99 protein-coding genes and 1 tRNA gene (2 of these 100 running past the window's edge) are annotated in these 115,343 nt (G+C 44.9%); 31 read left to right on the forward strand and 69 right to left on the reverse strand.

Annotated features, from left to right (window positions below):
• The 7 genes from IE103_RS09965 to IE103_RS09995 all read left to right on the forward strand — a co-directional run.
• Window positions 1-78, forward strand: partial view of a 2-dehydro-3-deoxygalactonokinase gene (locus IE103_RS09965; RefSeq protein WP_189345967.1) — the 3' end only. It extends 924 nt beyond the left edge of the window; the window shows 78 of its 1,002 coding nt (coding positions 925-1,002); the start codon falls outside the window, past its left edge; the stop codon is at window positions 76-78.
• A 137-nt stretch (window positions 79-215) separates the two neighbouring features.
• The gene (locus IE103_RS09970) at window positions 216-608 is read left to right on the forward strand and encodes a RidA family protein (RefSeq protein ID WP_189345968.1); all 393 of its coding nucleotides are present in this window, start codon (window positions 216-218) and stop codon (window positions 606-608) included.
• A 91-nt stretch (window positions 609-699) separates the two neighbouring features.
• Window positions 700-1,881, forward strand: coding sequence for a hypothetical protein (locus tag IE103_RS09975; RefSeq protein ID WP_189345969.1), 1,182 nt, complete (start codon window positions 700-702; stop codon window positions 1,879-1,881).
• The gene (locus tag IE103_RS09980; protein WP_189345970.1) at window positions 1,882-2,655 is read left to right on the forward strand and encodes an SDR family oxidoreductase; all 774 of its coding nucleotides are present in this window, start codon (window positions 1,882-1,884) and stop codon (window positions 2,653-2,655) included.
• A 1,057-nt stretch (window positions 2,656-3,712) separates the two neighbouring features.
• Window positions 3,713-5,032, forward strand: a complete 1,320-nt coding sequence (locus IE103_RS09985; RefSeq protein WP_189345971.1) for a sugar MFS transporter — start codon at window positions 3,713-3,715, stop codon at window positions 5,030-5,032.
• Window positions 5,033-5,050: 18 nt separating this feature from the next.
• Complete coding sequence (locus IE103_RS09990) at window positions 5,051-6,370, forward strand: amino acid deaminase (protein ID WP_189345972.1); 1,320 nt, start codon at window positions 5,051-5,053, stop codon at window positions 6,368-6,370.
• Between the two features lie 34 nt (window positions 6,371-6,404).
• The gene (locus IE103_RS09995; protein ID WP_189345973.1) at window positions 6,405-7,865 is read left to right on the forward strand and encodes an N-acyl-D-amino-acid deacylase family protein; all 1,461 of its coding nucleotides are present in this window, start codon (window positions 6,405-6,407) and stop codon (window positions 7,863-7,865) included.
• Window positions 7,866-7,922: 57 nt separating this feature from the next.
• Here the strand turns inward: IE103_RS09995 and IE103_RS10000 are convergent, their stop codons facing one another.
• From IE103_RS10000 to IE103_RS10015, 4 genes are all read right to left on the reverse strand, one after another.
• Entirely contained in the window at window positions 7,923-8,192 is a 270-nt protein-coding gene (locus tag IE103_RS10000; protein ID WP_189345974.1) for an FUSC family protein, read from the reverse strand.
• Window positions 8,193-8,451: 259 nt separating this feature from the next.
• Window positions 8,452-8,598 carry a hypothetical protein gene (locus tag IE103_RS10005; RefSeq protein ID WP_189345975.1) on the reverse strand — a complete coding sequence of 49 codons (147 nt, stop codon included), beginning with the start codon at window positions 8,596-8,598 and terminating at the stop codon, window positions 8,452-8,454.
• 65 nt (window positions 8,599-8,663) lie between these two features.
• On the reverse strand, window positions 8,664-9,497 hold the full coding sequence (locus IE103_RS10010) for a hypothetical protein (RefSeq protein ID WP_189345976.1): 834 nt from the start codon (window positions 9,495-9,497) through the stop codon (window positions 8,664-8,666).
• A gap of 168 nt (window positions 9,498-9,665) precedes the next feature.
• Window positions 9,666-10,013 carry a hypothetical protein gene (locus IE103_RS10015; RefSeq protein WP_189345977.1) on the reverse strand — a complete coding sequence of 116 codons (348 nt, stop codon included), beginning with the start codon at window positions 10,011-10,013 and terminating at the stop codon, window positions 9,666-9,668.
• A gap of 176 nt (window positions 10,014-10,189) precedes the next feature.
• On the opposite strand from IE103_RS10015, the gene IE103_RS10020 reads away from it, so the two are divergent.
• Window positions 10,190-10,642: a phage integrase N-terminal SAM-like domain-containing protein gene (locus tag IE103_RS10020; RefSeq protein WP_189345978.1), complete on the forward strand. Its 453-nt coding sequence runs from the start codon at window positions 10,190-10,192 to the stop codon at window positions 10,640-10,642.
• Between the two features lie 21 nt (window positions 10,643-10,663).
• On the opposite strand, the gene IE103_RS10025 is transcribed toward IE103_RS10020, so the two are convergent.
• A complete protein-coding gene (locus tag IE103_RS10025; RefSeq protein WP_229827214.1) occupies window positions 10,664-11,797 on the reverse strand; it encodes a serine hydrolase in 1,134 nt (377 codons plus the stop codon).
• A gap of 330 nt (window positions 11,798-12,127) precedes the next feature.
• Between IE103_RS10025 and IE103_RS10030 the strand changes: the two genes are divergently transcribed.
• The 3 genes from IE103_RS10030 (at window position 12,128) to IE103_RS10040 (ending at window position 16,223) form a co-directional block, all read left to right on the forward strand.
• A complete protein-coding gene (locus IE103_RS10030; RefSeq protein WP_189345979.1) occupies window positions 12,128-13,975 on the forward strand; it encodes a DUF885 domain-containing protein in 1,848 nt (615 codons plus the stop codon).
• 234 nt (window positions 13,976-14,209) lie between these two features.
• Entirely contained in the window at window positions 14,210-14,965 is a 756-nt protein-coding gene (locus tag IE103_RS10035) for a substrate-binding periplasmic protein (RefSeq protein WP_189345980.1), read from the forward strand.
• 433 nt (window positions 14,966-15,398) lie between these two features.
• Complete coding sequence (locus tag IE103_RS10040; protein WP_189345981.1) at window positions 15,399-16,223, forward strand: substrate-binding periplasmic protein; 825 nt, start codon at window positions 15,399-15,401, stop codon at window positions 16,221-16,223.
• Between the two features lie 21 nt (window positions 16,224-16,244).
• Here IE103_RS10040 and IE103_RS10045 read toward each other — a convergent pair whose 3' ends face one another.
• The 5 genes from IE103_RS10045 to IE103_RS10065 all read right to left on the reverse strand — a co-directional run bounded on the left by IE103_RS10045 (window position 16,245) and on the right by IE103_RS10065 (window position 25,651).
• The gene (locus IE103_RS10045; protein WP_189345982.1) at window positions 16,245-17,258 is read right to left on the reverse strand and encodes a M28 family peptidase; all 1,014 of its coding nucleotides are present in this window, start codon (window positions 17,256-17,258) and stop codon (window positions 16,245-16,247) included.
• Window positions 17,259-17,313: 55 nt separating this feature from the next.
• Complete coding sequence (gene msbA, locus IE103_RS10050) at window positions 17,314-19,083, reverse strand: lipid A export permease/ATP-binding protein MsbA (RefSeq protein WP_189345983.1); 1,770 nt, start codon at window positions 19,081-19,083, stop codon at window positions 17,314-17,316.
• 46 nt (window positions 19,084-19,129) lie between these two features.
• Window positions 19,130-20,422: an O-antigen ligase family protein gene (locus IE103_RS10055; protein ID WP_189345984.1), complete on the reverse strand. Its 1,293-nt coding sequence runs from the start codon at window positions 20,420-20,422 to the stop codon at window positions 19,130-19,132.
• Between the two features lie 23 nt (window positions 20,423-20,445).
• Window positions 20,446-23,877 (reverse strand): DNA polymerase III subunit alpha, encoded by a 3,432-nt coding sequence (gene dnaE, locus IE103_RS10060; protein WP_229827249.1) that lies wholly within the window; start codon window positions 23,875-23,877, stop codon window positions 20,446-20,448.
• A gap of 328 nt (window positions 23,878-24,205) precedes the next feature.
• Entirely contained in the window at window positions 24,206-25,651 is a 1,446-nt protein-coding gene (locus tag IE103_RS10065) for an NAD(P)/FAD-dependent oxidoreductase (protein WP_189345986.1), read from the reverse strand.
• 360 nt (window positions 25,652-26,011) lie between these two features.
• Here IE103_RS10065 and IE103_RS10070 point away from each other — a divergent pair, with 360 nt between their 5' ends.
• Entirely contained in the window at window positions 26,012-27,568 is a 1,557-nt protein-coding gene (locus IE103_RS10070; protein ID WP_189345987.1) for a sigma 54-interacting transcriptional regulator, read from the forward strand.
• A 111-nt stretch (window positions 27,569-27,679) separates the two neighbouring features.
• Here the strand turns inward: IE103_RS10070 and IE103_RS10075 are convergent, their stop codons facing one another.
• From IE103_RS10075 to IE103_RS10110, 8 genes are all read right to left on the reverse strand, one after another.
• Window positions 27,680-28,105: an acyl-CoA thioesterase gene (locus tag IE103_RS10075; RefSeq protein ID WP_189345988.1), complete on the reverse strand. Its 426-nt coding sequence runs from the start codon at window positions 28,103-28,105 to the stop codon at window positions 27,680-27,682.
• Window positions 28,106-28,303: 198 nt separating this feature from the next.
• Window positions 28,304-30,493, reverse strand: a complete 2,190-nt coding sequence (locus IE103_RS10080; protein ID WP_189345989.1) for a serine/threonine-protein kinase — start codon at window positions 30,491-30,493, stop codon at window positions 28,304-28,306.
• A 130-nt stretch (window positions 30,494-30,623) separates the two neighbouring features.
• Entirely contained in the window at window positions 30,624-32,759 is a 2,136-nt protein-coding gene (locus IE103_RS10085; protein ID WP_189345990.1) for a tetratricopeptide repeat protein, read from the reverse strand.
• Between the two features lie 127 nt (window positions 32,760-32,886).
• A complete protein-coding gene (locus IE103_RS10090; RefSeq protein WP_189345991.1) occupies window positions 32,887-34,197 on the reverse strand; it encodes a lanthionine synthetase LanC family protein in 1,311 nt (436 codons plus the stop codon).
• Window positions 34,191-35,330, reverse strand: a complete 1,140-nt coding sequence (locus IE103_RS10095; RefSeq protein ID WP_189345992.1) for a T3SS effector HopA1 family protein — start codon at window positions 35,328-35,330, stop codon at window positions 34,191-34,193. The genes IE103_RS10090 and IE103_RS10095 overlap by 7 nt, the downstream gene beginning before the upstream one ends.
• A complete protein-coding gene (locus tag IE103_RS10100) occupies window positions 35,330-36,424 on the reverse strand; it encodes a phosphotransferase family protein (protein WP_189345993.1) in 1,095 nt (364 codons plus the stop codon). The genes IE103_RS10095 and IE103_RS10100 overlap by 1 nt, the downstream gene beginning before the upstream one ends.
• A gap of 705 nt (window positions 36,425-37,129) precedes the next feature.
• Complete coding sequence (locus IE103_RS10105) at window positions 37,130-38,482, reverse strand: hypothetical protein (protein ID WP_189345994.1); 1,353 nt, start codon at window positions 38,480-38,482, stop codon at window positions 37,130-37,132.
• Window positions 38,483-38,501: 19 nt separating this feature from the next.
• Entirely contained in the window at window positions 38,502-40,664 is a 2,163-nt protein-coding gene (locus tag IE103_RS10110; RefSeq protein ID WP_189345995.1) for a serine/threonine-protein kinase, read from the reverse strand.
• Window positions 40,665-40,982: 318 nt separating this feature from the next.
• Between IE103_RS10110 and IE103_RS10115 the strand changes: the two genes are divergently transcribed.
• Both IE103_RS10115 and gluQRS read left to right on the forward strand, forming a co-directional pair.
• A complete protein-coding gene (locus IE103_RS10115; protein WP_189345996.1) occupies window positions 40,983-41,894 on the forward strand; it encodes a sulfurtransferase in 912 nt (303 codons plus the stop codon).
• Window positions 41,895-42,082: 188 nt separating this feature from the next.
• On the forward strand, window positions 42,083-42,967 hold the full coding sequence (gene gluQRS / locus IE103_RS10120) for a tRNA glutamyl-Q(34) synthetase GluQRS (protein ID WP_189345997.1): 885 nt from the start codon (window positions 42,083-42,085) through the stop codon (window positions 42,965-42,967).
• Between the two features lie 222 nt (window positions 42,968-43,189).
• Here the strand turns inward: gluQRS and IE103_RS10125 are convergent, their stop codons facing one another.
• The 4 genes from IE103_RS10125 to IE103_RS10140 all read right to left on the reverse strand — a co-directional run bounded on the left by IE103_RS10125 (window position 43,190) and on the right by IE103_RS10140 (window position 50,387).
• Window positions 43,190-44,659: a DEAD/DEAH box helicase gene (locus IE103_RS10125; RefSeq protein WP_189346344.1), complete on the reverse strand. Its 1,470-nt coding sequence runs from the start codon at window positions 44,657-44,659 to the stop codon at window positions 43,190-43,192.
• 274 nt (window positions 44,660-44,933) lie between these two features.
• Window positions 44,934-46,094: an o-succinylbenzoate synthase gene (menC, locus tag IE103_RS10130; protein ID WP_189345998.1), complete on the reverse strand. Its 1,161-nt coding sequence runs from the start codon at window positions 46,092-46,094 to the stop codon at window positions 44,934-44,936.
• A gap of 11 nt (window positions 46,095-46,105) precedes the next feature.
• On the reverse strand, window positions 46,106-47,524 hold the full coding sequence (locus IE103_RS10135; protein WP_189345999.1) for a transporter permease: 1,419 nt from the start codon (window positions 47,522-47,524) through the stop codon (window positions 46,106-46,108).
• Window positions 47,525-47,630: 106 nt separating this feature from the next.
• Complete coding sequence (locus IE103_RS10140) at window positions 47,631-50,387, reverse strand: TonB-dependent receptor (RefSeq protein ID WP_189346000.1); 2,757 nt, start codon at window positions 50,385-50,387, stop codon at window positions 47,631-47,633.
• 490 nt (window positions 50,388-50,877) lie between these two features.
• Here IE103_RS10140 and IE103_RS10145 point away from each other — a divergent pair, with 490 nt between their 5' ends.
• The 5 genes from IE103_RS10145 to IE103_RS10165 all read left to right on the forward strand — a co-directional run bounded on the left by IE103_RS10145 (window position 50,878) and on the right by IE103_RS10165 (window position 56,752).
• On the forward strand, window positions 50,878-52,146 hold the full coding sequence (locus IE103_RS10145) for a cyanophycinase (protein ID WP_189346001.1): 1,269 nt from the start codon (window positions 50,878-50,880) through the stop codon (window positions 52,144-52,146).
• Window positions 52,147-52,148: 2 nt separating this feature from the next.
• Window positions 52,149-53,468 (forward strand): M20 metallopeptidase family protein, encoded by a 1,320-nt coding sequence (locus tag IE103_RS10150; RefSeq protein ID WP_229827215.1) that lies wholly within the window; start codon window positions 52,149-52,151, stop codon window positions 53,466-53,468.
• 8 nt (window positions 53,469-53,476) lie between these two features.
• Entirely contained in the window at window positions 53,477-54,595 is a 1,119-nt protein-coding gene (locus IE103_RS10155; RefSeq protein ID WP_189346003.1) for a succinylglutamate desuccinylase/aspartoacylase family protein, read from the forward strand.
• A gap of 124 nt (window positions 54,596-54,719) precedes the next feature.
• Window positions 54,720-55,724, forward strand: coding sequence for a GlxA family transcriptional regulator (locus IE103_RS10160; RefSeq protein WP_189346004.1), 1,005 nt, complete (start codon window positions 54,720-54,722; stop codon window positions 55,722-55,724).
• Window positions 55,721-56,752: an arginine N-succinyltransferase gene (locus tag IE103_RS10165; RefSeq protein WP_189346005.1), complete on the forward strand. Its 1,032-nt coding sequence runs from the start codon at window positions 55,721-55,723 to the stop codon at window positions 56,750-56,752. The genes IE103_RS10160 and IE103_RS10165 overlap by 4 nt, the downstream gene beginning before the upstream one ends.
• A 445-nt stretch (window positions 56,753-57,197) precedes the next feature.
• Here the strand turns inward: IE103_RS10165 and IE103_RS10170 are convergent, their stop codons facing one another.
• From IE103_RS10170 to IE103_RS10245, 16 genes are all read right to left on the reverse strand, one after another.
• Window positions 57,198-58,058 (reverse strand): Shedu immune nuclease family protein, encoded by an 861-nt coding sequence (locus tag IE103_RS10170; RefSeq protein ID WP_189346006.1) that lies wholly within the window; start codon window positions 58,056-58,058, stop codon window positions 57,198-57,200.
• Between the two features lie 20 nt (window positions 58,059-58,078).
• Window positions 58,079-58,528: a protein-export chaperone SecB gene (locus IE103_RS10175; protein WP_189346007.1), complete on the reverse strand. Its 450-nt coding sequence runs from the start codon at window positions 58,526-58,528 to the stop codon at window positions 58,079-58,081.
• A 1-nt stretch (window position 58,529) separates the two neighbouring features.
• Complete coding sequence (locus IE103_RS10180) at window positions 58,530-58,808, reverse strand: hypothetical protein (RefSeq protein WP_189346008.1); 279 nt, start codon at window positions 58,806-58,808, stop codon at window positions 58,530-58,532.
• A 13-nt stretch (window positions 58,809-58,821) separates the two neighbouring features.
• Window positions 58,822-59,364 (reverse strand): hypothetical protein, encoded by a 543-nt coding sequence (locus IE103_RS10185; RefSeq protein ID WP_189346009.1) that lies wholly within the window; start codon window positions 59,362-59,364, stop codon window positions 58,822-58,824.
• Between the two features lie 380 nt (window positions 59,365-59,744).
• Window positions 59,745-59,975: a hypothetical protein gene (locus IE103_RS10190; protein WP_189346010.1), complete on the reverse strand. Its 231-nt coding sequence runs from the start codon at window positions 59,973-59,975 to the stop codon at window positions 59,745-59,747.
• A 297-nt stretch (window positions 59,976-60,272) separates the two neighbouring features.
• A complete protein-coding gene (locus tag IE103_RS10195; protein ID WP_189346011.1) occupies window positions 60,273-60,839 on the reverse strand; it encodes an MbcA/ParS/Xre antitoxin family protein in 567 nt (188 codons plus the stop codon).
• 283 nt (window positions 60,840-61,122) lie between these two features.
• The gene (locus IE103_RS10200) at window positions 61,123-62,439 is read right to left on the reverse strand and encodes a type II secretion system protein GspD (RefSeq protein WP_189346012.1); all 1,317 of its coding nucleotides are present in this window, start codon (window positions 62,437-62,439) and stop codon (window positions 61,123-61,125) included.
• A complete protein-coding gene (locus tag IE103_RS10205; RefSeq protein WP_189346013.1) occupies window positions 62,436-63,518 on the reverse strand; it encodes a zonular occludens toxin domain-containing protein in 1,083 nt (360 codons plus the stop codon). Before IE103_RS10205 ends, IE103_RS10200 begins: the two co-directional genes overlap by 4 nt.
• A 2-nt stretch (window positions 63,519-63,520) precedes the next feature.
• Window positions 63,521-63,835 (reverse strand): DUF2523 family protein, encoded by a 315-nt coding sequence (locus tag IE103_RS10210; protein ID WP_308426981.1) that lies wholly within the window; start codon window positions 63,833-63,835, stop codon window positions 63,521-63,523.
• Between the two features lie 7 nt (window positions 63,836-63,842).
• Window positions 63,843-65,411, reverse strand: a complete 1,569-nt coding sequence (locus tag IE103_RS10215; RefSeq protein WP_189346014.1) for a hypothetical protein — start codon at window positions 65,409-65,411, stop codon at window positions 63,843-63,845.
• A complete protein-coding gene (locus IE103_RS10220; protein WP_189346015.1) occupies window positions 65,408-65,638 on the reverse strand; it encodes a hypothetical protein in 231 nt (76 codons plus the stop codon). The genes IE103_RS10215 and IE103_RS10220 overlap by 4 nt, the downstream gene beginning before the upstream one ends.
• A gap of 175 nt (window positions 65,639-65,813) precedes the next feature.
• Window positions 65,814-66,032: a hypothetical protein gene (locus tag IE103_RS10225; RefSeq protein WP_189346016.1), complete on the reverse strand. Its 219-nt coding sequence runs from the start codon at window positions 66,030-66,032 to the stop codon at window positions 65,814-65,816.
• 47 nt (window positions 66,033-66,079) lie between these two features.
• Entirely contained in the window at window positions 66,080-66,367 is a 288-nt protein-coding gene (locus tag IE103_RS10230; protein WP_189346380.1) for a hypothetical protein, read from the reverse strand.
• A gap of 220 nt (window positions 66,368-66,587) precedes the next feature.
• Window positions 66,588-66,899, reverse strand: a complete 312-nt coding sequence (locus tag IE103_RS10235; RefSeq protein WP_189346017.1) for a hypothetical protein — start codon at window positions 66,897-66,899, stop codon at window positions 66,588-66,590.
• Window positions 66,900-66,907: 8 nt separating this feature from the next.
• Window positions 66,908-68,290, reverse strand: coding sequence for a replication initiation factor domain-containing protein (locus IE103_RS10240; protein ID WP_189346018.1), 1,383 nt, complete (start codon window positions 68,288-68,290; stop codon window positions 66,908-66,910).
• Window positions 68,287-68,466, reverse strand: a complete 180-nt coding sequence (locus IE103_RS10245) for a hypothetical protein (protein ID WP_189346019.1) — start codon at window positions 68,464-68,466, stop codon at window positions 68,287-68,289. The genes IE103_RS10240 and IE103_RS10245 overlap by 4 nt, the downstream gene beginning before the upstream one ends.
• Window positions 68,467-68,863: 397 nt before the next feature.
• On the opposite strand from IE103_RS10245, the gene IE103_RS10250 reads away from it, so the two are divergent.
• On the forward strand, window positions 68,864-69,580 hold the full coding sequence (locus IE103_RS10250; RefSeq protein WP_189346020.1) for a hypothetical protein: 717 nt from the start codon (window positions 68,864-68,866) through the stop codon (window positions 69,578-69,580).
• Window positions 69,581-69,584: 4 nt separating this feature from the next.
• The gene (locus IE103_RS10255; protein WP_189346021.1) at window positions 69,585-70,592 is read left to right on the forward strand and encodes a phage integrase; all 1,008 of its coding nucleotides are present in this window, start codon (window positions 69,585-69,587) and stop codon (window positions 70,590-70,592) included.
• Between the two features lie 82 nt (window positions 70,593-70,674).
• On the opposite strand, the gene IE103_RS10260 is transcribed toward IE103_RS10255, so the two are convergent.
• Window positions 70,675-70,752, reverse strand: a tRNA-Ile gene (locus IE103_RS10260).
• Between the two features lie 275 nt (window positions 70,753-71,027).
• On the reverse strand, window positions 71,028-73,610 hold the full coding sequence (gene rpoD, locus IE103_RS10265) for an RNA polymerase sigma factor RpoD (protein WP_229827216.1): 2,583 nt from the start codon (window positions 73,608-73,610) through the stop codon (window positions 71,028-71,030).
• Between rpoD and IE103_RS10270 the strand changes: the two genes are divergently transcribed.
• The gene (locus IE103_RS10270) at window positions 73,564-74,169 is read left to right on the forward strand and encodes a hypothetical protein (RefSeq protein ID WP_189346022.1); all 606 of its coding nucleotides are present in this window, start codon (window positions 73,564-73,566) and stop codon (window positions 74,167-74,169) included. The genes rpoD and IE103_RS10270 overlap by 47 nt on opposite strands.
• A 252-nt stretch (window positions 74,170-74,421) precedes the next feature.
• Here IE103_RS10270 and dnaG read toward each other — a convergent pair whose 3' ends face one another.
• The 5 genes from dnaG to ybiB form a co-directional block, all read right to left on the reverse strand.
• Entirely contained in the window at window positions 74,422-76,221 is a 1,800-nt protein-coding gene (gene dnaG / locus IE103_RS10275) for a DNA primase (protein ID WP_189346347.1), read from the reverse strand.
• Window positions 76,222-76,307: 86 nt separating this feature from the next.
• Entirely contained in the window at window positions 76,308-76,754 is a 447-nt protein-coding gene (locus IE103_RS10280; RefSeq protein ID WP_189346023.1) for a GatB/YqeY domain-containing protein, read from the reverse strand.
• 168 nt (window positions 76,755-76,922) lie between these two features.
• Window positions 76,923-77,135, reverse strand: a complete 213-nt coding sequence (rpsU, locus tag IE103_RS10285; RefSeq protein ID WP_186891961.1) for a 30S ribosomal protein S21 — start codon at window positions 77,133-77,135, stop codon at window positions 76,923-76,925.
• Window positions 77,136-77,332: 197 nt separating this feature from the next.
• The gene (locus IE103_RS10290; protein WP_189346024.1) at window positions 77,333-78,553 is read right to left on the reverse strand and encodes a BaiN/RdsA family NAD(P)/FAD-dependent oxidoreductase; all 1,221 of its coding nucleotides are present in this window, start codon (window positions 78,551-78,553) and stop codon (window positions 77,333-77,335) included.
• 76 nt (window positions 78,554-78,629) lie between these two features.
• On the reverse strand, window positions 78,630-79,616 hold the full coding sequence (gene ybiB / locus IE103_RS10295) for a DNA-binding protein YbiB (RefSeq protein ID WP_189346025.1): 987 nt from the start codon (window positions 79,614-79,616) through the stop codon (window positions 78,630-78,632).
• Between the two features lie 384 nt (window positions 79,617-80,000).
• Here ybiB and IE103_RS10300 point away from each other — a divergent pair, with 384 nt between their 5' ends.
• Window positions 80,001-80,504 carry a response regulator gene (locus tag IE103_RS10300; RefSeq protein WP_189346026.1) on the forward strand — a complete coding sequence of 168 codons (504 nt, stop codon included), beginning with the start codon at window positions 80,001-80,003 and terminating at the stop codon, window positions 80,502-80,504.
• Between the two features lie 57 nt (window positions 80,505-80,561).
• Here the strand turns inward: IE103_RS10300 and IE103_RS10305 are convergent, their stop codons facing one another.
• The 5 genes from IE103_RS10305 to IE103_RS10325 all read right to left on the reverse strand — a co-directional run bounded on the left by IE103_RS10305 (window position 80,562) and on the right by IE103_RS10325 (window position 85,447).
• The gene (locus tag IE103_RS10305) at window positions 80,562-82,358 is read right to left on the reverse strand and encodes a tetratricopeptide repeat protein (protein ID WP_189346027.1); all 1,797 of its coding nucleotides are present in this window, start codon (window positions 82,356-82,358) and stop codon (window positions 80,562-80,564) included.
• Window positions 82,359-82,447: 89 nt separating this feature from the next.
• Window positions 82,448-82,831, reverse strand: coding sequence for an SMU1112c/YaeR family gloxylase I-like metalloprotein (gene gloA2 / locus IE103_RS10310; protein ID WP_189346028.1), 384 nt, complete (start codon window positions 82,829-82,831; stop codon window positions 82,448-82,450).
• A gap of 30 nt (window positions 82,832-82,861) precedes the next feature.
• Complete coding sequence (locus IE103_RS10315; RefSeq protein ID WP_189346029.1) at window positions 82,862-83,920, reverse strand: SAM-dependent methyltransferase; 1,059 nt, start codon at window positions 83,918-83,920, stop codon at window positions 82,862-82,864.
• A gap of 343 nt (window positions 83,921-84,263) precedes the next feature.
• Window positions 84,264-84,788: a carboxymuconolactone decarboxylase family protein gene (locus IE103_RS10320; RefSeq protein ID WP_189346030.1), complete on the reverse strand. Its 525-nt coding sequence runs from the start codon at window positions 84,786-84,788 to the stop codon at window positions 84,264-84,266.
• A 110-nt stretch (window positions 84,789-84,898) separates the two neighbouring features.
• Window positions 84,899-85,447, reverse strand: a complete 549-nt coding sequence (locus tag IE103_RS10325) for a peroxiredoxin (protein WP_189346031.1) — start codon at window positions 85,445-85,447, stop codon at window positions 84,899-84,901.
• A gap of 380 nt (window positions 85,448-85,827) precedes the next feature.
• Between IE103_RS10325 and asd the strand changes: the two genes are divergently transcribed.
• Complete coding sequence (gene asd, locus IE103_RS10330; protein ID WP_189346032.1) at window positions 85,828-86,679, forward strand: archaetidylserine decarboxylase; 852 nt, start codon at window positions 85,828-85,830, stop codon at window positions 86,677-86,679.
• A gap of 293 nt (window positions 86,680-86,972) precedes the next feature.
• The gene (locus tag IE103_RS10335; RefSeq protein WP_189346033.1) at window positions 86,973-87,620 is read left to right on the forward strand and encodes an energy transducer TonB; all 648 of its coding nucleotides are present in this window, start codon (window positions 86,973-86,975) and stop codon (window positions 87,618-87,620) included.
• A 95-nt stretch (window positions 87,621-87,715) separates the two neighbouring features.
• Here the strand turns inward: IE103_RS10335 and IE103_RS10340 are convergent, their stop codons facing one another.
• Entirely contained in the window at window positions 87,716-88,324 is a 609-nt protein-coding gene (locus IE103_RS10340; RefSeq protein WP_189346034.1) for a glutathione S-transferase N-terminal domain-containing protein, read from the reverse strand.
• Window positions 88,325-88,707: 383 nt separating this feature from the next.
• On the opposite strand from IE103_RS10340, the gene purB reads away from it, so the two are divergent.
• From purB to IE103_RS10365, 5 genes are all read left to right on the forward strand, one after another.
• Window positions 88,708-90,135 (forward strand): adenylosuccinate lyase, encoded by a 1,428-nt coding sequence (gene purB, locus IE103_RS10345; RefSeq protein WP_189346035.1) that lies wholly within the window; start codon window positions 88,708-88,710, stop codon window positions 90,133-90,135.
• Window positions 90,136-90,362: 227 nt separating this feature from the next.
• Entirely contained in the window at window positions 90,363-90,908 is a 546-nt protein-coding gene (locus IE103_RS10350) for a cytochrome b (protein WP_189346036.1), read from the forward strand.
• Window positions 90,905-91,477 carry a YceI family protein gene (locus tag IE103_RS10355; RefSeq protein ID WP_189346037.1) on the forward strand — a complete coding sequence of 191 codons (573 nt, stop codon included), beginning with the start codon at window positions 90,905-90,907 and terminating at the stop codon, window positions 91,475-91,477. The genes IE103_RS10350 and IE103_RS10355 overlap by 4 nt, the downstream gene beginning before the upstream one ends.
• Before the next feature lie 17 nt (window positions 91,478-91,494).
• Window positions 91,495-92,064 carry a YceI family protein gene (locus IE103_RS10360; RefSeq protein ID WP_189346038.1) on the forward strand — a complete coding sequence of 190 codons (570 nt, stop codon included), beginning with the start codon at window positions 91,495-91,497 and terminating at the stop codon, window positions 92,062-92,064.
• Between the two features lie 95 nt (window positions 92,065-92,159).
• The gene (locus IE103_RS10365) at window positions 92,160-92,579 is read left to right on the forward strand and encodes a MarR family winged helix-turn-helix transcriptional regulator (protein ID WP_189346039.1); all 420 of its coding nucleotides are present in this window, start codon (window positions 92,160-92,162) and stop codon (window positions 92,577-92,579) included.
• 218 nt (window positions 92,580-92,797) lie between these two features.
• On the opposite strand, the gene secA is transcribed toward IE103_RS10365, so the two are convergent.
• The gene (secA, locus tag IE103_RS10370; RefSeq protein ID WP_189346040.1) at window positions 92,798-95,560 is read right to left on the reverse strand and encodes a preprotein translocase subunit SecA; all 2,763 of its coding nucleotides are present in this window, start codon (window positions 95,558-95,560) and stop codon (window positions 92,798-92,800) included.
• 315 nt (window positions 95,561-95,875) lie between these two features.
• Entirely contained in the window at window positions 95,876-96,847 is a 972-nt protein-coding gene (locus IE103_RS10375) for a M23 family metallopeptidase (protein ID WP_189346041.1), read from the reverse strand.
• 50 nt (window positions 96,848-96,897) lie between these two features.
• On the opposite strand from IE103_RS10375, the gene IE103_RS10380 reads away from it, so the two are divergent.
• Complete coding sequence (locus tag IE103_RS10380) at window positions 96,898-97,392, forward strand: DciA family protein (protein ID WP_229827217.1); 495 nt, start codon at window positions 96,898-96,900, stop codon at window positions 97,390-97,392.
• A 70-nt stretch (window positions 97,393-97,462) separates the two neighbouring features.
• Here the strand turns inward: IE103_RS10380 and lpxC are convergent, their stop codons facing one another.
• The 16 genes from lpxC to rsmH all read right to left on the reverse strand — a co-directional run.
• Window positions 97,463-98,398, reverse strand: a complete 936-nt coding sequence (lpxC, locus tag IE103_RS10385; protein WP_189346042.1) for a UDP-3-O-acyl-N-acetylglucosamine deacetylase — start codon at window positions 98,396-98,398, stop codon at window positions 97,463-97,465.
• Window positions 98,399-98,528: 130 nt separating this feature from the next.
• A complete protein-coding gene (locus IE103_RS10390; RefSeq protein ID WP_189346043.1) occupies window positions 98,529-99,035 on the reverse strand; it encodes a peroxiredoxin in 507 nt (168 codons plus the stop codon).
• A 192-nt stretch (window positions 99,036-99,227) separates the two neighbouring features.
• Window positions 99,228-100,424 carry a cell division protein FtsZ gene (gene ftsZ / locus IE103_RS10395; protein ID WP_189346349.1) on the reverse strand — a complete coding sequence of 399 codons (1,197 nt, stop codon included), beginning with the start codon at window positions 100,422-100,424 and terminating at the stop codon, window positions 99,228-99,230.
• 181 nt (window positions 100,425-100,605) lie between these two features.
• Complete coding sequence (ftsA, locus tag IE103_RS10400; RefSeq protein ID WP_189346044.1) at window positions 100,606-101,838, reverse strand: cell division protein FtsA; 1,233 nt, start codon at window positions 101,836-101,838, stop codon at window positions 100,606-100,608.
• 174 nt (window positions 101,839-102,012) lie between these two features.
• Window positions 102,013-102,786, reverse strand: coding sequence for a cell division protein FtsQ/DivIB (locus IE103_RS10405; RefSeq protein ID WP_189346045.1), 774 nt, complete (start codon window positions 102,784-102,786; stop codon window positions 102,013-102,015).
• 30 nt (window positions 102,787-102,816) lie between these two features.
• Window positions 102,817-103,761: a D-alanine--D-alanine ligase gene (locus tag IE103_RS10410; RefSeq protein WP_189346046.1), complete on the reverse strand. Its 945-nt coding sequence runs from the start codon at window positions 103,759-103,761 to the stop codon at window positions 102,817-102,819.
• A 49-nt stretch (window positions 103,762-103,810) separates the two neighbouring features.
• The gene (gene murC / locus IE103_RS10415; protein WP_189346047.1) at window positions 103,811-105,193 is read right to left on the reverse strand and encodes a UDP-N-acetylmuramate--L-alanine ligase; all 1,383 of its coding nucleotides are present in this window, start codon (window positions 105,191-105,193) and stop codon (window positions 103,811-103,813) included.
• Window positions 105,194-105,250: 57 nt separating this feature from the next.
• Window positions 105,251-106,354, reverse strand: a complete 1,104-nt coding sequence (gene murG, locus IE103_RS10420; protein ID WP_189346048.1) for an undecaprenyldiphospho-muramoylpentapeptide beta-N-acetylglucosaminyltransferase — start codon at window positions 106,352-106,354, stop codon at window positions 105,251-105,253.
• Window positions 106,351-107,484: a putative lipid II flippase FtsW gene (ftsW, locus tag IE103_RS10425; protein ID WP_229827250.1), complete on the reverse strand. Its 1,134-nt coding sequence runs from the start codon at window positions 107,482-107,484 to the stop codon at window positions 106,351-106,353. The genes murG and ftsW overlap by 4 nt, the downstream gene beginning before the upstream one ends.
• Window positions 107,485-107,567: 83 nt before the next feature.
• A complete protein-coding gene (murD, locus tag IE103_RS10430; RefSeq protein ID WP_229827218.1) occupies window positions 107,568-109,082 on the reverse strand; it encodes a UDP-N-acetylmuramoyl-L-alanine--D-glutamate ligase in 1,515 nt (504 codons plus the stop codon).
• Between the two features lie 39 nt (window positions 109,083-109,121).
• Window positions 109,122-110,291 carry a phospho-N-acetylmuramoyl-pentapeptide-transferase gene (gene mraY, locus IE103_RS10435; protein WP_189346050.1) on the reverse strand — a complete coding sequence of 390 codons (1,170 nt, stop codon included), beginning with the start codon at window positions 110,289-110,291 and terminating at the stop codon, window positions 109,122-109,124.
• Window positions 110,292-110,332: 41 nt separating this feature from the next.
• Entirely contained in the window at window positions 110,333-111,733 is a 1,401-nt protein-coding gene (locus IE103_RS10440) for a UDP-N-acetylmuramoyl-tripeptide--D-alanyl-D-alanine ligase (RefSeq protein ID WP_189346351.1), read from the reverse strand.
• Window positions 111,733-113,289: a UDP-N-acetylmuramoyl-L-alanyl-D-glutamate--2,6-diaminopimelate ligase gene (locus IE103_RS10445; RefSeq protein ID WP_189346051.1), complete on the reverse strand. Its 1,557-nt coding sequence runs from the start codon at window positions 113,287-113,289 to the stop codon at window positions 111,733-111,735. The genes IE103_RS10440 and IE103_RS10445 overlap by 1 nt, the downstream gene beginning before the upstream one ends.
• Complete coding sequence (locus IE103_RS10450) at window positions 113,289-115,049, reverse strand: peptidoglycan D,D-transpeptidase FtsI family protein (protein WP_229827219.1); 1,761 nt, start codon at window positions 115,047-115,049, stop codon at window positions 113,289-113,291. Before IE103_RS10450 ends, IE103_RS10445 begins: the two co-directional genes overlap by 1 nt.
• Window positions 115,046-115,321 (reverse strand): cell division protein FtsL, encoded by a 276-nt coding sequence (ftsL, locus tag IE103_RS10455; RefSeq protein WP_189346052.1) that lies wholly within the window; start codon window positions 115,319-115,321, stop codon window positions 115,046-115,048. Before ftsL ends, IE103_RS10450 begins: the two co-directional genes overlap by 4 nt.
• Window positions 115,321-115,343: the final stretch of a 16S rRNA (cytosine(1402)-N(4))-methyltransferase RsmH gene (rsmH, locus tag IE103_RS10460; protein ID WP_189346053.1), read on the reverse strand. 931 nt of this gene lie beyond the right edge of the window; 23 of the gene's 954 nt are visible here — the last part of the coding sequence; its start codon lies beyond the right edge, outside the window; its stop codon occupies window positions 115,321-115,323. The genes ftsL and rsmH overlap by 1 nt, the downstream gene beginning before the upstream one ends.

Genomic DNA, 115,343 nt, shown 5'->3' on the forward strand with positions numbered 1-115,343 from the left:
GTGTCGGATGAAACCCAAGCCCATTTAGCAGGACAGGGCGCAATTTTAGTTGCCTCCGCACGTGGTTTAATTAAGTGATGTGAAAAGCTTAGACAAACAAACGAAGTAAATTAGGGAATTTACCCATACGACGATCAATGACGAGAGCGCGCGAGACAAGTATGCTGTGCCCCGCCGCGCAATCACAGTAATGACTATTTTTTGATGAGTACAACATGACAAAAGAAATCACTCGCTTTGGCAATATCCCATCCGGTGCAGGTGGACAACGCCTACCTTTTTCACCCGCAGTTCGTGCTGGCGATTTTGTGTTTTGTTCCGGACAAGTGGCGATGAAAGAGAATGGTGAAATCGAAACCGGCGGTATCGAATCACAAACCCGCCGCACCATGGAAAACGTTAAAAAAGTATTGGCTCTAGCAGGTTGCGAACTAAGTGATGTGGTCAAAGTCAGCGTATGGCTTGACGATACACGTGACTTCTGGACTTTTAATCGCATCTATACCGAGTATTTTGGCGAGCATCCGCCAGCACGTTCATGTGTGCAATCGGCCATGATGGTTGATTGCAAAGTCGAGATTGAAGTCACCGCTTATAAACCGCTTTAAGCCACTTTAAGGCGTATTAAAGCACTTTCAGCCTCGCTACCGATACTCAAATTCATCACAGTTCTACCACCAATTCAAGGATGCCGACAAGATGGCCTACCGCTCTCTCTATACCTACGCTTGGGATATTGCTGATATTGGCGTTTCTCAGTTTGTTGATGAAATGCTCGGTATGGGCATCACTGATGTGACGATAGCGACCGCTTACCATGCCGGTAAATTTATACGTCCGCATGCCAAGCATCCACCACGCGTAATTTTTCCAGAAGATGGCGTGGGTTATTTTGATCCAAATCTTCAAGCGTATGGCGAAATCAAACCGCAAGCGCATAGTGATCAGGCAATGCGTGCTGTACTACCAGCTTTATTGCAAGACGGCAGATTAAAAGTCCATGCTTGGACCGTGCTGTTACACAATACCCGTTTGGGCACCGCATTCCCGCAACACACCGTAAAAAATGCCTACGGTGATCCCTACGTTTATAGTTTGTGCCCAATGCATACAGCGGTGTTCGATTATGCGGTGAATCTGTGCAAAGATTTAAGTCATCAACATGCCTTAAGCAGCATCGTGTTAGAAACCCCTGGCTGGCAACCATATGCACATGGCTACCACCACGAGTTTGCACAAGTGGCGAGCAATCCTTGGTTAGATAACATGCTAGGAATGTGTTTTTGCGATGCATGTACCAGCGCAGCAAAAGAAAAAGGCATCGCAATCGATGCGCTACAAACGCGAGTGCAAGCCAACATTCACAGTTATCTGGCACTACCTGCCGATGCTCAGACAGATCAAGCAGCTAGTTGGACCCAATCCGATCTATTAAGCGATCCTGAATTATTAGCGTTCATCAGCATGCGACAAGATCGCGTGACGCAGTTAGTCAGTGCGATTCGTGCAGCAATTCCAAGTGAATGCGAGTTAGCCGTGATACCCACAGTACAACGACCGACCGCCGCTTGCTGGACCGAAGGTAGTGATCTAAAAGCGCTATCTGAAGTCGCTGACTATCTCGAAATCCCATTTTATGAACCAAGCGCCAATCGTGCCATCGCCGACGCTTGGGAAAGCCTACGTCAAATTGGTAACCCAGAAAAAATACGCGCAATCTTGCGCCCTGGCTTACCCGATCTCAATCAAGGTGCAGACTTAGCACCCGCAATCAAAGGCATACAAGCTTTAGGCATTCGAGACTTTGCGTTCTACAACTACGGCTTACTACCGCAGTACCAGCTTGATCATTTAGCGAACACGCTCAAGGAACAAAATTAAATGGCCAGAAATATTCTCATCACGGGCGCCTGTGGCGGCATAGGCCGCGCACTCTGCCAAGCTTTTGTGAACGCGGGTGATTATGTGTATGCACAAGATCGCGAAGCGGCACAATTAAACGCTTTAGTTGAACAACTTGGTACAGAAAAATGCACCGCGGTATTAGCTGATATCACAAATGCCGAACAACTAAAACAAGCTTTACATCTTGCGGTAGCAAAACGCGGTGAAGTACATGTCTTAGTCGCCAACGCAGGCGCCGCGCAAGCATTAACTTTGCAAAGCACTACAGAAGACAGCTGGAAGCAAGACATGGATTTGAACCTGAACGGTACCTTCCACACCGTCGAAGCAGTTCGCCCAGCAATGCAAGCAGCAGGTAAAGGGAATATCGTAATTATCGGTAGCGTGAATGGCATGAGCTCGTTTGGACATCCGGCGTATAGCGTGGCGAAAGCTGGTTTGATTAGTTATACCAAGGCGCTGGCGATGGAATTTGGACGCTTTGGGATACGGGCGAATATGGTTTGCCCTGGTACGGTGAAGACCCAAGCGTGGCAAGCCCGCGTCGATAAAAATCCGCAGGTGTTTGAGGATTTGAAAAAGTGGTATCCCCTACGTGATTTTGCGACGCCTGAAGATATTGCGGATGCTGTGATGTTTTTAGCGTCTGATGCGGCAAGAGTGATTACGGGAGTGGTGTTGCCGGTGGATGGTGGATTGATGGCGGGGAATCAGGTGTTTGCTCAAGAGTTGACGCAGGAGGAGATTTAGGGGGGGGGTTGGTTTTTTGTTTGATTGCTGGGTTTGGGTTTTGGTTTTGTTTTTTGGGTTTTGTTTTTTGGGTTTTGTGTTGCTGAGCGGTCTGTTGGTCGGGGGTGGCCCGACAGCCACTCACTTTTCTTGCTTCGCCAAGAAAAGTAAGCAAAAGAAGGCGACCACACTGCCACTGCCCTTCGGGTTCCCAATTGTGCAAGACAAAAAATGGGAAAGCTTCGAAACTCGCCTGCGGCTCAAACAACGAAGCTTTCTTTATCCATTTTCTGCCCTGCACAATTGGCAGTGTCAGAAGTGGATAAAGGCAAAGTCAAAAACAACAACAAAACAAACAGTATCAACCGCGATGCCGTTCAATTGAGGTAGAAAAATTAAGAATTGAGGCTTCATCTCTGCGTAGGCAGGGATCCAGTGACGTAAAGTTTTTACGCCACTGGATTCCCACCTTCGCGGGAATGACGATACATGTAGCGAGGCGTAGCTGAAGGAAATTGAAGCATCGACGGTATCTCATTTTTCCATTAGCCGTTGATGGTTGTTGTTTTTGACTTTGTTTTTGACTTTGTTTTTGACTTTGTTTTTGACTTTGTTTTTGACTTTGTTTTTGACTTTGTTTTTGACCTACCCCCGTTTGAGACGATGTAATTTGTGCTTCACAGAAAATGGATAAGAAAGTGTTGTTGTTTGAGCGTAGCGAGTTTCAACACTTTCCCATTTTTTGTGATGCACAAATTATGCTGAAGCGCAGCGTAAGCACCCGAAGGGCGAGTCTACGGTCGCCTTTCTTTTGCTTACTTTTTCTTTGGCGAAGCAAAGAAAAGTAAGTAGCTGTCGGGCTACCCCCGACCAGCAAACAATGAGCAACAAAAAAAATATGTCAAGAAAAATAAAGATTCTGCAATCGACCTAACGCAACTTACAAAAACAATTTCAACCAAAAACGGTCAATTGCACTATCACCAGTAAAAAAACGGAACAAGATTTATAGAAACAAACAAACCAAAAGAGACACTCTCAACTCACCGAGAACCATCAACAAAAAAACGGGAAAACCATGACCAACAACGAACCAACTCAATCCAAAAAACAAGTCATAGTCGCCATGTTCTTCATCGCCCTATTGTTTTTCATTCTCGGCTTTGTAACTTGGCTCAATGGCTCACTCATTCCCTTTCTAAAAATCGTTTGCGACCTCAATGACTTCCAAGCGCTATGGGTCACCTTCGCGTTTTATATTGCCTATACTGTGATGGCGCTACCTTCAGCAGCGGTACTCAGTCGTATCGGCTACAAGAATGGCATGACCGCTAGCCTTGGTGTGATGGCTATCGGTGCGTTGATGTTCATTCCAGCTGCTAAAACCAGCTATTACGGCTTATTCCTGCTTGCCTTATTCACGCTTGCTACTGGCATGACCTTGATGCAAACCGCGATCAACCCTTACATCGTTTGCATAGGTTCACGTGAGAGTGCGGCGATGCGTATCAGTATCATGGGTTTGTTTAACAAAGGTGCTGGCATAGTTGTACCGATGGTGTTCACTGCACTGATTTTGTCTGGAATCGACCAAAGCACAACTTCAACCGCGGCGTTAGCGGCGATGGATCATGCTGCACGTGAAGCATTGCGCGATGATCTCGCCGCGCGTTTGGTTATGCCATATATCGTGATGGCAATTGGCTTGCTTATTTTCATGGCGATCATTCATTTTTCTTCTTTACCTGATCTCGACTTACAAGATGAAGAAAGTAGTAGCACCACCCGCTTTGGCGTGCTGCAATTTCCGCAGCTGGTATTAGGTGCAGTGACTTTATTTGCGTATGTTGGTGTTGAAGTAATCGCGGGTGACACGATAGGTTTGTATGGCCAACATCTAGGGGTTGAACATTTTCTAAAATTGACCTCTTACACCATGGGTTTTATGGTGATCGGCTATTTACTTGGCGCGGTCGCGATTCCTAAATTGTTATCACAAAAAAGCGCACTGATTTTATCTGCATTGAGCGGTATTCTTTTTACCGCGGGCGTCGCTTTAAGCTCATCGACTGACAATAGCATCGCTCAAGCTTTAGTGGGTTGGGCAGGAGTTCCAGTGGTACCCAATTCAGTGATGTTTCTGGCTCTTTTGGGGTTTTCTAATGCACTAGTCTGGCCTGCAGTTTGGCCATTAGCGCTTGAAGGTTTAGGCAAGTACACTGCGGCGGGTTCCGCCCTGCTGATCATGGGCATTGCGGGTGGCGCTATTCTGCCTATGGTATATGGTCACTTCTCCGACAGCAGCGGTGCACAAAGTGCTTATTGGATGATGTTACCTTGCTACGCCATGATCTTGTTTTATGCGATCAAAGGGCACAAGATCACTAGCTGGAAATAACTTTTTACTTGAATCACCATGTCAACTGCACACACGCTGAATCTCGACTCATTACAACAACAAGTCCTACTGCCCGGGACCAAAGGATTAGCACTAAAGAGCGCATTGCAACAACAAGATATTCCAAAACAAAATTGGAATGTCTTAAACGCAGATACTAGTTTTCCAGTTGCGGTACTAAAGCAAACGGCCTTACAACATAATCTGGCGTGGATGAAACAATTCTGCACGCGTATGCAAGTCGTATTAGCACCGCATGGAAAAACCACCATGTCACCACAGCTATTTGATATGCAATTACAAAATGGCGCGTGGGGAATTACGCTAGCAACTGTGAATCAAACCTTGATCGCGCATCGCTTTGGGGTGAAGCGTGTCTTATTGGCGAACCAATTAATTAGTCGCAGCGACACGCAAGCCGTACTGGCATTGATGCAAGCAGATCCAAGCTTTGAATTCTTTGCGCTAACCGACTCACTTGATGGCGTCGAACGCATCGCCACACAAGTACAACAATCCGGAATCACGCGTCGCTTGCCGCTGTTGGTTGAACTTGGTTTTGCCGGTGGACGCACAGGTTGCCGCAGTCAAGCTGATGCTTTGGCTGTGGCACGTGCGATTCATCAAAGTCCTTACTTGCAATTAGCCGGAATTGAAGGCTATGAAGGCCTACTAGTAGGCAAACATCGTGATCAAGACTTGCTCGCTGTCCGCGCATTTATCAATGATTTGGTCGCACTCACACAGCAAGCCGATGCCGAAGGCTTATTTGGCGGTGAGCACATTTTGCTATCCGCTGGTGGCTCGGCATATTTTGATTTGGTCGGGCGCGGCTTTGAAACCAAGCTGCAACTTTCACGCCCTGTGACAGCGATCTTAAGAAGTGGCTGCTACATTACCCATGATCATGGTTTCTACCATCACTTACTGCATGAGATGCAAGCACGAGAAAGCACTGTTGACGAAGATAATTTGCGCCCAGCCTTAGAGGTCTGGAGCATGGTGCAATCTCGACCAGAACCTGATCTGGCGATTTTGACGATGGGCAAGCGCGATGCCTCTTATGACATCGATTTACCATTTCCAGTGCAAACGCACCGACCAGGCAAGACATCGGCTTCGATCGATTTACCGGCTGGCTGCAAGATAGAAAAAATGAATGACCAACACGCCTATTTGCGCTTACCGAAAGACAGCGCTATCTGCGAAACACTGCAAGTCGGTGATCTAGTCGCCTGTGGCATTTCCCATCCGTGTACAACTTTTGATAAATGGCCCTTAATTTTAGTCGTCGACGATGAGTATCAAGTGCAATCGGCGATCAATACTTTCTTCTGATATGGGGAGCGGGTCAAGCCCGAACGACAAAGTCATGCAAACAGTCACCTACGACATCATCATCCGCAATGCAGACGTCATTGATGGCAGTGGCACTGCGCCTTACCGTGCTGACATCGGCATTGCCGATCAAAAGATCGTCGCGATTGCACCCGCACTCAGTTTGCAAGGATATGAAATTCTAGACGCCACTGGCTTAGTGGTTGCCCCAGGCTTTATTGATGTGCACACCCACGATGATAGAGAAGTCATCGATGCGCCAGCGATGTTACCCAAACTCACACAAGGCGTAACGACCGTCATTACGGGCAATTGCGGCATCAGCCTATCGCCGTGGCTCGCCGACAAAATACCACCAGCACCGCTGAGCTTAATCGGCACACAAAAAGACTACCGCTACGCCAGCGTTCAAGACTACGCCAAAGCGGTGAAACAAGCACAGCCCGCAGTGAATATTGGCATGCTGATTGGCCACTCAACTTTGCGTGTGAATGCCGTTGCTGATTTACAGCGCTGCGCGACAGAAGATGAAATCAAAGTCATGCAAGACTTGTTAGCCGAAGGCATGCATGCAGGTGCATTGGGCTTTAGTTCTGGTCTCTTTTATCAACCCAGCAAAGCCGCCGACAATGCCGAAGTCATCGCTTTAGCCAAAATTAGTGCCGCTGCTGGTGGCGTTTATACCTCGCATATTCGCGATGAATACAATGGCGTACTCGATGCCTTAGCCGAAGCATGTGACGCGGGCAAAGAAGCGCAATTACCTGTCATCCTCTCACATCACAAATGCGCAGGCCCCGCCAACTGGGGGCGCACCGCAGAAACCTTAGCTTACGTGACCGAGCGCCGCAAAACGCAGGCTGTCGGACTCGACGCCTACCCTTACACCGCAGGCTCCACCGTCCTCGATCCCGATTATGTCGATGGCGTCATCCGCATCATGATTAGCTTCTCGCAACCACATCCAGAAATGCAAGGACGCGACCTGGCCGACATCGCAGCAGAATGGCAAGTCGATCAAAAAACAGCAGCGCGACGCTTGCATCCAGCTGGGGCTGTGTATTTTCAAATGCGTGAAGACGATGTGGAAAGGGTCTTGAGCTATCCACACACCATGATAGGTTCAGATGGATTACCACACGACAGCCATCCACACCCACGCTTATGGGGCGCATTTCCCCGCGTATTAGGACACTACAGCCGCGACAAAAAATTATTCACTTTGACTGAAGCAGTACGTCGCATGACGACGCTATCCGCCGATTATTTTGGGCTAAAGCAACGCGGGCGTATTGCCCTTAATTGCTGGGCGGATTTAGTCGTTTTTGATCCAGCAAACATCTCAGATCAAGCGACATTTGCATCGCCAAAACAAGCAGCAACGGGCATACATTGGGTAATCGTCAATGGTGAAATTGCATTGGCAAATGCGAAGCCAACTGCGAACCGGGCTGGTCGTTTTTTAGATAGACAAAGTGAACGCTATCCTACGTAAGTGGAAATAGCACGCGCAGCGCACGAACTTCAAAGAGGCTTTACTTAACGCTCATCTTTACGACTTCGAATTTTTCGTTGTACGTTTCGATAGATAGAAGAACGCAAAACCCGATGCCACACTAACGATCCCGATTCCCAATCCACGCCAAAGCCGTTGAATAAAATCGAAATTATTGGGATTGAGTAGTGCAAAAATCAAAAAGACAGATAAGGGTAGGATCACTGACAAAGCCCAATAGCCTCGTTTAAGCAGCCAAGGCAGCAAAGACATTGACAATAGAAAGAGCACCAAAGTCTGCGCAGGTAAAAAAAGTGTTTTATCCATCTTGCTCGCCAATATCGTTAATCAGAATTCAACCCAGAATTTCCATTAGGATTTGAGATGATGGTGGATGCACTTTTCGAGGCAGTTTTTACGTGAATGAGGCGAAAATAGCTAGCTATTTTCAACGAAGAGCGAAAAAAATGACCGAAAATGCGCCGCCAGCGCTCAAATAGCGTCGAAGACGCGCCTAATGGAAAATCTGGGTTCAGTAACCATAGCTGAATTTTAATCGGATGAATAGTCATCGCGCCGAAATCAATCATGCCACCAAAGCTTTTTCTTTGTCCTTCGCAGCATGACTATTTGCGGCGGAGTTCGCTGCGGTACGAACTTCCAATGCAAGTCCATCCTTCAGCATCACGACACGCTCAGCAGCGTTGAATGTTTCTGGAAGGTGCGCGACCAATTTGGACCAAACGTGGAGTTCAGGGGCGCACCGCCGATAGGCGGAGCGTCCCCTGCAACGAAAGGTTAGGAGTCTTTCTTCCGGTGAAAATAGTTAATGAATGACGCAGCCATTTCATTGATTAGCAGTGCCTCATTTTCTGTGACGTCCGAAGGAGTCGCGCTTCCGTGCCCAACGTTTGGTGTGCGATTTCGATATATGTAGAACTGGTGCAGGGACTCTATGATGTTCGCGTCGGCGAGCTTCTTATTCTTAATTTCTTTGATGGCATCACCCAACGTGGCAGCCGAAATACCCTTTTCGCTAAGCCACTCCTTTAGATAGCCCTCAATCGCCTTCATCGAGTTGGAAACTGACGTTTCAATATCGATATGCTTCGGATCAGCGAGCGCAGCCTTGGCGCCTGCAATAAGAGCAGAGATTACTGGATAGCTCTTTGTTGCGGCTTCTGTGTCCGACATTTCCGCAATTACTGCGTCGTACTTCACCTCTACTTTCCAAGTTCCGTTGCTGTCGTCTTTGACAATTTCGTATCCAACGTTGTGGTAGGCAAAGAGCTTGTTAATCTGCTTCGATGAAACAAATCGCTGGTTCACCACCTCTTCAATGATGCTCAGCACCTCATGCCATTGCGCACTCCGAAGAAGCTCGATCAGAAGATCGCTGCTGTAGCCCTCATGGATGTCGTCCTCTCCGTATAAGGCTACGTGATCCTTGTTTATCGAAACGGACAAGTTTCTATAGAGCGCGTACTCACGAAGGACGGAGATTTCTCCCTCCTCAAGTTTTTCGTAGAACAACTTGAGAAGATCGTATCGGAAGGCGGATGGAACGTACTTGTATCGAAGCTCACACGGCTCGTAGTCGAGCTTGTTTCGGCGCGTAAAGTTGAGCAGCATCGTAACGTAAGACTCCTAACGCAGAGATGAAGGGATCGCCTTCATGGATATAATAAAACCGATGATATCATTTGCGATTCCCTATCGATCGTCAAGTTAGGCTAGTGTGTTTCATTTAAATTGAAAAACTATACTGCAACTGTCGCACCCTGTATTGCAACGCATGCATTATTTCACCCAGCTTCCAATAAAAATGAGGGCAGGAAAAGCGGCCACCAAGCCAATGGCGAAAATCAACGAAAGCCTTATCTTTCGCGACAATTCTTCTGACTTCTCGACAAGAATTGGGTCGATAGAGTCTAGGTAATCCTTCTTCAACAGTCGCCACCACAGCTCGCGCTCAAATGCATTGTTACCACCATCATCAACACTGCGTTGATCGTGAAGCTCCTTGACGCGAGCTGTCGCGTTCGCTACATATTCGCAATACGATCGGAATTGAAAATGTATCGGGAGCGAGAACGCAGCATACGCAACTAACAATGCAACAAAGATAAGTACCGCAATCAAAGTCATAAATTCCTTTCTTGCGATGTAGTTCAAGCGCAAAGAGTGGCTAACTTGTTTTCCGCGACAGTTTGTCGAATAAAACCGACGCAGTTCGCATAAATTTTTTAAAAATATTCTTAAAACCGTTTTGCAGTAAGGCTCTTCGTAGATATACTGTATATTTAATCAGTATTAAATTTTCTATGAAAACCGACACTGCAATCCCTTTGCATTCTACCAAGCTTCTGGATCGAGTCAAGGAAGCAATTCGGTATAAACACTATAGCGCCAGCACCGAACAAGTGTATGTGTATTGGTGTCGTTCCTATATTCGATTTCATCGATTGAGGCACCCAAAAGATATGGGTGCGTCAGAGGTGGCGGCCTTTCTTAGCTATCTCGCCAATGAGAAAGCCGTTTCGGCATCGACGCATAAGCAAGCACTCGCCGCACTGCTATTTTTATACAAACATGTTCTCCGAATTGATCTGCCTTGGCTCACTGAGATTGGTAAACCTCGTAGCAGTCATCGCTTGCCGGTCGTGCTGTCCACGGAAGATATCAGTACATTGTTTGCTCATTTGTCTGACGTGCATTTGTTATTAGCGAAGCTGTTATACGGTACAGGGATGAGGCTCAATGAGGCGACTTGTTGACTCGTTTGGTGCAAATACCCATTACCCAGCACAAGCCAACCAAGCCTCTACCTTAGGCCGTATCGCTCGCTCCAATGTCGCACCTTTTGTAAAGGTACCAAGTTCTCCTTGACGAGCGAGTATGCCAACATAGGATTTGCTTCTATCCCAAAATGGATAAGCACCATATGCGCCCGGGCTGGAAATACGTGTCGCTGGTGCGCAATTGAAGCTTGTGCTTTGACATTCATGCCAGTAGCCGAAACCGTAATGCCATACCTCTCCCAATGCCGCAGCAGGTGAGTAAACCAACTTTGCCGTCGTGGTGCGATCTGCCAGTAGCTGTGACATTGAAGTCGCGTTGAGCAGGCGTCCTTTTTTTAGCGCAGAGAGAAAATCTAGATATTCTTCTCCTGTCCAATGCATGCCGCCCGCTAGGCGTGGATTGTTTAATGAGGGTAAGTCATAACTCGCATTTTTGAATAATCCTGTCTGTTGTTTAAACTCGCTGAAAATTTCTTGCCACGAAGGCACACCGCGCGCTTTGATCGCCATTAAACCAGCCACTTGCAAATGCGTGCTGGCGTAATAGAATTCACTGCCTGGAGTGATTTGATTGCTCGCGTTAGCGTTGGCGATGGTGTTGACGCAAGATTCAAAATTGATGAATCCGGCGTTCACACATAAAGGTTCTTCGGTTAAACCAGAAGTGAAACTCAACAAGTTTGCTAAGTTCATCGTTGCTAATGGTGAACTTGCCGCAATTGGCCAAGTGGCGATGCGGTCTTGCGGCTTATCTTCCAATTTAAGATAGCCTTGTTCCACTAAACGCAAAATAATCACAGCACTCACCAATTTGGAAGTCGATGCTGATTCATAAGAAGTTTGCATCCGAGAACTTCCGCGTTGATATACATAGCGACGACCATCATCCCGCTCGACACCAAATGAAAAATCCGTATCTGTCACCAATTGAGCAAATTGACTATTCATCTCCGATTCTAGTTGTGTGACTGAACAACTATTGCCCGGTGTCGTGGATGTAGTGGGTGTGCTTACCGCCGCTGAATTACTGCTTGCACTTCCACCGCCGCAAGCAGTACAGAGCAACAAGGCAATGACAGCTGTGAGCTGATTCGATCTAAATGACTCGCAAACAAATGGCAATCTCGACATACATCACCCCAAAAAAAAGAAACAAAAGAAACGATAGCGATAAACTTAAGTGGTATATCGTCAGCTTAAATCGGGTACATCTTTGTTAAGACGCTTTTTACAAAAAATTACAGGACAAAACAGTTTCTTACCAAGATCAAACCAAGTGTTGTCTGGCGAGCTACTTTCACGCCCGAAATAGAAAAATTGCGGTATTCTCGAATTGATCTAGCAAATTATTTAGCTTGAGATTTTATGCAAATTATTTTGTACGAATCTCTCTGGCCAATTTAGAAATTCCAAAATATTACTGCGCAAAGTCATCTGCCACTTTCACTTACAGGATATGTCATGGCATTCAAAAAACACTTGCAACTAACAAGTTTGAGCATCGCCCTACTCTCGGTCTTCGTGGCAGGTACACCAAATCTCAGCATCGCTGCACAAGCCCAATCATCAGCAAACATCGCGGTGAGCAATGTACAAACGAAGAAACAACTGGATCAATTAGCAGACACGTTCTACGAATCGCGCGCAAAATTTGATCCACTGTTGTATGCCAGCATTAATGGGGACAACCGTTACGACAATCAATTAGCAATCAGTATCGCGCCGCAAAATCGCGCAAAGCAGTTTGCGCTGATGCACAAAATGCAAGCACAACTCAAACGCATTTCAAGAGCACAACTCAATGAAAAAGATCAGCTCAATTTTGATTTGCTTGCCTATGAATTAGACAGTGCATTGCACCTCGAACACTTCCCCGAACATTTACTGCCCATCAATCAAATGGACAATGTGCCAAGTACTTTGGCTAATTTTGCTGGTGGTGATGGTTCGCAGCCCTTGAAGACAGTGCCACAGTATTATGCCTATTTGGCTCGTTTGAATGTATTACCTGCTTGGGTAGAACAAGCCATTAAAAATATGCGCGAAGGTATACAAAAAGGCATCGTTCAACCAAAAGCCATTACCTTAGCGATGCTGCCACAGTTCAAGGCGCTGCCAAATGCCAATGCAGAAGCGAGTATTTTTTATACGCCCATCAAAAATATGCCGGCACATTTTTCTGCTGCGGATAAGCAAAAACTGAGCAAAGCGTATAGCCAAACCATACGCACCAAGCTGACACCCGCCTTACAAAGATTAGTGCATTTTTTAGAGACCGATTATTTGGCAGCAGGACGCGACACCAGTGGCTACAGTGCTTTGCCAAATGGCGCGGCTTGGTACCAAATGCGGATTAAAAATAACACCACCACCGATCTAACACCAGATCAAATCCATGCACTTGGTTTACAAGAAGTCACTCGTATTCAACAACAATGGGCAGAACTCGGTCCCAAACTAGGTTACACCGGCGCAGCGATTGATTTGCCGCAATGGGTTAGTGCACAAGACAAGTTTAAGTCGTTTCAAACTGATACTGAAATTTTGGACGCTTATCGCGCAATCGACGCACAAGTGCAAAAGAAGTTACCAAGCTTATTTAGCTTACTTCCCAAAGGCAAAATGGAGTTACAGTTAGAACCGGAGTTGAGCCGTGCCACTGCGTCGGATCACTATACGCCACCATCTGCCGATGGTTCGCATCCTGGCATCTTCTGGCCTGTGGTCAACGATCCGAAAAAATATAGCCGCGTAGGTATGGTGACTTTGTTTTTACATGAAGGCCAACCTGGTCATCATTTACATGCGGCTTTGTTGAAAGAAATCGATTTACCAAAATTCCGAAAATTCAATACCGAAAATCTCAACAGTGCTGCATTCACAGAAGGTTGGGCACTGTACGCAGAAACGCTGGGTCATGAGTTAGGCTTTTATGACAATCCTGAATCGTATTTTGGTCATCTCAATGACGAACTCATGCGTGCGGTGCGCTTAGTAGTGGATACAGGACTACACGCCAAGGGCTGGACGCGTGAAGCAGCAATCGACTATATGCAAAAAAACCTCGGCTACACCGAAGCCAAAGCTAAAAATCAAATCGAGCGATATATGGTTTTACCAGGACAAGCACTCAGCTATAAAATCGGTGCACGCAAAATACTAGAATTACGCGCACGCGCGCAACAAGCGCTTGGCCCTAATTTTAGCCTACAGAAGTTCCATGAAATTGTGATTGGTGATGGGACTTTGCCGATGCCTATTCTAGAAGCACAAGTAGAAAAGTGGATAGCAAAAAACAAACCACAATAAAACGCCAAACCTGATTCAATACAATTTAACAAGATTAAACACTTTATAAATACAGTCTTGTATGTATTAAGACATTGAATCAGGTATTCTTACAAAACTGGTCAGAATATTCGATATGCAATAAAGTCGCCAAACATTTATCTCACAACAGGCGTCTGCACAAGACTAGCACACTTTGCTCGCGTACTAATTGTGCAGAGGTCTCAACATGCCGCATTGCGAAAATGAAAGTGTATGAAGCAATTGCTAAAGTACCTATTATTTTTTTGTTTGCCATGTCTGCAGCTTAGCGCTGCTGCGGCTGAGCTCAAGATCGCTTTTGCCACTGATAGACCGCCTTATTGCTTTCGCCGAGATAATCTTGATCAAGGTATCGAAATCGATTTACTACGCCAGATCATGGGGCAATATGGTCACACTATTAAAGTCAGCACGATTCCCAAGGTTCGTTTGATCAAAGCGGTTAAAGAAAAAGAAGTCGATGCGGCAGCAACGGTACAGGACGATAGAGACCCTAGCCTTTACTTCTCTGATCCTTATTTAGAATTTCAAAATGTGGTTATTAGCAAAAGCAAACAGGCAATTGAACTTAAAAGTCTGCAGGATCTGTCACGCTTTAGTTTCATTATTTGGCAAGATGGCTGGAAGAATCTTGGGCCCGAGTTTGAAGCAACGTATCGACCTGATGCCAACGGTAGATTTCCCAAAAATTATCACCAAGCTTTCAATCAGCTTAGTCAAAACAAAATGTTTTGGGCGGACCGCGTGCAATTAATTATTATCGACAAAACGATCTTTCAACATCATCAACACTTGCTGGCAAAAGAATTTGATACATCAGAAGCACTCACCTACCACGACTTAATCAAGTCAAAAACCTCTTATGCCGTGGTATTTCAACAAGCAGAATTGCGTCAGCAATTTAATGAAGGTTTAAAAAAGATTCGAGCTAATGGGATCTATCAGAAAATTATCGATAGCTATAAATAATTACCAATAACGATAAATTATTCCATCCCAAGAAATCGTGCTTTTAAAACAAAAACGCATTACTTAATACCGCGTTTCCTGCACTCCAGTCGCTAAAACCTGCCGTTTATCCCAAAGTAATTGCAAAGTACCCGCAAGAATTGCAAACTTCACTTGACGCAATTGTACGGACTAGCCAAGTCAACTTGTACATATTGTTTCAACCTCCCTTTTCAGTCATCTCGAGCCCTCTTGAGATGACTTTTTTTTGCCTATTTTTCTCTGCTTTCGCATTGAAACTCGCATCGAAACTCGCAGTGAAATTCACCTTCAGATTTAATTGCTCAGGCAACTCGTCGCAATTTAAGCTCGAATCAAGTTCATCAAGATCCAATTCAGACTATACTTTTCTATAAGTACAGCGCAGTTAGCTCAACCGAGAAGTCTCTCGACTATGGCATGCATACAAATTAATTATTTCAAACGATGGCGAACTTATCAGCAAGTGATATTGCTGTGTATTGCGCTGATTGGCCCGAGCTTGATCTGGACAGCACAAGCCACACAATCGCAGAAACTGCCTTTACTCATTCGCGAACTTCGAAATGAACGCGGGGAAATCGTCCCGATTAAAGACGATATTCGCCAACTTATACTTTTTTTCGAGCGCGAGGCAAATGTCAATTTTCAAGTGGAATATTTTCCTATGGCGCGTTTGCTCAATCACGTCAACAATGGCTATGGCATCGCGTTTGGTTTATCAAAAAATAGTGAGCGACTGCAGACAATGCAGTTTTCTGATTTTATCTATGCCAATTTTGTCTGGCTAGTTACTTCCAGTAAGCAAGAATTTCAGTTCGAGAAAATTGATGACTTAAAAGGAAAAACTGTCGGTGTGATTCGTGGTGTTAGCTATGGTGATGAGTTTGATAGCAATAAGAATCGGTTATTCAAAGTCGAAGAAGACACCGCCTCACACGTAGCGCGTTTAAAAAAACTGGCAATGCAACGCATGGATGTGATGCTGTTTGGCGCTAGAGAGAGTGATCCGCGTGAAGTCGAGAGTCTATTGAGGCATATGCAGAACACCGACAAATCGCATGTATTAAATACAGAGGAAAGCAAGTTCACTGTGTTAGCAAAACCTTTGCGGGTTGACGAATTGCATTTCGCCGCAGGCTTGCACAAACACGATGCGATTATCAAACGTCTCAACGTGGCGATTATGCGCGGCAAAAAGAATGGTGAAATTTCGCGGATACTCAACAAACCCAAATAAGCAATTTGCTTTGCGTCTTGCCTAGCGCTTTTGCTTCAAGAAACGCACCAACATATCACCAAAATCAGCAATGTTCTTATTGGAGATAATTTCTAAAGTATCTTTTGGTGTATGCCACTCGGCAAGGTTGGTCCAGTCAATGATATGAAGAAATGGCAATCCCATTTGCGCAAACGGAATATGATCATCTTCAATCGCAATATTCGCCGTGCTTATTTTTGTATTCGTTTTTTGCCCAAGTAATTTTTGCGCTAACTGCGGATTAGAGCCATTCGTGATAAAAAGTTGTTGATTCTTATGGCCTATCATATCCAGAATCAATACTGCCTTGATCGGCAAATTCTGATACGTTACCCCTTCAAATTGCTTACTCAAACTCGCTGCAAACGCGCGTGAACCATGCGTATTGTCGGTAATTCCCAATAATCGGTCAGCATCACTCCATTCAGGCAAAGTCGCTTCTTCACCATCAAAGAAAGTTAAAGCAATACTGCAATCTAAGAATCGACCACTTTCTTTACCCGCTGGCTTGCTGCTTTCTTGACGACGAATTATCTGAACTACCCGAGCCAGCTCTTGCATCGCTGCGGTTGAAGAACCGCCATCATTCGCGCCAACAAATGCAAAGTCTTTATAAAACTTGGTGTCGTAATGACCACCAATTAATACCATGCATCGCTCGCTACCTTTTGAGATAGCGATGATATTTTCTCCTTCAACCTCTTTAATCGGCGCCGCTTTTTTATCTTGCCCACCTAATTGATGATGCGCCAAATTCGGAATCTTGGTTTTGAACTTTTGACTTTGTACTTGCCAGCCATGCTTGCTCAAACCGGCTTTAATCTCTTGCGCCAATTTCTTTTGTTCAGCACTCGCCATCGGATGCGGTGCTTTGGTAAAGCGCTTCATCGCTGCGTCGATATGACTTACTTGAAACTCAGTACTTTGTGCGCTATCCGTAGCCCCTGCCACGGCACTATGAGTCAGGCCGAGCGCGAATACACTCAACAACAAAGTCTTCAACAATCTCGACATACCTACTCCTGTCTTCAAATAAATAGCGATGGTCTAACAGTCTATTAATTCACAATCAAGCCGCAAACTGCAATCGATACAAGTTAGCATAAGCAGCATCTTTCGCTAACAATTCTGCATGGGTTCCTATTTCAACGATCTGCCCTTCGACTAAGACTACAATTCTGCTGGCGCGTTCAATTGTTGATAGACGATGCGCAATCACGAGTGTAGTACGGCCTTGCATTAATTCGTCTAGTGCGGCTTGCACTGCACGTTCTGATTCGCTATCCAAGGCCGAAGTAGCCTCATCTAAAATCAAAATAGGTGCATTCTTATAAATTGCACGAGCGATCGCTAAGCGTTGACGCTGACCTCCTGACAAACGCATCCCATTGTCACCTATCATGGTTTGCAAGCCCTCGGGCATTTCATTAACGACGTCTTGCAAATGCGCAGCTTGAATCGCATAAGCAATCCTTGCGGTATCTGGACTCGCATCACCGTAAGCAATATTGGCGGCAATCGTGTCATCAAACAAAATCACATTTTGACTGACCATTGCTATCTGCTGGCGCAAACTCTTCAGCGACAAATCGGATAATGCCACGCCATCTAGTAAGATCTTGCCGCTATCTGGCTCATAAAAACGCGGCACCAAGTTGACTAATGAAGTTTTACCACCGCCCGACATGCCGACCAAGGCAATCGTCTCGCCGGCTTCGACTTTTAAATTAATCTGATTTAAGGCTGGCTGTTCTTGCCCTAGATAGGTAAAGCACAGATCTTCAAAACTGAGCTGACCAGAAGCACGTCCTTCAATTTGCTGACCGCTTTCATTTTCAGGGATTGCATCCACCATGCTATATACCGATTCAGCCGCCGCCATACCACGTTGCAGAGGTCCATTTAAATCTGCCAAGCGTTTCAATGGTGTCAGCAACATCATCATGGCAGTAATAAATGTAACGAAATCACCGACGGTGGTAGCATCTTTACGCGCTTGCGCTAAAGCCAACATAATCACAATCGCCACCGCAACCGATGCCAAAATTTGTGTCAAAGGCGTGGTGAACGATACGGCAACAGTGCTTTTCATTGTGAAACTGCCGAGCTTCTTATTCTTCGCTTCAAAGCGTTGCTGCTCGTATTTCTGCCCACCAAAAATACGAATCACTTGATGGGCACGCGTAGTTTCTTCGATTACTTGCGTCAGCTCGCCACTAACTTCTAAAGATTGATGATTCAATTTACGCAAACGCTTACTCACGCCGCGCACCAAGATCGTCATACCTGGAATCAAAATAATCGTGACTAAAGTTAATTTCCAGTTCAGCCAAATCAGATAACCCATCAAGACGATCACGGTCAAAGAATCGCGGAACAAAGTGGTGATCGAGACTTTCACCATCTCAACAATTTGCTGCGCTTCAAACATAATGGTATTGATGATGCGACCACTCGATTCGCTATGATAGAAACCAACTGGCACATGCAGCAATTTATCAAACACCTTGGCACGCAATTCATTGAGCAAATTGACGGAGATACGACTCATAAGATAACTCGTCGTGAATGTGCAAATACCGCGAATGACGAAGATACCGATCAATACCGCTGGCACATACCATAGCGGGAAATTCACGACCTGTGCTCTCGATGCGCTCGACACAGTCGATGCATTATGACCAAAGCCATGGTCAAGCAATAAGCCTAATCCCCAAGGCAGCGCCAGCTCTGTCAGCGCGGTACCGCACATCGTCAAGACCGTTAAAATCAAATAAGCGCGATATTGCGTGACCGAGCTCCACAGTCTTTTCAAAATTGGTTTATTCAGTTTCGCCATAATTTATTCGTTTTTATTCGTTTTTATTCGAGTTATTCTGATGTCTCTATTTAGAGGTCGTATGCGATACGCCAGCCATCGGTATCGCAAGCAGGATCAGCATCGCGAAAGCAAATACGCCGTCACGCAAGATCGCGTTAAAACAAGCTGCAAACATCATAGACAGCGTGAGCATCGACACCAACATCGCGCGCTCACTATGCTCAGAGTTCACCATACGAAAGGCGATCCGCAATTGCGTCAACCAAATCGCAAGCAAGGCGACTAAACCGCCCAAGCCCAATTCAAACCAATACAGCAAATAGTCGTTATGCGGCGTCGTCATTTTTTCGCTAATTTGCCCCTGCGCTTTTTGCTGATACATCGGCAGCCAATTGCCTATGCCGTGTCCTATCCAAGGACTTGCTGTGATCATTTGCCAAGTGTTCATATAGAGTTCAAGACGCATGCCGTCCTCACTCACCTGTTTAGTCTGGCCAAAATCACGAACCTGATGCACCGTACAAATGGCTCGATTCATCATAATTTCTGCACCATGCATCTGATGCACATCGTGCATTTGTTTTGCCAAGCAAGTGACTGGTGAGGGTAAGTGCGCGATGTAGTTGATTGCAAAAACTAGTGCCGTCAATACCGCACCAGATGCAAACACTTGCCACCACCGAAAACGGAAATTGCGACAAACAAGTACGCCACACAGCAAGATAAATAACAAACTAGCAGTGCGCGATTTTGCACACAAGACCAAGGCGAGCAGCACATATATAAAAGCAAGTGCACGCCAAGCATGTTGATTCTTACGCAAACGCCATTCATGCAACATCCACGCCGCCGCGATCGCTAATAACAAACCCAGCAAAATCGACTTATTGCCTTCATACACGACATAACTCTTAAACAGTTTAATCGCTGGCAAAGCGCCTAATGCATTCAGATAAAACAGCGTAGCTGCGAGTATCGCCCCGAAAAAGAAGTTCTTTACTGCTCGGTTTTGCCAAGCGCCGCCGCGCAAGCTCAGCATAGGAAAAAGTAAGCAATAACTTTGATAATGCAAGAATGCGGCAGCAAATTCGCCTTCAGGACGTGGATGAATCAAGCCAATCAAGACAGAAACTACACTCAATGCCAACACCGGCACAAACAAAGCAGATGACCTAATTTGGCTAATTTTATTTTTCCAATCGCCAGAAAACGCCCAGCTAAGTAAAAATAAAACCAAACCCGCATACATCAAGCCGACTTGAAAAAACAAAGTCACTGGCAGCCAAGACAAGATTTGCTGTGGCAAAGTTTGTCGCCAGTCTGTTTGCGCATTGTGCACAGGGATGGTCGCGGTCATGTTTGGCTTATCCAATCACTTAATTAAGCATATTCAATTTTGACATTGGATGCGTGCAACCAATCACCCAGCTTTTTACGTAACTGATCGTCAGGATTCACTCGCCAAGCATCCGATAAATACAATTCTGCTGCCGCTGTTTGATTGGCATAATCGATCAAGACTGGGCAACCTTCACTATTCAGATGTCCTTGCAAGATTTCGGCTAGTTTTTTTGTATCAGCACTGGCATCAAGTTTAATTCGCAATCCTTGCGAGAATTGCACACGGGCGCGACCAATATCCATCACTTTTTCAGCAGTAATCCGCAGACCGCCATTAAAGCGATCTTCCGACACTTTACCCATCACCGCGAGGAATTCATCCTCTTTAAATATTCCTTTGAATTCTTCCGCCAACTCGCCATACACGGTCACTTCGACCACCGCAGTACCATCGTCCAAAGTAACGATCAGTAAACGACCACGTTGCGTCATTTGCGTACGCAAGCCTGCAATGACTCCACCGATCAAACGTAAATCGCGTGAAGGCTCGACTTTTGCCAAAGTCGTTTTAATAAATTGTCGTACTTCCGGTGCATACGCATCGAACAAATGTCCAGATAAATAGAAACCGAGCGCTTGTTTTTCTTCGAGCAAACGCTGGCGATCAGACCAGTGTTCCGCTTTGACGTATTCCGGTGGTGGAATCATATCGTCATCGTCACCAAATAAACTGACTTGATTAGCTGACGCTTCAGCTTGTTCTGCAACTTCCAGCGCAAAATCAACCGTCGCTAACAACACTGCGCGATCTTGTTTTAAACAATCCATCGCACCGGCGCGTATCAAGGATTCAATCGTGCGTCGATTGACTTGGCGCTTATCGACACGCTTACAGAAATCGAATAAATCGGTAAATGGTCCGCCATTTTTGCGCGCGTTAACTATGCTTTCAATCGCGTTCTGTCCAGAACCTTTGACTGCGCCCAAACCATAACGGATTTGTGTCGCTTTCTTACCCGCCTCGCCGACTGGCATAAAACGATAATCAGATAGATTAATATCTGGCGCTAACATTTTCAGCTTACAGACATCAATCGCGTCTTCGACCAAAATCTTGACCTTGTCGGTATCATCCATCGCCAGCGACATATTGGCTGCCATAAACGCGGCAGGATGATGGGCTTTCAAATACGCAGTGTGATAAGACAAAAGCGCGTAAGCCGCAGCATGGGATTTATTAAAACCATAGCCCGCAAATTTTTCCATCAAGTCGAAAATTTCATCGGCTTTTTCTTGTGGCAATCCATCTTTCGCCGCACCATCACGGAAAATTTGGCGATGCTCTGCCATCTCTTCAGCCTTCTTTTTACCCATCGCACGACGCAACAAATCCGCACCACCGAGTGAGTAACCACCGACCACCTGCGCCATCTGCATAACCTGTTCCTGATACACCATAATGCCGTAGGTTTCGGACAAAATGCCTTCAGTACGCGGATCAGGGTAATCAAACTTCTCACCGTGCTTACGCTTACAGAAGTCAGGAATCAAATCCATAGGACCTGGGCGATACAAAGCCACCAGCGCGATAATGTCTTCAAAGCGATCGGGACGTGCGTCTTTCAACATGCCTTGCATGCCGCGACTTTCTAGCTGGAAGACGGCGACGGTTTTTGCTTTGGTGAGGAGTTCGTAAGAAGCTCTATCGTCGAGCGGCAATTTAGATAAATCAAAATCCTTCATCGCTGGATCGAGCATTTTGATATAGCGCACCGCACGATCCAAAATCGTTAAGGTGGTCAAACCCAAAAAGTCGAACTTCACCAAGCCAACGGCTTCGACGTCATCTTTATCGTATTGCGAGACTACGCCAGAATCGCCGCCCTGCGTGTAGAGTGGGCAAAAATCCGTGAGCTTACCCGGCGCGATCAATACGCCACCCGCATGCATACCGATGTTACGCGTAATGCCTTCGACTTGCTGTGCTAAGTCGAGCAAGGTTTTGACCTCTTCTTCGTTTTCTTGACGCTCCGCCAGTAGAGGTTCTTCGACGATGGCCTCGGCGATTGTGACTTGCTTGCCCGGTTTAAATGGGATAAGTTTTGAGACTCCATCGCAAAACATATAACCAAAATCAAGCACACGGCCAACATCGCGAATCGCGCCCTTAGCCGCCATGGTACCGAAGGTGGCAATCTGTGACACCGCTTCTTTGCCGTATCGATCTTTCACGTATTGAATAACACGATCACGACCTTCCTGACAGAAGTCAATATCAAAGTCGGGCATGGAGACGCGTTCTGGATTCAAGAAACGTTCGAATAGCAAATTGTATTGCAGCGGATCGAGATCGGTAATCAACAGCGCATAAGCGACCAAAGAACCCGCACCAGAACCACGACCCGGGCCGACAGGTACGCCATTATTTTTTGCCCATTGAATAAAGTCAGCAACAATCAAGAAGTAGCCGGGGAAACCCATTTTGATAATGGTGTCGGTTTCAAACTTCAGCCGAGCCTCATAACGTTCGCGGTTTTGTTCGCGTTTGACTGGGTCGGGAAACAAATTTTCTAATCGATACTCCAAACCTCGCTTGGCTTCATAGACCAAAAAATCATTAATGGTCATGCCTTCTGGCGTTGGAAAATCAGGCAGCTTCGGTTTACCAAGCTCTAATTTCAAATTACAACGTTTAGCAATCTCAACGGAATTGGCTAAGGCCCCAGGAATGTCGGCAAACAAGGCCAACATTTCTTCACGCGACTTAAAGCATTGCTGATCGTTGAATTTGCGTGCACGTCGACCATTTGCCAGCATTTCACCTTCTGCAATACAGGTGCGTGCTTCATGCGCGGTGAAATCTTCTTTATTCAAAAACTGAATCGGATGTGTCGCCACCACTGGCAAGCTCAAACGCTGTGCAAGCTTCACGGCTTGCTTGACGTGCGCCTCCATGTTCGGCTGACCTGCACGTTGAATCTCTATATAGAAATGATTCGGGAAGATACTTGCCCAACGTTGGGCGTGACGTTCCGCCAATTCAAGATTGCCGTTATCGATGGCAATCCCCACATCACCAAAATGCGCTCCTGATAATGCGATAAGTCCTTGCTCTTGGTCGCGCTCAAACAGTTCTTGTAACCATTCAAATTTAATTTCGGCACGACCACGGTGCTGATTTTCCAACCAAGCACGCGCCAATAATTCACACAAGCGCAGATAACCATGACGTGATTTCACCAGTAGCAACAAGCGCGAAGGTTTGTCGCGATCATTTTCATTGGTAATCCAAACATCACATCCGGCAACAGGTTTAATTCCTTTACCGCGCGTTGCCTTATAAAATTTAACTAAACCAAACAAATTACCTAAATCGGTCAATGCTAAGGCAGCTTGTTTGTCTTTAACTGCCGCTTTCACGACATCATCAATTCTGACCAATCCGTCAACAATCGAATATTCTGAATGCATGCGCAAGTGCACAAACTGCGGAAAAGCAGATGCCGCGCCAGAGGCGGTCGATGAAGTTTCTGGGGAAGATGTTTGAGGGAGTGCGAGTTCTGTATTCATCCCGCTATTTTACCGTGTTGAGGCATGCTTGGAAGACAAACCTATGCCAGCTCCAACAACTTTGTCTAAGCGATTTTTACCCCAGACTGGGTTATGCCTTCTTTTCTTAGACTTGGAATGAATTAGATTAACAATAAATTAACATCAAATCAACTAAGCATTCTAAGCACTGAACACTAAGCTGCTAGACTAAAAGCCTCAAACCAACTCAAATCAATCGTGCTGCATATCAATCAAAATAAAGGCGCTCAGTATTAAAAAAGACGCGATCTTCTTCATCTTCATTGGCAATCTCTAAGTAGCCTGTTTCTATCAGTTCTTGCAGGCCAAGTAAGATTTTTTGCTCGGGCAAATATAAGTGCTGTTGAGAAAATTCTTGAATTAAGCATCGTACCGATTTACCCAATTCACATAACAGCCATAAATCCTGCAATTCGCTGGCCTTTAAATGGGTAGGATTTGGCGCTAGTCTCTGCTCAAAAAAATGTGTGGCATGGATCGTCGCTTCTTTTGAAATGGCAATGACGGCACGACGACGCGCCCAAAAAGTGGCTAAAGGCCAACGCGTTTCGCGTTGATAATATTGCCATTGCGTTTGCAAATACTGTTTGAAATCTTGATTAATCGCTCCTGCGTAAGTCTTCAACAGTTCACCACTTGAGAACAAACTATCCACCGCAATGAAGGCACCATGAACACCACTAGCTAAGGCGCGCGGCATTCCAGAAGAAGAAATCGGATCATACGATGCAACCGCGTCACCAACTGCGACCCAATCCTTGCCACCAGCTTGCTCCAAATAAGATGAAAAACAAGGGAAAGAACGCGGCTTTTCAGCAAATTCCACGCCCACCCTGTTAACTAACGCACCCAAGAACGGCGTTTTCATCAATAAATCTAACCACACATCTGGATGGCAGATCTGCATTTTGTGGGCGATATCGGGGTCGGTCATCAAACTAATAGAAACCCGCCGATCTGGCATCGGTGAGGAATGCCACCAACCATATTCACAAGCTTCGACCTGATTTTCGATCTGCGGTGAGCTATCTGCGGGCAATTGTCCAATGCAAGTAATGCCGATCAAACGATCATGAACCTTTAATGCTAAATTCAAATTGGTTCGCATCACACCGCGCCGCCCAGAAGCATCAATGATGTATTTACAAACGATCATGTGCATTTGTTGGTCTTGTGACTTCACAATCACACGCCAGCCCCGATCCGACTGCGGTTCGCAAGTAATGACTTGACGGTGACATTGCAAACGCCCACCACGCTTGACGAATGCGCGCATCATCATTTGTTCAAAGTTCAAACGATCCAAATTCCAGCCAGTGCCATGTGGTGTAAACATGTACCCAAGGCGACGTTGCGACTCACTGCCCCACGTGACCTGACAAGTGAATGGCGCCAAATTTTGTGCTTGTGCAAAATCTTGCCATAGGTCTAAATATTCTAGTGTCGAACGCACACCCGACGACAATGATTCACCATATCGATGTTCGGTGTAATCATCACGCTCTATCATCATCACATCGATATCACCGCGCTTTAACAAAGCAAGCCCAGCCGCACAGCCCGATGGCCCACCGCCAATAATCAACACATCGGCATACTGCGTCTGCATAGACTTTTGCGATTCGTCGATAGAGCTAAAATTGTGTGCTTCCATAAATTCGTTGGTCTTGAAGTTATTAACTGCTGCTGATTCGATACTAAATAGCATGTCTTTTGTGACGTAAATCGACAGTAGCAATTCACATGCCAGCCACTTAAAGCGTAAAAATTTGTCGTTTTTACAGGAAAGACATGAAATAAACTTACGATGCCGCTAGAATGCCGCTACATAATTTGTGCGATCAAGGTTAAGATTGAAAAATTCAATTACCAAATTAAAAATGAATCGCGCTAAATTGACGCGTTTTTTAACTTGTTCCCAACAAAACTAAAGAAAATTAAGACTACATGTAAAAAAATTTTTACATGTAAATTGCAAGCTAAACTTATTAATCGCTCTCTTCGTTAAGCCACTATGTCTAACGCCGACTACACACTAACCTCACCCATTGCATTTGCAGCAGCCAATAGCAAACCGCTACTCAGTCTCACGATCGCTTGGCATACGGATAGCGCAAGAATTGGTGAGCAGTTTATTGGCGGCACCGAAGCAGAAGTGATTGAATTGAGTCGTTTCACCCCAGTATTTCGTCACATTACGGGCGATGCACTACCAATCGGTCACGGTGGCGTGTCACGCGATCCACTAAGAATTGTGCGCGACACCAGCGATGGCATCACGATCTGCCCGCCGAATAGTCGTATGGTGGTTGAAGTGAATGGGGAAGAAATTCGTACTCCAAGCTATCTCAGCCCAGAACAAGTCGATGCTGGCGTCATCATTGGACTAGGACGTGCAATTTATATTTGCTTACATTGGATGCGCTGCCTGCCCAAATTAAATCCAGTAAATGGTTTTATCGGTGTTGGCAGCAACGCGATTTCAACCAGAGATTTAATTCGATTAGCTGCAACTAACGATAATGCAGTGTTGTTGCTTGGCGAAACGGGTACGGGTAAAGAAGTCGCTGCACAAGCAATTCATCAACTCAGCAAGCGTAGCGCTGCGAAAATGGTTTCGGTCAACATGGCCGCCTTGAATGAATCACTAGCTGCGGCAGATCTATTTGGCGCGGCAAAAGGTGCCTACACTGGAGCTCAAAATACCCGCGATGGCTATTTCAGTGAAGCACAAAATTCCAGCTTATTTTTAGACGAGATCGGCAATACACCTGCCACCGTACAACCGATGCTTTTACGCGTGTTAGAAAATGGCGAGTACCGACCACTCGGTGCAACGCGTGATGCGCGCTCTACCGCACGCCTAATCACAGCTACAGATCAAGATCTGTATCACACCAATTTCAACCACGCCTTAGTACGCCGATTAGAAAGCTTCATTATTCGGATTCCACCTTTACGCCAACGACGTGAAGATATTGGGCTATTAATCGCCCACCTCTCAAAACGCGAAGACTTCCCCTCAATGAATTTGAGTTTAATACCGCCGAGTTTGATTGGTGAAATGTTGAATTTTGATTGGCCAGGAAACATTCGCCAATTAAGCAATGTATTAAAACGCGCACTGCTGTCATTGCAGTTGGGTGAATATCCGCAGTTAAGTAAATTCATTGAAGCGCCTAAAGCAAATCCACCGGCTAGTGCCGAATTGCGTAAAGCCATCAGTGATGCGCCAATACCAGTCGTGAAGCCGCCAGCAGCCCCAGCGGACAATGCGCACATCGAACGTAAAAAATTACGCGACCTCACCGAACAAGACGTGATCGACGCCATGCATAGACATGGTTGGACTATCCAATATGCTGCCGATGATTTAGGTATCTCTCGCCCGTCGATGTACAAATTAATTGAGGCTAATTCGCAGATTCGTCGCGTTGAGCAAATTCCCGCCGAGGAAATTCGTGCGCATCTCGATGCAGTGAATAATCATGTTGAAGATTGTGCAGCACGATTGAAAACACCTAGCGAAGCATTACGTCGACATTTAAAAGGGCTTGGTTGGATTGCTTAATTCGAGTTCAAATAGATTTAAATATTTGTAGGCATCTGCGGCCGATTATTGTGTGATGATCGAGTAAGCATCATCAACAAATCAACAGCGCCGCAAACCAATTACTTTTTTCTACTTGGTCGGCACTGGCCCAACGATCTTTGCGATTTCATCTGGCATGCAGGGTCGACCATTTTCATCAACAATCGCGGCAAATACTTTAGCCTCACAAATACGTTTATCATCTGATTGACGATGAATCGTTTGATGAAACATAAATCGCAAACGCGATACACGTTCAAAACGCACGCTCACTGAAAATACATCTCCGCTCACCAACGATGCCTTGTAATCAAGTTCCGAGCGAACTACAACAAAGTTAATGCGACGCCGTGCAAACTCGGCAAAATCAATACCTAAAGTCTTTAAAAATTCGTGCCTTGCATGCTCACAATAATTGAAATAAACCGCGTTATTTACAACCCCGCCTTGATCACATTCGTAATCGCGCACTTGCATCACAATACTAAATTCTATTGAGGTCTCAGGAACAGACATTGCGCACTCAACTCCTTCTACAATAGTTTGAAATTAGATTCTGAAAGTCGCCGTAGTCAAAGGCACATCGTATTTGAGGTACGGTTCAAAACTGCAAACGCAACGATGCAAGCCTCGGGGGCGATGAATACTTTGAATGTGCTAGCCATGTTATCGGCTTGGCGAAGTTAGCTTAGTGAAGTTAGCTTAGTGAGTTAACTATCGCAGATACTTTGGATCACGACGTAAAGCAATTAACTCTGGCTCAGATTCGATTAACTTAAGCGATATTCCTAGCTCTTTAGCCTTGGAGATCGCCGCTAAAGCTTGGGTGCGCATATCGATCATCTCGAAACTGACCCCTGCGCGCAATTGTACCTCTGCATTCTCTGGCGCGATTACCAAGGCTTTTTGCACATACATTAAAGCATCAGCATTCTCACCCAGTTTCGCTGTGTATAAACCCATGCGCGACAAGAGATCCACATTATTCGGATCATCTTTCAGTCTTGGTTGCAAAAGATTGCGCGCTTTGCTATAAGCCGTCTTCGCCACATCCGATTTGCCTGGCAACCAAGACATCGTATCACCCAACTTTGCCCAAGCTAAATAATCAGCCGGATTTCCTTTATCTACACTGACCGCATTTTCATAGGCACTCGCCGCACCAACGTAGTCACCACTTGCAAAATAATGATTACCGAGTGCTTTATATAACTCTGCACCTGGTCGATTTTTTAGTCCCGATTGCAGCACTTGCAAACTATCTTCTGCACGACTCTGCATCGTGAAGGTTTCTGATAATCCTAAGTACGCAGCACTGCCGTCAGGCTTAATTTGCAAACTTAATCCATATGCGACCTCTGCAGATTTAAAATCCGCTTTTTGAAAATAAATTTGTCCTAACTGATCGGCAAAGGTCCGCTCTGCTGGATAGCGCAACATTGCCGCTTTGACCATCGTCAAAGCCTCATCCAATCGGTGCGCACGTATGAACAAATCAGTCTTCACACCTAAGGCTAATGCACTACTAGGATCTAAGGCAATTGCTCGTTCAATCTCAGCTAGGGCAAGGGTAAACTTATCTTGAAGCCCCATCACCCGCGCGTTTGCAATATGACTCAAGGCAAGGAAGTCATTCGATTTCAAAGCGACTTGCGCATTACTTTCTGCTTTCGCTAACCAATATGGATTTTCTTCATCGTACAAATAGCGATAGCTATAAATCAAAGATAGGCTTGCCGCTGCAGCTGCATGTTGCGGCGTGTTTTCGAGTATGCGAGAGAAATGCTGCTCTGCTTTGTCGAGCATTTCAAGGCGATCATAATTCGTAAATGCCTCCAAACCCAGTTGCATTTCTCGCGCTTCAGAATACGGTGCGATCGCCGAACGCATTTGTGACCAATATGGTTGCGAATACCAAACACCAACTAATACCGCAGAAGTTAATAGCGCGGCAAAAACAAAGCGCCATTTCTGCACTAACTGACGCCAACTAAACGCAGCTTTTGTTTGTTCAGGCACGTTCAATAAATTGAGATTCAGTGCCGCTAAATTGAATGTGCCTGAATTTAAAGACGGTGCATCAATCGCTGCAATCTGGGCGCATTGATAGGCAACTTCTTGCATACTACTGATACGCTGTTCGACTTGGCGCGTTGTCATCGCCCGCACCAACAAGCGCAGCACTTGCGGCAAATGATCTGGCCAAGGCCACTGATCTGAGTTGGATTGAATCAACGCCGCTGCCAATGCTAAACCAGACAAATGCGAAAAAGGTCTAGAACCTGTTAATAGCTCATATAAGATCACACCCAAAGCATAAATATCTGAACTGGGCTTCAAGCTCGCGCCAGTTAGCACTTCGGGCGCCATGTAGGCAATCGTGCCTTGTGGATCAGATTGCACCAAGGAAGTTGTGACATCTCGATCTGCTTGAATAGCAAGACCAAAATCTAAGATACGCACCATGCCGCTTGGCTCTTGCATCAGATTTGATGGCTTTAAATCGCCATGGATCAAACCAGCTGTGTGCGCTTCATGCATCGCTTGTGCGACTTGTAAAACAATATCGACCACATGCGAGATACTCGGTGTCTGTGTTTCCAAGACCTGACGTAAAGTGCGTCCTGGCACCAATTCCATCACAATGGCTTGGCAATCGTCGGTCTGTTCTAACGCGTGAATTTTTACGAAAGCGGCATGCTGGAGTGAAGCCGCTAAACGCGCCTCCTTCATCAAATCAACACCAGCTGCGATATTTTTCAAATACTTAATCGCCACTTGCCGATGTAACTTGGTATCCCATGCTTGATAGACATGCCCAAACCCACCCTCACCTAGGCTCTTACCTAGTTGATAGTGTAGTAATTGTTCAGGTTGTTTGACATTGTCTTTACTTGCTGACATGAGACGCGGTGACTAAATCCAGTTGAAAAGACGGCAATCCGTATTCTAAACTAATTTCACCACAGAAAGACGCAAGCAGACACCGAGAACAACACCCTAGCGTTCAACAAAGTATGTTTTATTGTCTTGGTCACAAGCTGGCAAATCGAGGATCTTCTCTCAAGCTACGTAATCCCGGATGTGTTTCTAACATTTGATTGGGAATACCAAAGTGTTTTGATAACTTAAGCTCAGCCAAAGCTTGTTCACGCTGTTGTAGCAATTCGAATGTATATGCTAACCAAAAATGCACATAAGGATCTTCAGACTTCCGCGCTATCGTACGATTCGCTAGTGTTGTCGCTTGAGGAAAATCATTTAATCGAGCCATGATCATACTTTTAATGGACAGCAAAGTCGCATCATCAGGTGAGCGACTAAATCGAATATCCAATAATTCGAGGGCTCGCTGATATGCTTGAACCGCATCATTCTCTCGCCCTTCAACCCACATCAAAGATTCTGCATACTCAAACCAACGCAAATAACTCCCTGCTACGCCTTTATCTCGGGATACGGTTTGAGAAAACGCAGCCGCCGCATCTGCATATTCTCCTGCACGAAATTTTGCATTTGCTAACGCGCTATAAAGATTAACATTTGGTCGCACCTGTAATCCTTGTTGAATAACCCGCAAGGCCTCTACATTACGCTCCTGCAAGGTTAAACATTCGGCCAATAAAGAATAGGCAAGCGGTGAATCTGGCTGTCGCTGCAAACTCGTATTCAAGACAGCCTCTGCCTCATTAAACTTTTTTTGACTTAAATACATCCCACCCTGCAAATCGAGCAAATAACGATCTCGCGGAAATTTGTTTGCACCCTCCATCGCTAATGGAATCGCTTCCGAAAATTGTCGCATTTCTAACAACACACTGACCTGACTATGCCAAGCTAATAAATTATCAGGATCTAATTTGCGCGCCCGCGACGACAAATCCAGCGCCTCATCAAGTCGATGATGCCACTGCAAAACCTTGGCTTGCGCAATCAAACTGATCGCTAGTTCTCCATTTAATGTCATCGCTCGTTGGGCACCTGCTTTCGCTTTTTGAAACCAAATTTCATCACGTTTTTCAGCATTGTATTTAGACAAATACAGGATAGACGTATATGCAACAGCAGCTGCATGTTCGGAATTACGCTGTAAGATTTTTTGCAGATGCGCCTCTGCCGCATCAAGCAACTTCGCGTCGGTTTTATAAGTGTATTCAGTCAGGTCTCGCGCGGCTTGCGCTAATTCATTCGATTCAGAGAACGGCGTTAAGTAACTGATTAACTTAGGGAAGTATGTCGGTAGTTGCCATATACCGACTCCCGTCAATACCACAAGCAAAGCAGTGATCGCGAGGGTATGCCGACGACGTTGATTACGCATTTCCTGCAAATCCTGCTTCAACTTCGGTAAGTTGATAGCAGAAGAAGTAGTTGAATGAAAATACTCAGAAAGTATCTGGCTACATCGTTCAATCACCTGCTGAGAAGTAAGAAATTGTTCAGCCTGTTGTGTCGTCATGTCGACAATCAGTTTACGTATTTCTTGAGGAAGTTTATCAGGCCAAGAGAGCGCCATATCTTGCGGAGAAACTTGGGCTGGATGTGAAAATCGTCCCGTCACCAATGCCAACAATAGCAAGCCCAAAGAATAGACATCTCGCCGTGGATCGGAAGGCGAGCATTCCGGCAAACCATCAATACGCAAATCAATCGATTGATGCAAGACAAATTCAATGCTCGACATACGCAACATACCCAAGTTATCTTGCACTAAATTCGCATTGTGTAAGTTCCCATGCACCAAACCTACTGCATGCGCCTCGTGCAATGCAGTAGCGAGATGTCGTACATATTTCAGCGCTAATTCAGTATCGAGTGCGGATCGCTGAACCAAGTCGACCAAGCTTTTACCCTGAATAGCTTCTGTGATTAAGATAAAGTATCGATCAAATTCTTCTAAAGCATGAATACGACTAAAGGCTGGATGCTGCAAAGCAGCGACTTGACGCGCGCGCTGCAAATATAACAAGTTGAGGCTGTGATCATCCGATGCACCGTCGCTAATTGAACCAGCAGCCATATAGCGAATTGCATGTATCAACACCGTGCGTTGTAACTTGCTATCCCACGCTTGATAAACGCTGAACAAATCGGAATCAGAGATGCGAACATCTAATCGATAGTGTTGCAAACTATCTGGCAAACGGAATTCAAAAGTCGAGGGCACCATGCATGGAATTCCGTTTGAAGAAGATGAAAATAGCTAATTAAGGATATCAGGGATTCTACCTCGAATGAAGATTCTCTACGACAATACGGCTAAGACCTTTGAATCTCGGTATTACTTCCAATTGCGTTCAATCTACGCCAATCAACAAAATTGATCGTACCGATTGCGCATCATACATCCGCAAGTAAAAATGACCGATCCCCGCAGTTCCTAGCATGAGCCCTGGCGATTCTCCAACGCCTGCATTACCACAAGGCCACGGTAAGCCTTGCTTAACATAGAAATGGTGGCCGTCCTGTGCGACTTTTTCTGCCACCGTCATCAATGTTGGGCGATTTAATTCTTGCGCAGCCATAATCATTAAATCAGCATTTCCCGCCGCACCATGGCACAAAGAATAATTGAGCTTACCCGGCAACCAAGCTTGCATCAGTGCCGCAGCACTCGATTGCAAAGCGGCTTCAAGATCTTGTTCTATAGCGACAAGATCGCTTGTATCTACATCGCTCATTTGCATCAGTAATTGTCGATTTCTGAGACGCGACAATCCTATCCCCGGCGCACCATGGCACCAAGCCATGCTGCAAGTGTTTTTTTGCTGATCTGATCCTGCCGCTTTTTCCGCTTGTGCGAAGCGTCGTAAATCGGCCCAATTGGACTGATCTTGATCAAACCAATGACGCTCGTATTGCAGTGCTGCGCGTACGGTATTTAAATAATCCTTATCCTCAGTCACGCTATACAATTCCAATAACGCAGTGGCGATTCCTGCCGTACCATGTGAATGTCCAGTCAAATTGGACTGTACCTCAGTGCCAATCGTATACCATGAACAACCATGCTCACCATGTTCCGCAAGTTGCAATAAATGGCGTCCATGCAATTGCGCAAATTCAGTCAGTTCTTCACGCTGATATTTTTTAGCGAGATATAGCAAAGCCGGAATTGCTCCAGCACTACCAGAAATGACATCTATATTCTTTAGATCAAGAGGAACGTCGCGCAAATCAAGCAATAGCGAAAATCCTCGCTCAATCAATGCATCACGTTGCAGTAGTTCGCCAATCCGTATCAAAGCAAATCCGATTCCGGTGATCCCTGCATAAAATCCATGCTTAGCGTTAGTCGGTATGCGAGCATAAATCGAGCATGCTTGATTTACCGCTGCTTCAATCGTGCGCAGTTGTTGTCGATCATGCGTAAATTGGTAAAGCTCTGCAAGAAATAATGCGATACCACTAGTACCTGCATATACATCCGCACCAAAAGCCTTGTACACAGGGCTCAAACGCTGCCCGTGCATCTCTTGCGCCCACCCTAACCAATTACAACGTGACTGATCCCATACCGCATCTCGACACAGTAGGTTCCCAAGACGATTCGCGATCTCTAGATACAAAGGATTGTTTGTTGAGCTGGATTGAGTAATTTCTACCATTGTGTTTCTTTATCAAATAATTGCGCCTCAAAGAAATTTGTAGAACCGGGGTTCAAGTAAGCGCAATCCAAACTAAGTTGATTTGCTACAAACTCGTCGTCGATCGCCTGCATTTTGGTTCTGCAATCTTGCAATCCCAATTGCCAAGCCTTGACGAATCCTTTCGCTAACAAATTACATCGATGCATGCCAAAGCTCACGCCAGCCTTCGGATCTTCTGCCATCCCGATACCGGGACTTAGGGTTCGGGTAAATAAGGGATTACCTTCTTTCAAGCAAATAGCTCCGTCGCGCTGCATATCGATCAATAGCATCGCCACAACCGGATAATAGCGTCGAGCGACGTACAAAACTGCTGCATCTCTGCGCGAGTACAACTTCGCCTGTATCAAGGCCTTTAATTTAAATGGAATCTGATAACGATTCAAATTGGCGGTAACTTGCGCCATCAAATTAGGCGCTTGTTGGGCACTCACATGAAAATAGAAACGCACAATCGCATATTCATCAAACTGATCCGACAAAGTCCGCCCAAACGCAAAGAAGAAACTAGGTTGCACATCCGTACTCCCAGCAAACATACGTACGCTAACAAAATCACCAGCGACCGGCGCGACACCGGGCCATTTGTAGGTGCTGTATTCACCCGCCAATACGGCACGGCTACGATCCCCTTTTTGCACAAATAATCGACCATCACTACCCGTTTGATAAATTTGCCAACCGGGGTCCCAGCCATCTTTATTATCATTCGCAGTATGAAATGACGCAGTTAAATCTTCGTCGGTTAAATTTTCGTCGATTGATTGTTCATCGATTAATTGTTCGCGAAAATCTTCACGAAGTTCGTCGCTCACTGCGTACACATCACAATCTAAAGATCGCACATACCAACGCTCATAAAGTTGCCCCGTCAATTTCTCAATCAGGCATGCAACAGAAAGGGCGCTAGCATGGTCTGGCGAGGCGTCATCAGCCAAACCCTCAGAAGGCACCGCTGTAACAAACCGCGCTCCTGCGATAGTGAAAGTATCTACGGCTTCGATCTGCACGCTTTGACAAATCTTGTCTAACTGTGCGCGCAATGGGTGCACTGATTTTGTTACATTGTTTGACTCTGTGCTCTGACTCATCAATATTCCTCCACAAACCCAAACAGATTCCTTGCCGCTCGTGCCGGCGCATCCAAAATCTCCTGACTTAACTCCACCAAAGCTTGCGCGTGTTCACTCACCTGCGCTAAGCCGTACAAAGATTCAAATGCAGTACACAACATTCTGACAGCAGAAAATTCTAAGCATTGCAATAAAAGCGATGGACGGTCTTGCACGGCTATTTGCATTTGATCGCAATATGCTTGCCAAAAAGCTTGAATACTTGCGAACATGAATGGCATGTTATCGATGGTATCTTGCAAAAGTTGTTCGCGTTTTTGCGACTGATCTCGATAGTGACGCATGATCCAATGCGACAGATAGGCTTGGAATACCGAACCAACATCCCAACGCCTATCGCCAAATTCGACAAGTTCCCAATCAATCAATTTTAACTTTGGCTGACCAGCTTCGTGATACATCAAACAGTTATCCCACTTTAGATCAGCGTGAATCAAGGTTTCAAAACGCCATGTTTCAAATAAACTATCCAGATGCCCAGTGAGAACAGGTTTACTACGAAGAAAATCAGCAAACTGCACAGCTCCCGCACTCAAGGAACCAGGTGGGAAATACGATTTTTTGTAGTAGGTGAAGATCCAAGGTACTCTCTTCTGCAAGCCAGGAATGTCTGCATCCAATACATTCTCATCAAAAGAAAGGCGATGATAATAACTAAGCGCTTCTGCCAATAAGCAAGCAAGCGAGGTGGGAAAAACACGCTGTTGATAATAGAACTCACGCAAATTTTGACTATCGCGTATCAGTTCAAAAATGAGGCTATGTCTAGTTTGATCGTAGTCTAACAAAGTTGGTACAGAGGCCGCCCAATCAGGAAATTTCTGCGCCAATCGATAGACCTGCGCTTCTTTTAATAGCGAACTTTGTGCCAGCTTATCGATCGCTTGAATTTGCTTTACAAAAATCCCGCCACGCGCACCACACAAAACTTTGAAATTGCGATTGTGCTGACCCGCCTCTATCACCCTGAACTGTCCATCGACGATATCACCTGAAGAAACAAATCCTCGCGCAGCTAAATAATGTGCGAGATTGGCTGCAGTTAAAAACATAGCTTCATTAAAATAGAAATCAACACACGATAAGCACACGAAAAATAGAAAACCCGAAGCTTTAATCACTTCGGGTTTTACCAAACCGGGTTTTACCAAACTTTAAGCAAGGACAGCTCAGGCCTTAAACACCAAACTTACCAAACAGATCATCACATTGTAATTAACAGAGAAATGCTGGAGCTGATTGATACGCTTGAGACTGATACTGTCCCTGCGGAGGTGCGACGAAGTTTTGACGCGAGGACATAAGCTTTGAACCACAAGTTTGAGTGCACTCTGAAGACACTGGTCCAGTTTCACAAGTTTGAGTGCATTCTGAAGACGTTGGTCCGGTTTCACAAGTTTGTGTGCATTCCGAAGACGTTGGTCCAGTTTCACAAGTTTGAGTGCATTCCGAAGACGTTGGTCCAGTTTCACAAGTTTGAGTGCATTCTGAAGACGTTGGTCCAGCTTCACAAGTTTGAGTGCATTCTGAAGACGTTGGTCCAGCTTCACAAGTTTGAGTGCATTCTGAAGACGTTGGTCCAAGATCGTAAATTTGAGAACCTGTCATTGCTAGCGATGCGCTTTGATTTTCCACTACATACATTTCATTTTTCCTTTTAATGACCATAAAAAAGATATATCTTCGTCGACATTACTACTTCTACCAAACCACAGCTACTACTGCTCCACTCGTAATTGAATCAAAAGACCATAGTGCTATTTAACACTGTTTTCGATTTCTTCAGAGAACAAATTATAAGGAGTATTTCCACCATAAATTTGTATTGAGCCATAACCACCAGCAAAATATTCACTAAAACTTCCTACGTCTAGAATTAGCTCGGGCACTTTCAAACTAATCACGTTTTCAGCGCTCAGAAATTGAAAATCCGCTGGATATTTATTCGGGTCACAACCCTGCGCAGGATTTTTGACTTGCGCCAACTGTGTATGTGCACTGTACTGGGTACCATTTTGCGTCAACGTATAGTTGGTATAGACTGACTGCACCCCAGCAACATTATCGGCTTGTGGTGTGACACTGTTATCGAGAGCGCACCAGCCGTCAACATTAAAGACGAATCCATTTTCCCCTACAACCACACATTGTTGCATGATCACAGAGCCACTAGAAGGCACTAGTTGAATTTGTAGCTCGGCATTTTTTGCGGGCAGATTCTCTCGATTCATGTTTTTTCTGAGACGAGCATCATCGTGATCGAGACAAATTTCAACGCCGTAATTAATCGAAGATGGAACATTATTCGATCCAAAATTCTGACTAAAAATAGCGTAGCTGTCATGCACATGTTGTTTAACATCACCATCAGACAAATCGATATGTGGATAAGCCACCATTTCCTCAGTAATCACGTCTTGATTATTAGTTTCAAACAAAACGAAATCAATCGGTGATAGAAAATATTTCTCGGTGGTTAATGATTGATGCGTTTGAGATTGACCGGGCAATTGCAAACCCAAGTTGCTGAACACCAAGGCGCGGTCACGTACTTGAACAGCAGGATTCGCCCGCAAATCAGTGATGGTATCGCTCAAAATTTGCTCGGTAACACTACGTGCATTACCAAATTCAGCTTCTGCATTTAATGCCAAACTTTCTACCAAACGCTTGCGCATTTTTACGGCTGGTGACTGAAATACCGCATCGATATTGGCAACTTTGGCGCTGATCATCGTACCAAAGACAAAAGTCCAATTAGGATATTCCTGAGGATTGAAAGTCTTCGCCAACATTTTCAAGGCAAGTTCAGCTGGATCTTCATCTGTATGGCGATAGACATAAGGTCCCAAAGGTCCATGAAAATAAAACTCGGGTGCCATGAAAATATTGTTCACCAAGTGCGAATCATCATTGGCAGGCAACGCATTTTTAGCGGTATCAACCGCATTTTTTAAGATTGCAATACGTGCGGTCAAATCTTGCACGATATCTGTCGCACCAAGATAATTTCCCACCAAATACTTCGATAAAATTAACTTATCCTGACTAGGGCCAGTTGGAATTGCATATCCAATAAAGCGACATTGCGCGTATTTTTTTGTGGTCATTACCTTTAAATTCCATGTATTACTTTGTCTTAAGTAGGTCTTTCAAAATCGGCTCACTAAGAATTTTTGCCTCGCTAAAGCCTAGTTGCTTCGCCTTATCGATTTCTGCTAACGCACTATTTCGCAAACCCATTAATTCGTATGCACAAGCCGCTTGAAAATGTACATCAGGATTATTTGGTGCAAGTGCTAATGCTTTATTCAGCATAGCAAGTGACTCTTTTTCCTCACCAACTCGTGCATGAATTCGTGCAATTGCGACCATCAGCCATCCGTCACTTGGACGCTGCTCTAGTTTAGCCTCCAGCAATTTCTGTGCCTTCTCGTATGCTCTTCTCGCATCCCCCTTTTTATCAGGCACCTGAATCAACGCATTAGCGAGGGCAATCCAATTATCATAGTTTTGCGGATTACCAAGGATTGCTTTTTCCAATGCATCGGCGGCTGCCACATAGTTCCCTTGGTCAAACCTAATTTCTCCTAGTCGCGCATATAAATTAACATCTGGGCGTAGCTGCAAGCCTTGCTGCAATACCTGCAAAGCATCGTCAACACGTCCCTGATATTGCAACACCATAGCTAAAAAATTATAAGAGAGCATTACATCGGGATGCAGTTCAACATTTCCCCTAAATATAGCTTCGGCCGTTTGATATTTCGCTTGATTCATATAAGCGACTCCCTTGAAATTGGAAATTAACCAATCATTCGGAAATAACTTTAAAGCGGAATCGGCATGTTTTATAGTTGCATCGAATTGACGCGCGATCAAATAGGTACGTACTTCAGTTTGCCAAGCCAATAAATTATTCGGCTCTAGTTTTTTCGCTTTTTGCACCGCAGCCATTGCGATTTCAAATTGGCGATGTGGGTCTAACGCCAGTGCATAAGCGATTTGGGTAATTGCTAAATCAGGATTCAAATTAATCGCTTGTTGAGCACTTGCCAAAGCTCGACCGCGCCAGACATCATCTCGATTATTGCTGCGTAGACGATAGCTGTAAACAATCGACAGCCCAGCTGCTGCACGCGCATTATTCGCATCTCGCTCAAGTACAGTATTAAAGTGTTTGGTCGCTTCATCTAACTTGCCTGGCCTATCGTACATCGTCAATGCTTGCATTCCACGCTCCAACTCTAGCGACTCGGAGTATGGCGTCAGCACTTTAACGACTTGCGTCCAATTAGGTTGTATTTTCCAAACCGTCACACCACCCACACACAGCAACGCGGCCAATAGCATGCCATAGCGCCAACGACGGCGACGATTGGCTGCGTCGAGTTGCGCTTGTAGCGCCTGCATCTTTGATTCACTGAAGCTACTGGAAGGCGACTCTTGGACAACCAACTTTTGACATTCCTGTTGAACTTGCACCCATTGCAGTCGATCACTGACTTCACGTTTGGTCATCGCCAAAATCAATTGATAAACAGCCGGAGAAATCGAGGACGGCCATGCCCATTGTTCGGAACGTGTTTGCGCTTGTGCCGCCACCAAACTCAAGCCGCGCAAATTAGCAAAGGGGGTCGTGCCATTGAGCATCTGATACAAAATCGTTCCGACCGCGAACACATCACTCGCGACGCTAGCAGCGTGTTCGGCGAAACGTTCCGGAGCAAGATAAGCGATACTGCCATGAGGATCAATCTCAGCAATATTGTTTACCACTTGCGGGTCAAAATAGGTCGCAAAACCTAAATTTAAAATTCGAATTTTTCCGGTTGCGTCAACGATCAGATTAGCTGGTTGCAAATCGCCATGTACCAAACCAGCCTCCTGCGCTTCTTCTAAGGCAGCGGCAATTTGTTTAATATGAATTAGGGCGAGATTCTCACGACCTTGGTTCTCTGATATCCATTGAGATAGTGCTTGCCCCTGTACCATCTCCATGACGATATAAATACTAAAATCGACCTCTTCTAAGGCATGAATTTTGACGAAGGCAGAGTGAGTAAGGGCGGCAACTTTTCTTGCGCGATTTAACACGGCGTCGAACTCACCGCCTAGATCGCTCAAACGCTTAATTGCGACAACGCGATGTAACTTGGTATCCCAAGCCTCGAACACAGGCGAAACGACATCGCCATCCATTCTTCGACGAATTTCATAATGACGAAAGGATTCCATCGTCATCAAATCTTGCTGATAGTTTCCTTCGCTATTGCGTTGTACTGAATTCATTTTATCGATGCGCGTATTTATAGTTATATTTATTGTTGTTATGTGTCAATTTTTAACTTTACCATCAATGTAGAGAATTGAGCTTACCGAAATAGCGTTTTTTACATGTTAAGTGAGATTTTTACAAATTAAAAATTCATCATTGACATGTAATTGTCGCCTTAAAGCGAAAGTAGCTACGAAACCTGAGCGAACAATTCTGCGTGATCGATAGCAGCAATTCGGTCCGCGACCTAAGTTGCCTAAGACGCAGACTAGGGTTTCATCATATAATGCTGCCAAATCAATGACTTACTTCAATTTTTACTTTCCTTATTCATGCAATCATCCGCCACGCCCTACGTCAACATTTCTGCCTACAAATTTATTACATTCAACGATACGGCTGAAAAGCGACAAATCTTTATCGATAAATGCAAAGAACTGAATTTAAAAGGTACGGTATTGCTCACACCAGAGGGCATCAATATGTTTTTGGCCGGTTTGCGCCATGAAATTGATGCGTATATGGATTGGTTACATCAAGATCCTCGTTTTGCCGACATCGTTGCGAAAGAAAGTTTTTCTGATCGCCAACCGTTTACCAAGTTATTGGTCAAGCTCAAACCAGAAATTATCACTATGCGCATGCCGCTGATTAAACCAGAGGAAGGTCGCGCACCATCGGTTGAGGCAAAAACATTAAAGCGTTGGCTAGATCAAGGCCACGACGATAACGGCAAACCGATCGTGATGGTCGATACACGCAATGATTTTGAGGTTGATGTCGGTAGCTTCAATAACACGATCGATTACCGTATTACGAAATTCACCGAATTTCCAGCAGTGATCGAGGCTAATCGTGATGCCTTAAATGATAAAACCGTAGTGACTTTTTGCACGGGTGGCATACGCTGTGAAAAAGCGGCAATTCACATGCAAAACGTCGGTTTTGAAAGCGTGTATCAACTCGAAGGCGGCATCTTGAAATATTTTGAGGAAGTCGGTGGAGATCATTATCACGGTGACTGCTTTGTGTTTGACTACCGTACTGCCTTAAATCCTAAGCTCGAAGCAACCGATACTACACAATGTTATGCATGTCGTGCAGTAGTCACGCCGCGTGAACAGTTATCACCTTGGTACATTGCTGGAAAATCCTGCCCGCATTGCAAAAAGCAATCTCGCGACGATCTTGATCAAGCCAACGACGGCATTAGCGCTAGCGGCAGTGCTGGCATTAATCAATAAAGTCATCAAACGTGCGATTGACTGTAAGCTTGGTAGTAATTATCGCCTAACAGTCATCGCGCATCGTTAATGAAAAAAATTGATATCAATTTTTCTCCATAACTTCTCTGATGATTTGCATGATGTTTTAGCTGAGTCAATTAGCCAAATCATCTCTGCATCAATTGAACGCAATATTCATTCATAACATGTCTCTCTATCGCGGTCGCTTTGCCCCTTCACCAACCGGCCCTCTCCATCTCGGTTCTTTGGTCGCTGCCATGGCGAGCTATCTTGACGCCAAAGCACATCATGGGCGTTGGCTGGTTCGCATCGAAGATGTTGATTTTGACCGTAACGTCGTCGGAGCAGATCATGCAATATTGCAAACCTTACGTCGCTGCGGCATGGATTGGGATGAAGATGTTGTGTGGCAAAGCCAACGCAACACTTACTATCAAACTGCCTTAGAGCAACTAGCTGCACATGTATTTGCCTGTAGCTGTTCACGCAAAGAAATCGCTGATTCACGCATACGGGCTGGTTTATCGGATTCACAAATCTATCCTGGAACCTGCCGCTTGGGGATTGCAAATAACAAGTTAGCACGCGCCTATCGTTTGCGCGTACCGGACGGTGCGGCAGCCGACATCGAATTTGAAGATCGTCTGCTCGGACGACAAAATCAAAATTTAAGCACTGCGGTTGGCGATTTTGTTTTAAAACGCGCTGACGGATTTTGGGCTTATCAACTGGCAGTCGTGGTCGATGACGCGTTACAAGGAATTACCGATATCGTACGTGGCGCAGATTTACTCGACTCGAGCGCACGGCAAATCTATCTACAACAATTGCTTGGCTATCCGACGCCACGCTACTTACACGTGCCGGTGGTCACGAATGCGCTAGGAGAGAAATTGTCGAAGCAAACAGGTGCTTTGGGATTTGACCTAGGGAACAACGATGTTTTACAGGATGCTCTCATTCCGGCAGCCGGTTTTTTGAATTTAAAATTCAGCACGTCCCCAGCAAACATCGCCGACTTTTGGGTAGCAGCGACGGTCTTGTGGGCGAATAAAATGGGAATAAGATAATCACCGTTGTCGGTATCAACAGCGCAATTAAGAGGCTAAAAGCTCTCTAGCCAGAAACAAAAAAGCAGAAAACACATTTGGTTTTCTGCTTTTTTTGTTTTAAATTGACTCGAATAACAGCGAGTGATGAATCACAATCAGCTAGTTTATTTGCGGACTTTCCATCCTGCCACAATCGAACTTAAAAACGAACTTATTTAGCTTGCTATATATCGCAGTAAATTAATTCGCTTTGACCGAACTCGCAAAACCACCTAATAAGGCAGCTCGCTTTTGCGGCTTGGCGACTTCGTTATTCGCTTTATTCAAGACGGGCTTGGTCGTTGCAGCACTGGTGCTTGGTTCGTACGGTTTTAAAAACCAAGGATCGACCTTCTCGCGCGGTGCTTGATATGTTCGTACCGGACGCTCAGTTACGCGATCATTTGCGCGATCAGTTGAGCGTGGGCTACGCTCTTGGCGATCAGAAAAACTTGATGATTTACGTTCAGAATGCAGAGAGGTAGCGATAAATCCAGCGAGTTGTAAGCGCACGATTTTTTGTTTAATCAGTTTTTCGATGTCAACCAATAGGCGCTCATCTTTATCCGTGTGCAAAGAAATCGCATCGCCCTTCGCGCCAGCGCGACCAGTGCGACCAATTCGATGGACATAGTCTTCTGCGTTATATGGCAAATCAAAATTAATCACGCACGGCATTTCAGAGATATCTAAGCCACGTGCAGCAACATCGGTAGCGACCAAAATTTCTACCTCGCCACGTTTAAATGCTTCTAAGGCTGCCATCCGTTCTTGTTGCGATTTATCACCGTGAATCGCGGTCGCTTTAATACCTTGCTTAACCAAATGCACTGCCACACGTGAGGCACCGATCTTGGTATTTGAAAATACGATCACTTGCTTCAATCCACGTTCGCGAATGATGAACGCAACCGCATCACGTTTTTCATCTTCCTCAACTTTGTATAACACTTGCGTCACGTTTTCTGAGGTGGCGTTGCTACGCGCTACTTCGATCGTCACCGGATTATTCAAAAAGCTGGCGGATAGTTTTTTGATTTCTGGCGAGAAGGTCGCAGAGAACATCAAATTCTGACGCTGCTTGGGCAGCAAATTAATGATGCGTTGTAAGTCTGGCAGAAACCCCATATCTAACATGCGATCGGCTTCATCCATAATCAAAATCTGAGTTTGCGATAAATTCACCGATTTTTGTGCCACATGATCTAACAAGCGACCAGGTGTCGCGATGACGATCTCTACGCCATTACGCAAAATGGCGGTTTGCGGTGCCATATCAACGCCACCAAATACGACCGTCGCACGTAAAGGCGTGTGACGCGAATACGCCTTCACATTTTCTGCAACCTGATCAGCTAATTCGCGCGTCGGCGTTAAAATTAATGCGCGTACTGGATGACGCGCTGGCGAGGCACTGGTATTGGCGTGTGCCATCAACAACTGAATAATCGGCAGTGAGAATCCTGCCGTTTTTCCTGTACCGGTCTGCGCCGCCCCCATCACATCACGACCCTGCAAAACTACGGGAATTGCCTGCGCTTGAATTGGCGTTGGATGCACATAACCTTGATCGTTTAGCGCGCGCAGAATTTCTGGTGCTAGCCCAAAAGAATCAAATCGAAGAGTATCAGCAGCCAATTCAGCTACTGTTGGAACAGAGGTTTCGGTCATGTTATGCATAGTGTGCCTCCCGTGGGTCTAACACTGCATCAAAGGAAGAAAATTGTGATGTTGCGTCAGCAAAGAGTAAGGCATGGAAGAAAATTTACAGCGCACATTATAACACCATGCCTGTGTAGAACTATTTTTCGATATTTTTGATAGATGCTAGCAAAAACTCCTAGCTAAAAATATCACAAAACAAATTCAAAACTTTCTACATAACAGAGTAGACCAAAGACGATAGATCGCTCCCATAAATAATCACTACATCGTCACGGCACAGTTAAGGAATAGATTCCCGCTCCAAGGTGTAACGTGCGACACGATCTTCTAATACCGTAACACCAATCCCCGGCCCTTCAGGTAAAGCAATAAAACCATCGTCTGCTAACACCACAGCTTGATCAACGATGTCTTCGCTAAAGTAACGTGCGGTTTCTGATGTGTCGCCCGGCAAAGTAAATCCGCTGGCAGTTTGCAATTGCAAATTGAATGCCCTACCGATCCCGGTCTCATCCATGCCACCCGACCAAACGTCAACGCCAGCGTGCTGGCACAACGCTGCGATTCTGAGCGATTCGATCATGCCGCCCACTCTACCTTGCTTAATATTGATTACACCGCAGGCCTTTAAGGCAAGCGCTGAGCGTGCATCATCGAGATCATGAATTGATTCATCCAAACATAAAGGCGTGGCTAAGCCCGCTTGCAATACCGCGTGCTGAACAATATCGCTGTAGGACAAGGGTTGCTCTACCATGGTCAAATTGAATGCATCTAGCTCTCGCAATATAGGTGCATGCTCCAATCGATAATCTCCATTGGCATCTGCCATCAAGCACAAATCAGGAAAAGCCTCGCGCACAGCGCGCACCCAAGCGACATCTTTACCCTGCATGATCTTCAATTTGACACGATGATAGGGGCGACGCATAGCATCAGCTACAGCATCGAGCAAAGCCGGAATCGATTCTTGAATCCCTAGACTAATACCAGACTGAATCCGACGCGCCGATAATCCCAACAAAGCATGCAATGGGCGATTCTGTTGACGTGCGATCAAATCGAGCAATGCATTTTCCACCATCGCCTTCGCCATGCCGTGACCACGCACCGGACTCCAGCTTGCTAGTAACTCACCGATCGTAAGGCCCGGCTTCAATTGCGGCAATAAAAATTCTTTAAAAATGTGGCGCACGGTTTGCGTGGTTTCACTGGCATAAAAAGGGTCAGGATCGGCAACACATTCTCCCCATCCCACTACGCCATCCGACTCAAGCCGTAATAACAAGGCCTCTTTCACTGCCCAAGTATGCACACTGGTGGCAAATGGCTTTACAAATGGCAAGCGCACCACAATCAAATCGATTTTGTGCAAGACAGGAATGCGTGCATCAACCGCGGGCGACAGCGGTACTGCACAATGCAAAAATTGTTGGTCCATACTTCAATTCCTCAAGAATAGCCAATCGCTACCGCAATCGCGACCATCGCCATCGACATCGCCAAGATCAGCAATTGAAAGCGCCAAATAATGCCAAACCAACGCGTCCAAGGCACACCCGCAACACCTAAAGATGCCATTAAAATTGCACCCGTTGGCACACTCATATTTGCCATCGCATTACCGAGTTGATAAGCCAACACAGCTGTCTGCCGCGTCACACCAACTAAGTCAGATAATCCAGACATCAAAGGCATATTAATCGCCGCTTGCGCACTGCCAGAATGAATCACAAAAGTAAACATTGTTTGTACCGCCAACATCCCTTGCGCCGCCATCTGTGCCGGCCAAGTTTCTAGCATCGTCCCCATACTATGTAAGAAGGTATTCAAAACTGAAGGAGCATGTGGGTTCGCACCGCCCAATAAATACTCTATCCCTTTCGCCAATGAAATCACTAAAACCGCCGACATCAATTGCTGCGCACCGGCGACAAATGATTCTGCTGCCGCATCGGCCGTAAGACGCTTGCTCAATATCGCAACGATGGCTGAAAATACACATAGCGTAAAAAATTGCGTGGCAATTTCTGGAATAAAATAACCTGCGGTGACCACACCCCAAACGATCCAAACAATGGTTGCGACAATTCCCAACAAGATCACTCGATCAGCGAGTGCGAGTGGTGGTGCATCGACAGGAATCACAATCTTGCCATCTTCACCGAGATCAGCGGCGGTGCGATGGCGCTGCGCATACCAGAGCGTAAATACAATACCGGTACTCACAAAAACCAGAAACATCACAATACGCAAAGGCGCTCCGGACAACAGTGGGACATTGGCAATCCCTTGCGCTAAAGCGACCCCAAAAGGATTCATCCACGAGGTGCCAAACCCAATTTGACTAGCAACATAAGTGATCATGACACCGACTTCAGGTGGATAACCTAAATGCAAAATCAAGGGCAATAACAATGCAAGAAAGGCGATAGTCTCTTCGCCCATACCAAATACCGCTCCGCCAGTAGCGAATGCAGCGAATAAAGAACCCAACAACAAACGTGGATGATGCCCAGTGATGGCAATCAAACGTAACAAACCACGGTCAACTGCACCCGTCGCATTGATCACACCAAAGGCACCACCAACCAACAAAATAAATGCAATCACACCAATCGCAGAACCACTGCGGCTACCCGAGGTCATGCCTTCAAATGGCGCATTCAAAAAACCAATTTCTTTGCCTGTACCGAACACAGCAATACTGATGTTGTGCTCTGCGACGCGATAAGAGTCTAAAGATATTGGCATCCCTTTTTCAAAATAACCTGCTGGAACCCAAGGAACGACTAGCGCCATAATCAGCGCGCCGAACAGTAAGATGATGAGTGTGTTTGGAACTTTGAATGTACTTCGCTTATTACTCATGCGTTTAGCTCCTGCTAATAATTCTGATTGCTGTGATCTACTACTTTTCCCTCGTATAAAAAAGCCCCACCTGAGTGGGGCGTCAAGAACAGGAGGGTGCTACGATTTACTTGAATTTGTACTGCAAATTCACAAAGATAGAACGTCCACGTGGATCACCATAAGTCGGGTCCCAAGTCACTTGGAAATAACGTGACTGGTTGGTAAATGGTGGAGGTGTATCTAATAAATTGATAACGCCAGCACGCAATTTCAGATTTTTAGTGAACGCATAACTACCGGTTAAATCCCATAAGGAATACGCTTCGACATCGCGATCATTCCAACCTGGGTCAGCCAAGCCCGGAATATTTTGATCACGATAACTTGCGAAATACGTGTGACCCAAAGTCAAATTGAGTTGTTCATATGCCCAATCAAAATTGAGCTTATGACGCCAACGCTGCACTGCCTTATCATCACGGAACACACCGAGGCCGTTCGTCAGTGGCGAACTTGGATCAGATTGGAACTTATATTCGGTCAAATAAGTTGCACCAAGATTCGCGCTGAAGCGACCAATCGACGTAGCATCGCCGCGCCAGTTGAGGGCTAAATCAAAGCCGGAAGTATTCAGCTTGCCACGGTTCTCTTTCTTAAACTGCAAATAGGAAACCGCGCCATCGGAATCACGCACGACGATATTTGGATTATTGTAGTAGACCGGATTATCAAACACAGTCTGCTCACCAATTTCCGAAATAATGTCAGTCTTACGAATCATCCAGTAATCAATACTACCGTTCCAGTTTTGGTTTGGTTCTAACACCAAACCGATCGAGAATTGTTTCGATTTCTCTGGTTTGAGTAAAGGATTTGCGTAGCGATCAAGATCAAACTGTGCAATCTCACCTGACACCGGATCTTTGACGAAGCTTGCAATCGTGCCGGAACGAACTGGTAAGAACATTTCAGAAATCGACGGCGCACGGAAACCCGTACCAAAAGAAGCACGCCCTAACATTGCTTTACTTGGACGATAGCTCAACGCAATCTTAGGATTGGTCGTATCAAGATTCGGTGTAGTCAGTGCAGATCGTGGATCTTTCACACCTTTATAACGATCATAACGTAAGGCAAATTGTCCTTCCCATTCTTTGGTGAAAGGCGCACTAACTTCTGCATAAATGCCAGCAATATCGCGTTGATTTGAAGAGTCTTCCAACAACTCGTCCGAACTGGATCGATCACCTTGTACATCATTCGTCTTCAGTGCTGCAGTAGAAGAGAACTCTGTCTTTTCACGACGCAATTCCGCACCAACCGCGAGCATCGCATCGCCACCTGCCATAGACATCAAAGAGCGCGTCAATTTACCATCAACGCTATCGCTGGTACCTTTAGAGATACGCGCAGCGCCAGAAATCTTGATGGAATTCATAAACTTCTTACCAGAATCATCGGTAGCTGCAACGAATGGGTTATACAAACCTTTTGCAATACCATCGAGTAATTTAGTGCGCGAGACCCAGCCGTCGATATCCAAATCAGTCGCTTCATTGACACTATGGTTGTAGGCGGTATCGTAATCCCAAGCACCGATACGTCCATTGGCACCTAAGACAATACGTGAACTCTCACTGGTCACCTCGGTGGTGCGTCGACCAGCATCAGTTAAACGGAAACGGAAATTCACAGGTGTCGTGATACCCGTTTTCGTTTGCAAATCTTTTGGTAAAAAGATGCCCGTGGTAGTGCCATTAATACTGCCAGAGGTGGCAGGCGATGCTGCGTACGCAGTGACTGCTTTACTCTTCAATGCTTCGAAGAAAACTTGATGTTCATCAGATACCAAGAAAGTGGCACGACCGATAAAACTTTGTTTTTCTCCCTTAGGATAGACTTCAGAATCACCCATGTAATTGAATGAACAGCCCTCAGTACCACCAGGCCCCAAAGGACGCACGACGTTTGGACTACCATTCACGCAGGCTGCCTTACCAAAACTCACGCGACGACCTGGAGAAGGTAACCACTTACCGCCTGGACCTGAGCCAAACAAGTAAGAAGAATTATTCAAAGTCGCCAGTTGCGCCGCAGTCAAATCCACGTTGGCGGGGAAGGAAGTGCTCGACAACTGTGGAGATAAGCGATCTGGCAAACTGTATTCCTGCATAAACTTGCGATCAGAACTAGCGAGTCGCTCCATACGTTGCACATCTATCGCACCAAATACATTGAATCGGTCTTTGCCTAGATCACCAAAACCACCAGAAATAGACGCAGTTTTTTTACTACCACCACCTTCGGCAGTATCTAAGGCATAGACGTTAACATCAGCACCTTGATAATCTTTACGGGTAATGAAATTAATCACACCGCCCATCGCATCTGTACCATAGATAGCAGATGCTCCATCCTTCAAGACCTCAACACGTTGAATTGCGCCAGCAGGAATGCTATTGAGATCCACACCAGAGCTATCACCTGGACTCGCAAAATTGGCGAGTCGGCGACCATTCAACAAGACCAAGGTACTAGAAACACCAAGGCCACGAAGATTGGCACCATTAAAACCACGCTGCCCACCCATCACGTCACTAACACTGGTGCCGTCAGTCAGACCACCCACATTCGCCGATATTTTTTGCAATAATTCAGCGGCAGTCGTTACGCCGGTCTTATCAATATCTTCACGCTTAATGGTTTCAATTGCCAATGCAGTTTCACCTTCAATGCGTTTAATACTCGAACCTGTCACTTCAACGCGCTGCAAAGTTTGCGCAGTAACATTCAAACTTAAAACGCTCAGTGCAAGTAACACTGCATGGGTGCATCGGGAGCGGCGAAATAGCATCGCTGCGGGCTGGCTAGCTGGTTTCATGCGATAAGTCCTCAAAAATGGGTGTATCAATCTCAAACACAAATTTATATTCAAACTATTTTTCTAACTTCTTTTGACTTTGTTTTTAAACATATTTTCAAACGTATTTTTCAAACGCATCTTTCAAACGAATTCTTAATACGTATTTAAAAAGCATTTAAAAACTTAGATTCAATCACCAGCACTGCATTTGCCTACTCTTACCTACTCTTGTGTGCGTTTATATGCGTTCGTGTGCTTTGGCGTATTTTTTTGTAACGATTTGAGTGTATGCACAGTTCATCATCTTGAACCACCTCATATTAACTTGAGTCGCTCTGTGAGAAGCTGGTGTCGCATTCATGCAATGTTGTTCCCATTAAAGTGTTGCAAACTTCCGACAGTGCGACATGCATTTACGAATGTGCGCAAACTTTTAACTGACATGATCTGAACGCAGCGAATCAATGGCAACATCCGTTCCATGAGACTTTAGCGAAAGGGATATTTTTTGAAATCCATATTCATACTGACGCTGCTTGCAGCAAATTTGGCAATCAATTTTGCACACGCTGACGGTAAGGCTACAAAAACGTCATTTCAACCAATACCCGGAATCGTCGTGCCCATGGGTGGTGCAGTACGTGGTGACAACGATGAATTGCGACAACGCTTGGTTGATCTCGCTGGTGGTAAAGGAGCGAAATTTGTCGTCATTCCAACCTCTTCCGGCAATCCAGTTGCGACTGGTGAAAATGCTGCACATGAACTCAGACGTCGTGGCGCACAAGTCGAGCTACTCAAAATCGCACCACAATGGCCAGGAGAAAATCTTGAATCAGCCCGTCGCGCTGCAGCTGATCCAGACAATGTGGCAAAAATTCGCGCAGCGAATGCGGTGTACTTTACTGGCGGAGCGCAAGAACGTTATGCCGACGTACTCAACCCAAATGGTGTCGCCTCACCTGTGTTGCAAGCAGTAAGAGAATTGCAAGCGCGCGGCGGCGTAGTCGTCGGAACAAGCGCTGGCGCAGCGATCATGAGCCAAGTCATGTTTCGCGATGCGCTCAATCCATTATTAGTGATGAAAGGATTGCTAAGAGACGGCAAAGAAATTGAACGCGGATTAGGATTTGCGGGCGAAGAAATCTTCATTGATCAACACTTTCTCAAACGCGGAAGAATAGGACGTTTACTCGCTGCCATGCTCGCCAAAGGTTACAAAGTTGGTTTGGGTATCGATGAAAATACAGCCGCAATTATTCGTGGCAATGACGTAGAAATTGTCGGTGCCACAGGTGCTTTATTGATCGATCTACGCGATGCAACAGTACAAGCTGGTCCAATCAATGTGAGCAATATCCGCATCTCGTATTTGGATAATGGCGACCACTATGATTTGGCCAACGCACAAATCAAAGTTTTTCCAGCCAAATTAGCGAAAGGTGAACTGAAATTTCGACAAGCGGGATTTGTTCCTGAACTCGAAAATCCACGCCTTGATTTCCCTGATATCTTGGGAGAAAACGCGATTCAACGCGCCTTATCGCAACTCGTCGATGGCAATCGTGAACACGTGGTTGGTTTCGCCTTTAGCCTGATTACAGCCAAGGATGATCCCGCCCCCAATTTAGGTTTTGAGTTTGTCTTACGTCGCGATGAACACACGCGCGCTTGGGAGAGTACGGGTATTGACGGTAAAGATTACTCCGTATTTAATGCGCGACTCGATGTGCGACCAATCCGTATGACAACGCCGCTCTATCAATCATGGAAATGACTATGTATCCATTGCGACATCTTGCGCCTATCCTACTTTCGAGTGCACTACTTGTACCAAGTATCAACTTGCAGGCACAGCAACGTTCCTTCGAACATGCCAGCTTAGACGCCGCCGCTGCACGTGTCTTACCGGAGGTGATTCATTGGCGACGCGATTTACATGCGCATCCAGAACTCGCGTTTCAAGAACATCGCACCGCTGCTCTAGTCGCCGCTGAACTAACACGCATGGGCTACGAAGTGAGTCGTGGCATCGCCGGTACTGGTGTGATTGGATTACTCAAAACGGGGCGACCAGGTCCCGTCGTTGCCTTGCGTGCCGACATGGATGGATTGCCAGTCAGCGAAGAAACCGGTTTAGCCTTTGCATCGAAACAGCGTGTGAAGCAAGGCAATACCGAAGTGGCTCTCATGCATGCCTGTGGTCACGACATGCACGTCGCCATGTTGCTAGGTGCCGCTCGAGTTCTCTCTGACATACGCGGACAACTTTCTGGCACGATAAAACTAGTGTTCCAACCAGCTGAGGAAGGTGTCCCAAATGCGCCAAATGGCGCAGAGCGTATGGTGAAAGCGGGTGTCTTAGAAAACCCAAAAGTAGACGCGATGTTTGGCTTACACGTGGGTATCACACCAGAGCCAACTGGAACGCTCTCATTGCGTGCACGTGGCTTGATGGCGGGTAGCGATACATTTGACATCGTGGTTAAAGGTCGTCAAACACATGGAGCGTTACCATGGAACGGGGTTGATCCAGTGGTGGTAGCGTCGCAAATTGTCTTGGGTCTGCAATCAATCGTCAGTAGACAAACCAATCTTACTGTCGCACCAGCGGTGATTACGGTTGGTACGATACAAGGCGGTCAAAGAGCAAACATCGTACCTAGCGAAGTCAAAATGAGTGGCACCATTCGCACCTTTGATCCACGCATGCGAGAACAAATTCTGGCACAAGTAAAACGTACCGCAGAAAACCTCGCTCTCGCTTCTGGTGCCAGCGCCGAAGTCAGTATTGATGCAGGCTATCCGGTGACTTGGAATGATCCCGCGCTAATCGCTAAAATGCTGCCTAGTCTGCGTCGCGTGGTTGGCACTGCATTGCTATCCGATATTCCTCCAACGACAACCTCAGAAGATTTTTCATTTTACGGACAACGTGTTCCCACTATGCTGTTTTTTCTAGGAGTCAATCCACCAGAGAAAGCAGTGATAGACTGGGCCCCCAATCATTCACCTCGCTTCAATCCGGATGAAGCTGCCTTGCTGACTGGCGTGCGTACTCTCGCTAGCTTAGCTGCTGATTATTTAACTGGGAACTGAAAACGCTCATGGAACTCAACTCTATTTCTCTCCCTTCTCCCGCCGCAGGCACAAGCCGAGAGCTTTCCTATATCCGTTTCGGCAAAACAGGAACTGGCCCGAAAGCCTATATTCAAGCATCACTACATGCCGATGAATTACCTGGCATGTTGGTCGCACATCACCTAAGAAGTCAATTGATCGAATTAGAGCAACAAGGAAAATTGCTCGGTGAGGTGATCTTAGTTCCTTCTGCCAACCCGATTGGCCTCGCAAATACTTTATTAGGAACGAGTCAAGGTCGTTTTGATTTACGCACAGGGCAGAATTTCAATCGCCTGTTTCATAATTTATCCGAGAGTGTACTAGCACGCGTCAAATCACAGTTAAGTGCTGATTCCCACAATAATCAGCAATTAATCCGAGCTGCCATTCGCGCTTGCTTGAGTGAACAAAGCGCCATGGATGAATTGTCAGCACAACGCTTAGCCTTAATGCGACTCGCAGCAGATGCCGATGTCGTTCTCGACTTACATTGCGATTGTGAGTCTGTATTACATGTCTACACAGGTACGCCATTATGGCCACGCGTCGCGCCACTAGCTGGCTTACTCAATGCACATGTAGCACTGCTAGAAACCAACTCTGGCGATGATCCTTTTGATGAAGCTTGCTCACGTATATGGTGGGACATCGCCGGCTTGATTGGCGACGAATTTCCGATTCCTATGGCTTGCCTTGCTGTTACCGTCGAACTACGCGGCTTTACCGATGTCAATCACACGCTCGCTGAACACGATGCAACTGCGATGATCGACTACCTTCGTCTACAAGGCATCATCGCTGGACCTTTAACACAGGACGTACCAACTGCCTGCCAACCCACGCCGCTAGCTGGCTGTATGCCGATCGCAGCACCCTCAGCGGGGTTGGTCGTGTACTTGCGAGAGCTTGGCGAAACTGTCAAAGCAGGCGATCCTCTGATAGATTTAATTGATCCAGTCAGTGGCAGCGTACAACAATTATTGTCCCCAGTTGATGGCGTTTATTTCGCTCGCGAAAATCGTCGCTACGTACCACCCGGTACACGACTCAGCAAAGTCGCTGGTCGTGAAGCGGTAAGGCGCGGTTCATTATTGTCAGCTTAGTTGTATGCTCAATTGTATGCTTAGCTTCATGTTTAGTTCTATGCTTAGTTATCACCTTCAAGCATCCCAGTTGCGAATCATCACGTAGTTGAATGTAGAAGCAAGCGCACTCACGAAAGCAATTATGCAGCCGCCTTTTTCTGTTTCATTGATCTTACTTCCTGGCTTTTCTCTATTCGCATTCGGCGCGGTACGTAGCCTATTCGCTGCAGCGAACGAAGTAGGCGGCGAACTGCTTTATCAGGTCGAGCAATTTGTGACGGACGGCGCGCAAGCTATTACACAATGCGGTGTTGCGCTGTCAGCGCGTCCAATTGATCAACTGCAGCGCGCTGATTTATTGATGCTAGTCGCTGATGAACGCGTTGAACCATCTATTGCTAACACCACCGGAAATTTTTTAAAACAATATTTAAGTTCGTCACACCATGCCGGTGAATCGATTCTTGGTGGCTGTGGCACTGGCACACAGATACTCGCCGAACACGGTTTACTTGATGGTTATCGAGCTGCAATACATTGGCAAATTTTGGCAGACGCGGTCAAGCGTTATCCAAACATCGTATTCACGCCAGGCTTATTTGAAATTGATCGAAATCGGATCAGTGCTGGCGCAGGTGCGGCAGTACTAGATTTGCTTTTACATTGGCTAGAACAGCGTCATGGAAACACCTTCGCAGCGGAAGTGGCTGCTAGCCTCGGTTTAGATCGACTACGCGGCAGCGACGAGCGACAACCAGTTCCTGCATCAGCGCAACCCGCACTAGGATCTGCCCGTTTAAAAGAAGCTTTAGAATTGATGGCAGCGAATTTAGCGGAACCCTTGCAAGCGGAGGATATCGCGCAATTAGTTGGTGTATCACGCAGACAGCTTGAACGACTATTCCGCCAACACTTAGATACTTTTCCATCGCGCTATTACTTGGAATTGCGACTCAAACACGCACGTCGTCAATTGAAACAAACAACGCAATCGATATTGCAAGTTGGCCTGGCTTGCGGCTTTACTTCTGGACCGCATTTCTCCACCACTTATCGCAACTATTTTGGTTATACTCCGCGCGAAGAGCGCGCCCGCCACAGCATGCCGCAAGCCATGACTAAAAATTCCGAAGAGGACATTCAATGAATCATATGGACTACTTGTTGCGCCCAGCAACGCTGGATGATCTCGATGCGATCGAGCGCTTTTCAAAAGCGAGTACCTTCGGCATCCACACACTCAAGCCAGGTCGTGCGCATTTAGCTGAACGACTTGAACGTTCGCTTAAAGCATTTGCTGGAACCGAACCAAGTCGCGGCGATGAAATCTATCACTTTGTACTCGAAGATTTACAAGCGGGTCGTGTGGTTGGTACAAGTGGCATCGTTACGAGTGCTGGCGCAAACGGTCGATTCTATTGTTATCGCAATGAATTCTCTGTCCATGCAAGTGATGAATTAGGGATTAGCAATCGTGAACATACACTACGTTTATGCGAAGACTTATCTGGCCACTCCTTACTCAGCTCATTTTATATCGAACCGGAGTATGGCAATACGCTCGCGCCGCAACTCTTATCGCGTGGACGCTTGCTCTTCATCAGAAATTACCCACATTTGTTCGCTGAAAGAATCGGTGCTGAGAATCCCGGTTTATGTGATGAAGCAGGCAATAGTCCATTCTGGAACGCTCTTGGTGGACGCTTTTTTAAAATGCCATTTCCGGAAGCGGAACAACGTACCCGAGGCCGGTCAAAAAGCTTTATTGCAGAACTAATGCCACGCTCACCGATATACGTCTCTTTACTGACAGAAGAAGCACAATGGGCAATGGGTCAACTCCATCCTGACGGGCAACTTCCCTTTGGCATACTAGTCGACGAAGGCTTCGACGTCGATTCATTCATCGATATTTTTGACGGTGGCCCAATCGCCGAGGCGCGGGTAGCAATGTTAAATACAGTTGTTGCAGCACAAGATGTCGAATTACGCGATACTCCCCAAGTACAAGGCGAAGCCTGCCTTATCGCGAACATGGAAAGCGCGAAATTTTGTGCGACTTTATCGTCTGGCGAATTTGTCGACAATGCCTTATTGGTGCCACCCAAAGCAATAGAAATACTAGGTCTCCACAACAATTCTCGCGCCTGTACAATCCGAGTCAAGAGCACTTAAACAAAACAAGCTACGCATACGAGAACGAAATGCAATGAAGCAATCTGGTCTGTACAAGTCAGATAAGCATTGATACACAAAGTAAAAACAAAAAGCCCTTACAATTTTCTTGTAAGGGCTTTTTTGCAAAACACATAAATCTTGGTGGGCCTCCCCGGAGTCGAACCGGGTACCAACGGATTATGAGTCCTTGCACCAACATTACTTTAAACAACAATACATTACTAAACAATAGCTTATGCACGCATATCTAACAGTACCCGCCCATTAAATAACAACGCCGTTGAACTATTGTTGATCTTTTACATTACGATCCAGAAAATATCTAACACAAGAAAAAATTTTTAAAAGTCACCGACTATATCCAAATAGGTAGGCAATTCAGAATTAAAAAGCACTACATAACTTTGTCACTCAGGATCTAGTGATCAAAATAAGATACTTGTTATAATTTTTCACCTAAATTAAAAATAGTTCCATCCTTTATTTCTTGCTGGTATGTTGATTCTGCCAACTTGAAGTTATAAGTAAGTAACTCTCCTTTACTCCACTTTTCCATTTCATACCCTGCAGATTTCAAACGCTCAACTTCATCAGAAGATAGCAAAAGGCGATCAGGCCCGAGATATGAAAGAATTTGTGTGGGTTCGAAGTGCATGTACTTAAAAGCGTAATGCGACCCTGTAAGACGCAATATAAGCTTCTTATAGCGTTGATCGTTTCTATACCAGTCAATCAACTTGTCAAACGTCAAAAGTTCAATTCCAGTTTCATCAATGAGGCCTCGAAAGTGCTTCTTACGATCTACACTTAGGTTTTTATCTTGAGATCGGCCTATGATCAGTTGAAAATGAAACTCAACAGGATTTCGCCTCATATTTATTGGCTGCAGCAAAGGATCGAGGCGACGAATTACTTCATTTTTATTCTCATCAAGATAATGCTTCCAACTTCTTACCTGATTTAACGCCGCGTTGAACTCAGCCGTTGTATTAGTTTTCTTTACATCACTAGTAAAGATGCACTTATCAGGAGACTCCAGCTCAACAAAAGTTACTCTCCAAACATCCGAACTTTTTGTTATGTAGACGTAGTCCGTAGTAAGTTCAGTACCAAGCGGAAACTTAGATACAACGGATTGAAAATGGAGGTGATGATTTAAACGGTTAGGAGTTGGAATTAATTCAGTATGTTGTTCAAGGAAGTCTTGAACAACTTGCTCCTTTTGACGTCCTTTAGGCGAAGGCTCGCAAAGGATTTGTTTAAACTCTTCAATCAGCGATTCGTCTACAATCTCCAATTTCACAAATTCCCAAGAGGATCAAATTACTTAGCAGTATTATTAATAGTTACTGTTGGAACAACAAACATCGGAACTATAACTTCTTTAATACCAGAACGAGAAGCTAGACCGTAAATATGCTCTCTTAAAAACGGTAACAAAATAAGTGGCGCGTTCTCCTTTGCCCATTGCTCAACTTTATCAACAGGAAACAAAGAAACATCAACAGAAAATTGACCTACTAGATCTACTTTAATCACGAACGGAGTTCGCTCAGAAGCCCCGTCATCGCCAAGTTCATCAGCATCTAGCCCCACGCGCCCCAGAACACCAACAGCAATCTGATTATTTTCGACATCAAATTTAGAATGTCCAACCTTAAAACTGAAAGGCAAATCTAACTCATTTTCTTGAGCTCGTTCTGGATCATAAACTTTGAGAAAAAGTTCTTTAACAATGATACCTTGCAATTGAATTGGATGTTTATTAATCATTCTATGCAGCCATTAGGTATGACACATCATTTGCGGCTTCAAGCGGCCTCAAATATTGATAATCAGACTCAACAAATAAAAATGTACTCAATGAGGAAACAATAAATTTACCCGCGACAAAACTTCCAAGAGCGTCACTATAAAAAGCAAACAAATCTAAAAAGGACAGTGCTATATCACCGCCTTCTGATTCAGAAAGACGTTGTTCAAACTCTTCATTTGAAAGTGCATTTAATTTTTCAAAAACGCTATCAATCGCATTTTTAAGTAGGATATTCATTTTATTTCCTTGATCAGACAATCGTATTAATGACAATAACATCATTAAAATGATCGCGCACAACATAACATTTAAAGCTAGGAGTACCCGCTATCATAGGCGTGGAATCATCGTATTTCGGTCGAGATACATTTGCTGCGATTACCAAAAATTTGGACTTCAAAGCAATTTCAATTTCTTTGATTATGGTGTCGTACAATTTACACAATTGGTAGCCTTTCCTTACCCCTCTAGATCTAGCGGTTTGAAAAAGTTTTTCCTGAAAATATAATATTGACGTATCGAAAAATGCTGTTTCATCGACATTTAGCCCTGCACAAATTACCTTGCAGTCTTTGTGCTGGTCGCTGTCGTAGTGACCAGACTCATAACAGTTACTCCACCATAGTTTTGCTAATTCAAGAGCTAAATCAATCTCATTTTCATAAGCCCAAAAATAAATTCCTGTACCAGCTCTGCCAGCTTCCTTGGGCTGCCTAAACTGTCCTTGCTGAATATTATCGGCTCTTGATTTACTAGTTCCATGGGTTCCTAATAATTCCAAATCGTCACCCATTACATAATTTTATTTTATGCAGAAATATACCACATAAGCACATGTTCATGAAAAGCACCAATAATGGTTAGTATTTTAGAACTCTCTTAATCTGAGGAGTAAGTACGAATAGCTGATTAAACATACATAAGTAAGCTACATGTTTAATTACGTATAACGAAGTGAATTTATTAAAAATTCACAGCAATCCACTTCAACCATAAAGAAATGTTGCTTTACAAGAAGAATGTATTAATGACATAAATCGTAGAGCATCAAATGAATAATAACTTAATATTCATGCTTCGTGATCAAATTTAACAACATAAAATTTTCTCCAATTAAATTCTTATTCCAGAAAATACAATGTACTTTATAAAACAGAACGAAGAACAAAAGAGTTATTGCTCCCCAGTTAGTAAACTTGCTGGCATTGTCGCAGGCGCGGTCGGCGCGCCTAAACGCTCCTGCATGCCACCGTGAACCACAGGGGTGCTGTCCTGCGGCAGCATCTCACCATTCGGTTGTGTCCTTACGATAAATGCCTCGCAAGGCACAATCCCAGCGGTGAGGCTGCTGGGATGAGACTCAAATCGCCCCTGTACCGTACACGACGGCCGAAGAGCGAGCATTTAGAAATCATCTTATCTTGAATTTTGTAGATGTTAGCGCTGTATAAGAAGGGGCGATACCACCTCCCTGACTGAATGAGTATCGCCCCAATACACAAGCTCAAAAAGAAAAGGCGACATGCACTTCCGGCTAGAGTGAATGTCGCCTCGATACACAAGCTCAATTTGGAAAGCCATGTATGACTACTACGAAACTAAAGAACTACTTGGTAGTAAGAGTCATCATACTAAAATTTAATAAAAAACGCACCTTAAAGGATGGGATCCAACACTTAAAAGAGCGTTTCAATTTTTGCCTTAAGCAAAGCGTTCTTTTAGTAACAGCTCAACCCTGTCACAACCAACAATAGAAGTCATAAAATCCAACGGTGTAACATTTCCCAAAGACACCTTTGCAATGGTCAACCACTTCATCGCTTGATGCTCACTACCAAACAAAACTATCGCCAGTGCTATGACAGCCTTTCTTCGGTCATTGACCAAAATATCTGCCTCAGATTTGCATTTTGATTTTTGATTTGAAGATGAAATGTTCGATTGAAGGTGAGATAACACATGCTGAATTGGAGAAATACTTTTTCCTACTTCTAGTGTTGCACGGCAAACCGGAAATCGAGAACAACCCCAAAACTGATAATTGGCACCACTTCTGAAAACCATCTTATTTCCGCATTTAGGACACGACGGTGATACCTCTGATACGTAGTCTCTTGATCTAATCTCACGGCAAACCAGTTCTTCCAATTCAGCAGGTACAGAACCTTCTACATACCATTCCTTTAGCCTCTTATCAAAACGTGCACCGAAACTTTTAGCATATTCTTTGATAGATGGAGTAATGTTTAAACGAGTTCTATTGCTCATATAAATTTAAAGAAAAATGAATTAATAGAGAATCACACAAAGAGTATCAACTACTTTCCATTCTAAATTTTGCATCACGAATGGCATCAAGTTTTTCATAATATTTACTAGCAAATTCAACTCCAATCGGTGACATGATGGGCCATTCCACACTTTCTCGTGGATGAAATATTTTTCTAGAATTCATTCTTTGCTTCAAAACGGCTCTGCGTTTTATGTCCCTCACTTGCATCTCGTGTCTGCCTCCAAATTGTTTGAATCAATGTAGAAATACGATTTAAAACTATAACGCTTGTTGCACCTTCGTCACTTGAATCATCAATATAATTTCAGTCCTTGAATCATCATTACTTTTCGTATGAAAAAGCTTCGGCAAAAACGACATGCCAGAATGCGTATCCGTACTCTTGTCTTGAGTAAGTCCACCAATTAGCACCAGCTCACCATCTGCCACGCTCACGGTAGTAGATAACTGACGTTTAGTCAGAGTGGGTGAATTGTTTACGCCTGTTTGTGTCTTTGCAAAATCACTGATCTGCTGATCAATAGTCATATCTACTGAAGATTCTCTGACCACTGGCAATAAATCGAGAATCACACCAGAAGATCGATATTCAACAGATTGAACAGGCTGACCACCATTTTGCGAATAAGTAACAGCACCAAGTGTTGGAACGTCCTGACCGACCGTTAAGCGTGCCTGTGTGCCTGATTTAACTCTAAGCTGAGGTGTTGATATGGCGTTGAATCTTGTATCGCCTGAAAGTGCAGATAACGCCGCATCAATGTTTGCAGATTTAAGCGAAATAGAATTTGCCAAGCTGTTCACATTACCGATTGATAATCCGAAACGTCCACCGAGCAAATTAAGCGCCAAACCAAATGCCGATCCTTCAGTTTTTCCGGTCGTTACTTCATACACTACCAATTTCACCACAACTTCACCAATAGCAACATCAACCAAAGGCATTATTTTCTTTAACTTGGAAACTTCCTCTGACGTTCCTTGAAAAACCAAAGTGTCGCTATCTTGATCGATAAAAGAAGCAGCTGATCCAGGAGCGGCGGAATTAGGTGGATTCTTCGCGCCACCGGTCGCATGCACAGAACGATTGACAGTGAATGTGCCAGAGGTAAATAGTGGCGTTAGAAGACCCGTTAAATACGATACTTGACGATACTGAGGACGATACACAAACACTTCGGTGACTGGTTTAATTTCCTCTGGTACCTTCTTTGAGAAAAGGTAATCAACACCATTGCGCGTTTCAATTTGAAAACCCAATGAATCCAAAAACTCACGCCAAAAAAGTTTTAAATTTCCACTTCCGGTATCAAATCGAAACGACACTAAGCGATCATCTTTGAGCACAGAAGGATCGATCACATATGGTTGCTTCAAAGCTTCCAGATACACAAGGCTAATCACCTGAGCGACACTCACCGACTGAAAATCAAACTTCACATCTTGACTGTCTTTTGTAGGAACGAATGAAGTCTTAACTCCACGTTGCTTTTGGCTCTTCTCTGTAATGGCGTTGGTGCTGGCAAATGCACTAACCTGAAGGAGGATCAAAATGATTAAGAAAATCAATCTCATTTAACCACCTGCGGAACAATCGATTTATCGCCTCCACCCGACCACCTCGATACACGCTCACCATCAATCTCACCAATCAGAATCGCGCCAGTGCCATGAAACATAGAAGGTGATTCAACACGTAGTTTTCCTGATGGATTGGATAAAACCACCCACCGCATTTTTTTAGACTCAAACTCACCGACGACATGCCATGAATCAGAAAACCCATCGGTATTGACGGGAGTAGTTTTCACTTCATCAGGTACACTCAAACTTTTTGACGGATCTTGTGCGCCTGTTACCTTAGTGCTTGCACTACTAACCGATTTGCTTTCAGAAGCTTGATCAAGAGACCGCGACACGCCGTAAATACCACCCGATACCAGTAGAAGTACCATGACAGCAAATATCCACATACGCTTATTTGCCAGAACATTTTGGCGTTTATCAATCGCATTCTCTGTGCCAGAACCACCAGCGTAGCTTTGATACAGCGGAAAAATTTCAGGATTGTACTTTTTCTGGCGATCATCTATGCGAGTCTTACCGTTCAGTTTCCACCCCTCATAAATTTCAACTCGATAGCGTTTGGTGAAACCGAGCGACTTATGTTTATGCATCCTGAATGCAAACTCAATGACGTTCTTTACTGAGCGATGCAAACCAGTGATGTCTTGCGTCATGAGAACGACATCACAAGCAACCGATGTTTCAGGATGAACATAATGTCTATGCATACGAAAGAACTGCATATGTTCGTGGCTTAACTTACCACTGTCAGTTCCCCAAAAACGCCAAGCTTCATCAACCACAACAAGATCACCACCCTTCACCACCGATTCCAATTCAGGCTTTTCCTCGTCAGGGAAAAATTGCGGTTCCAAGATACGATCATTTTTCACGTGAATAATTTGACCTAATTTATCTATCTGCGCATCACGCTTATTGACTAGATATTCATGAATCAGATCTTCACTAATTCCAGCAACATTCGTCACAATACGACGACCTTGTGACACCGCATCTAATACGGGGGAAGAGACGACTTCAAAAGTTTTCCCTGATCCTTGCAAACCGACATACGCATTAATCGCCATAATCAACCAATCAAGGGAATGCGACGAATAATGAAGCGAGTAACATAGGCAGAAAGCACAGCACTAACTCCGCTTGAAAAACTCATCAAATCTAAGAAATACCAAACAGAACTAGGTATGTTGAGTAAGGAATTGCTCAGCGAAGCAGCCTTACCCGCACCAGGCAATAAACCGTAACTAGTCAATACTGGAATGAATTCTCTGACCACAAAATAGAGGGCATAAAATAAGACGAATTTCACCACTACAGAACGCAGGACAAATCCAAGGAGACTTTGTAATGCAGAAAATAGAATGCCAAACAGAGCAGCAGGCATAACGACCTCAAGCGGAAAGAAGAATAAAAATACCGACTAAAATCCAGACGGTTAACATGACTGCAGCAATCGTTTGTCGATGTTGCTCAGCAATCGTGCAATGCGTATCCATCACAATCGACTTATCAAAAATCGTAAATTGTGGCTTCGGGCATTCACCAACATGCTGCGGTGTTTGATAGTTTTTTAGTTCAGGAAATAGCGAAACTAATGGATACAGTATTTCAGGCGCAGATGGTGTCGGTTCTAACGTAGGCGCTGGAATTTTAGGATCAGCACCAAGATCAATTTTGGGGACATTAACTACATTCACATCTTGCAATGGCAAGGGATTAGGATTGTAAGAAGTGCCACTCGCGGTGACGGTTGGAGAAACTGGAACTGTGAGCGTGCCAACATCATTCGCCGGTGCTAAAAGATCTTTCACAGTTGGTGCAGCCGTTGGATTTTCCGCAAGCCAAGGCAAGACATCAGCGACCGTCACTGGTTGCGTGACTGAGTACGGCAAACCTTGGTAACCTGGCTGAGCGGCAGCACGCATCCAAGCTTGATCAACGAGTTTTGCCAAAGTATCCGGTGAAATATTCTCAGCGAGTTCTGATGGCGTTATCGCCCCTACTAATCCATCAAGATTTTGTACTGACCGCGGAATCTCCGTTGGAGAAATCAAAATTCTTTCGTCATCAGAATTCCAAGGTCTAGTTATCGGTCCATTAGTTGACAACGACGCGCCAACACCGCTAGCGATTGCATTCGCACATTCATCTATTGGAAAGTAACACACGGTCTCAGTCGAGGCGACCCCAACTAGGCGACTTACACCGCTCGCGGCTCTTTCAATATGTGGCTCTACCGCCCATGTGTAATAGGTCTTTATTTTGAAAGCGCCACTTTGATAGTCGTACACTTTGACCGGAAAGAATTTTTCTTTGAGTTCGTTCAAGCTCCAATAGACAAGTGCGACCTTTCCCGCTTTGGAGTCACTCGAATAAATATTGCGCTGATAGGGAATATTGACATTGGGTAAAGGAGGATAGGCATAGCAAGCTTGTGACGGAAAACAATCGGAGAGACGATAAATACTCACCTGGGCACCGTAATGCTCACCCCAAGGGTCATATTGTGGATTTTGTGAAGGGGGGGTGTAAGGCACTGGCTTTGCAGAACCTGACGAATTAATAGTTAAAGAATTGTTGTTTAACATTAGCGACGTTCCACCGGCAATGATCGCACCACCTACCGCTAAGATTCCCATACTTGCCGCAATCGTCAACCAAACTGGCGCACCGGCTACCGCCATTCCAACACCTGCCACTGTACCCGCAACATTTAGCGCGGTAATTGAACTACTCGCACCAGCCAAGGTAGTAGCAATTCGAGGATCATTCGCCGCAAATCCCCGAGCAATCGCAGTTCTAGTAATCACACCACCAATTGCGCGATTCACTACAAAATTTGCAGCGGGTGCCACAACGGGTACTTGTGAATAGACTTTTTGCTGTTGTAAGAACATGGCGAAGAGTACAACCAGAACAACCATTTTCTTCAACGTTAAGGCGATAAGAATTTTCTTCATATGAAAACACTCAGCAATGATTGAATGAGATACACGGCGCCAATCACCATCATCAAGCCAATTGTTGTGATCAATACGAATTTCAAAATGGCGTAAATTGGAAAGACTGCTGCAACAACTAACGGCTCCCACCACTTATCATAGCCAATCATGCATGCGTCCAAAACGGCGCACCAATAAGCACACCACACAGCTGCTAGACATAAAAATATGATGCTATTTTCCATTTCGCTTACTCCTAGAATTGGTTGTCGATACCTTTAATGACTGCCCAAGCACAGACAATTCCCCATGCAAAAATAATTAAATACCAAAGCTGATTAATGGTCATCGTCATCACCTTTTCTGCAATTAAGAGGAAACAAAAAAGGGAACATTTGCCCCCTTTCCTGCTACGCTAACTTACGCGCCTTTGATCATGCTAATAACTGCTTTAGCACCTTTAATTGCAACGTAAACACCCGCCAATGAAACAGCAATCGCCAACACCGCTGTTACGACAGTACCAAAGCTAACGGCGGAAGTTAACGGTGTTAAATCAGGACCATTTTGAGCCAAGGCAGAACCGGAAACAACAATTGCACCTACCAATGCCAAACCACGTTGAATATGTTTGTTCATGTTAAAACTCCTTCATAAAAAATCTGGGGAAGCGCCCAGTCGCATCATCAACCCCGACGTATCATGCCGAGAACTTGACCGATTCCGTGTGATACAAAGTAAAGACCAACCACCATACTGAATGCGAGCGTCCAAATACCCGCCGCATAGGCATAATCAAATTGTCCTAACGCTGCATCGATATCATTTTTTCTGCTTGGATCAAGGAGATATGCTTGCACTTTTGCAGGCACATAAAATTGCGTACCGACTCTTGCGCAGACTGCTTGTTGTGCAGTGGTTGCGCTCACTGAAGGAACGCACACCACTACCGTTTGAATTGATCCAGCAGACATCTATTTATTAACCTCTAATTGCAACCATCATTAGTGTTCACAAAGAACGATGAAAGATTGAATCCCTCTGTGCAATGAAAGCTAGCGGTTTCAATAGCAGACTCTTCATCATCAAAATGCCCCGCCTCATGCAACCACTGCGTATAGCTCACATCGCCATATAAAGGACAAAGAAATAGCGCGCTCTCTCTATCCTGCACGATGAAAACGCGCCGCATGATTAGGCCGCCTTCGGCTGTTTTGCCATTTCAATCGGCTTTAATTCTGACAACTGCATTTTTTGATTTTTACCGCTAACAACAACTTCCACTGTCGCGGTCGCCATAAATGGAAATGGCAAGTGCTTATACTTATTAAACTCCTCGGATAAACCTAAGTTATATTCAGCTACCGAAGCACCTTTCGCATTACCCTTTGAATCATCCAACGGTGTCTCGACGTACACTTTAGTGCTGTCAAACTCCATGCCGTTATCCATTTTTCCTTTGCTGGATTTCATGCCTAATACTTTGACTTCTGTTTGAAATTTCATGACTGCTCCTAATGGTTTGTGGGTTGGCTATTAAATGAACTGTCACCATCGGGATAGCCGTAATCCGATGCAGTTAAAATAAATGGTACGTGTGAAAATTCTGGTGGCTGCCTATGAAGAGGTGTAGAGGAAAATGCGTAACCTGGCATACGCAGACGTGCAGGCCATTCCTCTTCATCTGATTGAACTAGATTTAAAAACTCTGTATCACCATAAATTTGTCTCGCGATACGAATGAATTTTCCATAACCAAGCTTGGTGTATTTAGTGAAATGCTCAATACCTGCATCAGCCATCTTCCGAACAGTTTCTGTACGCTTACCGGTGGTGTTGGGGCTGTATTGTTGAAGGATTGGATAGGCAGCAACAAAGTAGCTTGATGGATCAATCAAAATCTCAAACGGGATAATTTTGTCGTGGTTACTAAATTGAACTTCGGCACGTATCCACGGACTATCCGGTGAACCTAGTTGCTTTCCTTTTTGATAGCCACGAAATAATTGACTACTACTTTTTGTTCCGGCATAAAAAGTCAGTCCTTTACCCATGGGATCATTATTTTTCCAACTACCGTAATTTTGTGGCTCAGGGCGATTACCAAAGCGATCAAATCCTCCCTCATCCCACGCTCTATCGAAGTCATGTACTGAGAGTTGCGTACCATCAAAATCATCGTGAGCTAAATCTACACGCGTGATCCGCGGTGATACGCACTCTGACGAAGTGAGAAATTGATAAAGGCGTAATTCCCAACCTTGACGCGCTGCAAGGCAACCCTGCCCATTGATCGCTATCAGGATTGAATCACGTTGACGCATACCGCCCATAGCGAAGTGACCATAGTTATCGCCTAGCTCCCAAGCATGCGCAAAGAAGTCACGTCCCTTGTCGTATTTCTTGGTAATACCGAATCCGAAAATATTTTCAATCGATTCAGAAAATGCTCTAGCAACATCATCATCAGAAATTAGCGCTCTAAAACCCTTATTGAAGATGGTTTTTTCGTGCATGGTCACGCGGAGTGTGTCGATAGCACAGCATTCGCTTTTAGCTGGAATGCGCACCATCTGCATGACTACCTTCCCGTCTCGCATACAAAGCTGAATTGGTGAATTAGTTGGTGATTGAAATGCTTCAATTAATTCTTGATTTGGAACGTGCGGATTATTGTTTTGTGAAAGCGCCGTTGGAACTTGATTCACATCTGCGTCTTTCGCTATACGTTCCCCCGTGTTTACTGTAGGGGGGATATCAGAGGCTTTTGCGCCCTCTCTTTGTGACGCAGCACGGACGCGCATCTGTCCGTCCTCGCGGCTAACGCCGCTGCGGGCGGGCTGTTGCTTGCCGCGCTTATTTCGTAGATCGTCATCCAAACGCTTAATCTGACTCATTGATTAACCTCTTTAGGATTTACGTTACGCGTAACGGAAATTAAGAAATTGAATTTTTGGCGTTGACGAAATTCGCGCTGGCGCTGCGCTAAAGACTTAGCATTTGGGCTCCTGGGGCGACCGCGAGCAGGCTTATCAAATGCATCGCGGGTGAATTTATCTGAAAGCTGTTTCATAAAGAGAATTCCTTTTCGAGGCATTGTTTATGCAAAATGGCTAAATTAATAAAAGAATATTTCCCGATGGAAACAGTTGGGAGGTAGCCTTTATTTATCATTCCGATAACAATTCCGACTGATTCTCGGCTTCCAAAAAGCATTTCTGCAAAGTGCTCGCGACTCACTAAAGGAGACAAAGAGGGAGACTTAAAAAGCATAGGAATTTTTTCGTTAGCACTCACTTTGTCCCTTTCAAGATTAATTCGACACGAAGATTAAGAACACTTTCACTTGCAAATTGAAATACAAGCGTCATAATTAGAATACACATCCACAAAGAGGATTTTAATTCCATTAAACGGATAATTTATCCGTTTAATGGAATATATATCCGTTAAACTGAAATGTCAACAAAATGGAAAAAATTTCTGACCGTTTGCGCTTTGCTATCGAAAATTTGATCGAAAGCAAGGGAAGAACCCAAACACTCGAAGATCTCACGGAGATATCCTCTGAAACATGGAGAAAATTTCTTAATGGGAAACAACGAGCAACGCTTGGAATGCTGGAAGCATTGACGACGAGATGGCCTGAATATGCATTCTGGATTTCAACGGGTATCAACGACTCAGATTTTGGGCATAGATCTCCAAAAGGAACGGGATTTCCAAGAGAATCAAAAATTCAGGAAAGCAGCGTTCACTACTTGGTTGCTGTTAGCGCATGGAACGTCGAAAATGAAAAATTCGCAAAGATTTGGCTTGAGGATGAAACGAATGAACTATCGCAAAAAATACACGATACAACCAAACGGAATAAGCACCATCTAGAAACAAACAACGAACAAGTAAACAAAAATCAAATCACAGTCAGCCTATTAGATGATTTACGTTGGATTGAAATACTTATCGACGTTTACTTACCAAAATTTGGTTACGAAGATACAGAAAGAATGTTGCAACTCGCCAAAAATAAGCTAGAGCAAATCGAGAAAAACGCAAAAAGGAATGAAATCGAAATCAAGAACGAATCAATAAAATCAAAGATACATGATCTTGATATTCAAATAGCAAGACACCACGAATGGAAAACACGGCACGAGACACTATTGTCCACCAACGCCAAAATCTAAACCTATGACAATAAAACCAGTAAAAACCGGCTGGCAAGTCAATATTCAACCAGGAGGACGCAAAGGGAAACGATTGAAGAAGACATTCCCTACAAAAGCAGATGCGCTAGCTTGGGAAAGATTTGTACAAGCTAAAGTTCAATCAACACCCGAATGGCAACCACCCAAAGCTGATCACCGTCACCTTTCGGACTTAGTAGATCTCTGGTACAAACACCATGGCACCGGATTAAAAGACGGTGAAGGTCGGAAGCGTATTTTGCACGCGATGTGCGAAGCAATGGGTAACCCAAAAGCTGAATCCTTCACTCCAGATCAATTCGCAGAGTATCGTTTGAAGCGAATTGAATCTGGGATAAAACCAAATACGATGAACCGCGAGCAGGCATACCTTCGTGCCGTGTTCAATGAATCAATCAGGCTTTCACACTGGAAGAAAGAAAATCCTCTTTCGAAATTGCGTGCGTTCAAAATTGATGAAACAGAACTGTCTTATCTATCATCTCAACAAATAGCAACGCTATTATCTCAGCTTTCAAAATCTGAGAATGAACACGTCGAACTGGTGGCTAAAGTTTGCTTGGCAACTGGTGCAAGATGGGGAGAGGCAGAAAGCCTGCGATCATCACAAATTCAAAACGGCTTAATCCAATTCGTTCAAACGAAATCAAGTAAAGCCCGTGCAGTTGCAATTAGTCAAAAACTACAAAAAGGCCTTGAAGAACATTATGAAAAACGTGGCGTTGGAGAGAGACTATTCACTACGGCATATTCCGCGTTTAGAGTGGCTCTAACAACCGCAAAACTAAAACTGTCTGAGGGTCAGCTAACGCACATTCTACGACACACTTTCGCAAGCCATTACATGATGAACGGAGGAAATATTCTCTCGCTTCAAAAGGTACTTGGACACCATAGCCTAACCATGACTATGCGCTACGCACACCTATCTCCAGAACACCTACAAGAGACTCGCAATCTCAATCCACTTGCCCATCTAAATGTCTGTTGAACTTCCGTTGTACTTTTCGAGAAAGTAAAAATAAAAAAGGGACTGCAAATAAATGCAATCCCTTGTTTTAATTACGTATTTTTGGTGGGCCTCCCGTGAGTCGAACACGGTACCAACGGATTATGAGTCCGCTGCTCTAACCAGCATGAGCTAGAGGCCCTATTTTACTGAGCAAACTTCGCTTCGTAAAAAGAGGGCTCATTGTATTACATACGGCATAGTCGGCACAAGGCTTAGCTTGGTGAAATGCTTGATTTGATCGGGTATTCATCCAGTATTTACAGTGTATTTATCGGCTAGGTAAATGTCATTACCGTAAATTCAAATCAATAAAACTCAGAACAATCAAACCAAAAACAAAAGCCGCACGATTTTTATTTTCGTACAGCTTTTATCCAAAACTCTCAAGACTCATCTCTGAGTTGAACAGAAGTTTTAATTACCTTCTAAGAAGCTTTTCAATTTATCAGAACGTGATGGATGGCGCAGCTTACGCAGCGCTTTTGCTTCTATTTGGCGAATGCGCTCGCGTGTCACATCAAATTGCTTACCGACCTCTTCCAAGGTATGGTCAGTCGACATTTCAACACCGAAACGCATACGCAAGACTTTTGCTTCACGCGGGGTCAATGAATCCAACACATCCTTCACTACATTACGCATCGACGCGTGTAGAGCAGCGTCGGCTGGTGCGAGCGTATGATTGTCTTCGATAAAATCACCCAAATGAGAATCATCGTCATCCCCGATTGGTGTTTCCATCGAAATCGGTTCTTTCGCGATTTTCATAATCTTGCGAATCTTATCTTCCGGCATATCCATCTTGATCGCGAGCGTCGCTGGATCTGGTTCTGCACCTGTTTCTTGCAAAATCTGACGAGAGATACGATTCATCTTATTGATGGTTTCGATCATGTGCACAGGAATACGAATTGTGCGCGCTTGATCCGCGATAGAACGCGTAATTGCCTGACGAATCCACCACGTTGCATAAGTCGAGAATTTGTAGCCACGACGATATTCAAACTTATCGACTGCCTTCATCAAACCAATATTACCTTCTTGAATCAAATCCAAGAATTGCAATCCGCGGTTTGTATATTTTTTCGCGATAGAAATTACCAGACGCAAGTTCGCTTCGGTCATTTCGCGTTTTGCTTTGCGTGCCTTCATTTCGCCCGCGGACATCTTTTTATTGATGCCACGTAAATCTGGCAATGGCAATACGACACGCGCTTGCAAGTCGATCAATTTTTGCTGTAATTGCTGAACGGTAGGCACATTGCGACCCAAAATTGCGCTGTAAGAATGGCCTGCATTTACCTCACCATCGATCCAAGCAAGATTGGTTTCATTACCTGGAAACACTTTGATGAAATGGGAACGCGGCATACCGCAACGATTCACCACGACATCTAAAATTTGCTTCTCAACGTGACGCACTTCATCGACTTGACCACGCAGGGTGTCACACAATTTTTCCACCACTTTGGCGGTAAAACGAATACCAAGCAATTCATTCGAGATGGCTTCTTGCGCCTTAATATAATTCTTCGAGTTATAGCCTTCTTTTTCAAAGGCCTTACGCATCTTGTCGAAGTTCTCAGAGATAGTCGCAAATTTTGCTAATGAATCACGCTTCAATTGCTCTAATTGTTCGGCTGAAATTCCAGCAGCAACAGCAGCACCGTCTTCTTCCTCTTCTTCCTCTTCGTCCTCGTCTTCTTCGTCCTCGTCGTCTTCGTCACTCTCCGCAGCAACGACAGGTGCTTTTTCTTCTTCAGTTTCTGCGTTCGGATCAACTAATCCGTCAACGATGTCATCGACTTTAATTTCATCACTGGCGATACGATCTGCTTGTGCGAGAATTTCTGCGATCGTGGTTGGACACGCAGAGATCGCCTGAATCATGTCTTTCAGACCTTCTTCGATCTTTTTCGCGATAACAATTTCACCTTCGCGCGTCAGCAACTCGACCGTCCCCATCTCACGCATATACATGCGAACTGGATCAGTGGTGCGACCAAAGTCGGAGTCTACTGTGGACAAGGCCGCTTCAGCTGCCGCTTCGACTTCATCATCATCACTTGCGACAGTAACTACATTGTCCGACAACAACAATGCTTCTGCATCAGGCGCTTGCTCATAAACAGCCACGCCCATGTCATTAAAGGTGCTAATAATGCCTTCGATCGCTTCTGGATCGACAACATTCTCAGGCAAGTGGTCATTTATTTCTGCGAAGGTCAAATAGCCACGATCTTTACCCATTTTAATAAGGGTTTTCAGACGCTGGCGACGACGCTCTAATTCTTCTGCGGTCGCTTCAGGATCTGCAGAAAATGCATCTTTTAAAAGTGCTTTTTCTTTGGCTTTACGATCTTTTGCTTTTGCCTTATCGAGCGCTTTCATCTCAGCACGTTCAACCGCATTGAGCGCTGCCATTTCTTCGTTTTCAGGCTGATATTCTTTTGGCTTACGACCGCGACGGCCCGGTACTTTCACACCAGGTAAAACATAGCTGGAAGTGTCGATACTCGCCAACAGCGCAGCATCAGTCGTTTGACTGACGGTAGGTGCAGATCCAGTCTTAATTTCTTGCACTTCTGGAGCTTTTTCAGACTTGACTGCTTTCGCTGATTTCTTGACTGACTTGGCTTCGTCTTTTTCAACTTTGTCGGTCTTTTCAGCTTTGCTACTGGCGTTAGATGCTTTAGTAATCACAGAGGCTTTCTTTGTTGCGGCTGACGGTGTTTCAGTTTGCTTCACTTGCTTTGTTGCAGCTTTTTCGACATCTTTGCTCAACTTCGGTTCCGCTTTAGCTTGGTTTTTTGTAGCAGGTGTTTTTGACACTTCAACTTCCTTTTTACTGACCGTCGATTTTACATCTTTACTTGAAATCTTGCTCTGAACCAATTTTACTGGCTTCTGCTCTACTTTAGGCGCTTTAGCACCTTTCGCAAGGACTTTTTTGTCAGCGACTTTTGTCGTTTTCACTGATGTTAGTTGTTCCTTCATTTTGGCTGCACTTGTCTTGCTGACTTTCGAAGGAGTTTTGTCTGCTATCTTTGCTTTTGTGGCGATTGCAGCTGGCTTTTTTGTAATACTTTTATTAGCTGATTTGCTAGCTGATGCGCTAGTTGTAGCAGCACTATTTCGTGGCTTAATCGCTTTTGCAGGTGTCGCTTTTGCCTTCTCTGGGGCAGCAAGCTTTATAGTTTTAGCAGCTGGCTTTGCTGTCTTAGCGATTGGCTTGGTTGGGACTTTCGATGTTGCCTTAACGACTGTTTTTGCTGCGGGCTTAACGCTCGCCTTTGTTGACACACTTGCCGACTTTTTCGTGGCAGTGGTTTTGGTTGTACTCTTCGTAACTACGGATGTCAGTTTTTTCGCGGGTTTCTTCATTGCACTAGCCATTGAATCAAACCAACCGAAGCTGAAAAGCTATTTGAAATTTAAAAAAATAAAGCACTGTTACCAATCAACATTACGCAACAGAACAATCATACAAAAATCAAATTCAACATTTCTTAGCATCGGCGTTTTGGGTTACTCGGAGGAGCATATGCTCACCTAAACAACACATTCTTTGACTACTTTCAGTCACAAACAAAACTGACCGCGACAAAGAATGAAAACAACCTAAGACCTTGAATCGAAAGCCTTTAACTATACCACTTGCCACTCTTTTAATCAATCTAAGCAGATCAAAACCGACTCATCCATGTCACATAAAAGTAGACAATTAACAAGTATTTTATATCAGCTCAATTAATTTCCTTACATCAACTCACACTACGAAAATAAAATGAATCGTGCAACAAATAATTTACTGGACGCTATTCGACGATTCAGCCTCTGCCTCACGCCGAATTACGTCTTGCAACTGCATGATTTCTCGGTATCGTGCGACATCAGCGGCTTCACGCAAACCTCGTTGCGCCAGTTGTTCCATTTCTAGCTTGAGCACTTGTGTTCGCATCTGCCTTAAAGCCCCCGCCAACTCCAATCGGACAACCTCAATCTCAGATTCTGTTTGCTCCGCGATTTCTGCAATCAAAGGATCAAAATCGGCACTCGTTGCACGCAAGGTTTCTGCCAGCGCTGCAAAATTGGCTTGCTCTCCCATAGGTTGAGCAAGCGCCACCAATTGCTTGAGCATATCGGCGCCATCTGGTGCAATCTTGGCAGCACAATCCATCATTGCCGGAGTCATCATGACAGCTAAAGAAGGATGCGCGACTAAAATCCGCATCACTTGTCGCTCCAATCCAACAGGCGCACTACGACGACTCTTGGGTGGTGCGATTTTTACACGTGCAACTGGCTGACTTAATTCAAATAAGGCTTCAATCTCAGCCGCAGTCGACTGGGTAATTTGTGCCAAATTTCTGACCAATTGCAAACGCAAGGCCGACGGAGCCATTTGCTGCAATAAAGGCTTGGCCTCAAACTGAGTTTTTGCCCGCCCTTCGGCAGTAGCCAAATCGTTATCAGCACTCACTTCCTTGATCAGAAATTGTGATAAAGGCATGGCATTTTGCACTTCGCTCGCAAATGCATCTGCGCCGTATTCACGCACGAAACTATCGGGATCATGCTCAACTGGCAAAAATAAAAACTTAATGACCTTATTGTCATTCACGTGCGCTAAGCAAGCATCCAAAGCCCGGCGTGCTGCACGTCGACCAGCACTGTCACCATCAAAACTAAAGATTACGTGATCGGTTTGACGTAATAATTTCTGCACATGAGTCGGTGTGCATGCCGTCCCTAAAGTCGCAACCGCTTGTGGAAAACCCAATTGCGCTAGGGCCACCACATCCATGTAACCTTCTGTTACCAAAGCATAACCTGCGTCCCGAATTGCTTGACGCGCTTCAAACAAGCCATACAACTCCAAGCCTTTTTGGTATAGGGGTGTCTCAGGAGAATTCAAGTATTTAGGCTCACCTTGATCCAGTATGCGTCCACCAAAACCAATCACTTGCCCCTTCGTATTACGGATGGGGAACATAATTCGGTCACGAAAGCGATCATAACGTTTACGATATGCGCCCTCGTCATCACTTTTATCGATGACCATACCTGCTTCTGCTAAGGCGCTTGCGCCATAATCCGCAAATACAGCTCTTAAACTATCCCATGCATCCGGTGAATAACCCAAACCAAAACGCGCTGCGATTTCACCTGTCACACCGCGCTTCTTCAAATATTGAATTGCCCTATCGGCACCACGTAATTGTTGACGATAAAAATCACACGCCTTCGTCATGACTTCACTTAGCGCCAAACTTTTGGCGGTTACCTCGGCCCTTTGGGCTGGCAACATACGATCATCTTCAGGCACGATCATGCCATTATTCAGCGCCAAATCTTTAACAGCATCAACAAAACTAAGGCCCGAATACTCCATCAGAAAACCGATAGAAGTCCCATGAGCACCACAACCAAAACAGTGATAAAACTGTTTGGTCGGGCTAACAGTAAAACTAGGAGATTTCTCGTTATGAAACGGGCACAAACCCATATAGTTTGCGCCACCTTTTTTCAATTGCACGTACTTACCGACTACATCAACAATGTCGACGCGGGCAAGCAGATCCTGAATAAAACTTTGTGGAATCACGCCAACAATCTCATGGAATAAAAACAAATACGGCCTCGGAAAAACTGGTTCCGAAGCCGCAATCTAACAACACCAAGCAAAAAAAATTACTTAGCTAAAGCAGCTTTCACCATTGCAGACACGACTGTCATATCCGCGCGTCCAGCTAGTTTTGGCTTTAAAACCGCCATTAATTTGCCCATGTCTTGCGGGCCTGTAGCACCAACTTCAGCAACCGCCTCATTGACCGCAGCTTGCATCTCTACTTCAGTCAATCCAGCAGGCATATAGGCCGACAAAATCGCCATTTCGGCTTTTTCAATATCTGCCAAATCCTGACGACCGCCAGCTTCAAATTGACTAATTGAATCTTTACGCTGTTTAATCATTTTTTCAATGATTGCTAACACCATGGTGTCATTCAACTCTACACGCTCATCGACTTCTTTTTGCTTCATCGCAGCAGTGATCAAACGAATAGCGCTTAATTTTGCAGAATCTTTAGCGCGCATGGCGGCTTTCATGTCTTCGGTAATTTGATCTTTTAAGCTCATGACATCCTCTTGAATAATGCTTTTACGCAGCAAAATCAAAGCTACATAAATAAAAAAGTGAAAATAACAAAGCCCGCTGCGGTACACCGGAGCGGGCATGCAAACCTAAAGCTGAGAAATACTGTAAGACATTAAGCTGTTATGCAACCGACTCAATGCCAAACAAGATTAGTACATCTTCTTAGGCAATTGCTGACTACGAATACGTTTGTAGTGACGTTTAACAGCTGCTGCCAAACGACGCTTGCGTTCTGCAGTTGGTTTTTCATAAAACTCGCGAGCGCGCAATTCGGTCAACAGACCGGTCTTTTCGATGGTGCGCTTGAAGCGACGCATGGCGACTTCGAACGGCTCGTTTTCTTTAAGGCGAATTGTGGTCATGTAAGTTCGGAACCAGTTAAAAATTTATAGGAAGACCGAGATCATAACAGGATTTTTTTAAATAGGGAAGTTAACTGATGAAAACTTATGCAAAAAAGTGTGGCAAAACGTCGAAAATTTATCATGAAAACAATGAACGCATTCGAGCCATATATCGCTCAGGTGAAGCATCGGATGACGTATCAAATGAAGTACGCTCAATGCGCTTCTGCAATTGCTTTCCCGGCAGCAACCCCTGATGCCCAAGCCCACTGAAAATTAAATCCCCCTAACCAACCAGTTACATCAACCGCCTCTCCAATGAAGTAAAGGCCGGGATACTTATTTACCATCATAGTTTGCTGCGAGAGTTCGCGCGTATCCACACCGCCGCGGGTCACTTCTGCCTTTCGATACCCTTCTGAACCATTCGGCAATAATTCCCAGCGACTAATCTTTTCACTCAATAAACGTAGTCGTTTGTCCTGCATATCTGCAATTTTTGCACTGCCATCAAACTCATGCGCAACGAGTAATCCATCAACCAATCTTGCTGGTAAGTACGCAGCAAGAAAATTTGCCAAAGTTTTTTTACTAGTGGTTTTAGCGTCAATTAACTCATCTGCCAGCGCCACCTCTGGCAGCAAATTAATTCGAATGCTCTGTCCAGGCTGCCAATAACTTGATATTTGCAAAATAGCTGGGCCTGATAAACCACGATGCGTAAATAGTAAGTCTTCACGGAAAACAATTTTGTTTTTCTTCTCTCCGGTTTCTATATCAACTTCTAAAGAAATACCTGCCATCGGCACAAAGGCCGCCCAGCTAGGCGCATCAAAAGTCAGTGGAACCAATGCAGGCCTTGGCTCTACAATTTTCAATCCAAATTGCCGCGCGACACGATAAGAGAAATCTGTTGCACCAATTTTTGGAATAGATAAGCCACCAGTCGCGATCACGACATTGGCTGTGAGGAACCTTCCCTGAGCAGTCTGTACGATAAATCCATGTTCAAATTTCTGTATTTCGTCGACACCACAAGACATTCTCCACTGAACGCGACCAAGATCGCATTCAGCCTTTAACATACGAATAATGTCTTCAGCAGATTCATCGCAAAATAATTGCCCTTTGTGCTTTTCGTGAAAAGCAATATGGTAGCGCTTCACCAAACTAAGAAAATCTTGTGGCGTATAACGCGATAAAGCACTCTTACAAAAATGCGGATTTTCTGACAAGAAATTAGCTGGTGTCGCATGCAAATTTGTAAAATTACAGCGACCACCTCCTGAAATACGAATTTTCTCAGCCAACTTGACGGCATGATCGAGTACCAATACTTTTTTACCGCCCTGACCAGCGACCGCAGCGCACATCATGCCAGCAGCTCCAGCGCCAATCACGATCACATCGTATGTGGAGGTAAATTCATCAGCCATCTTGGATTTCTCGATATAAAACATTAAAGACATTAATTAAGGCGCGCATTGTAAAGGAAAACTGGCGCACCGCTTTCTATTTATTAAGATGCAATTGCTTCGACAGCTGCATGCAATGCTCGACTTGCTTTGCAATATTCAATGGAACCGCTTGTTCGCCATTCAGCACTTCTTTGATCCACTTAGCAGTACTCTGTGCATCAATACCCGTGGGCAAATTTTCAGGTTCTGCGAGCAATTGAGATGTCGTCTCTTGCAATATCGTATGCTCGCCTTTCCAATAACAATCAATTTGTTGAGCTCGCCCTGTACTAGCAACCGTCTCACCTTCGGTGCCTCGCATCAATAAAACTGCGCCGCGCTGATGCGGTGCCAATTCACGAAAATAACGATCCAACATCACTTGGTATTCTGGGTGCGTATAGGAAGTAAGGCGCAATGCTTGCGCCGCAAATGGTTGCAGGATTTTTACTAAGGTGTGTGTCGAATTGCGCAAACCAAGAATTTTGCGCAACTCGAGAATTCTATGCATTGCTGGTGCTAAAACCGCAATTGGCACCAAGGCTAAACTTGTTTGTGATAAATTTTGCTGCGCTTGTGCGAGGTCAGATGCAGCTTCGATACCTAATTCAGCAAAAATCTCCGCACTTGTTACTCGTCCAGGATCATGAAGCATTCCATGCACCAAGACTGGCACACCTTCACGCGCCAATAGCATGGCAAGAAGGGGCGTCAAATTTGGTCGCTTACGAGCGCCGTTATAGCTGGGAATAACGATCGGTGCATACGAAGAATTTCCTGGTGCAATGAGAACTTGCATATGCGCCTCTGCGGCATCAAGAAAGCCAGCAATTTCTTCTATCGACTCACCTTTAATACGCATGGCGATCAAGATGGCACCCAACTCCAAATCATTCACACGTTGATCAAGAATCGCTGCATAGAGTTGATTCGCATCATCTCGCGACAGGTCGCGTGCACCTTCCTTACCTCGTCCAATTTCTTTGATGTAAGCAGCCGCTAAGAAAGGCTGAGCGCTTAATTTATCTTGTGAATTTTTCATAAATTTGACTCAAACAAAACACGAATTAGGCGTGAATTGTGTTTGTATTTGGTATTTGTATTAAAGCTGAATTGGGCTGAAATCGGATTTATATCCGACCGAAAATTTGTATAAATTGGCAAACAAAACTAAACAGATCAAAACTTCGACATGCACTTGAACTAGAGTTCATGACAATATCTATACTATCGATCATTGTATTTACCATCATAGCAAGAGACATACAATGACGCTGCATTCTCCAATTAAGCAAAGCAAGACATAGAAATATGTATCGATGCGACGACAAGTGATGATCAATCTCTTACTCTTTAGGAAATCATTGTCGTTTCCAAATAAGTTTCGCTATACTTGTTTGCATTCAGTTAAAAAGTCTTCCCTATCATGATGAGCCAAAATCCCGACGCTAATGCTGCCTATGCCAAGCTGCATGTCCTTCTCGTTGATGACGACGAGTTTCTTTTAGAGGTAATGAAAGTCACCTTACGTGATCTGGGTGTCGCTTCTATCGTGTTGGCAAAAAATGGTTTTGAAGGATTAAATAAATATCGCCAAGCGCAAGTACGTCCTAATTTGATTATCTGCGATTTGTGTATGCCACAATTAGGTGGAATGGAGTTATTAAGTCACTTAGCACTTGATGGCTGCCAAGCAGATATTTTAATTATTTCTGGTCACAACTTAGTTCCTCCAGTTGACCAACATTGGGCGCTTGCGAATTACAATGGGCCTATTCTCAATTTAGCTGAAAAAATTGCACGCATTCAGGGCTTAAAAGTCCATGCAAGTTTTGAAAAACCGATCACTCGTGAAAAAATTATCGAGATGCTAGATTTGGTCGTTGCCTACAACTCCCCGGCTAAAGCAACTATACCAAGCGCCACTTAATTCAACGCCCGAACGATCTGCAAGACTCACGCATTTGATCGTTACGGGCGTTGATGTTCAAGAATATGCTGTCATCACTTTGATCTGCTCACGTATTTTTTCGGCGAACCGCTCATAGTGTGCACCCAGCATCCCCCTTAACTCTTGATCGCTGATGTAATTAATTGACTCACGATATGCAGCCTTAAGCTCTTGCCCAGCAACCCATCGCGCTTCAACTCCAGCCAAATCACTAACGCGAATACTTTGTGCACTTGAATTAGCCTTAACATAATTAGCAATGCTTTGTTGATGTGCCGCTACCAATTCTGCGACACCAATATTGGGAGATAATTTATTTTGTATGATTTTCCCGCCGTACTCAAACGGCGAAATACTTTGCGGTTGTGTCGTAATCATTGCACCGTCATCAAAGGTGGTAACGCACTCTATCATCTGGTGTTGCTTCCATTTTCCTGTCAAGAACATCACTAAAAATGCAATCAATCCTGGCCATTTTGGTTTCATCGTAAATGATGCTAAGCCAATTTCTCCAGACTCATCCCGAAACAAACGCAACATCACATGCTGTCCCAATACGTTGAATAATCCCATCGCTTCCGCGTCAGCGATTTTGATCATGCCAATTTTTTCAGCCGCCTTTTGAATTTTCTGACAGTACTGTCGCTGATATGCAGGATAATCACCTGCATCAACCTCAAGTAGTTCTGGCGGCGGTTCATGCGCGACATTTAATATTTGCCGTGCGATATTCATCGCTTGCATCGTATCGGGGTCATCACTCATGTGCGCAGCGATAGCATCAGAAACAGAAGCACCATCTCGAATCGCTTGTGCCGCACCGAGCATAGCCTGCGTCGCCATACTGTCTTGCAAACTACGATCCTTACTCCCATTGTCCAAGCCACTGAGCATCAATTGCGCCATCTGTTCCCGTTCTCCTGCGCCATTATTCTCAGATAGCTTTCGTCTCTCGATAAAGTACTCTCGATGGGGTGCATCTACTGGCATCTGCGCCAAAGCACTATCATAAACATTCAACGCCTGCTCATAGCGCCCCAGATCATGCAGTGTACTAGCTAGTTTCATCGCATGACCAGCTGACTTTCCTTGTTCCCAACAGTATTGATAATCCTCAGCAGCGGCTTCCAAATCTGCTCGCTTATATCGCACTCCAGAAAGCGTACTAACTATTTCCGCGCTAGGCTCGGCGTCTATACTTTGATTTTCTAACACGACCAAAGCTCGACTTCGCGCGGCATCTGCACGTGCCAAACGATACTCAAGATGTTGAGGACAAAGCAGAATCGCTTGATCGATAAGTCTATGCGCCTCGGCTACGCTCTCTTCACTCACTTGTTCCGATTCAGAATAACGCAATGCATTTGCTAACAAGAATTGGGCTTGCGCCAACTGTGCGACAGGCAAGGATGTGCTCGTATTGACGGTATCAGCAAGACGAATAACACGACGCAGATCTGAAATATTTCGCTGCTCAATCTCACGCTGAATGACATCACGATTCTCCCTCGCTTTGCGCACATCAGCAGATTGTGCATCTTGCGCATAATCATCATCGGCATGTAAAGGAGCTTGTTGATCTAAGTAGCAATCTGCATACAAAACACGCTTAAGTAAAGCTGGCACATAATCTGGCATACGCTGCAGTACCACCTCTAGAACAGCAGGAATTTCAGTAAAACGCTCTAATTTTTCTAAGCAATTAAATTGATGCCATCGCAATGCACCCGAATGCGGAAATTTCGTAATCAATCGATCGATCAACATCAATGCTTGTTCATACTGAGCTGCTCTGTAGCGTTGCTTAAATTCATCAAAATCTGGGTGTTGCATTCTCGTTCCCTCAATTGCATGTACTGCTTTTTTTGTTCTATCTAAAAATCTCTATTCATCAACTTAACGTTTCAAAGCGCAATTGCACTTTATTGTTCATACAGTTCCAATGGCAATCCGTCTGGATCTGAGAAGAAAAAGAAACGCTTCTTGGTGTACTCATCTACTCTAATTGGCTCTGGCAGCAATCCCTTTGCAAGCAAATCCTGCCTACTTTTTTCAATATCACTGACCACAAATGCAAGATGGCGCAAGCCTCGCGCTTCAGGATAAGAAGGCCTTGCCGGTGCATTAGCAAACGAGAACAACTCAATCTGCCCACCATCTGGGAGCGCCAAGTCCAATTTATAAGATTGGCGCTCTGCGCGATAATGCTCGGCCACGACCCGCAAGCCTAAAGTCTCGACATAAAACCGCTTAGAACATTCATAGTTCGAACAAATAATGGCAGCGTGATGGATTTTGAGTAGCATAAGGGTGAGACACTCAATTTTTATAAAAATTCATTTACGAATTACAGATGATTCATTTTGCACATCGACGAGCAATCCAGGATGCTCACCAAATGCATAACTAAAACAAAGAACGTCGCCACCACGAAAGAGGGTATTCAAATGGCGCGGATAAGTTAGTCCGGAATCATAGGTATGCAACTCATATTCGCCATAGACTTTCACTGAAGTCATTAACATAGCACTATATCCACAAGGAACCTGAATTGGCATAGTGACGAAAACCGCTGGCAAATTGCTATCCACAATATTTTCCCAAGCTTGAATTGTTTGTCGATTCACTTGAATTAACGATGCCAAATGTATCCTTTGCCGCGACACAGTTTTTTTATCATCGCTAAAATCGTGGTTTAATTCATGACCCAAATCATGCAGAGAGAATTCGGTCGATGGATCAAGCAAACACAACGATACCTCAATGTTCTCCGGAATAAGTAGCGCATTTGGTACCTGTTTCATTAAATGTCGAGATAATGCGACCTGTGGCTCTTTCTCCAAACTTGCCTGCATAATCTCCAACAATACGATGTCGGGAGTTCGTTCACGATCAACGCTATAAGTCATTGCATCGACAAGCTCGGCCTCAGCAATAAATGCTTGCAACTCTAAATAATCAATAATACGCTTGGCTGAATCTAATGAATCTCGATGGATATCGATCAAATTGATTTGTACTTGTTGCGGATTCAAACGCAGCATCAATGGTAAAACCAATAAAGCAAATGGACCGCAACCGACGTACAACAAATTTACCGTTCGCGTTGGCGTTTCCAAAATTTGTTTACTAACCGCCTGAAAAACGCCGCGCATAAACTGTACAGTCCTCACAAAATCTCTTGAACACATCGCCGCAGCCTGCGGTGACAACGCCAAGCCCTGTGCTGTCCGCGTTTCACCTTTAGCTAAGTCACCATCAGAGCAATTCGGATACTGCCCAATCCTTACCAACATATCGCTCAGCAAATTTAATTCTTTGAACAGACTTGAGGCAGAGCGCTCAGACGCCAAAATTGCCTGCGCCAATTGTTCAAATACTTCACGATTTTGCATGAGAATGAGATATAGAAATGATGATAGATACGGTGCATGGAATTACCATGCTTTGCCCAACATGAAAACGTCACAAGTTGATCGAACTATAGATATAAAAAAATCGAGCAAACTATGTTTGAAAAAATTGACGATACGCGAGGGAATTAAAAGTGACAAGGATATTATCTAGCGTTAAAAAACACATTAAAAATCATCAATACAAAATGAAAAAGCCGCAAACTGCGGCTTTTTACATACGATGCTAGATCATTTATTTCGCACTACTCATATCGACCAAGATCTGCAGCGCCAGGGTTACAAAATCTGATTTCATTTGAATAGCCTCCACAAAAAAATCTACTTATGCCGCTTCAGCAGCAATCACCTGTGATGCGGCATTAATGACAGCAGCGATACGACCAACATCACGCAATTGGGTCGTCGACATACCTTCTTTACGCAACAAGTCAAAATGCGACTTCACGCAGAAGTGGCATTTACCTACAATCGATGCTGCCAGTGCATACATTTCAAAGCGACGCTTATCCACGCCACCATTAGTCGCATAGGCATTCATACGCAATTGTGCGCCTTGTGATTTCAGGTCTTCATCATCCGCCATTTCAACATACGGATACCACACATTATTCATTCCCATCAATGAAGCAGCAGTCAATGCAGCTTGGACTTCTTCCGGTGCGATGTGGCCAGAATTTTTAATCAAATCAATCAGCACTTTACTCTTTGCCGCGAATGCCGCAGCCAAGGCGACTCCTACAGCATCGTTACCTTCTAAACTAGAGCGTGCAATTGTGCTGTCTACATTCAAACGAATATCTTTTGCATAATCAGGAATGCTATTTTTAATCGAAGTAAGAAATTCCATAGTTTTCACCTATTAATTGGAGCTTTTAAAACCCGCCGGAGCGGGTTGATTTTACTGCGAGCGCCAAAATTTACCGATCATTGGTAAGCATTGGCGAGCCGCAATCATCATTACAAAGTAGAACCGCCAACTGAACGGTTGCATGGGCACAATTCGTCCGTTTGCAAACCATCCAAAATACGCAAGATTTCAGTTGGGTTACGGCCTACGTTCAAGTTATTGACAGAAACGTGTTGAATCACATTGTCTGGATCAACGATGAAAGTTGCACGCAAAGCGACGCCAGCGTTGACATCACGAACACCCAACATATCTACCAAAGAACCTGTCGCATCACCAAATGCATAGTGATTCAACTTATCCAAATCTTTGTGTTCACGGCGCCATGCCAATTTGCAAAATTCGTTATCGGTAGAACCACCCATCAACACTGCATCGCGGTCGGAGAAGTCGTTTGCCAATTTAGCAAATTCAACGATTTCAGTTGGGCAGACGAATGTGAAATCTTTTGGATAGAAATAAATAACTTTCCATTTACCTGGGAAAGACGCTTCAGTGATGGTTTCAAAAGCGGATACACCATTTTCTTCATGATGATTAAAACCTGGCTTAGCTGCTGGTACGCTGAATGCATCGAGTTTTTGTCCAACTGTTTTCATTAATTTCTCCTGATAAATTGAGATGAGTCTTACATTTATTGCCGATGCATGTTTTTTCAAGTCTTAACGACACATGTATCAACGAATTTGGTTTAATTTCACAACTGGGACGAAGCTTATCACTATGAATCATTCGAATCCAATAGATTATTTCTAAATACCTCTTAGCTTCTGCCTAAGTCTCATTAATAGCATAGTGCGCACATCAGATGAAATTGTGATGACATGCTAGCACAAACGTTTTGGCTATCGATACCTAAGATTGAACTCTTGCACCACCAAATTCGCAGCGTCATTTATCCATTCCAGAAACGAAAACTTCGGTTTATTCAATATGACCCGCTATAATCGCAAATCCTTATTTAACTGACGAGTTTGCCGTGTCTGATCGTTTAGCTGTCCTACCGCAATATTTTTTACCTAAATATTTATTAACTGCCTTTGCTGGTTTGGTCGCGAATGATCGTGGTGGCAAGCGGACAACGCGATTAATCAACTGGTTTGTAAAGAAATACAATGTCAATATGCAAGAAGCGGCCAATCCTGATACCGCAAGCTATGCTAGTTTTAATGAGTTTTTTACACGCCCTTTACGTGCTGATGCTCGCCCCATCTCGTCAGCAAAATATGTGTGCCCAGTAGACGGCGCCATCAGCGAATTTGGCAACATTGCCGCAGGGCAGATTTTCCAAGCAAAAGGGCATTATTTTTCTACCACCGCCCTCGTTGGTGGTGATGCCAGTCTCGCCGAAAAATATCATGACGGCCAGTTTGCTAATATTTACTTGAGTCCCCGAGATTACCACCGCATTCACATGCCATGTGACGGTCGCTTAACACGTATGATTTATGTGCCCGGCGAACTGTTTTCGGTCAATCCAACCACCGCACGCGGCGTCCCAGGTTTATTCGCTCGTAATGAACGCGTGGTTTGCGTATTTGATTCTGCTTATGGTGAGTTTGTACTGGTGTTGGTTGGTGCAACCATCGTGGGTAGTATGCAAACCGCTTGGCACGGAATTGTGAATCCTCCTCGCAGCAAAAATGTGCGCGAATGGCGTTATGCAGATCAACATATTCACCTAAAGAAAGGTGAAGAAATGGGACGATTTTTACTCGGCTCAACGGTCGTGATGCTGTTCGGTAAAGACAGTATGCAATTCAATCAGGATTGGCAAGCGGCTGGCGCTGTTCGACTTGGCGAGCCTATGGGTGCTGCAATCAATAAATAATTAAAATAGTATCTCGATGCTGTGCGTGGTCTATTGAGATCACAGACTAGATCAAAGCTAGATCACAATCAGCTTCAATGCCACCACCGCAAGCTTCCTCCAAGCTAAAATCTTCCCAAAAATTTCCACCGCCACATTAAATCGAAGGCACTAAGTTTTGATTTATTGAGCCAGCACAAACTTTATGATTCTGCACTGCACAAATTTCTTGCACAGGCCTCGATTTTGATACATAATCTAAATACGAATTATTCTTATTTAGATTATTAAACTTAATTTGGCAAGGCAAGCATATGAACACGCTGCAGTCCCCACAACTTCCACGTCGTTTCGCAACGGGTAGCTTCATTGTGTTATCCCACGTGTTAGTGTTTAGTTTGATTATTTTGAATCCAGTAAAGCATTTCCAAAGCGCGCCAAAAGAAACGATCGTCATGATGGTACCTAGCGCACTTCCAAAACCTGTTGCACCACCAAAGAAGATTGAAAAGGCAGTAACTCCGACAAATACAGTGCCACCTGTTGTAACCCAAATCGCGGTTCAACAAGTGACCGAAAATGCGATCACAGCGACACCAGTAACAGCCGAGACTATCGCACCAACTCCTCCTAGCCCAGCACCACAAACCAACGTCATCGCCAAATCGGAACCAGCTGGACCTAAGCATGTGAGCGCGGTTGAGTATATTCACGCACCACAAGCTGATTATCCTCCAATGGCAAGACGTATGGGCGAAGAAGGACGCGTCGTCATGCAAGTACTGGTGAATGACAAAGGCCGCGCAGAAAAAGTCGAGATTGTGAAATCGTCCGGCTTTGCGCGCTTAGATGAATCAGCAAAAATTGCCTTGCTGCGCGCCTTGTTTAAACCTTATCTTGAAGATGGCAAAGCGACCACAGTACTAGCGACAGCAAGTATTAACTTCTCGCTGCGTGGCTAAGCAAAATATTGGATTTTGACCATAAAAAAGCATATCTTATGACATGCTTTTTTTGCGCCAAATGAATTGGCAAGATCTGTGCGTCAAAGAATCAATTACTCTGGCAGCGTATCTTTAAATGAAGGGCGTTCAGACAATTTATCAAATAATTTGGCCAAATTAGGATATTCGTCACGCCATGCAATTGCTGGAAAGCGAAAACTTAACCAACCTAAGCAGCAAGCGACACTAATATCTGCCAAAGTTAAATGATTACCTACGCAAAACACTGATTCACCTAAACCAAGTGACATTGATTTTAAGCCGGCATTTACTTTATCCATCTGCCGATTTACCCATGCCTCACTCTGGATTTCCGGCGCGCGCATGGTGCGCTCAACACGCACTAATACCGCGGCATCCAAAATACCATCGGCCAAGGCTTCCCAATTTTTCACTTCAGCACGTTCACGTCCGTGAGCGGGGATAAGTTTGCCGACTGGCGTTAAGGTATCAAGATACTCAACAATCACACGTGAATCAAACATCGCACCACCATCTTCCATCAAAAGACAAGGTACTTTGCCGAGCGGATTTGACTGCTGAATGGTCGTGTCATTTGCCCATACGTTTTCGAGTATCAACGCATAATCCAACTTCTTTTCCGCCATCACGATGCGGACTTTTCTCACGTACGGACTTGCAAGGGAGCCGATTAGTTTCATAGACTTTGAAAAGAAAAATAGATTAAGTTACTTTAATTAGAATTACCGATTAGCAAAGTAATTTACCATCGCTATATGTTGACTTGGTGAAATTATAGCATTGCGCACTTCAATAGCCAGACACCAACTGTTGCCAACAGATCTTCAACAATTGTGAAATGCTGAAATAGCGATAGGCCATGTTAAAATGACGGCCTTTGATTTCGCTATTTGGTAGAGATTAAAACAAATTCAGCGCGCTTTCCTTGCATTTAATTGCGACTTCCTCATTACCCTTGATTTCAACTGGAACTATTCGCGGCATAATTTGTGGCATCTCTACTGTGCGTTTGCACCATCGCTACTAAGTTTTTTTACTTCGTTCTTACTTTTCTGGTCATTCTATGTCACTCTCCACTCTATCCGCCCTGTCTCCCCTTGATGGACGCTATGCATCAAAAGTTGATGCTTTGCGTTCTACCTTATCAGAAGCTGGTTTTATGCATCACCGCGTAAAAGTGGAGATTTCTTGGTTACAAGCTTTGTCTTTGGCTGGCTTCGCTGAGATTAAACCCTTCTCAGAAGCAGCGAATACATTACTGAATCAAATCGCAAACAATTTTTCAGAAGAAGATGCGGCGCGCATCAAAGCCATCGAAGCTGTCACTAATCACGACGTTAAGGCAGTGGAATACTGGCTCAAAGAATCCGTCGGTTTAGCTTTACCTACTAGCTACGATCACCTACCGAAGCGTGATTTACAGATTGCGCCTGAAATTACGGCGGAACTCAAGGCAGCTGCTGAATTTATCCACTTTGCATGCACCTCTGAAGATATCAACAATACCTCACACGGCATGATGCTCAAAACAGCGCGCGATAACGTCATGCTGCCAGCATTACAAAAGCTGATTGATCGTTTGAAGGAAATCGCCCACGAAAATGCCAAGGTACCCATGCTTTCCCGCACACATGGACAAACAGCAAGCCCAACTACCTTAGGTAAAGAGATGGCAAACGTAGTCGCGCGTTTGCAACGTGCAGCACAACGTATCGCACAAGTTGAAATATTGGGAAAAATGAACGGTGCAGTTGGTAACTACAATGCGCATTTATCTGCCTATCCTTCACATGACTGGGAAAGTTTTTCTAAAGACGTTATCGAAAATCGTCTAGGCTTAAGCTACAACCCATACACGATTCAAATTGAACCGCACGACTACATGGCAGAAATGTTTGACGCATTCGCTCGCGCAAATACAATTTTGCTCGATTTAAACCGCGATATCTGGGGTTATATTTCTGTTGGCTACTTCAAGCAAAAAACCAAAGCTGGAGAAATTGGCTCATCAACCATGCCGCACAAAGTCAATCCTATTGATTTTGAAAACTCCGAAGGTAACCTCGGTCTCGCAAATGCGCTTCTCAAACACTTGTCCGAAAAATTGCCAATCTCACGCTGGCAGCGCGATCTGACTGATTCAACAGTCTTACGCAATATTGGTGTTGCGCTCGGTTACACTTTGTTAGCCTACGATAGCTGTGTGCGTGGTCTAAATAAATTAGAAACCAACCAAGTTCGTTTGGCAGAAGATCTGGATAACACATGGGAAGTGTTAGCTGAGCCTGTGCAAACAGTCATGCGTCGTTACGGTATCGAAAATCCATACGAACAACTGAAAGAACTCACGCGCGGCAAAGGAATCTCAAAAGAAGCCTTGCGTGAATTTATTGTCGGCTTAAGCATCCCGCAAGAAGCGAAAGAACAATTGCTGGCAATGACACCAGCAAATTACACTGGTATCGCGGCAAAATTGGCGGCTGCAATCTAAGTTGAAATTGTTAGAGTTCGTCGATAAGGATGAACTCAATCAATACAACCTGAATTAAATCAAAAAAGATAGTTGGAAGCACATTAAAACTTCCAGCTATCTTCTCCCCCCCCCCACCTTAAATAAGCCTCCTCTGAAATTGATCTTTTTTTGATCAAATCAAGCAAACTTTCTTTTTCTTTGCTATATTAGTCCTACTTCGAACTAATTTACATTTAGGAATTCGTATGCAACGCTACCCAACAATTAGCATTGTCATGCATTGGTTGATCGCAATATTGATCATCGCTGCATTTATTCTCGGCTCTTGCATGACCGATCTTAGAATTAGCCCCACCAAGCTCAAGCTGTATTCTTGGCATAAGTGGCTGGGAGTTACGATCTTAGGATTCGTCGCTTTACGCCTACTGGTTCGGTTAATCAAAGGCGCACCTAGCTATCCCGATAGCATGCAAGTTTGGGAGAAACAAGCGGCGAATGCAGCGCATATTGGCTTGTACTTTTTGATGTTTGCGGTGCCTCTATCGGGCTACTTGTATTCGTATGCGGCCGGTTTTCCAGTCGTGTACTTAGGTTTGTTTGAATTGCCTGCGTTAATTGAGCCCAATCCAGAATGGAAAGACAGTTTAAAAGAAGCACATGAAATCCTCACGAAATGTATGTTTGCGATCGTCCTATTGCATATCGGTGCTGCACTCAAACATCAATTCATCAACAAAGATGGCGTACTACAACGCATGTTACCAACCAAATCAAACAAGGAATCAACATGATCTCCCGTCCACTAAAAAAGATTAGCGCATCTGTTTTGGCTATCGCTGCACTCTGTAGTTCTACGGTACTACTGGCCGCGAATCTCAATCTCGATGCAGGTAAAAGCACCGTTCATTTTGTGTTTAAGCAAATGGAAGTGCCGGTACAAGCACGGTTCAAAAAATTTCAGGCACTCATTGATTACAACGCAGCAAAACCTGAATTGTCTTCTGCAAAAGTAGAGATCGATTTGAATAGTGTCGACCTACCAGCCCCAGAGTACAACCAAGAAGTATTGAAGAAAGAATGGTTTAATGCCGCGCAATTTGCCAAAGCGAATTTTGTTTCAACCTCGATGAAAAATTTGGGTGCAGGCAAACTCGAAGTGAGCGGCAATTTAACTATCAAAGGTAAAACTCAAGCAGTACGTTTTCCATTGCAAGTGAAGAGCGAAGGTAAGGCGCTTAGTTTTGAAGGCAACTTACCCATCAAACGCTTGCAATTTAATATCGGCGAAGGTGAATGGAAAGACACCAGTATGGTCGCTGACGAAGTCATCATCAAATTTAAAGTAGTCACCAACCCTTAATTTATAGGAGCAATACCATGAAATTAAATCATTTCTTAGCAGTCGCTTTGTTTGCAGTTGCAGCACCAAGTTTCGCACAAACATACAAAATCGATTCTTCCCACACTTATCCTAGCTTTGAAGCGGATCACAAAGGTATTTCTTTCTGGCGCGGTAAATTTACAAAAACAGAAGGTACGATTACTTTAGATCGTGCTGCCAAAACTGGCACCATGAACATCACGATCGATGCAAATTCAATCGATTTTGGTCATGCAAAAATGAATGAACATGCAAAAAATAAAGATATGTTCAACGTGCCACAGTTCCCAACCATCACTTATGTTGGTAAATCAATGAAATTCAACGGTGACACTTTGGTGGCTGTTGAAGGCGAATTGACGATGTTGGGCGTTACTAAACCAGTCAATCTGACCGTCAATAAATTCAAATGCATTCAAGATGCGATGACGAAAAAAGAAATCTGCGGTGCAGATGCGAGTGCAGAATTCAAACGTAGCGATTTCGGCATGAACTATGCAATCAACTGGGGTTTTTCTCCAGACGTCAAGTTAGCAATTCAAGTTGAGGCTGTGAAGTCAAATTAATTCCGACTAAGGCCAACGAAGTCCAACAAACTTCTCCCTTGAAAGGCTGAATCCGCTTCAATAGCTAATCAGCCTTTCATATCTTCTCAATCATCATGGATAAACGTTACTTACGCAGCATTCGTCTCTTGGCAGAGTGCATGCAATTATTTGAGAAATCCTCAGCCAAACGCGTTAAAGCTTTAGGTCTAACTGAATCTCAATTTGATATTATCGCCACCTTAGGTAATACCAAGGGAATGACTTGTAAAGAATTAGGCGAAAAAACTCTGATCACCAAAGGAACACTGACCGGCGTACTCGATCGCTTGGAAAGCAAAGGTTTGATTCAGCGAGAGCGTGGCGAAGACCGACGTCAATTGTTTGTCAAATTGACGCCCGCTGGTGACACGGAATTCAATAGATCTTTCCCTGAAATTGTTAATCAAGGCAGAGTGATGTTTAGCGATTACCAAAGCGCTGATTTTGATGCCTTGGAGGCACAGTTAATCAAACTAAAAAACACGCTTAGCTGAGTGCAAAACACATCGCAATCACCACCAAAAAAACTTTTTATCATCCTGCATTTCAAGGACTGCTGACTTGCGTTGTCAACACGCTTCTGTAACTCCGCCGAATAATCCAGCAAGTTGCCTCCCTGCATTTTCAGCATACTGAGATTCAGATTTAAGAAAACAAAAAAGACGGGAAATCCCGTCTTTTTTTGTTTCACAATACAGCAAAAAAATTCGTCTTAAACCAATTTTCCGTGGCATTGCTTATATTTCTTACCGCTGCCGCATGGACAAGGATCATTGCGCCCAATCTTGAACCCATGATCAACCATCGGCACATTTTCATCTGCAGCGACAGGTGCTGGTGCTAGCATTTCTTCGGGAGAAGCATTCGCATCAAATTCAGCATGTTGGTAATGTACGTTCTCAATTTGAGACTGCGCCATTTGCTGCTCAGCTGCTTCAATTTCTTCACGAGATTGAATACGAACCGTGACAACAATACGCACCACTTCGTTTTTGATCATGTCCAACATTTGACCAAACAATTCAAACGCTTCGCGCTTATATTCTTGCTTAGGATTCTTTTGCGCGTAACCACGCAAGTGAATACCTTGACGCAAATGATCCAAAGCGGCCAAATGTTCACGCCAGTGATTATCAATACTTTGCAACATCACGCTGCGCTCAAATCCGGCAAACGCGTCTTTACCAACCAATTCCAACTTAGCGTCATATTCGGCTTTTGCAGCTGCCACGACTTTTTCTAAGATATCCTCATCAGTCAAATTCTTTTCTGTTTCTAACAGACTGACTAAATCAAGATTTAAAGACCATTCTGCCGCTAACACTGCCTGCAAGCCAGGTAAATCCCATTGTTCCTCAACTGTTTCAGCAGGAACATATTGACGTACCAAATCGTGGAACATACCGTCACGCAGAGATGCAATCATTTCTGACATATCATGCGCTTCCAGCAATTCATTACGTTGCTGGTAAATCACTTTACGCTGATCATTGGCAACGTCATCGTATTCAAGCAATTGCTTACGAATATCAAAGTTACGTGCCTCAACTTTGCGCTGTGCCGACTCAATTGAACGACTTACGATACCAGCTTCAATCGGTTCACCTTCGGGCATTTTCAAACGATCCATAATCGCGCGAACGCGATCACCCGCGAAAATACGCAGCAAGGCATCGTCTAAAGAAAGATAGAAACGCGAAGAACCTGGATCGCCTTGGCGTCCAGAGCGACCACGCAACTGATTATCAACACGGCGAGACTCATGACGCTCTGTACCGACAATATGCAAACCACCAGCGGCAACCACTTGGTCATGCAACGATTGCCATTCCTCACGCAATTTTTGGGCTTGCTTTTGCTTTTCAGCGTCGGATAAGGTGTCAGACGCTTCAATCATTTGCACTTGTTTTGCAACATTACCACCCAAAACAATATCAGTACCGCGACCTGCCATATTGGTAGCAATCGTGATTGCTTTTGGACGACCTGCTTGCGCAATAATTTCTGCTTCACGCGCGTGCTGCTTTGCGTTCAATACATTGTGTGGCAATTTGGCTTTATCCAAAATACCAGACAACAATTCAGAGTTTTCAATCGAGGTGGTACCGACTAATACAGGTTGACCACGTTCATAGCAATCCTGAATATCCTTCAACATCGCACCGTATTTTTCTTCGGCGGATTTGTAGACTTGGTCTTGACGATCTTTACGCGCAGATGGGCGATTTGGTGGGATGACTACCGTTTCGAGATTATAAATTTCTTGGAATTCATAAGCTTCTGTATCCGCCGTACCAGTCATACCTGATAAACGCGCATACATACGGAAGTAATTTTGAAAAGTGATGGATGCCAAAGTTTGGTTCTCGTTTTGAATACGAACACCCTCTTTTGCTTCGACCGCTTGATGCAAACCATCCGACCAGCGACGACCCGTCATCATACGACCAGTGAACTCATCGACGATCACGATCTCATCACTCAAAACCACATAGTGTTGATCTTTGAAATACAAAGCATGCGCACGCAGAGCCGCGTACAAGTGATGAACCAAAGAGATGTTCGACGCATCATATAAAGATGCACCTTCCGGCAACAAACCCATTTGCGTCAAAATACGCTCACACTTATCGTGACCAGCTTCAGTCAACAAAACTTGATGTGATTTTTCATCTTTGGTGTAGTCACCAGGAACTTCTACAACGCCTTTACCATCAGGCGTTTCCTCACCGATTTGTAAAGTCAACAGCTTCGGTACTTCATTAATTTTGTAGTAAAGCTCAGTGTGATTTTCTGCTTGCCCAGAAATGATTAACGGTGTACGTGCTTCGTCAATCAAAATCGAGTCAACTTCATCGACCACAGCGAAATTTAATCCGCGTTGAACTCTGTCCTTGGCTTCGTACACCATGTTGTCGCGCAAGTAGTCAAAGCCATACTCATTATTTGTGCCATAAGTAATATCTGAGCCGTAAGCAACTTGCTTAGCATCGTGCTCCAGCTGCGACAAATTGACCCCGGTGCTTAAACCCAACCAACCGTAGAGTTGCCCCATCTGATCCGCATCGCGTTGCGCCAAATAGTCATTGACGGTAACGACGTGCACACCCTTGCCAGACAAAGCATTGAGGTAAATCGGCAAAGTCGCCATCAAGGTCTTACCTTCACCGGTGCCCATTTCAGCAATTTTGCCAAAGTGCAAGGCCATACCACCAATCAATTGCACATCAAAATGACGCATTTTCAAGACACGCTTGCTTGCCTCACGACAAACAGCAAATGCCTCTGGCAACAATGAATCTAGCGTCGCGCCTTTCGCCAAACGCTCTTTAAATTCTGGGGTCTTCGCCTTGAGTTGATCATCTGACAAAGTTTCATACTTTGGCTCTAGTGCGTTAATTTCGCGCACAATTTTTTGGTATTGTTTCAAGAGCCTTTGATTACGGCTACCGAATATTTTGGTCAGGAATGACATGCTAGTAGTGAGTATGAAGGGTATAGGTTCTAAAACACTGCAATACAACATCAATGCAGCAGATATGATTAACTTTTAATTTTAACATGGCTCACCTAGCTTTCTAGATTTTCTGAGAGCAAGACAAGGAAGAACTTGTATGAGTTGGTGGCAAATCATACAAATTCAAGACGGGATTTTGTCTTTGTGAAAAAAATGCTAGTGATTGAACAACAAAAAAGATAAGAAATATAAATGCGGAGGGAGGCTGCCAATGATTTAAACCTTTTCAATATTCATATTAATGACTCAATATCAATTGACTTGGTAACGCAATTAAGGAGCGGTTGCAGCCAGCTTTGAGACATCTCCACCATTGCTACCAGCGTTGAGGAATTTATGTGGATTTTGTGGAACGCCTTTAATTCTGACCTCAAAGTGCAAATGCGCACCTGTTGAACGGCCAGTTGAACCTATATTCGCGATGTGCTGGCCACGCTTTACGATATCGCCTACTTTGGCGAGCAATTTCGAAGCGTGGGCATAGCGTGTCAACATATCGCCGCCATGATCAATCTCCAGCATATTGCCAAATTCGGGATGATATTCTGCAGAAACCACGACACCACCAGCAGCAGCTACGATAGGTGTCCCAGTCGGCGCAGAGAAATCTAAGCCTTCATGAAAAGCTGTACGTCCGGAGAATGGATCCAAGCGTCGACCAAATGTTGAGGCATTGTAACCAACATTCACAGGAACGATTGTTGGCAATAATTTAGCCTGCAGCTTGAAGCTCATCAACTTTGACTCAACCACATTTAAATAGTCGGAACGATAGTTGAGCTCTTTCGATAAACTATCCAAAGAAGCCTGAAAATCCTGTAAATTCAAATCAGATTTGGGTAGATCAGTAAGCACCTCTGCGCCACCGCGTCCGGGCAATTCCTTAAAATTAAACTCTTCCGGTTTAACTCCCGCCAAGCCTTGAACTCGCTCACCAAGTGCATCAAGACGAATCAGTTGTGCCTGCATCTCGCCAATTTTCACTGCCATTGCAGCTAGATTTTCTTTTACATATCGATCATTACCACTTAAAGAACCTGCGCTTGATACCAGCATCGCTTGCGGTAAAATATTCTTTACCCAAGCCGATTCCGAATCCGCAAATCTAGAAAACAAGCCAATTAATGAAAAGGATGCTAGCAAGGCTAACAATAAAAAAACCGCAAGAAAAACAAGTAGATGTGTGGATGACAAAGTAACTGACTTTGCCTGGGTCAAACGTGAATGCATGATAATGACTTGCATTAACTGTTACCTCCGTGATCAACAAGTTAAATTATGGTAATGTGCGAAATATGCAATCACCTCAACCAACTTACCGATTAAATGTCAAACGTGGCAAAAAGATGGCTCAGACCAACGAGATAGCGTCATTCCTACGACATAACGACAAACTATCCCCACTTTTACCGACAGTTAAGCGAAATATTTCGCTACAAAAAGAATGCAAGGCAGCTTTGCCTGCGATTTTCGATTGTTGCGAGGTCTTAAACCTCAATGACGATCAGTTGGTAATGTCCACGCCAAATGCTTCTATCGCGGCGAAGTTAAAGCAACAATTACCAAAACTGCAAGCTCATTTGCAACAAGCAGGGTGGCAGATTAACGCAATCAAGATTAAAGTACAAGTCAAACGCGCAATAGCCAAGCCTGAGCCAGTCAAGCAAGCCGTGTTAACACGTTCTGCATTAAGTGCTTTTGAAGAGCTGAAAAATAATTTGGACGCAAGCCCACAGAATGCAGGCCTGCAAGCGGCACTAGCGCGCTTGCTCAATCGGAATCAAGGCTGACTTGGCGCAATCAATAAAGCAAATTAAGCAAAAAATAGGCAAAACGCAGGAATGAATTAGTTCACAAAAACTAATTCAACGCCCATTCACGCTGTTCTTGATATGCATAGGTTTTAGGCGCAGATTTCTCGTCTTCGAAAGTAATGATTTCATAGGCATCAGGCTGCGCTAACAATACACGCAACAACTGATTATTTAAGCCATGACCTGATTTATGCGCAGTATAGCTTGCTAAAAAAGGATGCCCAATTAGATATAAATCACCGATCGCGTCGAGAATTTTATGACGCACAAATTCATCATCAAAACGCAAACCATCCGCGTTCAGAATCCGGTACTCATCCATCACAATCGCATTTTCGAGCGATCCACCGCGAGCCAAGCCTATGCCTCGCAGCATCTCTACATCTTGCATAAATCCAAAAGTACGTGCGCGCGCGACATCTTTAACGTAAGAAACTTGTTCGAAATCTACTTCGGCAGTTTGATTGGTACCATCGACTGCGGGATGATTAAATTCGATAAAGAAATGCAATTTAAAACCATCATAAGGTTCCAAACGCGCCCACTTCTCTGATTTGCCGCTACCTTCACGAATTTCTACAGGTTTTAGTACGCGAATAAATTTCTTCGGCGCATCTTGCTCCTGCATTCCAGCTTGCTGCAGCAAATAGACAAACGAGGAGGCGGAACCATCCATAATCGGAATCTCTTCTGCACTGACATCGATGTAAATATTATCAATACCCAGGCCAGCACAAGCGGAGAGCAAATGCTCTACAGTAGAAACCTTAGCACCATCTTTGGTTAAAGTTGATGCCATTTTCGTATCACCAATGTTTAAAGCAGTCGCCGGAAAAACGACTGGTGGCACTAAATCAACGCGTGTAAAAATGATTCCCGTATTCACCGGAGCTGGACGAAGTGTGAGCGTCACTTTGGTTCCGGAATGGACACCGACACCAATAGTTTTCACCTCTTTTTGAATTGTTCTTTGTTTTAGCATGGTGAGATTATAAATCGCAAAACCAATTCACGCAGAAAATTGAAAATAGGCGCTGAAATTTAATTGGCATAAAAAAATGCGCATCACATCGATACGCATTTTTTACATTGAAAAACGGCGGGCAATAAAATTAAGCTAATTGCGCCAACATTGTTTCTGCATTCGACACAGCGAAATTACCGCCTTCTTCAACATTTAAATGCTTCACTACACCATCAACCACAACCATAGAGTAACGCTGTGAGCGAACACCCATACCAAATTTACTGAAGTCCGCATCAAGACCTAAAGCTTTGCTGAAAGCTGCATTACCATCCGCCATCATACGCACAGTGCCAGTGGCTTTTTGATCTCGCCCCCAAGCACCCATCACGAAAGCATCGTTCACAGAAATACACCAAATTTCATCCACACCCTTGGCTTTTAATGCAGCCGCGTGCTCAACATAGCCTGGCACATGTTTAGCGGAGCATGTTGGTGTGTATGCACCTGGTAAGCCAAAAATCGCAATGGTTTTGCCTTTAGTGAGTTCTGCTACATCAAAAGTATTCGGCCCCAATGAACAGCCTTCTGATTCAACTTCGATAAATTCAGCCAAACTGCCTGCAGGTAATTTGTCGCCAACTTTGATGCTCATAGTGAACTCCCTAAAAATTAAAAAATAAATTCTCGCCTAATCCATGTTGGATAAAGGGAAGTTTGCAAGTATGCCCTAAACGACATTTTTTTGCAGAAAGCAAAACGCCAGTCAAATGACTGGCGTTTTCTCTGGTATCAAACTAGCTAGCTTGAGTAACTAATCGCTACTTATCCTACATAGCGTGACGAATTAGTCCGCTTGCTTACGTAAAAATGCTGGAATGTCATAAGTTTCCATTCCATTTTTTTCTAAAGCACGAACTTGTTCCGTTGCAGAATGACGCCATACTGCTGGCTTCGTCAAACTATCAAATCCTGCATTAACAGACGTTGTTGTCTTGCTCGCTGTAGTTGCCATTGCAGGACTAGCCATCATGACTGGCTCATCATGCGTTCCCGTACGTAACATTGGCGTTTGCACTAACTGAATATTTTTCTTGCCACGACCTAGACCGGTAGCAACGACGGTGACACGAATCTCATCGCCCATCGCATCATCATAAGCAATACCTTGCGCAATCGAAGCGTCTGGTGCAGCAAATGCACGCACAGCAGCCATAACTTCTTTAATTTCTTTACCTTTTAATCCGCGGCTTGCAGTCACATTGACCAATACGCCACGTGCGCCAGACAAGTCAATGCCGTCTAACAAAGGAGATGCAACTGCTTGTTCGGCAGCGATACGCGCGCGATCAACACCAGATGCGGTCGCAGTTCCCATCATTGCCTTACCTTGTTCACCCATGATCGTTTTCACGTCATTGAAGTCGACATTGATATGGCCTGGAACATTAATGATTTCTGCGATACCAGCAACTGCATTATTCAACACGTTGTCTGCATGACCCAACCATTCAATCATGCTGTCGTCTTCGTAAATTTCTTCGAGCTTTTCATTCAAGATGATGATCAAAGAATCGACATGTTTCGATAAAGCTTCCAAACCTTCATCTGCGATATCCATGCATTTCTTACCTTCGTAAGAAAAAGGCTTAGAAACTACCGCTACGGTTAACGCGCCTTGTTCTTTCGCAATTTGTGCGACCACCGGTGCGGCACCAGTACCAGTTCCGCCACCCATACCAGCAGCGATGAACACCATGTGTGCACCACGCAATGCGTCTTCGATACGAGTGCGAGATTCTTCTGCGAGCTGACGACCTACTTCAGGCTTCATGCCAGCACCTAAACCAGTTTCACCAATCTGAATCACATTATGTGCACCAGATTGTGTCAATGCCTGCGCATCCGTGTTTGCAGCAATGAACTCAACACCAGAAACACCTTTGTTAATCATATGCTGAACGGCATTACCACCAGCGCCACCGACACCAACCACTTTGATCACTGTGCCTTGCGTAGCGTTATCAACCATATCGAACTCCATCATGAATCCCCCTTGTAGGCAGTTTTCAGTCGCTAATCCTCACACGATGTGATGCCTAGCGAATGAAAACTGTATTTCGCAACATTATAAAATGATTGCAGCAAATTGTAGTAAAAAATATGCTGCAAATCGCCTCATTTCATCTATAAAGAAACACTATTTTTCAAAACTAAAAATGGAATTAGAAATTCCCTTGAAACCACTCCTTCATACGCTGCCAAACTGCACTTGCCGAACCTGCTTGGCGCGTCACAATATGACCTCGTAAGTACTGCTTCTTTGCTTCCAACAACAAACCCAAAACGGTGGCGTAACGCGGGCTACGCACCACATCTGCTAACTGCCCAGAATAAGCTGGCATACCCAATCGTGCTGGTTTCAGAAAAATATCCTCTGCCATTTCTACCATTCCTTGCATGGTAGAAGAGCCGCCGGTTAACACGATGCCTGAAGACAGCACATCCTCATAACCCGATTCACGCACTACTTGATGAACCAATGCGAATAATTCTTCAACGCGCGGTTCGATTACTGCAGCCAAAGCTTGGCGAGATAAAGAACGTGGACCACGATCACCAAGACCGGGCACTTCCAAACTGTCTGCCGGATCTGCCAACACTTGTTTCGCAACGCCGAAACGAATCTTGATTTCTTCTGCTTCGGAAGTTGGTGTGCGCAAGGCCATCGCTATGTCATTGGTGATTTGATCTCCAGCAATCGGAATCACCGCAGTATGTCGAATCGAACCTTCGCTGAACACCGCAACATCGGTAGTACCGCCGCCAATATCAATCAAGACCACACCCAGCTCTTTTTCATCATTCGTCAACACCGCATCAGCTGATGCCATTGGTTGCAAAATCAAATCCGACACTTCGAGCCCACAGCGACGCACGCACTTAACGATATTTTGTACCGCAGACACGGCACCAGTCACAATGTGCACTTTGACTTCTAATCGAATGCCGCTCATGCCGATCGGCTCGCGCACATCATCTTGACTATCGACGATAAACTCTTGCGGCAAAGTGTGTAGCAATTGCTGGTCGGTTGGAATATTCACTGCCTTCGCAGTTTCAATCACACGCGAGACGTCGGCTGCGGTCACTTCCTTATCCTTGATCGCGACCATCCCACTAGAATTAAAACTGCGGATATGACTACCAGCAATACCGGTATAGACAGTACGAATTTTGCAGTCGGCCATCAATTCCGCTTCTTCCAATGCGCGCTGAATTGATTCCACGGTCGCTTCAATATTCACGACCACGCCTTTCTTTAAACCTTTTGACTCATGCTGACCCAAACCAATCACCTCATGACGTCCATCTGGCATCACTTCAGCAACAACCGCCACAATTTTCGAAGTGCCAATATCGAGGCCAACGATTAGGTTCTTTGCGTCTTTTGTCATAGTCTTCCACTTACTTATTTAAAGTATTCATTCTCGTATGTGAAGTTGCCACTATTGATCAACTCCTACTTACCACCATATTTTGTGACCTAGTTCAAGTGTCGCACCTCTATTACCCAGCTCTGCCACTCAACTATTCACATTACTACCAACTTACAATTCAATCTATTCACGTTATTTAGAACTAGCTTTGTTCTTGATACCAAAACTACCGGTACTTGATTGCAAAGCCAATCCATTCGGATAGCGCATATCAACGCTAATAATCTTGTCCTGCAAACGCGTCACCAACTGCGGATAGACCTTAATCAACTGATCGACGCGACGTTTCAATCCGCCTTGATCCTGTACTTTCCCTAATTCCACGCGCAGACCATTATTTAGAACAACAGTCCAAGCATATCGGCTTGAGTAAGACACCGCTTCCGGTTCGAGATTGATACTGGCAAACCAATCTTTAAATTGCCGATATTGCGCAACCACTTCTCGCTCACTTCCCTCGGGCCCAATCAAACCGACCAACTCAGTGTCTTCTTCCGCTTCTGCTAAGTTCGCCGTAAATACATCGCCTGCGGTGGAAATTAATCGTCCGTCTTCCCCCCAAGTTCCCAGTACCTCATGCTCTTCTAATGCAACCAATAATTTATCTGGCCACACTCTTTGCACACTCGCTTTTCTTACCCAAGGTACAGACTCAAACGCTAATCTCACCTGGTCCAAATTCGTCGTGAAAAAATTTCCTTTGATTTTTGGTATTGCTTGATCACGGATCGCCAAAGCATTCACATGCCGTAACTCTTTTTGCTGACTGCCTTCGACTCGTACCGTCTGCAATGAAAATACTGGTCGTTGAATTACCCACCAAATTCCAGACGCAAGCAAAATCAACAACACCAAACCAAACATGGCATTAGCGATTGCATTGAGCAGCTTTGCGTCATGCCACATAAACTCGGTTTCTACTTTCTAAATGACAAATTACTTTGAGTCAGTCGCGATTTTCAAACGCGCTGTCTTCAAAATTTCTACGCACACATCTTCATAGCTCATACCCGCCGCCTTCGCTGCCATAGGAACTAATGAATGCCCCGTCATACCCGGCGAGGTATTAATTTCGATCAAAAATGGTTTGTTATCACTTGCACGTAACAGCACATCAATACGCGCCCATCCCTCACAATTAACCGCACGATATGCTTCCTCGCACATCGTTTTAATTTCTTGAGTCAAAGCATCATCTATCGGTGCTGGACATAAATACTTGGTATCGTCAGTAAAATATTTGTTTTGATAATCGTAATTGCCATCTGGCGCGACAATTTCAATCAAAGGTAAGGCATGCGCTCCCGCACCACGTCCTAGTACCGCAACGGTAAGTTCACGTCCCTGAATAAATTCTTCCGCCAATACTTCTTCATCAAAAGTCGCGGCTAATTGATACGCACTTGGCAATGCGTCGGCGCTAGTAACTTTCGTAATACCAATAGTCGAACCTTCATGTGGCGGTTTGACGATCAAAGGCAATCCTAAATTTTCAGCTGCTTGAGCTAAATCGGTATTTCCATTTAACACTGCGTACTTGGGCGTAGTTAAACCATGATATAGCCAGATTTTTTTTGTAAAAATCTTATCCATCGCTACCGATGACGCCATCACTCCACTGCCGGTGTAAGGAATACCTAACTGTTCTAAGGCACCTTGCAAACTACCGTCTTCACCATAACGACCATGTAGAGCGATAAATACACGATCAAATTTTTCTTCTGCAAGCTCTGCCAAACTACGTTCGGCTGGATCAAAACCATGTGCATCAACGCCGCGACTTTTCAAGGCGTTCAACACGCCCGTACCAGACATCATCGACACTTCGCGTTCTGCTGAGCGACCGCCAAATAACACACCTACTTTGCCGAGTTCTTTCATTTCTTCTTCATCCAATTTAATAAGTTTTCGCGTGAGTTTTTTGACCTGCTTATTTACCCGCTAGTTTTGCTGGCACTGAACTAATCGAGCCAGCGCCCATCACGATTAAGACATCCCCATCACGTAACATTTGACGCAATGCTTCGGGCATGTCTTGCATGTTCTCTACAAAAATCGGCTCAACTTTTCCCAATACGCGTAATGCTCTAGTCATGGCACGTCCATCTGCCGCAACAATAGGCGCTTCGCCTGCCGCATACACTTCTGCCAATACCACCGCATCGGCAGTCGACATCACTTTTACAAAATCTTCAAACAAATCACGTGTGCGGGTATAACGGTGCGGTTGAAACGCCAGTACCAAACGACGATTCGGATAAGCACCTCGCGCAGCAGCCAAAGTTGCAGCCATTTCTACTGGGTGATGTCCATAATCATCGACCAAAGCAAAACTGCCACCGCCTTGCAGTGCGATTTCACCATATCGCGTAAAGCGGCGACCAACACCATTAAACTCACTCAAGGCTTTTTGTGTCGCACTGTCTTCAACCCCAACTTCACGCGCAATTGCGATCGCGGCACAAGCATTTTGTACATTGTGCATACCGGGTTGATTCAAACTCACTTGCATATCTGCATAACCCTTTTGTACGACGGTGAAATGCATCTTGCCATTTGCCGCACTGGCATTAATTGCCCGCACTTCTGCTTCTTCATGGAAGCCGTAAGTCACGATCGTCTTGGTGATTCTCGGCATGATTTCGCGGATATTAGGATCATCCATACACAACATCGCTACGCCATAAAATGGCAAACGCAAGGTGAAATCAACGAAAGCTTGCTTCAATTTAGCGAAGTCATGGTCATAGGTTTCCATGTGATCCGCATCGATATTGGTAATCACTTCAATAACAGGTAGCAAATTCAAAAACGATGCGTCTGATTCATCCGCTTCCGCGACGATGTATTGACCACTACCCAGTTTGGCATTTGCCCCGGCACTATTGAGCAATCCACCAATCACAAAGGTTGGATCTAAACCGCCTTCTGCCAAAATACTCGCGACCAAGCTAGTGGTGGTAGTCTTGCCATGCGTACCTGCAATCGCGATACCACTTTTTAAGCGCATTAACTCCGTCAACATCAATGCACGTGGCACGATAGGGATGTGTTTTTCACGTGCGGCGATCACTTCTGGATTATCTGCTTTGACTGCCGTCGAAGTCACGACCGCATCAGCACCTTCGATATTTTCTGCTGCATGACCTACCGTCACTTTTGCACCCAAACTCGCTAAGCGTTGTGAAGCGGCATTACTACTTAAATCGGATCCAGAAATGACATAACCTAGATTCAATAGCACTTCAGCGATGCCGCTCATACCTGAGCCACCGATACCGACGAAATGTAAGTGCTTTACTTTATGTTTCATATTTCTCTCATTGAACCTAATTATTTTCTGCTTGATTTCTACTGATTCTTTTTCAATTTACTGCGCAAGATCTTCTAGTATCTTGGCTATCGTTTGATTGGCATCGCGTTTTCCCATTTGGTATGCCGCTTGTGCCATTTGCAAACAGCGTTCACGCTGCATGCTTTGGATCAATTCTGCTAAACGCGATGCAGTCAATTCGGTTTGCGGTAAATGAATCGCACCACCAGCCCGACTCAACCACTCCGCATTCGCTTTTTGATGCGAGGTACTAGATGCCACCAGTGGCACTAAGATACTGGCAACACCAACCGCAGTTAATTCCGATACCGTAATCGCACCAGCACGACAAATCACCAAATCTGCATCGGCATAACGACGTGGCATATCGTGAATAAAATCTACAACTTCGGCTTGTACATTTTGTGCTTCGTAACGTTGACGCAAAACTTCGACATGTTGCTTGCCTGATTGGTGAGTTACCTGTGGACGTTGATCTGCGGGGATTAAAGCCAGCGCATCAGGAACTGCTTCATTCAATGCACGTGCCCCTAAACTTCCGCCAACGACTAAAATTTTTAATGGTCCTGCGTGTTGAGCGTAACGTTCTTGCGGCAATCCAAGCTCAGTAATTTCACGGCGAATCGGATTACCTGTAAAAACAAATTTTTGCTCTTGCATAGGCGCATTCGAAGGCAAACCAAACATCAATTTGTTTGCAAATAACTTCAATGCCTTATTCGATAACAACAAAGGCGCATCTGCGTTCATCAACACCAAAGCCTTACCAAATACAGCACTACCCACACCACCGGGGACCGTCACATACCCCCCCATGCCCAACACCACATCCGGTTGACGCTTGCGCACAATCTGCAAGCATGAAAAAAAACTAGCAACTAACTTAAATGCGCCACTAATACTATGTTTCAAACCTTTCCCACGCAGTCCAGTAAAGTCCAACTGATCCATAGCAATGCCATGCTTGGCGACAATCTCACCTTCCATGCCTGTTTTGGTTCCTAACCACGACACGCTCCAACCACGTTGCTGCATTTCCGCAGCGATCGCGAGGCCTGGGAAGATATGTCCGCCAGTTCCTGCGGCCATAATCAACAGATGTTTTTTCTTATTTTGCACAGCTACATCTTTACTTGTCATATCCGTCCCCCACGCATCATCAAACGATTTTCATAATCGATTCTGAGTAACAGGGTTAAACCGATACAGTTAATCAAAACACCGCTACCACCATAACTCATTAATGGCAAAGTTAAGCCTTTGGTTGGTAACAAACCCAAGTTCACACCCATATTGATGAAGGTTTGTATGCCTATCCAAATACCGATACCTTTCGCTGTCAATCCAGCGAAAGTCGCATCTAACACGATCGCTTGTCGGCCAATTTCAAATGCGCGTTTAACGATCCAATAAAATAAATAGATCACTACCGCGACACCAACAAAACCAAGCTCCTCACCAATCACTGCCAACAAAAAATCCGTATGCGCTTCTGGCAAGTAATGCAGTTTTTCCACGCTGGCACCTAAACCAACACCAAATAATTCGCCACGACCGAATGCAATCAGCGAATGTGTCAACTGATAAGCTTTACCCAAAGCATTGTCTTCTTCAAACGGATTCAGATAAGCAAAAATACGTTCGCGTCGCCACGGCGATAGCAAAATAACCGAAGTAAAAATGCCGACCAAGGCCGCTGCGATACCGCCGAACCAAACACCATTGATACCACCTAAAAACAAAATCCCCATCGCGATACAAACAATCACACCAAACGCACCAAGATCAGGTTCGAGCAACAACAACAAACCTAATACCGCAACCGTAATCATCATCGGCAAAAAGCCTTTGGTCAGTTTGTGCATAAACTCTTGTTTGCGTACTGTGTAGTCCGCCGCATATAACACCATGAACAACTTCATCATTTCTGATGGCTGCACATTAAATACTTTTAAGGATATCCAGCGCTTCGCACCATTGACGCCTTTACCGATGCCTGGAACCAAAACCAATACCAACAAAACTAGCGTTGCAATGAATAGATAGGGTGCCAATCTTTGCCAATCTTCTACCCGCAAACGAAACACAATAAAGCTCGCCAAAATCGATACCGTGACGAACATCGCTTGTCGAACTAAGAAGTGATTATTTTTGTAGTTCGCATACTTCGGCGAGTCAGGTAAAGAGATCGAAGCGGAATACACCATCACCATCCCAAATACCATCAAAATCAAAGTCACCCAAACCAAAGCTTGATCGTATTCCATCATTTTTGAACGCTGAGCAAAATGCGTCGCATTCTGGCTGCTGCCAGAAGAACGCCACAGGTTCAAATTGAGGAATAGCTGCTTCATCAGCAAATCTCTCCGCGACTCAATGCAACTTCACGAACTGCGTCGATAAATACTTGTGCGCGATGCGCGTAATTTTTAAACATATCCAAACTTGCGCAGGCAGGCGACAATAAAACGATGTCCCCTTCTTGCGCCATTTCACTTGCTTGTGCGACAGCAGTTTCCAAACTAGTAAAACTTTGTATCGCTACCGCAGTCACATTTAAAGCAGATTGAATCTCAGCAGCATCTTTACCAATCAATAGCACTGACTTCACATAGCGAGACACAGGCGCAGCTAAGGGACTAAAATCTTGCCCCTTCCCATCTCCACCTGCAATTAAAATAATTCTGGGGGTACTACCGCCGTTTTCTTCGCCCAAGCCCTTAAGCGCTGCAACCGTTGCGCCAACATTGGTGCCTTTACTATCGTCAAAATAATCAACGCCACCGATAGTCGTTACCAACTCGACGCGATGCGGTTCACCTTTATATTCACGCAATGCGTGCAATAAAGGCGCGAGCGGCAAACCGATGCCGCGACACAAAGCCAATGCAGCGAGTGCATTGCTGGCATTATGTTGTCCGCGAATTTTCAAGGCATCGGCGGGCATCAAACGCGTAATCGTGACTGGAACGTCTGCAATCTCTTTTTTGCGTTTACGCGAACTAGTTTGTTCATCCTCGTCCGCATTTGCTACCGCTAACCAAGTCATACCTTGATCATGTAACAAGCCAAACTCAGCATCATGCTGCGGCGCTGTGCAAGAAAAACTCACAATCTGCGCATTTGGACGACGCATCGCCATCACTTGTTCATCATCACGATTCAAAACTTGTACGGTGCTCGCGCCAAAAATTTTTGCTTTATCAGCGCAATAATTTTTCATGTCGCCATGCCAATCCAAATGATCTTGGCTCACGTTGAGTACCGTCGCCACATCGGGATTCAAACTGATATTGGTATGCAACTGAAAGCTCGACAATTCCAATACCCAGACTTGCGGCAGCGTCTCTGTATCTATGCAATCGCACAAAACATCCAACATCGCGGGACTGATATTGCCCGCGACTTTAACCGTCAAGCCAGCGCGTGCGCAGAGTTGGCCTGTTAAACTCGTCACCGTTGTCTTGCCATTGGTACCCGTGATCGCGATTACTTTAGGAAGATAATGATTTTGTTCCTTGAGTTCAGCTAAAGCTTGTGCGAACAATTCCAGCTCGCCCCAAATCGGGATATCTTTTTCTTGCGCAACTTGTGTAATGACTTGAAGCTCACCATCTGGTGCTAAGCCGGGACTAACAACGACCAAATCGACACCATCAACCTGCGCAGCCTGCAATGGTCCGCCAAAAAACTCGGCTTCTGGCGCAAGTTCTTTTAACGCAGATAGACGATCTGGATTGGTACGCGTATCAAGCACACGCAAACGCGCGCCACAGCGCTGCAACCAACGCGCCGTCGCCAAGCCAGATTCTCCTAGCCCTACGATCAATATTTGCTTGTCCAAGAACATCGTATTTATCACCTGCATATCTAATTCATTTTTTCGCTTTTACGTAGTATCGTGCCATCAACGCAGCTTCAAAGAAGCTAAACCCAAGAGCACTAACAACATCGTGATAATCCAAAAACGCACCACTACTTGCGTTTCTTTCCAACCTTTTTGTTCAAAATGATGATGCAGCGGTGCCATCAAAAATAGTCGCTTTCCAACACCATATTTTCTTTTGGTAAATTTGAAGTACAGCACTTGCAACATCACCGAGAATGTCTCCACCACAAAGATGCCGCCCATGATGAACAACACGACTTCTTGCCGAACAATGACTGCCACAGTACCAAGCGCACCACCTAAGGCCAAGGCACCAACATCCCCCATAAATACTTGTGCCGGATGCGCGTTAAACCAAAGAAAAGCTAATCCTGCCCCCGCCATCGCGCCACAGAAAATCAATAATTCGCCAGCACCTGGAATATACGGAATCAATAAATACTTTGAATAACCAGCATGACCAGTAAGATAGGCAAACAAGCCCAACGCAGAACCAACCATAATCGTTGGCATAATCGCTAAGCCGTCCAAACCATCAGTAAGATTCACCGCATTACTCGTACCGACAATCACACAGAAAGTCAGGGCAATAAATCCCCATACGCCAAGCGGATAATTAAAGGTTTTAAAGAAAGGAATAATTAAATCGGCCTTCGGTGGCAAATCCATGCTAAAGCCAGACTGTACCCAAGCGACAAATAATTCCATCACTTTGGTATTGGTTGGCGCAGAGACAGAAAAAGCCAAATAAATCGCCGCAACAATCCCGATCAACGATTGCCAGAAAAACTTCTCGCGTGATGCCATCCCATTCGGATCGCGATAAACGACTTTGCGATAATCATCGACCCAGCCAATTGCACCAAATCCCAAGGTCACAATCAATACGACCCACACAAAGCGATTACTCAAATCTGACCACAGTAGAGTTGAGATGCCGATAGAGATCAACACCAAAGCGCCACCCATGGTTGGCGTACCCGATTTAATCAAATGCGTTTGCGGTCCATCAGTACGAACCGCTTGACCAACTTTTAAACGTGTCAACATACGAATCACAGCAGGGCCAGCGATCAAACCTATCGAGATCGCCGTCATAGTCGCAAACACCGCACGAAAGGTAATGAATCCAAACACGCGGAAGAAGCCGATGTCTTGTTTAAACAGTTCTGCCAACCAAAGCAACATAATATTTTTCCCTAATTATTTTTTAATTGTTCTAATTGTTTTTAATGTGTTCCGGATGTCGACAACTTCGCAGCGGCATTTTCTACCTGCATCAAATGTGCAACGACTCGTTCCATCTTCATAAAACGCGAGCCCTTGATCAAAATCGTATTGCCATTACCACGGTGCTGATCCAAGATCGACAACAACCCGGTTAATTCTTCAAAATGTTGCGCGCCTTCACCAAACGCAATACTGGAAGCTTGCGCTAGTGAACCCAAGGTATATAAATGTTTGATGCCTTGCGCTTTCGCATGCAATCCAATTTCTTGATGAAATGCTGCACCATCCGCACCGACTTCACCCATATCGCCAAGAACCAAAGTCGTCTCTGCATTTGCTTTTGCCAATACATCAATCGCCGCTTTTACCGAATCAGGATTGGCGTTGTATGTATCGTCAATTAAACGCGCTCCAGTTGCCGCATGCTTCAATTGCAAACGACCTGAAACTGGTGCAAACGCTTGTAAGCCCTCAACGATTTTTGCAGTCGAAATGCCGATTGCAGCACAACAAGCTGCTGCTGCCAAAGCATTCAAAACATTATGTTGACCGGCTGCGGCGAGCTGCACTGTGAACGACTCAGACTGTATCGTCATGACGATTTCACTACCGAAATCTTGTGCAACAAAACTACCGGATACATCGGCTTTTACTGCGTCATCGTTTACTAACCCAAATGTCAGAGTCTTGCGTTGTCCAGCGAATTCTTTCCAAATTTCTGTATAAGTATCGTGTGCAGGAAAAACTGCAACGCCATCAGCAGCTAAGCTTTGAATCACAGCACCATTTTCAATCGCCACCGCTTCAACGGTTTGCATAAATTCTTGATGCTCACGTTGCGCATTGTTAACCAAACCAACACTCGCTTGCGCAATCGAGCTCAACACGGCGATCTCGCCTGGATGATTCATGCCGAGTTCAAACACCGCGGCTTGATGTTGCGCTTGCAATCGGAATACCGTGAGCGGCACGCCAATCTCATTATTCAGATTGCCTTTAGTCGAAATCATGTGTTCGCTGCCATATTGCGCCAACAGAATTGACGCGATCATTTCTTTGACTGTGGTCTTACCGTTACTACCAGTCACCGCAATGACAGGTAGTGTGAATTGCTGGCGCCAGTATGTAGCAATCTCCGCTAATGCACGCTTTGTATCAGGGACGATCAAGGCTGGAATCGCGAAACCAGCAGGGACTCGTTCGGCGATAACAGCGACGCCACCTGCGCTTGCTACCAAATCGAGAAAATCATGTGCGTCAAAAGTTTCACCACGCAGCGCCAAGAACACATTACCCTGTTCAATTTTTCGACTATCGGTACTCAAGCCAACAAAGTGTGCGTCAGCAGTCAAAGATGCATTGCTTACTACTTGCTGTAATTGTTTTAAAGAGGCCTTGATCAAGATGACCTCCGCATCGTGCTATTCGTCGCCACAGTAGCTAATGCCAACAGCGCATGTTCCTCATCGGAAAAAGGCCATTTTTTTCCATGGATTTCTTGATAGTTTTCGTGGCCCTTACCAGCGATCAAAATCACATCATTTGCGTGCGCATGTTTGACTGCATATAAAATCGCGCTAGCACGATCAACGATTGCATTCGGGGTTCCCTGCATTCCTGCGAGAATATCTTGTAGAATTTTTTCTGGATCTTCTGTGCGTGGATTATCGCTAGTAACGACTACGTGTTGTGCGATCTGCGCGATCTTACCCATTTGTGGTCGCTTGCCTGGATCACGATCACCACCGCAGCCGAACACGCACCATAAACTTCCTTGACGTTCTTGCGCAATTGGCTGCAAAGCTTGTAAAGTTTTTTCTAATGCATCAGGCGTATGCGCATAATCCACTACCACCATCGCCTGCCCCTGCGAACCCAGCTGCTGCATGCGTCCTTGCACCGATGTCAGTTTTTCGATGGTCGCGACTGCACGCTCCCACGCAATCCCTTTCATCAACAACACACCCAGCACACCGAGCACATTGCTGACATTAAAACGCCCGATCATTTGCGTCTTGACGACGCCACTACCGAACGGAGATTCGACATGGAATTGGGTGCCAATCGAGGTCGTCTTTAATTGTGAAGCGCGCAAGCTTGGCATTGCAATTTCGCTCGCGCCATCAATACTGTAAGCCAATAACTTGAGCTCTGGCTTATTGCTTGATAATTGCTGCAGTAACTCAACACCAAATGCATCGTCGGCGTTGATCACGCCAGCGCGCAAGCCCGCCCAATCAAATAAGGCTGCTTTCGCGGCGGCATAGGCTTCCATCGTACCGTGATAATCGAGATGATCGCGCGTCAAGTTAGTGAACAAGGCGATATCGAAATGCAGCGCATTTAAGCGACCTTGATGAATCCCAATCGAGGACGCTTCAATCGCCAAACTCTTGGCGCCATTTTTCTTCAAATGGGCTAAGCGCGCTTGCAGTTGCAGCGCATCTGGCGTAGTGAAACCTGTTTCTTGCAATTGGCTCATCATGCCATCACGATAATTACCCACACCTAAAGTACCAATCACCGCTGCTGGCGCACCTTGCATTGAGAGAGCCTTGGCGATCCACTGAGAACAAGAGGTTTTGCCATTGGTTCCGGTCACTGCAACACAGAACATATCTTGATCTGGATTGCCATACCATTGATTGGCAATCTCACCAAGCAAATCGATTAATCCGGAGACCGCTAAGTGAGGAATCGAAGTGTCGTGCGAAATTGCCGCACCTTCTTTTTCATACACAATTACAGCTGCGCCGCGTTCGATCGCATTCTGAATAAAGGCACGACCATCGCCTTTGCTGCCCGTGATCGGAAAAGCAAAAAACACATCGCCAAGTTGAATCGCACGCGAGTCAGAATGTAATTGCGCGTTTGGTGCATGTTCTTGCAACCACAGAATAATTTCTGCGACAGCGCTAGCTGTCATTGATTGATTTTTATTTTCTAAATTAGACATTACAAACTCTCCTGTACGCTAGGTTCAGGAATAATATTCATTACAGAGGAATCAGGAACGACGTTCATCGAACGCAAAACGTTTGCCGTAATCGCAGCAAACACAGGACCAGCAACCGAACCACCGTAGTAAACACCACCACTAGGCTCATCGATCATCACCGCAACAATAATGCGCGGATTCGACACAGGCGCAAATCCAACGAAATCGCCTATGTACTTATTCACATACTTACCATGTTCAATCTTGTGCGCGGTACCAGTCTTTCCAGCAACGCGATAACCCGGCACGCGCGCTTGGGTAGCGGTGCCGCCCGGTTGCGTCACGCTCTCTAGCATTTCCCGCATCTTCATCGCGGTCTCTTCAGAAATGATGCGAGTTCCAACCGGGGTTGCAGTTGACTGTTGAAAAGTCAAAGGAATCATGTCGCCCTTACGCGCAAAAATCATATAAGCGCGCGCGATTTGTAGCAGTGATACAGACATACCATGACCATAGCTCATTGTCGCTTGCTCAATCGGTTTCCATGTTTTGTAATTGCGCATACGTCCCGCAACCGCCCCCGGAAAGCCAATATTCGGTTGTTGACCAAATCCCAAACTAGCAAACATTTCCCACATCTCTTTTGGTGGAATTTGCAAAGCCATTTTTGCCGTACCAATGTTTGAGGATTTTTGAATTACACCTGCGACAGTCAATGTGCCTTGTTTGTGCGCATCGTGAATAGTTGCGGAACCAATCGTCATATGTCCCGGCGCGGTTTCAATCAAGGTATCCGGTTTGACTCGCCCCGTATCCAAAGCCAAAGCGACTGGAAATGGCTTCATTGTCGAGCCAGGTTCAAAGGTATCTGTGATCACACGATTGCGTAACTGCGCCCCCGTTAATACAGAACGATCATTTGGGTTATAGGTTGGTAAGTTAACTAGAGCCAAAATCTCACCAGTTTGCACATTCAACACCACGGCGCCACCTGCTTTGGCTTTAAATTTTTCAACCGCGTCTTTCAAATGTGTGTAGGCGATGTATTGAATTTTGCTGTCAACCGACAATTGCATATCCTTGCCGTCATGCGGTGGACGAACCGATTCAATATCTTCGACAACACGCCCCAAACGATCTTTAATCACACGGCGGCTACCGGTTTTACCAGCCAGATTTTTCTCTGACGCTAGTTCGATGCCCTCTTGCCCCTTGTCCTCGACATTCGTAAAACCAACGACGTGCGCCATCACTTCGCCTTCAGGGTAAAAGCGTTTATATTCTTTTTCTGTCTTCACGCCAGGAATATTCAAAGCCAGCACCTTATCAACCAAGGCTTGCTCAGCTTGACGTTTGAGGTAAACGAACTGCTTATCCAGAACCAACTTTTTTCGTAGCTCTTGCTCAGACATATCCAGCAGCGCGGCTAATTGCGCGATTTTTTCTGGAGGTGCTTCCAACACACTTTCTGAACTCGCCCAAATAGCTTTTACCGGCACTGACGATGCCAACACTTGTCCATGTCTATCGACAATTTTTCCACGCGTCGCAGATAGTTCCAAAGTCCGAGCATAACGACTCGCGCCCTGCTTCTGCAAAAATTCGGTTGACATACCTTGCAACCAAAGCGCACGCACGATCAAAGCAACAAAAGCGATAAATAAGAAGAACAACACTAGACGTGAACGCCAAACTGGCAATTTAACTGCTAGTACAGGACTAGAAGAAAAAGAAACGCCTTTACCAGCAGCGGTACGTGAAGAAGGTGGCCGACTCACTTCACCACCTCCGCCGTTAAATATTGCGTGCGATCTGGTGTCACATGCGACATCTCCAACTCTTTAGATGCGACCGCTTCGATACGCGCATGTTTTCCAAACGTCGATTGATCCAACTTAAGTTGAGTCCACTCAACTTCATATTGCTGACTGAGCGTTTGTGCGCGCTCAATTTCAATAAATAAACGACGCGCTTGATATTGCGAATTAATCAGCGACAAGGCGGAAATCACTAGCAATAAACCTAACAATAAATTCAGACGCGTGCTCATTAGCTCGCTCCAATCCGCTCAG

The sequence above is a fragment of the Affinundibacterium macrobrachii genome (genome assembly GCF_014652415.1).
Lineage (GTDB): Bacteria > Pseudomonadota > Gammaproteobacteria > Burkholderiales > Burkholderiaceae_D > Undibacterium > Undibacterium macrobrachii.

Coding starts and splice junctions, on each gene's coding strand:
- IE103_RS09970 (WP_189345968.1), top strand. CDS start 216: ATGACAAAAGAAATCACTCGCTTTGGCAATATCCCATCCGGTGCAGGT.
- IE103_RS09975 (WP_189345969.1), top strand. CDS start 700: ATGGCCTACCGCTCTCTCTATACCTACGCTTGGGATATTGCTGATATT.
- IE103_RS09980 (WP_189345970.1), top strand. CDS start 1,882: ATGGCCAGAAATATTCTCATCACGGGCGCCTGTGGCGGCATAGGCCGC.
- IE103_RS09985 (WP_189345971.1), top strand. CDS start 3,713: ATGACCAACAACGAACCAACTCAATCCAAAAAACAAGTCATAGTCGCC.
- IE103_RS09990 (WP_189345972.1), top strand. CDS start 5,051: ATGTCAACTGCACACACGCTGAATCTCGACTCATTACAACAACAAGTC.
- IE103_RS09995 (WP_189345973.1), top strand. CDS start 6,405: ATGCAAACAGTCACCTACGACATCATCATCCGCAATGCAGACGTCATT.
- IE103_RS10000 (WP_189345974.1), bottom strand. CDS start 8,192: ATGGATAAAACACTTTTTTTACCTGCGCAGACTTTGGTGCTCTTTCTA.
- IE103_RS10010 (WP_189345976.1), bottom strand. CDS start 9,497: ATGCTGCTCAACTTTACGCGCCGAAACAAGCTCGACTACGAGCCGTGT.
- IE103_RS10015 (WP_189345977.1), bottom strand. CDS start 10,013: ATGACTTTGATTGCGGTACTTATCTTTGTTGCATTGTTAGTTGCGTAT.
- IE103_RS10020 (WP_189345978.1), top strand. CDS start 10,190: ATGAAAACCGACACTGCAATCCCTTTGCATTCTACCAAGCTTCTGGAT.
- IE103_RS10025 (WP_229827214.1), bottom strand. CDS start 11,797: ATGTCGAGATTGCCATTTGTTTGCGAGTCATTTAGATCGAATCAGCTC.
- IE103_RS10030 (WP_189345979.1), top strand. CDS start 12,128: ATGGCATTCAAAAAACACTTGCAACTAACAAGTTTGAGCATCGCCCTA.
- IE103_RS10035 (WP_189345980.1), top strand. CDS start 14,210: ATGAAGCAATTGCTAAAGTACCTATTATTTTTTTGTTTGCCATGTCTG.
- IE103_RS10040 (WP_189345981.1), top strand. CDS start 15,399: ATGGCATGCATACAAATTAATTATTTCAAACGATGGCGAACTTATCAG.
- IE103_RS10045 (WP_189345982.1), bottom strand. CDS start 17,258: ATGTCGAGATTGTTGAAGACTTTGTTGTTGAGTGTATTCGCGCTCGGC.
- msbA (WP_189345983.1), bottom strand. CDS start 19,083: ATGGCGAAACTGAATAAACCAATTTTGAAAAGACTGTGGAGCTCGGTC.
- IE103_RS10055 (WP_189345984.1), bottom strand. CDS start 20,422: ATGACCGCGACCATCCCTGTGCACAATGCGCAAACAGACTGGCGACAA.
- dnaE (WP_229827249.1), bottom strand. CDS start 23,877: ATGCATTCAGAATATTCGATTGTTGACGGATTGGTCAGAATTGATGAT.
- IE103_RS10065 (WP_189345986.1), bottom strand. CDS start 25,651: ATGGAAGCACACAATTTTAGCTCTATCGACGAATCGCAAAAGTCTATG.
- IE103_RS10070 (WP_189345987.1), top strand. CDS start 26,012: ATGTCTAACGCCGACTACACACTAACCTCACCCATTGCATTTGCAGCA.
- IE103_RS10075 (WP_189345988.1), bottom strand. CDS start 28,105: ATGTCTGTTCCTGAGACCTCAATAGAATTTAGTATTGTGATGCAAGTG.
- IE103_RS10080 (WP_189345989.1), bottom strand. CDS start 30,493: ATGTCAGCAAGTAAAGACAATGTCAAACAACCTGAACAATTACTACAC.
- IE103_RS10085 (WP_189345990.1), bottom strand. CDS start 32,759: ATGGTGCCCTCGACTTTTGAATTCCGTTTGCCAGATAGTTTGCAACAC.
- IE103_RS10090 (WP_189345991.1), bottom strand. CDS start 34,197: ATGGTAGAAATTACTCAATCCAGCTCAACAAACAATCCTTTGTATCTA.
- IE103_RS10095 (WP_189345992.1), bottom strand. CDS start 35,330: ATGAGTCAGAGCACAGAGTCAAACAATGTAACAAAATCAGTGCACCCA.
- IE103_RS10100 (WP_189345993.1), bottom strand. CDS start 36,424: ATGTTTTTAACTGCAGCCAATCTCGCACATTATTTAGCTGCGCGAGGA.
- IE103_RS10105 (WP_189345994.1), bottom strand. CDS start 38,482: ATGACCACAAAAAAATACGCGCAATGTCGCTTTATTGGATATGCAATT.
- IE103_RS10110 (WP_189345995.1), bottom strand. CDS start 40,664: ATGAATTCAGTACAACGCAATAGCGAAGGAAACTATCAGCAAGATTTG.
- IE103_RS10115 (WP_189345996.1), top strand. CDS start 40,983: ATGCAATCATCCGCCACGCCCTACGTCAACATTTCTGCCTACAAATTT.
- gluQRS (WP_189345997.1), top strand. CDS start 42,083: ATGTCTCTCTATCGCGGTCGCTTTGCCCCTTCACCAACCGGCCCTCTC.
- IE103_RS10125 (WP_189346344.1), bottom strand. CDS start 44,659: ATGACCGAAACCTCTGTTCCAACAGTAGCTGAATTGGCTGCTGATACT.
- menC (WP_189345998.1), bottom strand. CDS start 46,094: ATGGACCAACAATTTTTGCATTGTGCAGTACCGCTGTCGCCCGCGGTT.
- IE103_RS10135 (WP_189345999.1), bottom strand. CDS start 47,524: ATGAGTAATAAGCGAAGTACATTCAAAGTTCCAAACACACTCATCATC.
- IE103_RS10140 (WP_189346000.1), bottom strand. CDS start 50,387: ATGAAACCAGCTAGCCAGCCCGCAGCGATGCTATTTCGCCGCTCCCGA.
- IE103_RS10150 (WP_229827215.1), top strand. CDS start 52,149: ATGTATCCATTGCGACATCTTGCGCCTATCCTACTTTCGAGTGCACTA.
- IE103_RS10155 (WP_189346003.1), top strand. CDS start 53,477: ATGGAACTCAACTCTATTTCTCTCCCTTCTCCCGCCGCAGGCACAAGC.
- IE103_RS10160 (WP_189346004.1), top strand. CDS start 54,720: ATGCAGCCGCCTTTTTCTGTTTCATTGATCTTACTTCCTGGCTTTTCT.
- IE103_RS10165 (WP_189346005.1), top strand. CDS start 55,721: ATGAATCATATGGACTACTTGTTGCGCCCAGCAACGCTGGATGATCTC.
- IE103_RS10175 (WP_189346007.1), bottom strand. CDS start 58,528: ATGATTAATAAACATCCAATTCAATTGCAAGGTATCATTGTTAAAGAA.
- IE103_RS10180 (WP_189346008.1), bottom strand. CDS start 58,808: ATGAATATCCTACTTAAAAATGCGATTGATAGCGTTTTTGAAAAATTA.
- IE103_RS10185 (WP_189346009.1), bottom strand. CDS start 59,364: ATGGGTGACGATTTGGAATTATTAGGAACCCATGGAACTAGTAAATCA.
- IE103_RS10190 (WP_189346010.1), bottom strand. CDS start 59,975: ATGCTCGCTCTTCGGCCGTCGTGTACGGTACAGGGGCGATTTGAGTCT.
- IE103_RS10195 (WP_189346011.1), bottom strand. CDS start 60,839: ATGAGCAATAGAACTCGTTTAAACATTACTCCATCTATCAAAGAATAT.
- IE103_RS10200 (WP_189346012.1), bottom strand. CDS start 62,439: ATGAGATTGATTTTCTTAATCATTTTGATCCTCCTTCAGGTTAGTGCA.
- IE103_RS10205 (WP_189346013.1), bottom strand. CDS start 63,518: ATGGCGATTAATGCGTATGTCGGTTTGCAAGGATCAGGGAAAACTTTT.
- IE103_RS10210 (WP_308426981.1), bottom strand. CDS start 63,835: ATGCCTGCTGCTCTGTTTGGCATTCTATTTTCTGCATTACAAAGTCTC.
- IE103_RS10215 (WP_189346014.1), bottom strand. CDS start 65,411: ATGAAGAAAATTCTTATCGCCTTAACGTTGAAGAAAATGGTTGTTCTG.
- IE103_RS10220 (WP_189346015.1), bottom strand. CDS start 65,638: ATGGAAAATAGCATCATATTTTTATGTCTAGCAGCTGTGTGGTGTGCT.
- IE103_RS10225 (WP_189346016.1), bottom strand. CDS start 66,032: ATGAACAAACATATTCAACGTGGTTTGGCATTGGTAGGTGCAATTGTT.
- IE103_RS10230 (WP_189346380.1), bottom strand. CDS start 66,367: ATGTCTGCTGGATCAATTCAAACGGTAGTGGTGTGCGTTCCTTCAGTG.
- IE103_RS10235 (WP_189346017.1), bottom strand. CDS start 66,899: ATGAAATTTCAAACAGAAGTCAAAGTATTAGGCATGAAATCCAGCAAA.
- IE103_RS10240 (WP_189346018.1), bottom strand. CDS start 68,290: ATGAGTCAGATTAAGCGTTTGGATGACGATCTACGAAATAAGCGCGGC.
- IE103_RS10245 (WP_189346019.1), bottom strand. CDS start 68,466: ATGAAACAGCTTTCAGATAAATTCACCCGCGATGCATTTGATAAGCCT.
- IE103_RS10250 (WP_189346020.1), top strand. CDS start 68,864: ATGGAAAAAATTTCTGACCGTTTGCGCTTTGCTATCGAAAATTTGATC.
- IE103_RS10255 (WP_189346021.1), top strand. CDS start 69,585: ATGACAATAAAACCAGTAAAAACCGGCTGGCAAGTCAATATTCAACCA.
- rpoD (WP_229827216.1), bottom strand. CDS start 73,610: ATGAAGGAACAACTAACATCAGTGAAAACGACAAAAGTCGCTGACAAA.
- IE103_RS10280 (WP_189346023.1), bottom strand. CDS start 76,754: ATGAGCTTAAAAGATCAAATTACCGAAGACATGAAAGCCGCCATGCGC.
- rpsU (WP_186891961.1), bottom strand. CDS start 77,135: ATGACCACAATTCGCCTTAAAGAAAACGAGCCGTTCGAAGTCGCCATG.
- IE103_RS10290 (WP_189346024.1), bottom strand. CDS start 78,553: ATGGCTGATGAATTTACCTCCACATACGATGTGATCGTGATTGGCGCT.
- ybiB (WP_189346025.1), bottom strand. CDS start 79,616: ATGAAAAATTCACAAGATAAATTAAGCGCTCAGCCTTTCTTAGCGGCT.
- IE103_RS10300 (WP_189346026.1), top strand. CDS start 80,001: ATGATGAGCCAAAATCCCGACGCTAATGCTGCCTATGCCAAGCTGCAT.
- IE103_RS10305 (WP_189346027.1), bottom strand. CDS start 82,358: ATGCAACACCCAGATTTTGATGAATTTAAGCAACGCTACAGAGCAGCT.
- gloA2 (WP_189346028.1), bottom strand. CDS start 82,831: ATGCTACTCAAAATCCATCACGCTGCCATTATTTGTTCGAACTATGAA.
- IE103_RS10315 (WP_189346029.1), bottom strand. CDS start 83,920: ATGCAAAATCGTGAAGTATTTGAACAATTGGCGCAGGCAATTTTGGCG.
- IE103_RS10320 (WP_189346030.1), bottom strand. CDS start 84,788: ATGGAATTTCTTACTTCGATTAAAAATAGCATTCCTGATTATGCAAAA.
- IE103_RS10325 (WP_189346031.1), bottom strand. CDS start 85,447: ATGAAAACAGTTGGACAAAAACTCGATGCATTCAGCGTACCAGCAGCT.
- IE103_RS10335 (WP_189346033.1), top strand. CDS start 86,973: ATGAACACGCTGCAGTCCCCACAACTTCCACGTCGTTTCGCAACGGGT.
- IE103_RS10340 (WP_189346034.1), bottom strand. CDS start 88,324: ATGAAACTAATCGGCTCCCTTGCAAGTCCGTACGTGAGAAAAGTCCGC.
- purB (WP_189346035.1), top strand. CDS start 88,708: ATGTCACTCTCCACTCTATCCGCCCTGTCTCCCCTTGATGGACGCTAT.
- IE103_RS10350 (WP_189346036.1), top strand. CDS start 90,363: ATGCAACGCTACCCAACAATTAGCATTGTCATGCATTGGTTGATCGCA.
- IE103_RS10355 (WP_189346037.1), top strand. CDS start 90,905: ATGATCTCCCGTCCACTAAAAAAGATTAGCGCATCTGTTTTGGCTATC.
- IE103_RS10360 (WP_189346038.1), top strand. CDS start 91,495: ATGAAATTAAATCATTTCTTAGCAGTCGCTTTGTTTGCAGTTGCAGCA.
- IE103_RS10365 (WP_189346039.1), top strand. CDS start 92,160: ATGGATAAACGTTACTTACGCAGCATTCGTCTCTTGGCAGAGTGCATG.
- secA (WP_189346040.1), bottom strand. CDS start 95,560: ATGTCATTCCTGACCAAAATATTCGGTAGCCGTAATCAAAGGCTCTTG.
- IE103_RS10375 (WP_189346041.1), bottom strand. CDS start 96,847: ATGCAAGTCATTATCATGCATTCACGTTTGACCCAGGCAAAGTCAGTT.
- IE103_RS10380 (WP_229827217.1), top strand. CDS start 96,898: ATGCAATCACCTCAACCAACTTACCGATTAAATGTCAAACGTGGCAAA.
- lpxC (WP_189346042.1), bottom strand. CDS start 98,398: ATGCTAAAACAAAGAACAATTCAAAAAGAGGTGAAAACTATTGGTGTC.
- IE103_RS10390 (WP_189346043.1), bottom strand. CDS start 99,035: ATGAGCATCAAAGTTGGCGACAAATTACCTGCAGGCAGTTTGGCTGAA.
- ftsZ (WP_189346349.1), bottom strand. CDS start 100,424: ATGGAGTTCGATATGGTTGATAACGCTACGCAAGGCACAGTGATCAAA.
- ftsA (WP_189346044.1), bottom strand. CDS start 101,838: ATGACAAAAGACGCAAAGAACCTAATCGTTGGCCTCGATATTGGCACT.
- IE103_RS10405 (WP_189346045.1), bottom strand. CDS start 102,786: ATGTGGCATGACGCAAAGCTGCTCAATGCAATCGCTAATGCCATGTTT.
- IE103_RS10410 (WP_189346046.1), bottom strand. CDS start 103,761: ATGAAAGAACTCGGCAAAGTAGGTGTGTTATTTGGCGGTCGCTCAGCA.
- murC (WP_189346047.1), bottom strand. CDS start 105,193: ATGAAACATAAAGTAAAGCACTTACATTTCGTCGGTATCGGTGGCTCA.
- murG (WP_189346048.1), bottom strand. CDS start 106,354: ATGACAAGTAAAGATGTAGCTGTGCAAAATAAGAAAAAACATCTGTTG.
- ftsW (WP_229827250.1), bottom strand. CDS start 107,484: ATGATGGAATACGATCAAGCTTTGGTTTGGGTGACTTTGATTTTGATG.
- murD (WP_229827218.1), bottom strand. CDS start 109,082: ATGCAGGTGATAAATACGATGTTCTTGGACAAGCAAATATTGATCGTA.
- mraY (WP_189346050.1), bottom strand. CDS start 110,291: ATGTTGCTTTGGTTGGCAGAACTGTTTAAACAAGACATCGGCTTCTTC.
- IE103_RS10445 (WP_189346051.1), bottom strand. CDS start 113,289: ATGTCTAATTTAGAAAATAAAAATCAATCAATGACAGCTAGCGCTGTC.
- ftsL (WP_189346052.1), bottom strand. CDS start 115,321: ATGAGCACGCGTCTGAATTTATTGTTAGGTTTATTGCTAGTGATTTCC.